This window comes from Gordonia aichiensis NBRC 108223 (assembly GCF_000332975.1).
Taxonomy (GTDB): domain Bacteria; phylum Actinomycetota; class Actinomycetes; order Mycobacteriales; family Mycobacteriaceae; genus Gordonia; species Gordonia aichiensis.
The window spans coordinates 1-114,204 of sequence record NZ_BANR01000007.1 but is presented as its reverse complement, the minus strand read 5'-3'; the positions used below and the strand labels follow the sequence as shown (position 1 = coordinate 114,204).

Sequence of the window (114,204 nt, the reverse complement as noted above, 5' to 3'; positions counted from 1 at the left end):
GTGACGGCGTGGGCGGCCGACGGGGCGGGAGCGGCTGCCCCTGCGAGGCGTCGGGCGCTACCGGCGGCCTCGCTGCCTGGGGGCGAGGAGGCTGGGGACGAGGGGGCTGCGGACGCGGAGGCTGGGGACGAGGGGGCTGGGGCGTCGCTGCCTGGGAACGAGGGGGTTGGGCGCCCGGATCGCGGCGCGCCTCGCCCCGGTCGCGACGCGAATCGTCGAAACCCTGCCCGTCGGAATCGGAGTCGGAAAAGTGCCGCCCCATTGTCGTGCGTCCCCCTGTGTCATCGACGCTGTCGCGCCGGAGTCTCCTGCGGTCGAGCGTGCGCTACGCGAAGACCTCGCGGAAGGTGGCCAACGACTTCGTCAGATCGCCGGAGACGGCCATTGCCGCTGCCTTGCATGCTGGTCCGATCAGCGGCAGGCCACCCAGATCAACAGTGAAGACTACTGACGAGCCGGTCTCCGTGGGCGAGATGACGAGATCCAGTTTCGCTTTGACCCCACCCTTGCCGTTGCCCTTGAGTCGGACCTGGCTCGTCGGTTCGTAGGTGTCGACGACCCAGTCGAACCGGATGCGGGTGCCCTTCACCTTCACAATGGACGAGACCTTGGTGCCCGTCGCGAGCTCACCAGGGCCGGGCAACGGCGAACGCCACGCGTCGTGCAGGATCAGCCACTCCGAGTACCGACTCAGATCCGATGCCGCCGACCAGGTATCTTCCGGGGAGAGATCGACCTCGATGGAGCCGCTCGTCTTAGCCATGGTTCGTCAGCCTAGCGTCACCACCGCCGCCCGCTGCCTGCTGGGCCGATTTCTGCGCGGGCACGACGTGACCGTCAGGATCACCGAGGTCGAGGCTTACGCCGGCCCACACGATCCGGCGTCGCACGCCTACGTCCGAACGCCCCGCTCCGAGATCATGTACGGACCGCCATCGCGCCTGTACGTGTACCGCATCCACGGCCATCACTGCGCCAACGTGGTGACCGGACCCGACGGCGAGGCGTCGGCCGTGTTGCTTCGTGCCGGTGAGGTCGTCGACGGCCTCGACATCGCGATTCGCCGACGCGGCGAACACATCGCGGCGTCGAAACTTGCTCGCGGTCCCGGGAATCTGACCCGGGCGCTCGGGATCACGATGGCCGATCTCGGCGTCGACCTCGACGCTGCCGGGTCACGAGGAGTTCGACTTCTCACCCCCGGTGAGATCGACGGCCAAGCGCCGACTCCGGTCGCGATCAGTTCAGGTCCGCGGGTGGGGGTACGACGCAACGCCGACGTCGCGTGGCGCTACTGGATCACCGACGATCCGACGGTGTCGGCCTACCGACGTCATCCCCGGGCCGAATAGAGCGGGCGCAGAGACAGAAGTTGCGGTTGCGGTCGGTCACCTGTAGTGACGACCGATCGCAACCGCAACCTGGTTCGAACCTGCTCAGCCGTTGGCCGGGGGCTGCTGCTCGTTCGCAGGCTTCTGTTCCGCCGGGTTCTGTGGGGCCGGGTTCTGGGGGGCCGGGTTTTGGGGGTTCTGGTTCTGCGGGGCCGGGTTCTGCTGCGCGGACTTGTCACCCTCAACGCCGACGGCCTTGCGCGCCGCATCCTGGGCCTTGTCGACCTTGTCGGCGTACTTGCCGCCGGTCGCCTTGTCGATGGCGTCGCCGCCCTTGTCGATCAGGCTCGGGTTGCCCCGCAGTGCTTCCTTGGCCTTGTCCACGAGTCCTTTGAGATCCATGTCTTCTCCTCGTCACCGCTCTGCGTCATCGCTGTGCGGGTCGGGTTCGCGCAGCCCGGTCGGCCACGTCACAGTGCCGTCGAGTCTAGGACCATCGAAGCGGTGAGGCTATGACCCCGCAAGGCCGGCCGCGGCGACCTCCTCGGCTTCCGTACGGGCAGCCTCCTGTTTCGCGACGATGCGCGGCCCGATGCGCGACATGATCTCGACGGCGACGATGCCGACCGCCGCCGAGATGAACGCCACGGAGTTCATCTGCCAATTCGACGAGTCGAGCTTGAACATGTGCTGGGTGAACGGCCACGAGAAGATCAGCACGTACGCGCCCGCCGACGCCGCGATGAGCAGCACCTTCCACCACGTGTAGGGGCGCGCGACCACAGCGAGGACGTACACGGCGATCGCGATCAACGTGATCAGCGTTGCGGTCGCGGCCTCTGTCTGATGCGGCGACAGTTCCACCGAGTCGCCGCCGAGCGAGTTGCCCTCACCACCGGGATTGACGATCAGATACGTGACGAAGGCACAGAGTCCGACGATGATGCCGTTCGGCACCGCCTGCGTGAGCACACGCCGCACGAAACCGGGACGCGCGCGCTCGTTGTTGGGTGCCAGCGAGAGGATGAACGCGGGGATACCGATGGTGAACCACGCGGTGATCGTCACGTGGATCGGCTGGAACGGGTAGCTGATCGACGGTGTGCCGAACAACTTCGCCCCGAGTCCCGCGATGCCGACGAACAGTGCGAGCAGCACGGCGTAGACGGTCTTGGTGAGGAACAGATTGGAGACGCGCTCGATGTTGCCGATGACCCGCCGACCCTCCCCCACCACGTACGGCAGAGTGGCGAACTTGTTGTCCAACAACACGATCTGCGCCACCGCCCGAGCAGCCGAACTGCCCGACCCCATCGCGACTCCGATGTCGGCGTCCTTGAGGGCAAGGACGTCGTTGACACCGTCGCCGGTCATCGCGACGTTGTTGCCGTCGGATTGCAGCGCGCGCACCATGGCACGTTTCTGGTCGGGCCTGACCCGACCGAACGTCACACCCTGTTCGACGGCGTGCGCGAGCTGGTTCGGTTCGGTCGGCAGTTCGCGGGCGTCGACCGAGGTGTCGGGCGAGCCGAGGCCGAGAGACTCCGCGACGGCCCCGACGGAGCGGGCGTTGTCACCGGAGATGATCTTGACCGAGACGTCCTGCTCTTCGAAGTAGTCGAGGGTCGGGCGCGCGTCGGTCCGTACGCGCTGCTCGAGCACGACGAGCGCGACCGGTGTCAGATGGCCCGGCGTCGCAGAGCCTGTTTCGGGTTGGGTGTCGACCGGAACGTCGATGCGCGCGAGGAGAAGGATGCGTAACCCTTGCTCACCGAGTTCGCTCGCGACGCGTGCGGGTTCGGACTCGTCGTCGAGCAGCACGTCGGGCGCACCGAGAACCCAGTTGCCCGCGTCGTGGCCGTCGGCATCCACGAACGACATGCCGCTCCACTTCTTGGCGGAGGTGAACGGTTCGACGGCCGACGTCGACCACTCGGGGGCGTCGCCGTAGGCCTCGCCGATGGCCTGCATGCTCGCGTTGGGGCTGCGGTCGTTCTTCGCCAGTGCCGCAAGCACCTGTTCGGCCTGGGTTCGACGTTCCGCGTGGGCCGTGCCGTCGTCGACGTGTCCGTTCTCGTCGATCGTCCGCAGCTCGGACAGGCGCATACCGTTCTCGGTGAGGGTGCCGGTCTTGTCGGCGCACACGATGTTGACGCGGGCCAGTCCTTCGATTGCGGGCAGTTCGTTGACCAGGCATTGGCGCTGGCCGAGCCTGATGACACCGACCGCGAACGCGATCGACATCATCAGCACGAGTCCTTCGGGAACCATCGGCACGAGCGCCGCCACCATGCCGAGCAGCGACGCACGTAGTCCGTTGTTGCTGATGAACAGCTGGTTGACGATGGTGAGCAACCCGGCGGGAATGAGAAGCCAGGTGATGACCCGCAGGATCTGGTTGATCCCCGAGCGCAGCTCGGACTTGACCAGCGTGAACTTCGACGCCTCCGACGCCAACTGCGCCGCGTAGGCGTCGGCGCCGACCTTGGTCGCGCGGTAGGCGCCGGCCCCCGATACCGCAAAGCTCCCCGAGAGCACCTTGTCGCCGACGGATTTGTCGATGGGATCGGCCTCGCCGGTCAGCAGTGATTCGTCGACGTCGAGCACGTAGGACTCGACGATCTCGCCGTCGACCACGATCTGGTCGCCTGCCCCGATCTCGATGATGTCGTCGAGGACCACCTCGTTGGGCGGGATCTCGGAGACCTCGCCATCGCGTCGTACGCGCGGTTTGGCCTGACCGACGATGGCGAGTTTGTCGAGGGTCTTCTTGGCCCGGATCTCCTGAATGATGCCGATGCCGCTGTTGGCGATGATCAGCAGACCGAAGAGCCCGTTGATGAGTGAACCGGTGAACAGCACGATCGCGAACAGCACGCCCAGGATGGCGTTGATCCGCGTGAAGACGTTGGACCGGATGATGTCGCCGACCGAACGCCCGGAGCGGTCGGGCATGTCGTTGACCTTGCCGTCGGCGACCCGCGCGGCGACCTCGTCGGCGGTGAGCCCGCGCTCGGGTGCCGTCGTGTTCTGCTCGCTCACGCAGACCTCTCCCACCAGTCAGGTGTACGCAGTCCGGTGCCGTCGCGTTTCACGACATCGATGGTGCCACCCGGTTGCGGCACCACGACCGACGTGTTGTGTCGTTCTGCGGCGGGTAGGAGACGGGTGATGGGATCGGCCCACGAGTGCCGAGCGAGGCTGAACGTCGCCCAGTGGATGGGCACGAACACCGAGTCGGCACCTGCGTGACCCGAGACCATCCGGTGCACTGCGACGGCTTCTGCCGGGTCGACGTGAACCTCCGGCCATGCGGTGTCGTATGCGCCGACGGCGATCAGTGTGAGGTCGAACGGCCCGTGCCGGGCGCCGAGTTCTTCGAAGCGTTCGCTGTAGCCCGTGTCGCCGGAGAAGAAGAACCGATGCTCGGGACCGACGACCGCCCAGCTGGCCCACTGCGTGAGGTTGCGGGTGAGTCCGCGTCCGGAGAAGTGTCGAGCCGGTCCGCAGAAGAAGTCGATTGCAGTTGCCGACGGCCCGCAGGAGACCGACACGCTCTGCCAGATGTCGGCCTGCCTGATGCGGTCGGCGGCGATGCCCCACCCGACGAGGTGCGCGGCAACCCCCACCGGCGCGACGAACACCGCTGCGGGCGACGCATCTGCCAGAGCGACGACGGTGTCCATGTCCAGATGGTCGTAATGGTCGTGGCTGAGCAGAACGACGTCGATCGGCGGAAGGTCGGCTACCGTCACCGGACAGGGGTGCAGACGGGCGGGACCCACCTGCTGCCATGGAGAACATCGTTGGCTGAACACCGGATCGGTGAGGATCCGGGTGCCGTCGAGTTCGACGAGTGCCGACGCGTGCCCGAGCCACGTGACGGTGAGCCTGCCGGGTGCGGCGTCGAAGCGCGGCACGGTGACGAGGACCGGCCGCTTCGGTCTCCCGGGGCCGCGTGCCATGTCGAGCGCCACCTGAAAGTCGGGTCCGACCCCGAACGCCGATGGTTCCGGATTGGCGAATGCGCCGTCGACGAGATACTCCGACGACTCGACGTAGGGTCGGATCGCGTCTCGGTCGGCACCGAGCGCGCGGGCCGCGGGTAGCCCGGCGGCCGAGAGTGCACCCGTGGCGGAGTCGGCGACCCGAACCCCTGCTTCGGCGAGACGACCGATCATGAGCGGGGCCCCGTACAACGCAGAGTGGTGACTCGAAGGGCATTCGGCGTCCGGCGGGAACTCCATGCGACCATTCCGCCACACTATCGCCTCGCCTCCACTTCGCACCGACATGAGCGCCATGACATGGGCAGGAGCAGTTTCGGCGGACAATTGTTCACTGAAAGGCATGGGCACTGATAGGATTCCGTCACCTATCCGTTTCAACTGGGGAGTGAACGGTCCGTTGGCTCGGATGTCCGTCGACGACAGACGCACAGCACTTGTCGAATCCGCCTATCGCGTGATCGCCGATCACGGCGTGGAGGGCGCTACCACCAGACGCATCTGTGCGCATGCCGGGATGCCGCTCGCGAGTTTCCACTACGCATTCGAAAGCCGTACCGCACTGCTCTGGGCGGTCATGGAAAAGGCTGTACCCGAGGATGTTTCGCTGATGCTGGAGTCACTGCTCCCGATCGGCGGATCGTCGTCGGCGGTGGGTGTCGAGGCGATGCGCACAAAGATGTTCGAGCAACTCGATGCGTTCTACATGCTGCTGAAGGCCGACCCGGGACGGCTACAGGCCACCATTTCTCTCGGCATCTATGCGCACAATCATCCCGAGTTGCAGCCCGCGGGTAAGCAGATGTACGAGCATCTGTATGGCCTTGCGGCGCAAGGATTAGCTGCTGCCGGAGAGCAAGCGCAGATCACGTGGCTCACACCCGTCGAGCAGATCGCGCCCGTGTTCATCGCGAACATCATCGCGATCACCCTGGTCTATCTCTCAACTGCCGACGACAGCGCACTCGGTGCGATCGCCGAGTCGCTGGTGCGTGATGTCATGACGCACGTCGCTTCGCGCTGAGCTCGTCGGGTCGAGTGGCGCAACCGAGCCACCGCGCCGACACTGGGACGATGCGTGATGTTCTGCCGGTGGTGATCGACCGCCTCGCCCGCGGGCCGGTGGCCATCGCCCGCATCATCGGCACGAGCGGTCCCACGCCACGCGCTGTGGGGGCGGCGATGGCCGTCACCGCCGACGGCGAGGTCATCGGATCGCTCTCGGGTGGCTGTGTCGAATCCGCCCTCGTCCACACCTGCACCACCGTGCTCGACAGTGGCGAAGCCGTCGTCGAACACTTCGGCATTGCCGATGCCGACGGTATCGAAATAGGCCTGACCTGCGGCGGAACCCTCGAGGTGTTCGTCGAGCGGGTCACCGCCGATCGTCGCCGTGCCCTGGATGAACTGGCGGGGCACCTCGCCGCGGATCGTCGAGTGGCGTGGGCGACCACGCTGGGATCCTCGCCCGAGTGGCATATCACGACGTCGCCGACGACTCGGTGGCGTCGGCTCGATCACGACGTCGCCGACCTCCTCGCGTCGGGTCGCAGCGGCATCATCGGTGTCGATGACTGCGACGACCCGACGATCTCCGGGGACGCCCGACCGCGGACCTTCGTGCACACCTTCGCCGCTCCCCCGAGGCTCATTCTGGTGGGCGCCAACGACTTCGTGCGGGCGACCAGCAGTATCGGCCGATCGCTGGGCTACCGCGTCACGGTCGTCGACGCTCGGCCGGTATTCGCAACGCGCGCACGCTTTCCCGATGCGGACGAGGTGGTCGTCGACTGGCCGCACCGCTACCTGGAGGCCGAGATCCGTTCGGGCACTGTCGACGCCACCACCGCGGTGTGCGTGATGACTCACGATCCCAAGTTCGACGTCCCCACACTGCGGGTGGCGCTCGCCGACTCCCGTGCGGGTTTCGTCGGAGCACTCGGCTCGCGGAGAACGGTCACCGATCGCAACGCGCGGCTCATCGAATCCGGTATGGCCCCAGCGGAACTGGATCGACTGCGCTCGCCGCTGGGGCTCGACCTCGGCGGGCACACCCCGGCAGAAGTGGCCGTGTCGATCGCGGCGCAGCTGATCGCCGAGCGTCACGACGCCTCGACCAGGGCCCTACACACGACGTCGGGTCCGCTCCATCACTGAAGCGGACCCGACGTCGAGTTGATCGGCGGCGCAGTGGTTTCTACGCGTCTTCCTTCGGAGCCTCTGCAGGCGTGCCCGACGTCGACGATGTGGCGTTCTCGGTACCCGCCGCCGGAATGTCGGTGGTCATCGACATCACATCCTGAGCCGGCAGCACGTGCTCACCGGTCTTGTCGCAGGAGAGCGCGAGCGAACTGATGTACTGCTTCTCGCCGTTCGGTCCCGGTACCGCCGAGGCGATCATGTCCGGACGCTCGAACTCGATGTTGGTGACGCAGCACAGCAGTTTCTCGTCGGTGGGGTTGCCGTGTTCGTCGTACATCGGGATGTCGATGCCGTCGTCGACGCGACGCAGGTAGTACTTACCCTTCGTCGCCACCGCGAAGATCGGGGGAAGGACAATCGCGAGCACCAGCGCCACCAGCGGCGAGTACGGCTGAATGGCGTCGCCGAATACGTGGAAGTACACCAGGATCGACGCACCCGCCGAGATCAGGAGCGAACCGAACCCGACAGGGTTGACGCTGTAGATCATGCCGCGTCGGAACTCCGGCTGCTTGGGCGAGATGCCCAGGATGTACTTGTTGACCACGATGTCGGAGGCGACGACCGCAATCCACGCAATACCGCAGTTGGCGTAGAAGTTCAGCAGGTTGTTGAGGAAGCTGAACATGTTGGCTTCCATCAGCACGATCGCGATGATCACGTTGAAGAACAGGAAGACGAGGCGGCCGGGGTAGGTCTTGGTGACGCGGGTGAACGCGTTGGTCCAGGCCAGTGACCCCGAGTAGGCGTTGGTCACGTTGATCTTCACCTGGCTGATCACCACGAGGATGACGGCGAGGGTCAGGGCAAGCCAGTGCGGCAGGAAGTCCTGGTAGATCTCGACGAACTGATGAACAGGCTGGTTCGCGATGCCCGCATTGTCGACGCTGATGCCGATCAGGTAGACGGCGAGGAACAGACCGACGATCTGCTTGAGAGCACCGAAGAACACCCAGCCAGGCCCGGCGATGAGCGTTGCGGCCCACCACTTTCGCTTGTTGTCGGGGGTACGGGGCGGCATGAAGCGCAGGTAGTCGACCTGCTCGGCGATCTGCGCGATCAGTGACAGACACACACCCGCGGCGAGCATGGTGCCTGCGAAGCTGACACCCTTGCCCGCCGGATTGCCGTCGCCATCGACGCCGCTGAATGCGAAGAAGTCGCCGATGGCCGACGGATGCTTGATGACCAGGTAGATGAACGGCAGCACCATCATGACCAGCCACAGCGGGGTGGTCCACACCTGCAGTTTGGCTAGTGTGTTCATGCCGTAAATGACCAGCGGGATGACCAACAACGACGAGACCAGATAGCCGATCCACAACGGTATGTGCAGCCCCAGCTCGAGACCCTGGGCCATGATGGAACCCTCGAGGGCGAAGAAGATGAACGTGAACGATGCGAAGATGACGTTCGTCAGCACCGAGCCGTAGTAGCCGAAACCGCTTCCGCGCGTGATGAGGTCGAGATCGATGTTGTATCGCGCCGCGTAGAAGGCCAACGGGTAGCCGGTGACGACGATGACCACGGCGAAGAACAGAATGCCCCACAGCGCGTTTCCGGTGCCGTTGGCGATGCCGATGTTGGCGCCGATCGCGAAGTCGGCGAGGTAGGCGATGCCACCGAGCGCGGAGATGGCGACGACGCCTGGACCCCACTTGCGGTAGCTGCGGGGCGCAAAGCGAAGGGTGTAGTCCTCGAGAGTTTCTCGCATGGCCGCGGCCTGTGCACCGGTTGCGATGATGCTGTGTTCGGCGTTCTCTATCTCGCCGACCTCGTCGGCGACCTCGCCGACGGGTTCGTGATGCTTATCGGTGGCCATCGGCCCTCCTGCGTGATCCGAGTTACAGACCGGCCCAACGTACGGAGGTCATGTTTCGGTGAGTTACTCAGAATGTTTCACGCAGGAAAACTAGACATCACACGGACGAGGCCTCCGCGGTGTGACACCGTGCACCCCGCGGAGGTTGCTGCGTTCGGCGAAAGCCGTTGTCCGATCTACTTTCCCGTGAATTTCGGCTTTCTCTTCTCGGAGCGCGCCGCGCGGCCTTCTGCGAGGTCGTCGCTCTCCCAGGCTCGACGCATCGCGGCCTGCCGTTCGGCAGGCGCTTCGTCACGTGCGCCGTCACCGTTGAGCACCAGTTTGTAGTGCTGCAGTGTCAGTGGCGCGAGTTCGGCGATGGTCGACGCCCAGTGCTGCGCATCGGTGAGGTCGCCGATCCGGTTGGCGAACCCTAGTGCATGTGCACGGTCGGCCGACAACGGATCGCATCCGATGAGCATGCCCCGGGCCTGGCCGGCACCGACGAGCGAAACAAGACGTCGGATGGTCCATTCATCTACGGCCACACCCAATTTCGCAGCCGGGATACCCGCAAGGGCGTCGGGTGCCATCACTCGTAGATCGGCTGCCATGGCCAGTTGCAGTCCCGCGCCGAGTGCCGAACCGTTGAGGGCGGCGATCACGGGTACGGGAACCGACTCGATCCGACGCAGTGTGGCGATGAGCTTTTCGAGGAAAGCGGGGTCATACACCGGACCCGAGAGATCGGCGCCCGCGCTGAACACGCTGCCACGACCGGTCACCACGATGGCCCTGGTGCCCGCGTCGACGGCGTCTGCGAACGCCGTGGCCAGGCCGTCCACCATGTCCTCGTCGAGTGCGTTGCGCTTGTCCGGACGATCGAGCTCGATCGTCGTCACCGAACCTTCTGCATGCGAGTGGATCATGGGCGAAGCGTACCCACGACCAGCGCGGCGCGGTGGAGTTGGGCCGGATGTTGACGTCACGGTTGTGGTGGCAGCCCGAGGCCCCGACCGGACCCAAGTACGGTCATTGAGGTGAGCGCTGCATCGCATGGCACGGTTGTCGACGCCGATCTGGTTCCGGATCGACACTCCGACGTACTGGTCATCGGCGGCGGACAAGCGGGGTTGTCGGCGGCGTACTTCCTGCAGCGGTTCGGCCTCGAGAACCGGTACCAACTTCTCGATCACTCGCCCGGTCCCGGCGGTGCGTGGCAGTTCCGGTGGCCGACACTGACGCTGTCGGGCACCAACCGCGTGCACGACCTCCCCGGCTACGGACTCAATGAGGCCGTCGGCGTCGATCGCGACGAGTTTCCCGCGTCGACGGTGGTTCCCGAGTACTTCGCACGGTATGAGCAGAAGTTCGGCCTGCGGGTGCGTCGCCCGGTCGACGTGCGATCCGTCGAGCGTGAGGGGGACGTGTTCCGGGCCACCCTGGGTGGTCGCCTGCGCGGACAGGTGATCACCGCACGCACACTCATCAACGCGACGGGAACATGGGAGCGACCGTTCATCCCGCACATCCCGGGTGCCGAGACGTTTCGCGGCAAGCAACTACACACCCACGACTACACGGGTCCCGAGGAGTTCGCCGGTCAACGCGTACTGGTAGTGGGCGCCGGGATCTCGGCGGTCGGGCTGCTGATCGAGATTGCTCGACAAGCTCCCGGCGTTCGACGTTCTGGTGTTCACGTACCAGGCCGCACTTCGACCCCCACCCGTTCTCTCCCGAGTTGGGTCGCGAAGCCGTTGCGCGCGTGGAACGTCGGGTGCGAGCGGGTCTTCCGCCGACGTCGGTGGTGTCGGTGACCGGACTCGCACTGACACCGGCGATCGAAGCCGCGCAGCGCGACGGCATTCTCGACGAGTGGCGACCGATGTTCACACGCATCACCGAGACCGGGGTCTGCTGGGACTGTGGGGGCGGGTCGACTGGCGCGGAGGTGTCCGCGGGTGAGCACCTCGACGTCGACGTCATTTTCTGGAACACGGGATTTCGCAGCGCACTCGACCATCTCTCACCGTTGCATCTGCGGGGACCGGGCGGCGGGATCGTGATGACCGGTCGTCTCGCGACCACCGTGGCCGACGATCCGCGTATCCAATTGATCGGCTATGGGCCATCGGCGTCGACCATCGGTGCCAATCGGGCCGGCCGCGAGGCCGCGCGCAACGTCGCCGACATCCTCGCCGCCGGCTGATGTGCGCGGCCGGGTAGAGGGGTGCGGCCGGGTAGAGAGGTGCGGCCGGTAGTCCGCAGGCGATTCTCTCGACTCACTTGAGTCCGTGCGATGCTCCCAGCCTTGACATAGTGTTGTGTTTTCACAACACTATGTCGTGTGAGTCCAGTGCGGCGGGGAGAAAAGCTCCCCATCTACAACCGGATCGGTGTGCTGCGCGCCGAGCGGAGGATGTCTCGCGCCGACCTGGCCGGGCTGGTCGGGATCAACGTCCAGTCGGTCGGTGCGCTCGAGCGCGGCGACAACTATCCCAGCCTCGACCTCGCGTTTCGCATCTGCGATGTGTTCAATCTGCCGGTTGAGGCGGTGTTCAGCCGGACCGAGTTCGGCGCCATGTCGGCGGAGTTGTACGGCCGACCCGCAGAACGACCGCGTGAGGATGCGGTCCCGACCAATCATGGTCCGGCCGGCGCCGAACCATCGAGTGCAGATCCGTCCACTCCCCACTCGTCCACGGAGGTCTGACCCATGCACGACCCCAACTCCGCGATCCCCGACGACGCCAAACCCGCGCTGTGGCTACGCTACGACGAATGGCGCGGTGAGCGGCACCGTCAGTTCATCGAACGGCACGCGCACAAGCTCGTGGGCTGGCGCAGACGTACCGTCTATCGGCGCCTCGTCGTCGTGCAGGCCATCTGCGCGTTCCTCGTGCTGGTCGGTGCGGTCATCGCGTTCTTCTCACGCCAGTGGTTCATCATCCCGCTGGGCGTGGGGATACTCGGCGCGCTGGCCTGTCAGCGACTACTGCGGATCGTCACCGGCTCGGTCGGCGACGCCCCGGTGTCGGCGCTCGATGAAATTCAGTTGGCGCAACGGAATTCGGCACGTTCCATCGCCTACTTCGCCTTGTTCACGCTGATGTTCATCCCGTACATCATCCTCGTCACGCTCGGCGGATTCGACGAGGTGCGCGGCCAGTACGTCTACGGAACCGGAATGCTGCTCATCGCATTGGTTCTCGGCGCGGTGTTCATTCCATCGATGCTGACCGCATGGTGGATGGCCGACGTCGACCCGGAGGACCTCGAAATCGGCAGCGGCGTCGGTCTCGATGGAGACCTTGGCTCACACATTGATCCGGGCGTTCGACACGATTCCGAACTTCACACCAACCAGGGAAGGAACCCGTCATGAACGCAGGAGCGCTCACGGTTGACGGACTGTCCAAACGCTATGGCGACGTCGTCGCACTCGACGACATGACCTTCGCCGTCGCCCCCGGCGAGATCTTCGGTTTCGTCGGCAGCAACGGGGCAGGTAAGTCGACGACGATGCGCATCATTCTCGGTGTGCTCGAACCGGATTCGGGACGGGTGACGCTCGGCGATGCTCCCATCGACCTCACCACGCGGCGTCGGATCGGATACATGCCCGAGGAGCGTGGTCTCTATCCGAAGATGAAGGTCGGTGAACAACTCGTCTTTCTCGCGCGCCTGCACGGAATGAGCGCCGACCAGGCAGGCGAGAGTGCACGACGCTGGACCCAGCGACTCGGCGTCGACGAACGTTACGACGACAATGTCGCCGACCTCTCGCTCGGCAATCAGCAACGTGTGCAACTCGCCGCGGCACTCGTCCACGATCCGGACGTACTCGTGCTCGACGAACCGTTCTCCGGACTCGACCCGGTGGCGGTCGATGTGATGAGTGATGTGTTGAAAGAAAAAGCAGCCGAGGGCATCCCGGTGATCTTCTCCTCACATCAGCTCGATCTGGTGCAGCGGCTGTGTGATCGCGTCGGGATCGTCGTGAAGGGAAAGATGCTTGCGCTGGGCGCTGTTGACGATCTGCGTACGCGGGCGGGGGTGATCCTCGAGGTCGACGGTCCGCAGTCGACGACCCGCTGGGCAGACGACTGTCCAGGGGTGCTGGAGGCCGACTATCAACCGAACGGTGCCCGGCTGCGCGTCGATCCTGCTGCGCTCGACGACCAGACGGTACTCGACCGCGCGTTGGCCAACGGCCCGGTACACCGATTCGCCCGAACCACCCCCAACCTGACCGAACTGTTCCGAGAGGTGGTGACGGCATGACCTCCCACGACCCCAACCACGCCACGGCCGTGCACGGTGCGAGCGCCATGCAGTCCATTCGCCTTGTGGCACAACGCGAAATAGTTACGCGCGCCAAGACAAGGTCATTCATTCTGAGCACTGTGGCCCTGATGCTGGTGATCGTCGTCGGATTGATCATCTGGAAAGCGATCTCCGGTGGCGGCACAGACCCGGAACGCGTGGGCCTCGCGGGCGACAGCTCACTGTCGACGACGATCACACAACTGGGCGACGCCAGTGGCACGCCGATCACCGTCGTATCGATCGATTCCGGCCCGGATGCGTTGTCGCAGGCGCGTAGCGGCGTCGAATCCGGTGATCTCGATGCGGCCGTGGTGCGCGGTTCCGGCGAGTCGTACGACATCGTCAGCAAGACCGGACTGTCCGACACGATGTCGGGTGTATTGCGCGGTTCGATCCAGCAGCACGAATTGTCGCAAGGCCTCGCGGCGCGTGGTGTCGACGCGGCATCGCTGCCGACCCCGACCATTACCAGTGTTCAGACAACCCCCGACAAGCCCGACAAGACTCAGCGCATCGTGATCGCGCTTGTCGGTGCCATTTTGCTTGTCACGGCCATCATGTTGGGCGGCAACATGATAGCCGTGGGCGTCGTCGAGGAGAAGACGTCGCGGATCGTCGAACTCCTACTCGCGACGGTCAAACCGCTGCACCTGATGTGGGGCAAGATCCTCGGGATCGGTGCGGTCGCGCTGGGCCAGGTGGTGATCCTCGGCCTGACCGCTCTGATCGCAGGCCTGGCCACCGGGATGCTGACAATCGCAGGCACCGCCGTCTGGATGTTCCTCGCGGTCCTGGTGTGGTTCCTGCTCGGCTACCTGTTCTTCGCAACTCTGTATGCCGCTGCAGGAGCGCTGGTCTCGCGTCAGGAAGAACTGGGTTCGACGATCATGCCGCTCACCGTGCTCTCGATGGCGGTGATGTACGCGGGCATCTTCGGGGTGCAATCATTGCAGTCGACGTTCATCGAGGTCCTGACGTGGATTCCCCCGTTTTCGGCGGTGCTGATGCCGATCCGTATCGCCACCGGCGACACCAACGCCATGCAGATCGTCATCACCCTGATCCTGATGCTGTTGGCCTGCGCCGCCGCGACCTGGTTTGCTGCGCGCATCTACCAGCAATCGATCCTGCGCACCGGCAGCCGCGTCAAGTGGTCCGAGGTGCTGTCGATGGCGCGGTAGGGGCGGGGCCGGCGGGGCCGGACCTGCTCCCGGCGGGGCCGCACCTGCTCCCGGCGCGGGGCGGGTCTCCGCGCGGGACAGGTCTGGGCGCGGCCCGGAGCTCTGAGCCTGGCGCCGAAACCCACGGAAGAGTGTCGCCAGGTCGCGGAACCGGCTGCGAAACCCGCGGAAGAGCGTCGCCAAGTCGTCGGGCGGCGCCGAAACCCGCGGAAGAACGTGGCCAGGTCGCGGAACCGGCTGCGAAAACCCGCGGAAAGAACCTTTCCCCGAGAATCTGGCCCTTCCCCGAGAAACAACACGGAGAAGAGCCAGAAACCCACGGAAACGATCCGCCCCTATATTTTTCGGGCAGAGCTGACTCCTCCCCTAGGAACAAACTCGCGGAAGAGTGCCGCGGGTCGCGGAGCCAGCGTAGGTGGGGCGAGGAATAGTACTGCGAGGCAGGAGCCGATGCGGGAAGTCGGGGAAAAGTACTGCGGGGCCTGAGGTCTGGTGCCAAAACCCGCGGAAGAGCGTCGCAGCTCGCGGCGTCGGGCCAAAGTCTGCGGAAGAGCGTCGCCAGGTCGCGGAGTCGGCCTCAAAATCTGCGGAAGAGCGTCGACACATCGCGGAACCGGCGCGAAACCCGCGGAAAGAATCCTTCCCCCAGAATCTGACTCTTTCCCGCAAAACAACACGGGGAAGAGTCAGGAACGCGCGGAAAGAATGTTTCCCCTACTTTTCGCAGCCGGGGTGCACCCTTCCCCGACTTTTGGCCGCGCGGACCCACCTTTCCCCGACTTGCACCCGCACGCGGCGGAGACGCCCAGCAGCCCGGACGACACACCGACCACACGAAACCTCACGCGACGGCCGGGGCACTCGCGCCCTCGCTCGACGAGTCACCTCGGGCGTCGGGGGTCGGTGCCGGGCCGTGCGGCACGAAGTCACGGCTGCGGATCAGCAGGAGTGCGGCCACACCTCCGAGCAGTGCGACCGCGCCGCTGATCCAGAACAGCGTGTTGAGGGCTTCGGCGTAGGCGGCGCGTGTGCCGCCGGCGGGGTTCTCGCGCATCGAGGAGCTCAGCTGCGAGCTGAACGCCGTGCCGTAGACCGCAATACCGACGGCGATGCCGATCTGCCGGAAGGTCGTGTTGATCCCCGACGCCATGCCGGAGCGATGGACGTCGACGACGCCGACCGCGGTTGCGGCCAGTGGCGGGTTGACCAGACCGCTTCCGATGCCCGCGACGATCAGACCTGGAATCAGATGCGTCCACGACGAATCCTTGTCGAGTCCGGCCATCACGAACAGGCCGACGCCGACGATGATCAGACCGGGGCCGATCAGCCAGCGCACAGGCATCTTCTCCGAGAGACGTCCGGCGAGCGTCGCACTGACCATGGTGCAACCCGACATCACGAGCAGACGCAGACCCGTCTGCAAGGCCGAGTACTGCAGACCGTCCTGCAGGTAGAGCACCACGTACAGCAGCATCGCGAACAATGAGCCGTTCATCGCGAACGCGGCGATCAGTCCACCGGTGAAGGTCGGAATGCGTAAGAGAGACAGGTCGAACATGGGCTCGTCGGCCCGCACCTCGATGACGACGAACACCACCAGCAATACCGCGGCGGCGATGAACGAACCGACCACGACACCGTCGCTCCACGACCGCTGTCCGGCTTCGGTGAAGCCGTACACCAGGGCGACCAGGCCCGCAGTGAACGAGATGACACCCGGCCAGTCGATCCGTCGCGCGTGGGGCGATCGCGACTCGTCGACCATCTTCCAGGTGATGAGCAGCGCGACGATACCGATGGGCAGGTTGACCAGAAAGATTGCGCGCCAACTGACCCCGGTGGTCAGTACACCGCCGAGGATGGGTCCGAGAGCGGTCGACACGCCCGTGACCGCTCCCCACGCACCGAACGCGACGCCGCGTTCCCGACCGTGGAAGGTCGACGCGAGCAGTGCGAGCGACGTCGAGAACAGCGCGGCGCCGCCGATGCCCTGCAGAGCGCGGGAGACGATCAGCATGACCGGGTCCTGAGCGACACCGCAGAGTAGCGAACCGAGTGTGAAGATCACCAGTCCGATCGAGAAGATCCGCCGTCTACCGAACTTGTCGGCGATCGACCCGGACGTCAGCAGCAACGACGCCAGCGCGAGTGCGTAGGCATCGGTGACCCACTGCAACTGGCTGAAGCTCGCACCGAGTGCTGTCTTGATGTCAGGAAGAGCGACGACGACGATCGTAACGTCGAGCAGCAGCATGAAGGTCGCCGCGCAGACGACGACAAGCGTCCACCATTTACGTTCCATGAGGTGAGTCCCTTTCGAGAAGTTAGCCCGAAATCCGTGCGTCAGCGCACGTCGAGCGGCGTGACCCAAGTGTGATCTCGACTCGGCAGTAAGTCGCCGGGACACCCTGATTCCGTAGGATCATGGATATGGGAGCCACAGCTTCGCCGGAATCCTCCATTCTGGACAGCCTGGACACGAGAATCGCTCGCGCGATACAACTGTCTCCGCGAGCGTCGTTTCGTGAGATCGCCGATGTCCTCGGAGTGGCGGAGCAGACAATCGCCCGTCGCTATCGGCGACTACGCCGCGACGGACTCCTGCGGGTCACCATGGCGACCGATCCGCGCGCGACAGGCAACTCGACGTGGCTCGTGCGGGTGCGGTGCCGACCAGAGGGAGCCGACGCGATCGCCACGGCGCTCGCAGCGCGCGACGACGTGTCGTGGGTCTCGATCTACGAGGCAGGCTGGGAGATTGTCTTCAATCTGCGCGCGGCAGAACCCTACGAAGGTATGGAACTGCTGACCCGCACCCTCCCCAAGGCAGCACCTGTCCTCGATGTGCGGCCCGCGGTCGTGTTGCACACGTATGTCGGTGGCGCACCCACGGATTGGGAGGGCTGGCACGATGCACTGACCCGTCCGGAAGCCACTGCGCTTGCCGCGACAAGGATTCGACGAGGACCCGAGGACGGGACGTCGTCGACGACCATCGATCGCACCGATCGCGCGATCATCGATGTCCTGAGCCGTGACGGCCGAACGTCGTACACCGACCTCGCACGAGCAGTCGGGTCGACGCCCGGAAAGGTGACCCGACGCGTCGAACAACTCGTCTTCTCGGGGATCGCCTACTTCGACGTCGACCTCGCCACCGCAGCGATGGGGCGAGATGCCATCGCGATCTGGCTGACGGTCCAACCCCGACATCTGGCTGCCGTGGGCGAAGCGTTGGCAGCACATCCCGATGTTCCGTTCGCGGTCGCTGTCACGGGGCAGGCCAACCTGTCTGCGAGCGTGATGGTGCGGGATACCGACGGACTGTACCAATTCGTCACCGACGTACTCGGATCACTCGACGGCATCACCGGATACGAGATGCTTCCACTACTGGCACGTGTGAAGAACGCCGGTTCGCTGGTCAGCGGGGATCGCCTTGCGCCGCCGAAGGTGTCAACGTCTCAGATCTCGCCGAAACGCCGGAGTGCCTCTTCGCGTTCGGCCTTGTGATCGACAATGGGGTCCGGGTAGTCGTCGGTGCCGAACTCGGGAATCCAGCGTCGGATGTAGTCACCGTCCGGATCGAACTTCTTGGCCTGAGTTTCCGGGTTGAACACTCGAAAGTACGGTGCCGCATCGGTTCCCGTGCCTGCCGCCCACTGCCACCCGTGCTGGTTCGATGCCATGTCGCCGTCGGTGAGCTGGTCGAGGAAATGCCGTGCACCCCACCACCACGGGAGGTGAAGATCTTTGACGAGAAACGACGCCGCGATCATGCGCACCCGGTTGTGCATGAATCCGGTTTCGCTCAGTTGACGCATCCCGGCGTCGACGAGCGGAAATCCGGTTCGACCCTCTCGCCAGGCATCGAAACGCTTCTCGGCGGCTTTGCCGGTGTCGAGCGAGATGTCGTCGAACTGATCATTCCAGTTGTGCCACAAGCTCTTCGGCCAGTGATAGAGCACGTCGGCGTAGAAATCACGGAATGCGAGCTCACGCAGATACGCCTGCGCCGACTTCGACTTGCCCAGATCGTCGGCCATCGTGCGCGGGTGGATGTTGCCGAACTTCAGGTACGCCGACATCCTGCTCGACGCGTCGAGGTCGGGGCGGTCGCGGTCGGAGTCGTATCCCGAGAGGTCGTCGTCGATGAACGCACGCCAGCGCTCGAGTGCCGCGTCTTCCCCCGCCGGAAGATCGAGGCGGACGGGAGCGGCCGGAATCCTGATGCGGCCCGACGGGCGAATGTCGCTGGGATTCAGCAGATTCGACGGCGCTCCCGTTGTCGCGGGCGACCGCCAACCGTGGTCGCCCCAGGCGCGGAAGAACGGTGTGAACACCTTGTACGGTGTGCCGTCGGTCTTGGTCACCCTGCCGGGCGAGACGAGATAGGGCGAGCCGACGGGTTGCCATTCGACGTCGTCGGACAAGGCCTCGGTGACTGCAGCGTCGCGGCGTCGACCGAACGGAGAGAAATCCTCGCTGACGTGCACAGAGCCTGCACCGACAGCGGCGGCCAGTCGCGGGATCTCCTCGTCTGGCCGTCCACGTACGACGAGGAGGTTGCCGTCGAGCTTGGCATCGAGCTCGCGCAGCGAATCGTAGAGGAAAGCGAGACGTCGTTCGCCCGATGACTTTTCGAGGCGAGGGTCGAGCACGAAACACACGAGCACCTGGCGCTTGTTGTCACCGATCGCCTCGCCGAGTGCTGGCAGGTCGTTGAGGCGGAGATCTCGCCTCAACCAGCACAACGCCGGTGCATCGGAATCCGATGCACCGGCATTGTCGCGTTGAGAGGCGATCTAACCCACACCCAGAAGGTCGATGACGAAGACCAGGGTCCGGCCGGACAGCCTGTGTCCGGCTCCCTCGGGGCCGTAGGCCAATCCGGGCGGGACGGTCAGCCGACGCCGGCCGCCGACCTTCATCCCGGGAATGCCCTGCTGCCAGCCCGGGATGAGCCGATCGAGCGGGAAGTTGGCCGACTGGCCGCGGTCCCAGGACGAATCGAACTCTTCACCCGACTCGAAGTCGACACCCACGTAATGCACGTCGACGACGTCGCTCGGCTTGGCCTCCTCGCCATCGCCGACGATGATGTCGGCGATCTCGAGCTCAGTGGGCGCAGGGCCCTCCTGGAACTCGACTTCAGGCTTCTCGGTGCTGGTCACGGGACTCTCCTTTGAGTCGTCGGGCGGTCAAGTCGATGCGACGAGCTCAGCGGTCGCCCATCGTGATGTAGTCGCGCTCGGGATACCCGGTGTAGAGCTGACGCGGGCGGCCGATCTTGGTTGCGGGATCGGTGTTCATCTCACGCCAGTGAGCGATCCAGCCCGGCAGACGTCCGAGTGCGAAGAGCACCGTGAACATGCGGGTCGGGAAGCCCATCGCCCGGTAGATGACGCCGGTGTAGAAGTCGACGTTCGGGTAGAGCTTGCGCGAGATGAAGTAGTCGTCGTTGAGGGCGACTTCTTCGAGTCCCTTGGCGATATCGAGCAGATCGTCCTGGACTCCGAGCGATTCGAGGATCGTGTCGGCAGTCTTCTTCACGATCGCGGCACGCGGGTCGTAGTTCTTGTAGACGCGGTGTCCGAAGCCCATGAGCTTCACACCGTCTTCCTTGTTCTTGACCTTGGTCATGAACGCCTTGGTGTCGCCGCCGGAAGCCTTGATGTCTTCGAGCATCTCGAGCACGGCCTGGTTGGCACCGCCGTGCAGCGGTCCCCACAGTGCGTTGATGCCACCCGAGATCGAGGTGAACAGGTTGGCCTGCGACGAACCGACCAGGCGCACCGTCGACGTCGAGCAGTTCTGCTCGTGATCGGCGTGCAGGATGAACAGCATGTCGAGGGCCTTGGCGACCTCCGGGTTGACCACGTAGGGCTCCGCGGGGAAGCCGAAGGTCATGCGCAGGAAGTTCTCCACCAATGACAGCGAATTGTCGGGGTACAGGAAGGGCTGCCCCGCCGACTTCTTGTATGCGTATGCGGCGATCGTCGGCAGCTTGGCCAGCAGACGAATCGTCGACAGCTCGACCTGCTCGGGATCCTTGGGATCGAGCGAGTCCTGGTAATACGCGCTCAGTGCATTGACCGCGCTCGACAGCACGGGCATGGGATGCGCGTTACGCGGGAAGCCGTCGAAGAAGCGCTTGAGATCCTCGTGCAGCAGGGTGTGCCGCTGGATCTTGTTGTTGAACTCCTCGAGCTGGCTCGGTGTCGGCAGTTCGCCGTAGATGAGCAGGTAGCTGACCTCGATGAAGGTCGACTTCTCCGCCAACTGGTCGATCGGGATACCCCGGTAGCGCAGGATTCCCGCTTCTCCGTCGATGTAGGTGATCGCGGACTTGCAGGCTGCGGTGTTGACAAAGCCGCCGTCGAACGTCGTGAGATCCGTTTCTGCGAGGAACTTGCCCAACGCAACCGAATCACTGCCCGCGGTGGCCTTGAGAATGGGAAGCTCGAGCTGCCCACCGGGGTAGATGAACGTCGACGAGGCGGTATCCGGTGCCGAGTCGGCGGGAGCTGTTTCAGCGGACACTCCAAAACCCCTTTACTCAGGTATGAGACCCACAGGTACATGTGACGCACTGTGAGTCGGACTCTCCGTTACTAAACGTAGTCGGTTATCGACAGGCGCGCCCACGGAGGGTCCGATGCCGAGGCGAAAGCGTGAGTTCAACGCCCGACTTCAGGCCGATCCGGCCGCTTTGAGATTCAGACGAAATGGTCCACCACCTGCGGGCGAGTTCCACCGTTTGCAGACGAGTGGCGAGGTGTCGGTGCGACTTTCCGGCTGCGCACAGGCGCATCAAGTCAGGGTCGGGTTAACTCGCTCGACCACGGCGGGTCGGCACCGGGACGCGACACCGTCACCGCAGCCACCCGTGCGGCGTACTCGGCGGCACGGGTCCAAAAGTCGGCGTCCTGTGAGCGAATAGCCGATGCGGTCAGGGCTCCCGAGTCGTCGAAGAAGTGGAGCAGACCGCCGAGGACACTGTCACCGGCTCCGATCGTGTCGACCACATCGGTCACAGGAGCTTGGGCCAGTATGCTGAATTCACTTGTGCGCACCGAGATTCCGTCACCACCGTGTGTGATCACGACGACCCCGGCACCCTCGTGCAGCCAGTCGTCGACCGATGACCCGTCTGCGCCTGCGCCGAGCCAGTCGACGTCCTCGTCGGACAGTTTGAGGACATCGATCATGGGTATCCAGTCGAGGAACCGCCTGCGGTAGAAGTCAGGATCGTCGATGACGGCCGAACGGATATTGGGATCCAGCGCGATGAGTCGTCCGGCGTCGTGAGCTCTGCGCATCACCCGCTCGTACACACTCGCCCCCGGTTCGAGGACCATCGACAGCGTTCCGAAGCAGACGGCGGAAACCGTCGACGCGAAGTCGCCGGGTTCGGACACCAGCCGGTCAGCGGTGCCCTCGACGTAGAACGAATAGTGTGCGGCCCCGTCGGAGCCGATCGTCGCCAGTGCGAGCGACGTCGGTTCGGCACGACGTTGGACCAGGGTCGTGCCGACTCCGCCTGCGGCAAGAGCGGCCATGATCGCGTCACCGTAGGTGTCGGTGGAGACCGCAGAGCAGAAGGAGACAGCGCTGCCGAGCCTGCCGAGGGTGATCGCAACGTTGAAGGGTCCGCCGCCCAGTGCTGGCTGCAGCGGCGGAAGACGTGAGGGATCCGCTCCGGGAGCGGTCGTCGAGACGACGTCGACAAGTGCCTCACCACAGACGACGATCTCTCTCATCGGGCCGATCCCATGCGTGTCACGCGCCCAGTCTGCCATCCGCAGCTCGTCGACGGCGGTAGATTCGATCGCTATGCAGGAGTTACCCGCGGGCCCCGATGCGGTGCTTCTCGATTTCACCGACGAGGCCGACCCCGCTCATACCGCGCTCGTGGCGACCGTCACGCTGCGCGGCGCCGTGAGCGACGGACTTCTGGCCGGCACCGAGGACCTGGTTCCGAGTGCGACGTCAATTCTGGTGCAGGGCAGTGCCGGTGGTGGCGTCGACGTACTCGGAATCCATCGCATCCTACGAGCAACAGCAGGTCGACCAATCCTCGACGACGGCGCCGCACGCCATGTCGAAATAGCGGTGCATTACGACGGCGAAGACCTCGACGACGTCGCCACAGCACTCGGCCTGAGCGTCGACGACGTGATCGCAGCACACCGCGGGATGCGCTGGCGCGTCGAATTCATGGGATTCGCGCCGGGTTTCGGTTATCTCGTGCCCGCCGACGACACCGCCAGTCCCCTGCTGTCCGTTGCGCGACGCCCCCATGCCAGGACACGGGTGCCGACAGGGTCGGTCGCGATCGCGGCCGGCTACAGTGCGATCTATCCCCGCGACAGTCCCGGAGGATGGAACCTGTTGGGACACACCGACGTCGAGCTCTGGAATGACTCCGCGGATCCTCCGGCACTTCTCGCACCCGGGACCGTTGTGCACTTCACCGACGCGGAGGTGGACGGGTCTTCGCACACCGACGACACCGACGACACCGAGGAGCGCCGATGACAGCCGTCACGATCGTGGCACCGGGCCCGTTGTCGACAATCCAGGATCTCGGCCGTCCGGGTTACCAGCATCTCGGTGTTCCGCGGTCGGGTGCCGCAGACCGTTCGGCGATGACACTCGCCAACAGACTCGTCGGTAACACCGAGGGCGCACCGACGATCGAGTCGACACTCGGCGGCCTCGTTTTCCGTTGCGACGCAGACACTCTGATCGCCATCACGGGCGCCCTCACCGACGTCACCGTCAACGGTGTCGCAGTAGGTGTGAATGTCGCCGTGGTGGCGGACGCGGGATCGAATGTCGCGCTGGGCACCCCACTACAGGGATGCCGCAACTACGTCGCGCTGCGAGGTGGAATCGCCGCTGATCCGACATTGGGTTCGTGCTCCACGGACACACTGTCGGGGATAGGACCCGACCCGCTGTCGCCAGGCGATGTGCTCGACCTGGACAACGAGTTCGGGTCGTGGCCCGCCACACTGGTGGCGCCCACCGACAATCGCCGACGCTCCGTCATCGAACTCGACACGTATCCGGGACCCCGCGCCACTCGCCTCAGCGCTCCCGACGACCTGTGTGCCGGGGTGTGGGAGGTGACCCCGGCGAGCAATCGGGTAGGCGTACGGCTTCGACGCCCCGCCGACGAGGTCGCGCCGACACTCCGACATCGCGAGGACCTTCCCGAACTCCTTTCCGAAGGTGTCGCCCACGGTTCAGTCCAGGTGCCACCGGCAGGAGAACCGGTGATCTTTCTCGCGGACCACCCCGTGACCGGCGGGTATCCCGTCGTTGCCGTGCTGTCGGCACCTGCACAGTCGTCGGCCACTCAGCTCGTCGCAGGCAGCCGGGTTCGCTTCCGAAGCGCCTGACGACCCAGAGGTGTCATTGACACGCCTGGTGAGACGAACCTAGGGTTTAGTCTCATGACGCACGTCACAGACAGTCCCTCCGCTCCTCGCGCCACCGCTGGCCAGGTCGACGTCGACACCGCACGCACTTCTGCCCAGCCTGCAGACGACGGCGATGCCACAGCACGAACACAGCCCCAGCAACAGGAGTATCCGCCCCTCGGGCCCGACTCCCTGACCTGGCAGGTGTGGGGAACGTGGACCGGAATGATCCAGGGATTGTGGGCGGGGTCGATGCAGAACATGCATCCCAAACTCGGCCAGGCCGTGTGGGACCACTCCGACTTCTTCGGCGAACGATGGCAGCGGTTGATGCGGTCGCTGTACCCCATCGGCGGCGTCGTCTATGACGAGTACTTCGGCTTCGAGACCGGCAAAGAGGTCCGCGATTACCATCGTCAGATCAAGGGCACGATGCCGGACGGATCCCGATACCACGCGCTCGACCCTGACGTCTTCTACTGGGCACATGCGACGTTCTGGTACGGAAACGTACGACTGTGCGAACGGTTCGGGCCCTGGCTCTCCGAAGACCAGAAGCGCCAGCTATTCGAGGAATCCAAGAACTGGTACGCCATGTACGGAGTGAGCATGCGCCCGGTGCCCGAGACGTACGAAGACTTCCTTGAATACTGGGACAACATGTGTCGCAACGTCTTACGTGATCACGAGTCGGTTCGGACCGTCCTCGACATCTCGACGCTACCTGCCCCGCCGGCCCTGTCCTTTGTGCCCGACCGCCTCTGGCGCACGGTGATTGCGCCTGTGGTGGCACGCAACTTCATCTGGCTCACCACCGGCTTCTACGACGAGGCGATCCGCGAGATGATGGGACTCCCCTGGAGCGATCGCGACGAGAAGCTGTTCCGCATCCTCGGCAAGGGCTACAACCTCGTCTTTCATCGGTTGATGCCCAAACGAATCTGGCGGCATCCGCGCGGACGGGACGCGTGGGACAGGGTCAATGGTCGCGTCCCGGTCGACGCCCCGCTGGTCGAAACGCCTGCACGCAACCTGCCCCCGGAATCCGAACGTGGGAAGTCCATGCACTACTGCCCCGTCCACGCCGCGAGGACCGCAACGTACCCAGGGCGGGTGACCCCCGCCGACTGAGCGCCGCGGGCGGGTACGCCTCGTCGGGCGGGGTCGAGGGGCCCTGGCCCGACGAGGCAGCTTCGGGCACTCACGCGGCCGCCGGCAGTTCACCGAGCGTCAGTGTCCGCCGGTGATACGACGGCACCGGCGTGCGCCTCGGATCGACAGCGACAGACGGGACAAGCCACGGGTGCTTGTCGCTACCGAGATAGATCTCCCACCCGCGGTGGTGCACGTCGTCGTGGCATCGTGGGCATAACAGCGCTCCGTTGCCGACGTCGGTGTCGCCACCGTCAGCCCAGTGCACGATGTGGTGCGCATGCGCCCACGACGCCGGCGCATTGCATTTCACACATCCCTTGTCGCGGTGGTTCAGTGCCCGACGCTGCGCCCGAGTGAAGAGCCGACGCTCTTTTCCGACCGCGAGCGGGACCTCCTCTCCGTCGACGATCATCACCGACACGCTCGCGTCACACGACAGTCGGCGTGCCGTCGACTCCGTGACTGCGCCGAGGAACCGCAGGGCGGAAAGCTCCGGTGTCGCAGCAGGAATGGCGAGCGTGATCTGCACGGGCGGCACCGTCAACGGCATGATCTCCGTGACCGTGCCGCCCCCGGAAGCCGCCGGGCCGCTGCCGAGCCCCTCGCCATGCCCGGCCAATATGATCAGTACCTCGAGCGCATCGGCCCGTATCCGTTCCGGCGAGCGAGGACCTGGACTTCCGTCGGGTTGAGGTCGCGGCTCCGACAACGCGTCGATCGCGGTGATCAACCGCTCGCCGGTCACTGCGTCCAGATCGCCACGGATGCGAACGCGGCCTTCATCGCGGTCGAGTGGCAGCGCATTGATGGAGCCGTCCTCGGCCGCCGGGAGGCCGTCGGTGTCGACTGCGATCTGGTTACCGAGGGTGCGTGCACGCTCGAAAATCTCAGCGGGTTTCAGACCGGAGAAACACTGTCCTGCCAGATCGGAGGCGAAAGCACGCCGGGCAGCATCATCCACCGGTTCGGCGCTGCGCTTCTCGATGTGGTCGAGACCGCGCACGATGGCGTCGACATGCTCGCCCGACATTGCGCCGTCGGCGGCATAGCCAGACACCGTGCCGACCGAATCGAGTGCCCCGGCGATGCGTCGAACCCGCTGCGCGGTGCCAGGCGCAAGTCCCATGTGCGTGAGCAGCTCGACCGTCGTGCGACCCTGCACTTTCGCGACACCCAGCCTTTCGGCTGCCGACACGTGCACCGCCATGAGGTGGTCGACGGCGTTGCGCATCGTGATGAGCACCCCCAACAGCGACTCGACGGTGGGGCCGTCGGCGTCGGCCGGGAGAGCGAACTCGGTGGGCTGTGCTAGGCGCCACTTTCGGCCATGTTCATCACCACGCGGCCCTCGATCTTCCCGTGCTCCATTTCGTCGAACACGTCGTTGATGTCGTCGAGCTTGCGGACCGAGTACGTCGGCGTGATCTTCCCCCGGGCGTAGAAGTCGAGGGCCTCGCTCATGTCCTTGCGGGTACCGACGATCGATCCGCGCACGGTGAGTCCCAGGAGCACCGTGCTGAAGATGTCGAGGGGGAACTGATCGGGTGGCAGGCCGACCAGAACCACGGTCCCGCCGCGCCGTAGCGATCCCACCGCCTGCGGAAACGCATGTCCGTTGACCGCGGTCACCAATGCGCCATGCACCCCTCCGCCCGTTGCCTCCTGCAATTCGGCTGCAGGGTCGGCGGCGGATGCGGCGTTCACGGTGATCTCGGCGCCGTGATGTCGGGCCAGTTCGAGTTTTTCGTCGTCGACGTCGACAGCTGCGACCCGACGACCCATTGCGATCGCGTACTGGACGGCGATGTGTCCGAGTCCGCCGATCCCGGAGATCAGCACCCACTCACCGGGTTTCGTGTCGGTGCATTTCAGGCCCTTGTAGACCGTGACGCCTGCGCAGAGAATGGGTCCGACGGCGGCCAGGTCGGCGCCCTCGGGAATGATCGGGCAGTAGCGGGAGTCGACCAGCATGTAGCGACCGAACGAACCGTCGACTGAATACCCGCCGTTCTTCTGGAACGGACACAGTGTCTCCCAGCCGGTCTCGCACCATTCGCACTCGCCGCACGCGCTCCACAGCCACGCGTTGCCGACCACGTCGCCGATCTTGATCCGCGTCACGTCGTCGCCGACGGCCACCACGGTACCGACGCCCTCGTGTCCCGGAACGAACGGAGGTTCAGGCTTCACCGGCCAATCACCATGGGCCGCATGCAAATCGGTATGGCAGACACCGGTGTAGTCGACGCGGACCAGCGCCTCATAACCGGTCGGACTCGGGACGTCGATCGAGTCGACGCACAGCGGTGTGCCGAACTCGTGGACGACAGCGGCCTGCATGGTGGTGGGTGTGGTCTCCGACGGTGCGTTCATGGGTTCTCCTGCGCAATCTCGCGTCAGCGTCCGGACGTGGTGGCGTCGCCGTATCGTCCTGATCTCCCGCCCCAGAGGCTGCGCGCCGACCGACGATCCGGATCGGCGACCACCGGCCGCCAACTCACCCCGACGCACGTGCACTCTTGGCTGTTATATCAGCCAGAGGCGCGAGGCGACGCCATTCGTTACGGTTCTGCTGCCGAGGCACGGGAATGGTTCGCTGTGCGTGTACTTCCTAACACGCGGGCCGCCCCTGCACGAGATCCGGACGAGCACACACCAGCAATCCACTACGGCGTGCTAACTTGTTCGCGCCATATGTCACAACTTTCAAAGCGTCGACGACGCCTCCAGCCAAGGATTGGTGAACACATGCCCGTTGCGGGGTTCAAGTTCCGGAAGAGTAGCCGTCTCGTGGCCGGATTGGCCGTCGCAGCCTCCGCCGCGTTGGGCATCGGACTCGGCGGAGGCGCCGCGGATGCGGCGCCGCAAGCCAAGCCGCTGCCGCACTATTCGGGCACCGGCGATGATTTCGGCTTTTTCGGAGACCATGATTTCTGCCGCGGAGCAGTACACGTCACTCTCACCTCACCCAGGCGGGGTGTTCTGAAAATGACAGTCACATCGCATGGGTTCACTGGTCAAGGTGCGGGCTGGGCGCGAAATCCGCACTGCGGAACGCTACTCGGTTTCACCAACGGCGCCTCTCTGGTCCCACAGGAGAAGTTCGTTCGCGCAAAGTTCGGACGCAAGCCAGGCGAGACGGTGTCAGCCGAGCTCCGTACGGGCTCGGGCCTTGTCCAGCCTCTCGTGACACCGTACGCCCTCAATAACCCGGTCCGTGTTGCCCAAGGGTACGGATTTAGCGGCTGGGTGATCGTTCCCTGAGCCTCCCCATAGCTCGTGTCCACCCACTGCATGTAGACCCGCAACCTCACCAATTGTTGTGAGTCGCGGCCACCAGCTCACTGCTGCCCGAGTCCCCGCTGCATTGCGCGCTGGACTCGGGCAGCTTCGCGTTTGGCGTACGGATTCGCCTGTCCTGCACGCGATCCCGCAAGCTTGGCCCCGATGTGCTCGCCGACGGTGATCGGTGAATATCGGCTACCGGCGCCGACACACGACGGCAGCGTGGAGATCGTCGCGTCGATGTTGCCGTCGTGGAAGTACGCGGCTGAGCGTCGTCGTTCGATTGTGCCGTCGACGATCGGCGGTTTCACACGGTGCAGCGTCGACATCCAGCGCTCATTTGTCCAGCGCGCCATGAGATCACCGAGATTGATCAGCAACGCCCCCTGTTCAGGTGCGACGTCGTGCCACTGTCCGGCGCTGTCGAGGACCTGCAATCCGCGAACCTGGTCAGCCCAGAGCACGGTCACGATGCCATAGTCGGTGTGCTCCCCCATGCCCGTCAACTCACCATCGATCTCCACCTCACCAGGCGGGAGCGCGTAGTTGTTCATCCGGAGTACGTCGAGTGAGTGATCGGTGTAGCCGTCGAAGAAGTCGGGCGGAAGGTCGAGCGCGTCGGCGAAGATCCTGGTCAGCGTGTGTGCAACCCTGCGCGCCTCGGCGAAGTAGGTCGATACGGCCGCCTGGAAGTGGTCAACCTGAGGCCACGTGTTGTCGGCGTATTGGTCGTCGGGAAGATCGAGTTCCGGATACTCCTTGGCTTCGACGCCGACGTTGTACGCCTCGAAGAAGTCGTTCATCCGATTCGCCGATTCGACGCCGAGTGACAACGACAGAGACTCCGATTTCGGCGGGGCGTAGCCACGGTTGATCTCGGGCGGCGTCCGATACGCCTTCTTCTCGTCGAGCGAAAGGGCGAAGAAGTCGTCGAGGACCTCTGTGAACTCATCGATCACCGCGGAGGGGATCTCGTGACCGACGATCTGCATGAACCCGACCGAACTGGCCGCATCATCGATCTGCGCGGCGACCGCAGCCCGTTCGGCTGCGGTCCCACCTGTGATGTAGGGCGTGATGTCGATGAGCGGAACCCGAAAGCCGCTCCGGGATTCCTCGACGGTGGCAGTCATGGCCTCCATCTTGACACCGAAACCCCGGGTGCGCTGATCAGCGCGCCGTCGCTGATATCGCGTCTACTCCTGCCCCGCAGCCTGCTCGGTGACGCTACGCGCGATGCGATACCTGACGAATGCCGGAACAGCGAGTGCGGCAAGGACTGTACCGATCACCACGAGGACGCCACCACCGGTCGTGGTGAGTGAGACGCCGATCGAGACAGCCACCGCGCCATGTACGACGTCGGCGATCCGTGGGCCTCCCGCGACGACGACGATGAACACGCCCTGCAGACGACCGCGCACGTCGTCGTTGGCCGCCGCCAAAAGGATCGACTGGCGAAACGCCGCCGACGCCATGTCGGCCGCACCACCGATCATCAGAAACACCAGGGCGACCGGAAGCCACGGCATCGCGCGACCATGAGCAAATCCCACCGCAATACCCGCACCGGCGATCGCGACACCCCAAATGATCACGCACACAATGACAGCCAAGCCCTGACGTTGGACACGGCTCACCCACCCCGAGAAAACGCCGCCGATCACGGCACCGGCCGGGATCGATGCGAACAACAGCGCAAAGGCCCATCCGCCGTCGATGGGCCCGCCGAAGTTCTCGTGCGCCATCTGCGGGAACAAGGCTCGGGGCATGCCGAAGATCATGGCGATGAGATCGACCACGAACGACACCATGAGGATCTTGTGCGCCCCCAGATACCGCAGACCGTCGACCACCGAACGCAGTCCGGGGACCTTGGGAGCGTCGCCACTGAGTGGTCGCAGCGCGGGCAACATGACAACAGCCGCGAGCGTCGGAACCAGAAAGATGGTGTCCAAGAGATATAGGAGCGGGTAGCCGAGTACCGGTATCAAGGCACCGCCGACGAGAGGGCCGGCAATCGCGCCCGCCTGCATAACCGTCATGTTCAACGACAGAGCCGCGGGAAGTTCAGCGTCGGACAGGAGCCTGGGCAGGACCGCCGTTCGGGTGGGTTGGTTCACCGCGAAGAAGGCCTGCTGAATGGCGAAGAGCGACAGGATTATCCAGACATTTCCGACACTGAGGGCCGACTGCGCCCAGAACGCAGCACTACAGGCGATCAGTCCGATCGTCGTGCAGATCAACAGGATTCGACGATCCAGGACGTCGGCAAGCGCACCGCCCCAGAGACCGAAGATGACGAGCGGTACCAGCCCGAAGACTCCGGTGAGTCCGACGTACGCGGAACTCCCTGTGATGGCGTAGATCTGGGCGGGGACCGCGACAATCGTCAGCTGTGCACCGATGACGGTGACGATGTTGGCCACCCACAGACGCCGAAAGTAGATGTTGCGCAGGGGCGCAGTATCGGCGAGCAGACGGGGCACCGAAGCAGTTTAGCGGTCCGTAAGACCAGAGCAGAATCGAGCGGGTGCCCTGACTACGGGCCAGGAGGTGCCTGGACCGCCTCCGCAAGCGAACGAATGGACACCCAGGTTGCCGGGAGGAACTTCTCCTGGGCCGGACGACCCAGCGCCAGCCCAGTGCCGAGCACCGGCTCGTAGTCGAATCCGATGACTGCGGCGACGCTCCCTCCCACGGTGTCGGTCACCAGTTTTCCCAGCGATCCCTGATCGGGGATAGGGAGAGGGTTGTTGAGGACTATCACGGCGCGCTCGAGTACGCCCGCCTTCCGCCACTCGCTGAGAAAAGGGCGCGCACGGTTGAGCAGATCGGGCCGGGGTCCGAGCACGATGACGGGAGTGACCATGTTCGTGGTGAAGACCTCGTCGGTGAGGTCGGCCAACGAGGTGAGCAGTCGCGCACCCGCGTCGACAATTGGTGACGCACCGTTACGCCACACGTCTTCGACGGTGTCGACCAGTGGCACACCCTCGGGCGCGAGATGGAGCCCGGTGCCGAGTTCGGTTCGCAGCAAAGCAGGATCGCCGCGACCCTGTAGGCGAAGTTCGATGTCGCAGTCGTTACCTGATGCGTCAACCCACCACGACGCTGCGCCGACCGTCGTCGCAGCACGGTACTCCGCGAGGAGCGCGGAGATCACCGATGTTCCGACGCCACCGGCAGAGCCCACCACGACGACCGCGTTGGGTGACGAAGCGGGTCGGGGTGTGACTGCCTGCGGGTTATCGGTCATGACATTCAGCGGTCGGCTGCGTGTCGTCCCACCTTGGTGACGGCGGGGTCGACGGCCGATGACGGTGCGTCTGCCTGGCGTGCGTCCGCCGGGACACCGACTGCGGCATCGGCCGGAGTCGACTGTGGCGCACTGGCTTCCGTGGCATCGTCGGGCAGCGCATGACGGCCCGCAGCCTCCTGCGGCCAGGCGACCTCAGCGCCGGGAACCTGCGCGTCGAGATCGCCGGTCATCTGCTTGGTCATCTCGCGGAAGTGCTGCTCCAACTGCGCCCCGAGCGGTCCGAGCGCCTTATACGGGGCTTGCGCCTGCTCCGCCGACCACTTCGCAGTCTGGCCACCGACATTGACGTTGACGTCGCCGCGGTAATTGACGACGTAGTCGACGGAGGGAAGCCCCTTCCTCGACGCTGCGTCTGCGGGCACGGAGAGCTCGAACTGATTGATGCTGGGATCGATGGGAGCCGGCTTGGCGTGCTTGGGCTGCCTGGGATTTCCGTTCTCGTCGAGCTTCCACGGTTCCTGCGGATGAGCACCGGGGTCGCCCGCTCCGAGGGTGTACGCGGCGATGCCACCGATCGTGCCACCGATCGTTGCGCCGAGTGCGGCTCCGCCAAGCGCGCCGGCCGCGGCTCCGCCGACTGCGCCGACACCGAGTCCGATAAGCGCGCCGCCAGCCGTGGAGGTCGCTGCGGTAGCTGGAGATATCAGACCACCACCGACGACAAAACCAATCCCTGCACCAGCACCCGCGCCCACGATCGCCCCGGGCAATACCCCGGCGATAGCACCCGGCACCGCGCCAACCGCGGCACCCGTGGCGCCACCGAGTGCAACACCGATGATCGTCGCAGCCGCCTGGCGGGAAGCCTTGTCCTTGGGCACGCCGAGCGCGATCAGGTTCTGTGCGATCTTCGCTTCGCCGTAGGCCGACCACGCATTGATGGAGTTGACGTCTTTGTTCGACATCCCCTTCGGAATGTCGGTGACGAAGTTGCCGACACGAATCTTGTTGGGCGGCGGCGCAATCGGACGCACCGGTGCAACAGGCTTCGGAGCCTGCAGCGGAGCGTCCGGAACGGGGCTGTAGTAAGTCGAATAGCCGGGGTCCGAGTAGCCGGACTCCTCGTACTGCGGCGCAGCGGTGTACGGCTGGTACGGGGCTTCCTGGGGAGGCGCGGGAATCGATCCCGGCCCGGGAACGTAGGCCGGTGCTGAAGGCTCCGGGGCGGGTGCGGGCGCGGTGCCGCCCTGCTGTGGCGCAGTGTCCGTCGGCGCGGTGCCACCCTGCTGTGGCGCAGAGTCGTTCGGGTTGGTGCCGCCTTGTTCGACAGCCGCCGCCGAGCCCGCACCCATCGCCGTTGCGATCGAGGCGACAAGAACCGCAGAGGTCACGGCCGCCTTCATCGACGGTCGCCGAGCGTCCACTGCCGTCTCACGAGCGCGGTTCTTTGCCGACCGTGTCATCGTCGCGTTGTCCCTTTCGTTCTGCTTACCGACCCCAAGACCGGAAGCCCCTGGTGGTGTTGACGATCAGTTCTCGGATTTGATCGAGGAGATCCAGTACTTTCCACCGGCCTGCACAGTACTGATGGTCTGTTGGTACACGATCGGTGCCCCGCCGTTGGGTGGCGATTCCGTGAGTGTCACACCGTAGGTGTTGTTTCCACGGTCGGCGATCGAGAGGCAGTGAGTGGTTCCCACCCCGCGCTGGTTGATGAACTTCTGCATCACGTCCTCGGTGGCGACCGCATTCGGTGTCGTGACCGCTTTCGCCTTCGCCGCAGACCTCTCGACGTAATACGCGTAGTTGAACGCCTTGATCACACCCGGGCCCGACGTCTGGCCGCCCGCATCCGCACCCGTCGTGACCGAGCCACTCACCGAAGAGGGACATTTCGCCGAGGCCGAACCGGTCTGTGTGGGCGCCACCGAGGACGGCTGCGCGCCGGCCGACTCGGACTGGTCCGACCCGGAAAGTGTGACAGCGAGGACCGTGGCAACGACGGCAACCGCGGCAATTGCTGCCGCCGCCGCAACGAGTGTTCCCCGCCTGGTGTGCCAAGCGGCCGAACCATCTGAGTCCTTCCGCTTCTGACGGGTCTTCTCGCGCCACACCTCGGCCTGGGAGTCGAGAAACGAGTCGAGATCATCAGAGGCCGACGGGGATGCTGCCGACGGCTGCGGAGTTGCCGCAGTAAGCCGGGTCGTCTGCGCGTCCGGCGCAACTTCGGCAGGCCACTCGGCTCGACCAGCGGCGTGTGATCCCACCAGCGCACGGGAGGACTCTCGGGCCAGATCATGCATGGGCGTGGTGCCCGGAGAAGGCCAGGGCGGGAGGTCGGCGAACCACTGCTCGACATCACTCTCGCTCAATCGGCCTCCTCTCCACCACGCGCGCCTGATTTGTCGGAGTGCCGTGATCCCCTCAGCCACGCCCATCAGAGTGCGTGGGATCGCCGAATTCTGACATCCCCGTCATGCTGACGGGAAGCTTAACGCACGCGAAGAACTTACTCATGCGGACACGGTTGGATTTGCCGACGCGGCTTCACTCTCGTCATACCATCGGCTAGGCTCCGCTTTCTGTGAAGAAGATCATCGCAGGCGTCCTCGTCGGTGGAGCCTCGCTCGTGGGCCTCGGACTCGGCGCCGGTCACGCCGAAGCCAAGATCGAGCCGGGTCACTACGTCATGCAGACAATTGTCTACGGCGCAGTTCCCTCCCCCGAATCCAATGTAAAAGTGGTGGGTAACAAGCTGTTTGCCGACTACTACGGCGTGGGGCCGGAAAACACGTACACCTACGGAATAGCCTCCACCAAGAATGGCGGCATAATTTCGTATGGCGACACCAATCCGGCGTCACAGTGGTTCACCCGCACAGAGTTTCGTAAGACTCGTAACGGTTACGTCGGACGCCAATTCGCGTATGGCGGCATCCCGACCGGCACCGTCTACCTCAAGAAGACAACGCGCCACGCAAATCAGCCGCGCTGATTAACCCACACTCCTTCGCCCGCACCGGAACCCGGTGCGGGCGAAGGAGTGTGCAGGCAGCAGTTCTCGCGATAACGCACCCGCCACAGCCTCAACAATCGCACCGCAGCCCAGACTTCAGGTTGCGATCCGCATCGATATATACAACAAATCGCAACCCAGACCAGCCCCCCGGCCCAACCGCTACGGCTGCAGCCGAACCACCCGCCAACAGCCGTCGATCATCGTCACGCGCACGCGATTGTGCAGACGATTCGCGCGGCCCTGCCAGAACTCCACGAAGACCGGCTCGATGCGGTATCCACCCCAATTCTCGGGCACCGGGACCGGATCGCCATCGTCGAGACCCCCGAACTGTTCGGCCACTTCCGCAGCCTTCGCTTCCAGGTCGGCGCGGCTGTCGATCTCACGTGACTGCGCCGACGCATAAGCGGACAGTTGCGATCCTCGCGGTCTGTTGTCCCAGTAAGCCTGCGTCTCGACGTCACTCACCTTGGTCACGGGCCCCCGGAAATGCACCTGCCGCTCCAGCGCGATCCACGGAAATGTCACGGCGGCGAAGGGGTTGGCGGCGAGATCATGGCCCTTATCTGACTCGTATCCGGTGAAGAACACGACGCCCTCGGCGTCGACTCCCTTGCACAGCACTGTCCGTGTGGCCGGGAGTCCGTTGACATCCACCGTGCCCACGACCATCGCGTTGGGTTCAGGGATGCGCGCCGCGACGGCCTCCCGCAGCCACACCATGAACAACTCCAGCCAGGGCGGGTCACCGTCGAGCCAGCTCGGATCAAGGTTGTCGCGCACACCGTCGGCGCCTGCCGCGCGGTCGCCGTCGCCGACGTTAGGTGGAATGCCGCCGCCGTAACCGACGCGCATTCCGGGCAGGTCGATGGGATCATTGTCCACCCTGCAGACGCTACTCCGGAGGCGATCGCATCTTCCGCCGCGTGCCACCGGACACGCGGGTACCCAGCGCACGTGGGTGTCCTAGAGTGCAGGTGGTGACGCCTGCGCTCGGCGTCGAACGATGTGGTGTGGAGAGAGAGGCTCAAGATGGCCAACAGAATCCCCGACGACTTCGTACCCGGCCTCGAAGGCGTCACAGCCTTCACGACCGACATCGCCGAACCCGACAAGAACGGCGGCAATCTGCGGTATCGCGGCGTCGACATCGAGGATCTCGTCGAGAACGGCGTCACCTTCGCCGACGTGTGGGCTCTCCTCGTCGACGGCCGGTTCGGTGATGGGCTACCGCCGGCCGAGCCCTTCCCGCTGCCGATTCACACCGGCGACGTTCGCGTCGATGTGCAGGCCGCACTCGCCATGCTCGCTCCGATCTGGGGCTACCAGCCGCTCCTCGACATCGACGACGTCACGGCTCGCGCCAACCTCGCGCGAGCATCGGTGATGGCGCTTTCGTACGTCGCGCAGTCGGCACGCGGTATTCACCAGCCAGCTGTCCCGCAACGGATCATCGACGAGTGCCCCACCGTCACAGCACGTTTCATGACCCGTTGGAAGGGCGAGCCCGACCCCAGACACATCGCTGCTATCGACGCCTACTGGGTGAGCGCTGCCGAGCACGGACTCAACGCGTCGACCTTCACCGCACGGGTGATCGCATCGACCGGAGCCGACGTCGCAGCCGCACTCTCGGGCGCGATCGGCGCGATGAGCGGACCGCTGCACGGCGGAGCGCCGGCACGGGTGCTGCCGATGATCGAAGAGGTCGAAAAGACCGGTGACGCAAGGGGTCTGGTCAAGGGCATCCTCGACCGCAGAGAGAAGCTCATGGGCTTCGGGCATCGCGTCTACCGCGCAGAAGATCCGCGCGCTCGCGTATTGCGGCGCACCGCAGCCGAACTCGATGTTCCCCGCTACGAGGTCGCTGCGGCACTCGAGCAGGCCGCGCTCACCGAACTGCGTGAGCGGCGTCCCGACCGCGCGATCGAGACCAACGTCGAATTTTGGGCTGCGGTCATCCTCGACTTCGCCGAGGTCCCGCCGCACATGATGCCCGCGATGTTCACCTGCGGCCGCACCGCCGGGTGGTGTGCGCACATCCTCGAGCAGAAACGCCTCGGCAAGCTGGTGCGACCCGCAGCGCTCTACACCGGAGCAGCCCCGCGTCGACCTGAGGACGTCGAGGGGTGGGGAGATGTGGTCAAGCCCGGGTTGTAGAGAGCCGAGGCTTCCACGACGCCGGGTCGACGCGCCGGGCGGCGGCACTACCAGGGGGCATACCAGGGGCGCGGCGTAGTGGCCGAGGCCACAACCCTAGAATTGCGCCCATGAGCGACGTCGCCATCGAATCCATCACCATCCCCGCAGATCTCCTGCCCTCCGACGGCCGGTTCGGCTGCGGGCCGTCGAAGGTGCGCCCCGAACAACTGCAGTCGCTGGTCGACATCGGAGCGTCGGTGATGGGTACCTCCCACCGCCAGGCACCGGTGAAGAACGTCGTGGGCTCGATCCGCGCGGGTCTCGCCGACCTGTTCTCCCTTCCCGAGGGCTACGAGGTGGTGCTCTCCAACGGCGGCACCACGGCCTTCTGGGATGCGGCAGCGTTCGGACTGATCAAGCAGCGTTCGCTGCACCTGACCTACGGCGAGTTCAGCTCGAAGTTCGCGACCGTCGCCAAGAAGGCCCCGTTCCTGGATTCCCCCGCAGTGATCTCCACCGATCCGGGCACCGCGCCTGATCCGGCGGCGCTGACCGTCGACGACTTCGGCGGCGTCGACCTCATCGGTTGGGCTCACAACGAGACGTCGACCGGTGTCGCTGTCCCCGTCGTCCGTCCCGCCGGCTCGGACGACGCCCTGATCGCCATCGACGCCACGTCGGGCGCGGGCGGCCTGCCGGTCACCATCACCGACACCGACGTCTACTACTTCGCGCCGCAGAAGTGCTTCGCGTCCGACGGCGGTCTGTGGATCGCGGTGATGAGTCCCGCTGCGCTCGAGCGCGTCGACCAGATCGCACACACCGATCGCTGGTGCCCGGAGTTCCTGTCGCTGCCCACGGCCGTCGACAACAGCGCGAAGAACCAGACCTACAACACCCCGGCACTCGCGACCCTGCTGCTCTTCGACAACCAGATCCAGTGGATGCTCGGCAACGGCGGCCTCGACTGGTGCGTCGCACGCACCGCCGACTCGAGCTCGCGCCTCTACTCGTGGGCCGAGGCCAGCGAGTTCGCTACACCGTTCGTCACCGATCCCGCGCTGCGCAGCCAGGTCGTCGGAACCATCGACTTCTCCGACGACGTCGACGCCGCAGCGGTCGCGAAGGTCCTGCGCGCCAACGGGATCGTCGACACCGAGCCGTACCGCAAGCTGGGCCGCAACCAGTTGCGCATCGGCATGTTCCCGGCGATCGAGCCCGACGATGTCAGCACACTGACCGCCGCGATCGACTACGTCGTCGGCAAGCTCTGACGTTCTCCGCGACAGACGCGGCTTGAGTCGGCAGACGCGGTTGGTACACCGGCCGCGTCTGCAGGTTCGGGCCGCGTCTGGCGCTTGCAGGGCCGTACGTTTGGGTACGACCTGCGGATTTGCCGCGTGTCCCGGCTGTCCCAGGTGTCTCGGTGGTCTAACCTGACGACGATGCCCGCACTCATGGCCACCAGAGGAGGAGCAGATGATGCGTGAACTTCGGGTCGTCGGCGTAGATGTCGACGGCGCGCATGTCATCTGCCAGGACACCGAATCCGGTGAGCGATTCAAGCTCGACGCCGACGAGCGGCTCCGCGCTGCCGCACGCGGTGACCTCTCCCGCCTCGGACAGATCGAGATCGAAATGGAATCGTCGCTGCGCCCCCGCGAAATCCAGTCCCGCATCCGTGCGGGAGCGAGCATCGAGGAGGTCGCGGCGGTCGCCGGAGTGCCGACCGACAAGATCGAACGCTTTGCCCACCCCGTCCTGCTGGAACGGCAGCGGGCGACCGAGCTCGGGGCGCTCGCACATCCGATACGCCACGACGGACCGTCGACCGAGACCCTCGGCGATACCGTCACCGAAGGACTCGCCGCCTACGGGCAGAACCCCAACGACGCCACCTGGGACGCCTGGAAGGGCGACGACGGGCAGTGGGTGGTGCAGGTGAACTGGCAGGTCGGCCACACCGAACACCATGCGCACTGGCGCTTCTCCCCCGGCTCACACGGCGGAACCGCCGACCCGCTCGACGATCTCGCCGAGGAGCTCATCCATCCGGAGACGATCGAACCGCGGCGTCGGCTCATCCCGGTCAGCACACCTGCGATGACGCGTGCCGACGACGATCACGAAGAAGTCACCTTCGATGCCGACGCGTTGATCGGCGCTCAGCGCTCGCGTCACGTCGAGGTGAAGGTGGAGCACGACACCTACACGCTCGACTTCGGGCTCGACGACGACAGGGCGACCGAGGCGACCGTCGTCGACGAGGCCCCGCCGGCATCGGGTGACCGCGGCGACCAGGAGGCCCCCGCGCGCGCGGACGACTCCTCGACAGTCGACAAGACGACCGAGCATCGTCGGCGCAAGTCGAAGAAGCCCACGGTGCCCGCCTGGGAAGACGTGCTGCTCGGCGTGCGCAGCAACGGGAACAGCTGAGCACCGGCCTCCATGTCCGCACGCGCAGTCACACTGTGGTTCATCGACACCGACACCCCGATGGACGTCCTCCGATCCGGTGTCACCAACGACGTCGACGCCGCCAAGAAGATCGCCTCGGCGATCTACGGCGACAGCGTCCTCGTCCCGTCCGTCGACACCAACCTCGCCACGGCGATGGACTCCGACGACTCACAGGTCTTCGCGGGCTCCTACGGCCCGCTGACGGTGGTGTCGTGCTCGCTGTTCGCGACGTCGAAGCCGTCGACGCTGACCCGGACCGTCGAGACGATCCGCACCGCGGCGTCGATACCCGAGCGCGCCGCAGCGGTGCTGCTGTACACCGAACCCGACTCGGCGACAGGCGTTTTCGCGCGCTGGGAGGGCGGAGCGCTGCGCCGGTCCTTCGCGGCGGATCCCGTCAGCATCATCGAGGACGAGGGGCTGCCGTACCCGTTCGAGAAGCCGTTCTGGGCGGGCGAGCACCCGTTGCGGTATGCGGCAGGCGTTGCCCCTGACCCGCTGGCCTTGCCGTTCCATCCGCAACAGCTCGCCGAGCAGAGCAACCGGGACTGGTTGGGATTCCGGTTCACCCGACCGCTGGCACCGAGCGATCTGGAACCGCTGACCATCCCGATCACCGGCTTCGCCATCAGGCCCGCCGACTACGAGCCGACCGAGGCCGACGCCGCACGCTATCGCGAGGCCAGCGCTGCCGCTGCTGCTGCCACGGCTGCCGCCACCGCAGCGGCGGCGAGTGCGCGCGAGCAGGCGCTCGCTGCCGATCGGGCACCTGCTCCCGTTACCCCGCCTGCTCCCGTTGCCCCGGACACTCCCGCCGTCGGCATCCCGATCGCCGAGCCGATCCCCGAACCATCCGCCGAGCCGACGATTCGCGAGCAGGCTGATTCCCTGATCACCGAGTCGCGAATGCCCGCCGGGGATGCGGAGACCGACGCGGCCGCGGTCGATGTCAGGGAAGCGGTGACGGCACCGGTTCCGCCGGTGTCGGCCGAGCGGGCCGAGGAGCCGGGGGACGTCGAGCCACAGGTAACCCCCGACGGCGAGTACGTCGAGGAGCCGAACGGGTGGGCACACCGCGTCGCACGCTATTTCGGCTTCGGCACCGGTAGATGACCCTCCGGTCCGAGGTCACGCGCTGAGTGTTCACCGCGCGAGAGTTCAGGCGCTAGCGGTTCAACGCGGCCAACGCGACCGACGACCCGACCCCGGCGAGGAACCCGATCAGTGAACCCCACACGATCCACCGCCAGACGGGCCGGTCACGCACCGCCCAGAGCGTCCAGCCGAGACCACAGGCGACGAGCATCGTGACCACGACCCCGATCCAGCGCGCGGCCGACCACGGCAGGATGTCGGCAACCAGCGTGGAGAGGCCGACCAGCAGCAGGGAGCAGTAGAGCGCGCACGTGGTTGCGACGAACAGCCCGGTCACCCACGGCGTGGGCTCACCGGTGCCGTAACCGACCGTGGGACCCGATACATGCGGACGGGCAGTTTCGACGACTCTCACCGGTCCATCGTGCCCGATCGGACACGCTCGTAGAAGGCGATCGCGGCAGCTGTGGCGACGTTGAGTGAATCGGTACCCCGGCTCATCGGGATACGCGCCGCCACATGCGAACCCCGGATGGCGGCCTCGCTGAGTCCCGGGCCCTCCGCGCCGACCAGGACCGCAACCTTCTCGGCCGAGACCGCATCGGCGAGTGGCACCGCGGATTCGCGCGGAGTGAGTGCGACCGTGGTGAAGCCGTGCTCGGCGAGGAGATCGAGCGCACCGCGCCAATCGTCGAACCGCGCGTGCGGGACGAGGAGTGCATGACCCATCGACACCCGGACGCAACGTCGATAGAGCGGGTCGGCGCACCCGGCCCCGAAAAGCACGGCGTCGACGCCGAGTCCTGCCGCGTTGCGGAAGATGCTGCCGATGTTCTCGTGGTCGTTGACACCCTCGAGTACGGCTATGGTCGTGGCGGTCGCGAGCACGTCGTCGACCTCACGTGCCGCGGGCCTGCGCGCGACGCCAAGCACTCCCCTGTTCAGGTGGAACCCCACCACCTCGGCCATCACCTCCGCCGAGGCGCGATAGAACGGCACGCCGGCCAACTGCGGGGCACGCAGGTCGTCGGAGAGTTCGGCAAGGCGTTTGTCGACGCCGAGGAAGGCGTGCGGAGCAAACCGGGAAGCGATCATGCGTTGCGCCACGAGCACACCCTCTGCGATCACGAGTCCCTTACCCGGGCGCCCGCCCGGCAGGACGGGAAGGTCGGGGCGGCGGTCGACAGAGTTCAGGTCGCGGAAGTCGTCGACGCGTGGGTCGTCGGGATCGTCGATGTCGATGACGTCGACGGACAGGGGCTCGGCTGACACGGTATCGGACACGCCGTTCAGTCTGCCGTAGCGACAAAACGTCCGTCCGAGTTGTTCCGTCTGCGTAGCGATGTGACACGGTTATGGGGTGACATCACCGGACACTCGCAGCAACTCGCTCGAACTGACACGGGCCACCGACGCCGACTGGGACGAGATCATCACCACCGATGCTCGCGCGTTTGCCATGCGGAACCCGATTTCCGACGACGAGCGCGCAGATCTCCGTGGCAAGGTCTCCGATTCGGATGTCGTACTGGTGCGCGATTCGTGGCATGACTCGCATCCCCTCGTCGGGGTGTCGATGTTCTATCGGATGCAGATGACCGTCCCGGGAGGCGAGCAGGTACCCGCTGCGGGTCTGTCGTGGGTGTCGGTCGCCTCGACGCATCGGCGCCGCGGCATCCTGCGTCGGATGATCACCGAACTGTTCACCCAGTGGGAGAGTGAGGGTTTCGCGTTCGCGATCCTCACCGCGTCGGAGGGCACCATCTACGAACGGTTCGGTTTCGGACCCGCGTGCTTCGCCGAGAGCGTCGAGGTCACACCCGGGCGGCCGACGCTGCGCGCCGAGGCACCCGACCACCCCGAGGTCTACTTCGCCACCCCAGAGCAGGTCGCGGCAACGATCCCCGACATTCACGCGCGGTGGACGCGCACCCGTCCCGGTGCCCTCACACGGACACGCCAGTGGTGGGCTCCGATCCTCGCCGACCGCCCGTCCGAGCGCCCTCCGGCCGCCAGCGGACTGCACTACCTGTTGCACCCCGACGGCTACGCGAGCTACCGCATCCACAAGAGTTCAGCGGGCCAGGTACGCGGCGAAGTGGAGGAGTTGTTCGCGATCACCGACACCGCACACACCGAACTGTGGCGGGTGCTGCTCGGACTCGACCTGATCCCCTCGTTGACCGCGTCGATTCCTGTCGACGATCCGCTGCGTGCCAAACTCACCGATCTGCGCGCTGCACCGGTCACCGGGCGCGCCGACAAGATGTGGGTGTCGATTCTCGACGTCCCCGCCGCGCTGGCCACCCGCCAGTACTCGGCCGACCTCGACATCGTTCTCGAGGTCACCGACGGCTACCGCCGGCGCGGGGGTGTCTACGATGTCTCGATCCGCAACGGCGGTGCCATCATTGCGCCCTCGACGTCGAAACCCACTGTGCGAATGGACATTTCGGTGCTCTCAAGCCTGTATCTCGGGGGTGTGACGCCGGCGCTCTTCGCTCGGGCCGATCGCCTGTGGACCGACTCGGAGGAGACGTTGCGCGCGCTGACGGCATCTTTCGCCGTCGAGCGAGCCCCCTTCTCCGGGACATTCTTCTGACCCAGACGTCGGCCCCGGAGCGGTCGATTACTTCGACTCGTCGGTTTCGCTGATCAGCTTGGCCAGCACGGGGATGGCCTGGCGCAACGTGGCACGCTCCTCCTCGGTCAGCGCGTCGATCTGGTCGGACAGCCAGGCCCGCCGGGCTGCATGCTCCACGACGATCACCTCTTCACCGGACGGTGCGAGCGTGACGATCGCCTGCCGCCCGTCCGTCGGATGCGGCGCCCGCTCGATCATGCCGAGATCCGAGAGCGAGGCCAGCACGCGGGTCATCGACGGCGGCTTCACACGTTCGGCCGCAGCGAGGGCGCCCGGCGTCATGGCGCCCTCGATGTGCAGGGTCGACAGCGCTGACAACTGGGTCAGTGAAACAAGCTGATTCTGACGACGCAGGCGTAGTCGACGGGCCAGGCGCACGATCGCCAGCGCCAGAGCTCCCGACAACCCGTCGTCATTCGGTGTACTCACGACGACAACAGTAGTTCGCCCGAGCCGGTTTGCTGCAGTTGACGGACGTTTTCGTGCCCGAACAGACGACATTCACAGCCCCACCGAGTGTTACTCGGCGGTAAGGCATTTCCTTACCATCCGGTCAGTTCAGACGGGAGGAACGTCGGCGAGCGCACCGTCAACCGATGAGGTTCGAAATCGGTTCCCGCGCGAAGTAGAGGGCGAAGACGATGGCGATAGCCCACATCAGCGGGTGCACCTTGCGCGCCTTGCCCGACGCCGCGGCCATGACCACCCAACTGATGAATCCGACGCCGATGCCGTTGGCGATCGAGTAGGTGAACGGCATGGTGACGATCGTGAGGAACACCGGAAGTGCGTACTCGAACTTGGTGAAGTCGATCCGCGTGACCTGACCCATCATCAGCGCACCGACGATGACCAGTGCGGGCGCGACGGCCTCGGACGGGATCACCTCGTAGAGCGGCGTCAGGAACATCGCGACGATGAACAGCCCGCCGGTCACGATGTTGGCCAGTCCCGTCCGTGCACCTTCGGCGATGCCAGACGCCGATTCGACGAAGACCGTGTTCGACGACGACGACGCCACACCACCGGCGATCGCGCCGGTTCCCTCGACGACGAGCGCCTTGCCGACGCCGGGCAGGTTGCCCTTGTCGTCGGCCAGACCGGCCTCACGGCCGAGTCCCGTCATCGTGCCCATGGCGTCGAAGAAGTTCGACAGGACGAGCGCGAACACCAGGACACACGCGGCGAGCACGCCGATACGGGTGAAGGCGCCGAACAGGTCGACATTGCCGACCAGACTCAGGTCGGGCAGCCCTCCGGCGGAGTCGGGGATCTTGGGCACCGACAGCGACCAGCCGCCCTGCTTCTGCGCGCCGGATCCCAGATGCAGCGTCGACTCGAGAATGATCGAGATGATCGTGGTGATGATGATGCCCAGGAGCAGACCGCCCGGCACCTTCATCACCATCAGGACGCCCATCAACAGGACGCCGATCACGAAGATCAGTGTGGGCACCGTGGTGATCGAGTTCCCGAAGCCCAGTTGTACGGGCGTGGTGGTGTTCGCGGCGTCGGGGATGCGGCGCACGAACCCGGCGTCGACGAAGCCGATGAATGCCACGAAGCAGCCGATGCCCGCCGCGATCGCCGCTTTCAGTTCTGCGGGGACGGCGTTGAACACCGCGGTCCGGAATCCGGTGATCGCCAGGATGACGATGATGATGCCGTCGACGACCACGAGCCCCATGGCCTCCGGCCAGGTGACCTCCGGGACGATGGTCACCGCCAGCAGGCTGTTGATCCCCAAACCCGTGGCGATCGCGAACGGATAGTTGGCGACGAGGCCGAAGATGATCGTCATGACACCCGCGACCAGCGCGGTGACCGCGGCGACCTGCGCAATGGGCAGCACGTTGCCGAGGACGTCGGCGTTCTTGGACTCGCCCGGGATGCCGCCGATGATGATGGGGTTCAGCACCACGATGTAGGCCATGGTGAAGAAGGTGACGAGACCGCCGCGGACCTCGCGGCTCAGCGTCGAGCCACGTTCACTGATCTTGAAGAAGCGGTCGACAGCACCCAACCGCCCCGTCGACCTGACGCTCGTGGGGGTCGAATGGGCGCTCGTCTGCGTCGACTGGGCGTCGGCAGGTGTCGACTGGGCGTCGGCATCCGATGTCTGTGGCGGCTCACTCGAGGGATCGCTTGGCACATGGGGGAAGTTACCCTGTCCTGCGTGGCCGATGAACCCGAGATCCCCCAATTGCCGCGCGCACTCCGCGCTCCCGAGCCGGTGATCGTCGTCGGCATGGTCGCGTGGCTCGTGGCGACGATTGTCGTGTGGGCGGCCGGCTGGGGCGGCGGCCGCACTCTGGCGGTCTGCCTTGTGGGCCTGGCGGTCGGGGTGCTGGGCACGGGCGTGTTCCTCATCCAGCGCGCCTCAGCTCGACGCGGCGATAGGACCGCGCAGCGCGGTTTGGATTGACACACCCGGTCGACGCCCCTTCCGCGTCGGCCGCACAGTTTTCTACGCATTCCACCCGCAATCACCAAGCACTTGCTAGGTTCGGTGTTCATGCGAAGTCGGGGATTCTCACTGCTGGCCACGGTTGTCACGGCACTCGCGTTGGCCGCAGGAACGATGACGGCGGGCTCCGCATCGGCACGTCCACTGCCCGTCACATTCAATTTCTTCTCGGGGATACCCGCTGAACTCGCACACCACGGTGGGTCGTTGCCCGGCTCCAACGACTTCTCCTGTCGCCCCACACCCGAGCACCCCTACCCGGTCGTGCTGGCGCACGGGACCGGCGGATCGCAGCAAACCAATTGGGGCACATATGTTCCGCTGTTGAAGAACGAGGGCTACTGCGTCTTCGCGCTCACCTACGGCGCACTCGACGACCTGCCATGGCCGGGTCCCGCAGTAGGCGGCATGGGCCTGATCGAAGACAGCGCAGCGCAGTTCGGGCGATTCGTCGACAAGGTGCTCGCCTCGACAGGGGCGTCGAAGGTCGACGTCGTCGGACACTCGCAGGGCACCGTGGTGCCCGCCTACTATGCGAAGGTCCTCGGCGGGCGCGGCAAGATCGACAAGCAGGTGTCCATCGCACCCGCCTGGCGCGGATCGAAAGTCGCCGGCGCAGACCAACTCCTGCCGACGGTGCGTCGCCTCGGAATCTCCGCAGCGCAGACCCCGATATGCCAGGGATGCGCCGAATTGGACCCCGAATCCGAGGTCATGCGCACCATCGCAACGGGCGGGTACTACTACCCCGAAATCAGCTACACCAACATCGCGACCCGCTACGACGAAGCCGTCGTCCCGTACACACTCGGCCTCCCGCCGGGCGGGTCCAACGTGCACAACATCGTCGTACAGGACGGTTGCCCGGCAGATCTCACCGAGCATGCCGGTATCGCGGGCTCGCGACGTGCGGCATCCTTCGTTCTCAACGCACTCGATCCCACACATCCACGGCCGGTTCCCTGCGACCGCGCTGCCCCGTTGAGCGGGAGCGCGTACTGATGCGCACCCCACGGGTTAGCTAGCAGCAGCCACTGCTGTTCCCTTCCGCCCACAGGTGAGGCATGGCCCATTTCGCCAGCAGCCTGACCAGCACGCTGCATATTGCGTACCGTTTTCAACGGGCTTGTTGTCCGCATCTATGTGAGGCGGATTTCAAACAGACCCATGACCTACAACCTCTACTCGCACGCAAACTCCTGCAAATGCGGGCGCCCTGCCCCCTTGGCACGCTTCTATTCGCGTGTGGAAAGGTCTAGAATGAGCCCTACGATCTACGATGGTCACGGCGACAATCGCAAATCTATTGCGGCACAATCGGTCGCGATCAAGAACCCGACGTATACGCTCACGTTCGCTAGTACAAGAGCACGGTCACCTGGCAAGTGCGATTAAGCCAGCTCTTCGCACTCAGCACCGCCAGCGCCCAGTAAACGGAGCAAGTGGCTACGCCGATAGTCTCGCGGTATAAATCGGGTGCTACTCATCTGTGCGCCAGCCGACGCGGACCGCCCAATTGTAGGTGATCACGCCGAAGACGAGAGCGCAGTGACGACGCCCGCCAACATGTTCGGGACATCACGCCGAGGTCGGACGATGCCGACCGTAACGGCGTCCTTGCCGGCCAGGAGCCGCGCAGATTAGCCGCATGAGTGCCGACTTTGTCCCCTCGGTGGGGCTGAAGATGAACTCCGCACCACCGGGTCGACGACGGCACCGCATGGCCGTCCTCGGTGACCGCGCCGGCAACTCCTTCCCGAGGCGGGTGACCTCGGTGCGATCGAGGCTACCAAAGCCCATGGCGCACAGATGCTGACGAACAACGAGGTGCTCGACTTCGCTGATCGATCTCGGCAAGGGCACCGGCATGCTGTTACTGACCGTGCTGTCCGGGCGCGGGTTCAAGTTCGCGCCGGTCTACGGTGGGTTCGCCGCCGACGTGATCGCCAGGAGGCCTAACCCGCACTACACCACCACGCTTCTCGTTCGCTAAACACCACCGCTGACGTTGCTTAGTCCTTGAGCAGCACCGACTCCGACGGATAGTCGGAGGCGAAGTTGGTGGGCAGGTCCGCAATGAAGACGTTCTCGGTGCGTGTGCGGGTGATGAGCCAGCGCCCGTTCTCTCTGCGGAAGGCGTTGTTCAGGCGACTTGACCGCAGCAGACTGCGGCCGTCGGAGAACAGCCACGGCTGCATGTGGATCCACTGCCCGGTGGCCTCGTCGCCGGTGACGTGGATCTGTTCTGAGGTGAGGTAATGGGCGTTCAACAGCAGTGCGGGGTCCTGCTTCTCACCCCAGAAGCCCTGGAAGTGCTGGCGGATGGCGTCTTTTCCCTCGGCGCGACCGAACTGTCCGGTGTAGTACTCCCCCACACCCTCCCAGACAGCGTCGTCGGTGTATAGATCGAGGATGAGGTCTATGCGGTGGGCGTCGTCGGTGACACCGTACTCGGGACACGGTGTGTCGCAAAGGAACATGTAGCGCGCCTGGATGCGGCGGATGTCGGCTTCGGCCTCGAGGACGTCGATGCGTGTCGACAGGGCAGCGATGGCGTCGACGGTCGTGGCCGCGGCGGTGATCGATGAACTCATCAGACGTTCTCCTTGGTAGGTGTGGTGTTTTCGAGTGCGGATACGACGAGTCGTGCCTGTCGAATCCATTCGTGGACTAAGGAACCGGTCGCGCGCTGGGGTAGTTGCGCCAGCCGCAAGGTCATGGTGTATCCGCCGTTCGGGTCGCGGATCGGTAGTACCAGAGAACCGATGTCATAGACCTCGTCGTCGTCGAGATCGCGGACGCGGTAGTCGACGGCACAGTTGGCGATGGATTCGCGGATGCTGCGTTCGTCGGCAGGGGTAAGTCGGCCGCTTTCGTACCGGCGGGTCGCGTCACGCATGTCACCGTAGGCGGCGTCGCCTTCGGGCGGCAGGAACGACATTGCGAACCCGTGACAGCGCATGAAGGTCAGCCGTTCCCGGTGGATCTGCTTGACGGTGTCGTCGGCGTTGCGTAACTTGCCGATCCAGCTCTCCTGGATGTCGGTGGATTGATCGAAGACGTAGCTGTCGCCGATCGGCGGAACCATCGGCACACGCCGGGCCAGACCGTGCTCGCGGTCGATGTCCTCGCCGGTTGCCGAAAGTGCCATGGCCATCTCGTCGCAACTGACCGCGGTCAGCACCGACACTTCACAGCCGATCCTCGTCGCCAACGCCTCGACCTGCGGGCGCGCGCCGTGCGCGGCGTGGATGGCCGGCAGGATCTCGTGATCCATCCGCGCCATCAACGACGTACACACGAAGCTGCCGTAGCCGCCCTGGAAGAAGATCAACGGCGACACCGGGTTGGTCACCGCCAGGTCGACGACTTCACACAGTACGATCCAGTGATCGCCGGCGTCGACGGTGCTCCACAGCCGGGTGTCGACCCAGGCCACCGAATCGGCGAGAATCGGGTCGCCGGAGGGTGATTCACGCCAGTCGAGTCCGTCGAGTTTGTTCTCCCACCGCCGGGCGATGGTCATCACGACGTCTTCCTGCTCGCCGCCGACGATGTTGATACACAACGACTCACACTGTTGCATCGCCTCAAAGGTGCGGGACGTCTTCATCGGCATGAACGACACCAGCGCCGGTTCCAGGGAGACCGAGTTGAAGGTGCCCACCACCATGGCGAGAACGTCGCCGGCAGGGTCACGGCCGGTGACCACGACGACACCGGTGGGATAGTGGCCCAGTACTTCCCGGAACAGTTGGGCGTCTATCGGGGTGGGGGTTGGGGTGGTCATGGGTAACTCCTAGGACGCCTTGATGAATCGTTGTTGGAGGGTGCGGCCGAGTCGTTCGGGGCGCAGGAATGCAATACACATCGCGCCGCCGATGAGGAGGACCAGACCGGTGATGGTGAATGCCTGGTGGACGCCGATCGCCATCCGGTCGGCCATTTCCGGACTCGGCTTAACATCCTTGGGCGGTGGAACATAGCCGGCGTGAGACATCAACCAGCCCACCAGGATCGGTGAGATCACCGCGCCAAAGGAGGCGAGGCCACCGAGGGTGGCCATCATGATCGGCCGTTGCCGTGCCCCGACCGCATAGCCGATGGCGGCAGCGGTCATCGGATAGGCCAGGCTGCATCCGGCGGCCAGGCACAGTAGCGCGACGGCGACGGTGCCCGAGGTCGCCTGGATGGCGACGAAGCAAATGCCGGCGACGACGGCCACGCAGCCGAACGGCACCGCGATCGCCCGGTGCGCGGTGTATCCGCGCTTGAGCAGACGATGGCCGAGTGCGCCGAGCGCGAGCAGGACGAGCGCGCCGATCACCCACGGGATGGTCGTGACCGAACCGACCGACGTGCGCGACAGACCGGCTACCGTGCCGAGGTACTGCGGCAACCAGGTGGTGAGAAATCCCTGTACGAAGAAGTTGGAGGCGCCGCCGATGAGTGCGGCGAGGAAGGTCAGACTCAGCAGTGCGCGCCAAATGGCCACGGGCTGCTGCGCGTCGACGGCCGAGGTCTCGATCTCGTCGCCGTCGGTATCCAGTTCCACCCGGGCCGCCGTGCGGTCCACGGCCTCGTCGCGTTTCGGGCGGAAGGGACCGTCGGCGCCGAGGAGGAACCACGCCGCCGTCCAGACGAGCCCGATGATGCCGAGCACGCCGAATGCCCAGCGCCACCCCCACGCGGCAATCACCCACACCAGCACCGGCGCGGCGATGACCGGGCCGAGCGCCGAGCCGGCCGCGATTAGATTCGACGGCAGGGCACGACGGACCGGGGAGAACCACGTATGCGCCGACGTCAACGACATCGCGGTGGCCGGACCCTCCGCGCCACCGAGCAGGATGCGCGTGACCAACAGGATCGCTGCGCCGCCGCCGAGCAGCATCGGGAACTGCAGGACGGCCCAGGTAATGCCCATCGCGAAGAGAATCCATTTGACCGAGAACTTCGACGCGAGCACTCCGGTGATAACAGAGACGATGGCATAGAGGAAGAAGAATGCGCTCCCGATGAAGCCGAACTCGACGGTGGTCAAGCCGAGTTCGGGGATGGCGTCGGCGGAGACGAGGCCGAGCACCGCCTTGTCGGCGAAGGCCACGATCTGGAAAAGCACCAACAGTCCGGTGACCAGCCAGGCGCGGCGCGACATGCGACCGAGATGCATGCCGGACCGGGTGGGTGGACCGTCGATGAGTGGTTCGGTTGTGCTAGCGGACATCGATTCTTCTTCCGTCGGGGGCTGCGGATCGTCGGATGCCAGTGAAGCTATGTCCGAATCTGGTTACAGCGGTAGGAGGGATTTCTTTACTGTTGCCGACGCGGGCGAGCAGGCAGACTGATGGCAACGAAATGAAGGAGGAACGGTGAGCTCGGCCTACTGGAACCAGCCCCTCAGTGACCAGGCAACCGCGGTACGGGAAGGTGCCGTGTCAGCGGAAACGCTTGTCGTACAAACACGTGCGGAGATCCTGCGCGCGGAAACGAACCTCGCGGCGTGGGTGCAGCTCTCCGACCGCATCATCGACGATGCTCGCCTCGAGGACGAGACCGGTGGTCGACGGCCATTGCGCGGCATCTCGATCGGTATCAAAGATCTGATCGATGTGGCGGGACTGCCGACCCGCGCCGGATCGGCGCTCACCTCGTCGGAGCCGGTCGCCAAGGACGCCGATTGCGTCGCACGGTTCCGGGAACTCGGCGCCGTGGTGCAGGGCAAGACCGTCACAACGGAATTCGGCTACTTCTCCCCCGGCCCGACCCGTAATCCGACCGCCACCGACCACACCCCGGGCGGTTCCTCGAGCGGATCCGCCGCCGCTGTGGGCGCCGGTGTCATCCCGATCGCTCTCGGCACGCAGACCGCCGGATCCCTCACCCGTCCTGCCTCCTACTGCGGCGCCGCCGGCATGGTGCTGGCGCACGGCACGACCAGCCTGGCCGGTGTCACCGGTCTGAGCCAATCGCTGGACTCTCTCGGCATTCTGACGCGCACGGTCGACGATCTCGCCTACGTCTACGCCGCATTCACCGGCCGCCCACGCCGCGAGACCTCCGCGCAGCGTGTGGCGTCGGCGCTGGTATGGCGTGGCAGTGGACTCGACACCGTGGAACCAGCGATGCAGCGGTTGCTGGATCTGCTTCCCGACGTCCTCGTCCAGGCGGGCCTCCGGGCCGACGACCTCGACTGGGACGACCACGTGCAGACCCTCGCCGACGACCACGTGACCGTCATGTCGTACGAGGCCGCAGGCTCACTCGACGAGATCGAGAAGTCGTCGCGCGACGCGCTGAGTCCGCAGTTGTGTGCGCTCATCGACAGCGGACGCGAGGTACCCGCGGCTGCGGTCGCCGGCGCTCTTACCCGCCGGGACCGCTCCCGAGACCTCCTGCGCGACATGATGGCCGACGCCACGGTCATCGTCGGTCCGGCTGCCCTTGGACCGGCCCCGAAAGGGTTGGACGCCACCGGGTCTCCTGTTCTCAGTCGACCGTGGCAGCTGCTCGGACTGCCCGTCGTGGTGGTGCCCGGTGCACGGACCACCGATGGACTTCCGTTGGGCCTGCAGGTCATCGGCATGCGCGGCGACGAAGCGAATCTGTTCGAGGCTGCGGGACGGCTCGAGCCGCTGTTACGCGACCTGCCGGCAGTCCCGGCATAAGGAAAGGCACGAGGTCATGGTCATCAAGCCACGCCCGACAACCCATCACCGGATGTTCCTCACCTGCTACGAGGACACCTTCAACTACGGATGGCATCACGTCGATCTGTTCGTGCACGACGAACTCGGACGCGAGGTGAACTGGGTGCACTGGACCGTAGAAGCCGACGGACCCGAGGCCGCCGACGCCTCGGTCCGTAGCGAGGAGCCGTGGCTCGAACGCACCTCGACATGGGAGCACAAGGTCAGCGCGGTCGGCATGAACTACTGGACCGCCGATGCCGCCTGGAACGACGAGGCGGACGATTAGAATCGAGTCGATGATGGCAGAACCGACCAGCGAGAGCACCGCGCCACCGGCGACGGTGTATGTCGTCGATGACGATCCCGAGTTGTGCGAATCGGTCGACTGGTTGTTGGGCAGCATCGGCATCAAACCGCAGATCTGTCTTAGCGCCGACGCTTTCCTGGCCGCGTACGACGGCAGTCATCCGGCGTGCATCGTGCTCGATGTTCGGATGCCGCAGATGAGCGGGACGCGACTGCAAGAGCGGATCAACGAGTTCGCGCCGCATGTTGCAATCATTTTCGTTTCCGCACACGGCGATATCCGCATGTCGGTGTCCACGTTGCAGGCCGGCGCGCTCGACTTTCTCGAGAAACCCTATGAGCCGCAACGGTTTCTCGATGCCGTGCAGGCCGCGATAGAGAAGGCGTCCGAACGCTTCCGGGCACATGAACTGCGTCAGTCCATCCAGGAGAAGGTGTCGTTACTGACGCCGCGGGAGCGGGAGATCCTGGCGCTGGTCGTCGAAGGACTGCCCAGTCAGAACATCGCCCGCAAGCTCGGGATGAGCGTGAAAACCGTTGATGTGCATCGTGCCCGGATCAAGAGCAAGACCGACGCCGACAGCATCAGCACCCTCGTCCGGGACGTACTGCGGTTCGACGTCGAGGTGCCGACGGAGGGATAGCGCCCGCCATGCCAGCGAGCGAGCGTCACCACTGATCCCTGAGGAGCCCGCGAGCGCCAGCGAGCGAGCGTCACGAAGGGCCGTCACCAGGCCCTTCGTGGCTCGGCTGGCGCCTCGCACCTCAGGGACCGGGTTGCGTTGGGCGGCTCGACTCAGTAGTAGTCCAGGACCAGCTTGGGACCTTTGGTTCGGGAGACGCACACGGCCATCACTTCACCGGCGTCGCGTTCCGCCTTGGTGAGCACGTTATCGCGGTGTTCGGGTTCGCCGTTCAGGACTTGCATGATGCAGGTGCCGCAGATGCCCTCCTGGCAGGAGGTGTCGACGTCGCAGCCGTTGGCTTCGAGGACCTCGACGATGCTCTTGTCGGCCGGCACCTCGTAGGTTTCGCCGTCGAGCTCGACCTCGAAGGCCGTGTTGGTGTCGGAGCTCGGCTGGTCGGAGGCGTGGAACGCCTCGAAGTGCACCGCCTCTGCGGATACGAGTTGTTCTGCCAGCGCAATCACTTTGGACATGAAACCGTCTGGGCCGCAAACGTAGACGTGGGTGCCCGCGGTTGCACCGGCAAGCGCGGACTGCAGCAGCGCGTCCTGCTCGTCGCGGGACACTCCCAAGTGCGCGTGCAGCTTCTCCGGGCAGCGGTCCTGCAGCATCGGCAGGAAAGCGGCCTCCTCGGCGGTGCGCGCGAAGTAGTGCAACTCGAAGCTGATGCCGTGCACGTCCATATAACGGGCCATGGACAGCATCGGCGTGATGCCGATACCAGCCGCCACCAGTACGTGATGCGTTGCATCCTCTGCAATCTGGAGCAGATTGCGAGGTTCACTGATTTGCAGCGAGTCCCCCACCTGCAGATCGTGTAGCGCCACCGACCCGCCGCGAGAGTTGGCCTCGCGCTTGACCGCAACCGCGAACGACTCTCGACCGTCGGGCCGACTGCACAACGAGTACTGGCGGGTCAGCGCCGTGGGACCGACGATATCGATGTGCGCCCCAGGGGAATACGACCCCATTGACGTGCCATCCGGCTTCGACAGGAAGATGGTCTTGATTGTCGGCGTCTCCTGGACTATATCCGACACGATCACATCGATGAGGGCCACGAAGTACTCCTGATTGGACTGGAAGAGGTTTCAGCGCACGTAGAGTCCGCCGTTGACGTCCCAGCAGGCGCCGGTGACGAAGAACGCGTTCTCTGCGGTGAGCAGGCCGACCATGTCGGCAATGAACGAAGGACTGCCGAGGCGACCCACCGGTATCCCGGCGATCACCGCGTCGAGGCGTTCCGGCGGAACGGTGGCCTTGACCACCGGAAGATCGTGCGGTCCGGGGGCGATCGCATTCACGGTCACACCGCTGCTAGCGAGTTCACGGGCGAAGATCTTGGTAGTCGTGAGAATTGCACCCTTGGAGGCCGCATAATGCGCGCCGGTTGCGGTGCCACCGTTCTGGCCAGCCAGCGACGCCATATTGACGATTCGACCGTAGCCTTGTGCGGCCATCGCGGCACCGAACACCTGGCACCCGAAGAAGATGCTGTTGACGTTGGTGTTCAGGACTGCGTCGAATTCGTCCTCGCCCAACGTCATCAGGTCGGCTGCCTGGGTGCGGGCTGCATTGTTGACGACGATGGCCGGTGTGCCCCAGAGCTGTTGGCACTGCTCCAGTGCCGCTTCGAAGTTGTTCTTGTGGGACACATCAAGTTCCAGCGCACGCGCGGTGGAGCCGTCCGCGGACAATTCCTTGGCGAGCGTGGTGGCGTCCTCGAGAGCGATGTCGGCAAGGATCACTCGATGCCCGCCGTCGTGCAGCCTGCGGGCGATGTGGCTGCCCATGCCGCCCGCGGCGCCGGTGACGACGGCGATACCCGGTGTGGTTACAGTGGTCATCGTCATCTCCTCAGAGGAGGAATCCCGAGGCGCTGACCGCGTCCTCGCTGTCGATGAGTCGAGCCACCTTCAGCGCGATCTTGTCGCCGGCCCCGTTATCGTCACTGCCGGTGAACTCGATACGATGGGTCATCTCCGCGCCGATGGTCGAAAAGCTGTTGCGTTTGAACGCATTCAGAATCTGCGCCGACTTGATCACCACGGCATCGTCGGAGATCTCCTCGACGGTGAACCGCGACACGATCCGCACGGTACGGGCGGCGGCCACCGCCGACGGCGCGTAGCCCTGCATCATCCTCTGCACACGTAGCTGTCGCATCCGCTTATCGTCATAAACCATGTTCAGCGACGCGGCGAAATCATCAGTGTCGGGGTCGATGGGGATCACGTACAGACCGTCGTCGGTGAACATCTCCTCCCACGCCGGATAGTCCTTGGCGTCGAGGACGGCAGCCTCTTTCCAGATCAACTGGATGGCGCGCATCACCCGGGTGTCGGTGAAGGTCAGCAGCTCAGTCATCGGTCATCATCTTCTTCCACATGTGGTAGGACTCGCGCATGCCGGACTCGTCGGTGACATGCGATGTGGGCCAGCCTTCGTCGGAGATGTACTCGCGGTTCTCGCCGCGGTTCACCAGGATCGGCATGTTCGGATTGCCGCCGGCGCCGATCTGCACTCGGTCCCAGCCCTCGGCATCGTCGGGGCTGCCGAAACCGAAGGGGCCCTGGAAGTGTTCGTGGATACGCAGGCGTTCGCGGTTGATGTTCTCCGGTCCGCCGTCCATGCCGATCGCCATGTGCCACACCTCGGTGACATCGACGCTGATCGGGATGAGGATCCGGAAGAACGACGACGACATCGCGACATTCGGGAACATGTTGAGGTTGAAACCGCAGCCGTGCATCGACCGCATGTAGCGGCGGATCCGTTCGGGGGTCTCACCTGCCTCGACGAGTTCGTCGACGAGATGCTGAAAGCGCGGTTGAACTTCCTCATGGCCGTCATCGATGTCGAGGTCGGCGTGGTCGGCTGCCATGATGGCGACGCTGTGCCCGTTGCCGAGCACATGGGTGACGGCGTTCGGGTCGTCCATGAACGACATCATCGTTGCGGTTTCGGCATCCACGGATGCCATCCACGACTTGTGCACCATCGGGAAGTGATAACCGTCGGTGGTGTTCTCCAACTGGATCTTCCAGTTGCCGTGGAACCGGAACTTGTGGACGCCCAGCACTTTGGTCGGAAACCCGTTGGACTGCTTGAGGAATCGATCCATCCAAATCTTCGCGTCGCCCAGGAAGTCCTCGAGTGGTTCGGCCTCGGAGTTGAAGGTGGCGAAGATCATCCCCAGATAACTCTCGGTGCGTAGGGTTTGCAGCGGGTAGTCGTTCTTGTCGACGACACCCTCATAACCGTCCGGGTACGGGATGCCCCGCAGGCGTCCGTCGAGCGTGTAGGACCAGTTGTGATACGGGCAGGTGAAGCCGTTGGCCTTGCCGTTGCGCTGATCGCAGACAGTGGCACCGCGGTGGCGGCACCGGTTGAGCAGCGTGTTGAAGTTGCCTTTGCGGTCGCGGGTGATGATGACCGGTTGGTCGCCGACCTGGGTGGTCTTGAAGGAGCCGGCTTCGGGGATCTCGCTCTCGTGTGCCACCCACACCCAGGTGCGGTAGAAGATCTTGCGCATTTCTTCGGCGTAGATCTCTGGGTCGGTGTAGAGCTGCCCGGCGACGCGGTCCTTTTCGGCTAGGGCGGCGAAACCGCGGGTGGGCTGTTCGGTCGGCCGTTCGATGGTGGTCATCGGTTGTCCTGCTTTCTCGACAGAATCAGACGTCGTCGCGGATGGTGAGTTCGCGGCCCATTCGGGCCTCGATGGTGAAGTAGCGCCAGAGGGCATATTCGCCGACCATAATGGTGCGCAACAGATTGCACGCGTCCTGCACGGTGGGCTGGTCGCGGACGTCGGCGAGGACGTAGAAGGTCCAGGGCCAGCCGGTCGAGGGGCCGACCATGTGGGCGTCGTCGTCGAAGGTGCCGATGATCTCGACGCCGTCCATGTGCTTGAGAGTCGTCAGGAACTCCATCGTGGCTTCCCAGACCGGTTTGATCTCGGATTTGGGCAGGTCGAAGAAGTTTTGGTTGTTGCCGACGCAGAACAGGGTGCGGAGGGGTCCTGTGGACATGCTTGTGCTCCTCGGATAGGGCGTGGGTCAGGGAAAGCTAGGGATGCCGGAGTCGAGGCCAAGTAGCAGCGAGCCCGCGGCCTCATAGGTGTTGGTTTGCAGCATCGCGTGCTGTGCGGGAACCAGGGCGTCCTGCAGAAACCGTTGCAGTGGGTGGGTCTCGTAGATTGCTCCGGTGCCAGCTAGGTCGAAGGCTGCCAGGACGACGTCACGGCCGACGTGGGCGGCGTGGGTGGCCGACAGCCTCAGGAGCGCCTGGTCCTCGATGGAGATCGACGTCCCGGCAACAGCTTTAGCCCACACCGCATCCGTGGCCTGGTAGAAGAAGGCGCGCGCAGATCGCAGCTCGGCTTCAGCGTGGGCGAGACCGGTTTTGTAGGCGGGTCGGTTGCCCTTGCTGGCGCCACCGGTGATGGAGGTGCGCGCCGCACCAACCTCCAGGACGTAGTCGAGCGCACCGCGTGCGGCGCCAAGGGTGACGACGGCGAGAACCTGTGCGGCATAGGCCAGAGACGGGTATCGGGTCAAGGGCTCGTCGATCTGAGGCGCGCCTCCGCGGACGAAGGTCATCTCCTCGGGAACGAACAGTTTGTCGGCCCTGACAGCGTGCGATCCGGTGCCCTTCATACCAGCGACGTCCCAGTTCTCGACGATCTCCACCTCTGCGGGGTCGACGAGGGCGGTGAGTGGTTTCCCATCGGTCTCGGGTCCACCGGCCAGTCCGATACCGATGATGTCGGCGCCGCGGCATCCGCTGGCAAACTGCCAGACTCCTGAGCACAGGTAGCCACCATCGACTTTCGCCGCTTCCTGCATGGGGAACAGTCCGCCCGCGTATGCAACGTCAGGGCCAGCCGCATAGATCTGGCGCTGCGTCTCTACCGGCAGCGCCGCGAAGTAGACGAGCGAGGAACCGAAGCTCGAAACCCAACCGGTGGCCGGATCGACTGCGGAGATACGTTCCACCATGGCCATGAAAGTCGACGGCGCCATGGGTTCACCGCCGAATTCAGCCGGGGTCGATGCCCGGTACATGCCGGTCTTCTTGAGCAGAGCAATGAAGTCGCGCGGCACGAAGCGCTGGGCGTTGAACTCGTCTCGACGATCGACGAGAACATCGAGGGCATGCTCGAGCGCCGCCTCGCGAGCCGGACCGGCAGGTTCGGCGACTACCCGATCGGTGATGGCATCGGTGCTCATCGGTGTCTCCGTTCAGATTCGGTTGTGGATCTGACGGCTACACTATGGACGGACGCGACCCGGCGGTATCGGGATTTCCTTGCGGCGCAACTAAGGCAATCCCCTACTTGTCTCGGGGCAATGTGGCGTCAAAGACGAGCGGCTGACGAAGGTAGGTGAGGCGAGTGTTTCCCACACGTCGCGACTTCGAGCAGATGTCGCTGCACGCCACCACCGGAATCCTGATCCACGAGGCGAGTTCGAAGAACATCTTGTGGGCCAATCCGTCTGCCTGCCGCACCTTCGGGTTCACCCTGGAGGAACTCATGCCTCTCAAGGCACATCACATGAGTGCGCAGGAGCGACAGTATCGCCGTGAGCTCGGGGTCGCGTGGTTGCAGGATGCGGTGGTCCATGGGGTGAGCGTCAAGCAGTGGAAGTATCGGGCCAAGGACGGTACCGAGTTCCTCGCCGATGCCCGTGCCACTCTGGTGCACTGCGATGACGGTCCCGTGGTGATGGTGGAGTTCCGGAATATCTCCGAAGAGGTCGAACTGAAGGAAGAACTCAGTTGGGTGTCGGACTCTCTGCAGCGCATCATGAATCACACGTCAGCCGGCATCGTTGTGCTCGACGATGACAACTGCATCGATGACATCTCACCGCTAGCCGCAAGGCTGTTCGGCCGCACCCCTGCCCAACTGATGGGTGTGCATCTGGAGGATCTCGGTCGGTGCGAACCCCGTCTGTCTAGTCCCCTTGTCGTCGAACGCCTCACCTCCGGTGTCGGTTCGGTGAAGATCCAGCTGGAGATCGCCAAGGACGAGGACACGACCGTGTGGTTGGCCGGTGAACTTGAGAGCGTGCACCACGACGGAATCCGGACGCGGGTGCTGATAGTGCGCGACGTCACCGAACGGGTCGTCTGGGAGCAGCGGAACGCTTATCAGGAAGCCAACCTTCAGTATCTGAGTCGCTATAACGCGATGGGTGACATGGCAATGATCCTCGCCCACGAACTCGGCCAACCACTGGCCGCGTCGACAAATTATCTCAGCGGCCTCAAGGCGCGTCTGGATGCGGAAACGGTAGATCCGCGGAGCCTGGCGTACGGGATCGATCAGATCGAGAAGCAGTTGCGCCGCGCCAACGACATCGTAGCGTCAGTCAAACGATATGTGAGACGCATCGAAAGCACTGCCACGCTAATGGATCTCGGCGAGTCCGTCGCGGAGAGTCTCTATTTCGTGCGGCTACGCGCGGCCGAGCGCGGTATTCGGGTGTTTGCTGACATTCCCGAACGCACGCTCTCGATTCAAGGGGAGAGCGTGCTCATCGGACAGGTCATCATCAATCTCTGCGTCAACGCGATCGACGAGATCGCGCGTTCTACAACCGAGGTGAAGGAGCTGGCCGTCGAAACGGGCTGCCGCGACGGGCGTGCGTATGTCGTGATCCGCGACCAGGGCCGCGGCATGCTCGAAGCGCCGGCGGATCGTCTCGCGTCCGGGGCATTTTCGGCGAAGCAGGACGGCTCGGGGATCGGACTCATCATCTCCGAGCACATCGTCGAACGGCACGGGGGCACCATCCAGTACCTGCCGAACGAGCCGAACGGGACTGCGGTGACGCTATCGTTTCCGCTCACGGAGCAGGCACCGGCCTCCTCCGGGTAAAGGTTTCCATACCTGTCCGTTGGCAAGCACCAGTAGCGCACGGCTTCTGCCACTCATACCGTTGCCAGCATCGGCTTCGCGGCCGTCGAACCGAGACCGACAGCGTGGTCCACGTCTCACCACAGGTATCAGAGACCAAGGGCCGTGGCGGTTTTCGTCGACTCGGCGACGCCGTCAGGCCCACGAAGGAGCTTTCATTGCGCACTCCCGATGTTCTCGTCTTGGGAGCCGGCACCGCCGGATCGATCATCACGCGTCGACTCCTCGACGCCGGGCTGGCTGTCACGCTCGTCGACGCCGGTGGGCTCGACACCAATCCCGCCATCCACGATCTGTCGCGTGTGGGCGAACTGTGGTTGGGCCCGGAGGACTGGGGCTACTTCAGCGCACCGCAGGCCCGTGCCGGCGGCCGACGACTGCACGTGCCGAGGGGCAAAGTGGTCGGGGGCTCGAACCAGCTCAACGGGACGATCTGGGTGCATGGCTCACCGTGGGACTATGACCAGTGGGCGGCCGCCGGCAACACGGGCTGGGACTGGGAATCGGTGTCACCGTTGTTCAAGCGGATCGAGGCCGCCGGCTCCGACGACGGTCTGCTCGACGTGATCGAAGCCGACCTCACGCCCATCCAGCAGGCGATTTTCGACGCCGCCGTCAGCTGGGGTCTCCCGGTCAACTCCGACTACAACTCCGGCGAGCTCGACGGCGTCTCCCGGATGAAGCTCAATCTCCGTGATGGACAACGACTCTCGACGTGGGCAGCCTACATGCGCCCCATCCTCGACCATCCGAACCTCACCCTCGAGCTCGGCGCGCTCGTCGACTCGCTGATCGTTCGAGACGACCAGGTGCGCGGGGTGCGGATCATCGACTCGACTGGCGCTGGACGCGAACTCAGCGCCGGTCTCGTCGTCCTCAGCGGCGGCGCAATCGGCTCCCCGACGGTCCTGATGCGCAGCGGCATCGGTCCCGAGGAACATCTACGATCCCTCGGGATCGAGACGATCGCCGACGTACCCGGCGTGGGGAGTAACCTCCAGGACCACTTCCTCGTCCCGGTCATCTTCGGCACCGACAAGCCCATCGACCCGCCCACGCCGTTCGGTCCGGTCACCCAGACCCACTGGTTCTGGCGCAGCGGACCCGGCCTACCGGTCCCCGACACCCAGCCGATCAACTTCAGCGTCCCGTTCTACTACGACGAGCAGATGACCGGCCCCGCATCAGGATTCACGCTGCACGCCGGACTCATCCGGCCGCACAGCACAGGAACGCTCCGGCTCGCCGACACCGATCCCTCCAGCACCCCAATCATCGACTTCAATCTCTTCGACGACGAGCGCGATCTGCAGGCGCTTGTCCGGTCAGTGCGCCAATGCCGCGAGGTCGGGATGCAATCCCCGTTGGCCGACGAGTGGGGAGCATACGAGGCGCTGCCCGGTCCAGACACCGACGACAGCGACGAGGCCATCGCCGGGTGGGTGCGTCGAGCCGTGAACACCTATCACCACCAGGCCGGCACCTGCCGCATGGGCGTCGACGACAATGCCGTGGTGACCCCTGACCTGCGGGCGACCGCAGTTGCCGATCTCGTGATCGCCGACGCATCTGTGATGCCGTCGGTGACCACCGGCAACACCAATGCGCCAACCGCGATGATCGCCGAACGCGCAGCCGAATTGATCATCGCGGGTTGATCGGCAACCCTCGGAACACCAAGGAGTACCTCTCATGATTGACATTTCCCACCTGCACACCGGCCTGTATATCGGTGGCGAGTGGCGCGACGCCCGCGACACCTTCACCACACTCAATCCGGCCACCGGAGCGCCTCTCGCCGAGCTCGGCGCCGCCGACGCCGACGACGTCGATGCCGCGGTAGATGCCGCCACCGCCGCCTTCCGCGGCGAGTGGGGTGCGCTGCAGCCGTCTCGCAAGGGCGCTCTGCTGAACAAGCTCGCCGACCTCGTCGAACGCGACATCGAGCGACTCGCCGCGCTGGAGTCGGTCGACATGGGCCGCCCGGTAGGTGCCAGCGCCGCGATGATGATTCCCAACCTCGTCGGCACCCTGCGCTACTACGCGGGCTGGGCCGACAAGATCAACGGCGACCTGATCACCACGGACGGCTACATGGGCAGCCCGCAGCCTGTGCATGCCTACACCCGCCGTGAGGCGCTCGGCGTGGTCGGCGCGATCATCCCGTGGAACGCGCCGCTGATGATCCTCGGCTGGAAAATCGGACCGGCTCTGGCATGTGGCAACACCGTGATCATCAAGCCCGCGGAGGATGCGTCACTGGCCATCCTGCGGTTTGCCGAGCTTGTCGAGGAGGCCGGTTTCCCGGCCGGCACGGTGAACGTGCTCACCGGCATCGGCAGGGTGGCAGGCGAGGCCATGTCTCTGCACGCTGGTATCAAGAAGATCTCGTTCACCGGCTCCACCGAAACGGGGCGCGCGATCCTGCGCAACTCGGCGACCAACTTCAAGCGCACGGCCCTCGAACTCGGCGGGAAAGCCCCGCAAATCATCTTCGATGACGCGAACATCGAAGCCGCCGTGCAGGGTTGCGCGATGGGCCTGTTCTTCAACCAAGGTGAGGTGTGTGCTGCCGGTACCCGGGTTCTCGCTCACCGCAGCGTCTACGACGCCGTTCTCGACGGACTCAAGGGTGCCGCGCAAGCTCAGGTGATCGGCGACCCGTTCGATCCCGCGACGACCATGGGCCCACTGGTCAACGCGCGGCAGCGGGATCGTGTCGTCGACTATATGAAGCAGGGCGCCAACGAAGGTGCCGAGGTGGTCGCCGGCGGATCCGCGCCGGACGGCCCCGGATTCTTCGTCGAGCCGACCGTGCTGGCCGGCCGCAACGACATGACCGTCGCCCGCGAAGAGATCTTCGGGCCGGTCGGCATCGTAATCCCGTTCGACTCCGATGATGAGGCGATCGCATTGGCCAACGACAACCAGTACGGGTTGTCGGCGACCTTGTGGACCTCGAATGTGTCGCGCGCGCATATGGTTTCCGCGCAGATCGAGGCCGGCGCGATCGCCGTCAACGGGTGGTCGCCACTGGCGCCGCAGCTGCCGTGGGGCGGAGTCAAGGCCAGCGGTGTCGGACGCGAGCTCGGCTCCGAGGGCATCCTCGCCTACACCGAACCCAAGACGGTTGCCGTCGTGTTGTGACTTCGGGCAGTCACGCGCCGATGATGGCGTCGATCAACGCGATCTGAGCCTGACGGGTCGTCGTCGTCGAGTCCAGCAACGCGGTGACCTGTAGGCCGATGATCGTGGTCATCAACAACTCCACACCAACATCCAGATCTCTGGGCGGAAGCTGTTGCATCGCAATGGCTTCCGCCCAAAGTTCGTGCATACGTCGTTTCCAGGCGGCAACCGCGACATTGTTGACCGACTCCATCACGGGGTCGGTCAGCGCCCGCTGCCACAGCGATACCGCGATCCGCGCCTCGAGTCGGGCCTCGTCGGTCAGCGGGATGAGTTCGAAACAGAGTTTGCGCAGCGCGGTGCTACCCCGTGCACGCCCGATCGACATGTCGACCCGTCGATTGGTTTCGACGATGACATGCTCGAACGCTGCGCGCAGGATCTCGTCCTTGCCTCGGAAATAATGACTGAGTGCGCCGTTGGTGTAACCCGCTTCGGCAGCCAGGTCACGCATGTTGATGCCATCAATGCCACGCGCGGCGATCAGCCGCCACGCGGCCTCGATGATCGCCCGTCGCCGTTCGTCGTGATCGACCAATCTGGGCATCGAGTGTCCCCTCTCCGCGGCGGTCCCAGCCAGCGTAAAGGTATCTCTCATAGCACCGACGACCAGTTCAACTGTAGCGTGCATCACACGCCATGGTTCTACATACGTTGAATCATAGTCGTTGGTCCACCAGCCCCAGATCGTGTGCGACGCCGGTTGCCGGTGCTCGAGAGAAGGCCCCTCATGATCGAATCGCCCACCACCTCCACCACCCCCGCCACGGGATCCGCACTGCGCGGGTCCATCGGCGTCGCGGGCATCGTCTTCCTGGTCATCGCCGCGGCCGCGCCGTTGACGGCGGCCGCCGGCTCCCTGCCGGTGATGATCGCCATCGGCAACGGTGCCGGCGCTCCGATGGCCTACATCATCGCCGCCGTCGTACTCTTGGTGTTCAGCGTCGGCTACGCCGCGATGAGCAGCTCAGTAACCGACACCGGAGCCTTCTACGCCTACGTCACCACCGGCCTGGGCCGACCGTCCGGGTTGGGTGCGGCCGGACTCGCACTACTCGCCTACACCGCTATCCAGGCCGCAATCTACGGACTGGCGGCGGCCACTCTCCAAGGTGTCGTCGTGAAATTCGGTGGGCCGGATCTGCCGTGGTGGTTCTGGGCCTTCGTTCTGATGGCCATCGTCGCGGTGCTCGGGTACCGCAGCATCGACCTCGGCGCGAAGGTGCTCGGAGTACTGCTGGTCGCCGAGATCGCGATCATCGTCGCGTTCTCGGCCGCCGTGTTCCTCAAGGGCGGCGCCCACGGCGTCGACGTCGTGTCCTTCACCCCATCGGCGTTCTTCTCGGGGTCTCCCGGCATCGCCCTGATGTTCGCCATCGCCTCCTTCGTCGGTTTCGAGGCCACCGCCATCTACGGTGAGGAGGCCAAGAACCCGAAGCGAACCGTGCCAATCGCCACCTATATCGCCGTCATTACCATCGGTGTGCTGTACGCGGTGGCCAGTTGGGCGGTCGTCCTGGCTTTTGGCAGCGACAACGTGCATGCCGCCTCGCAGGCCGACACCGCAAACCTCGTATTCAATGCCGCCGCAACGTTCCTCGGGTCAGCGGCGTCGGATGTGATGATGGTGATGCTGGTGACCAGTCTCTTCGCCGCGCTACTAGCATTCCACAACGCCATTGCCCGGTATACCTTCGCGCTGGCCCGAGCCGGTTTCGGCCCGCAACGCTTCATGTCCGTCCACGCGAAACACGGCTCTCCCCATGCCGGTTCCCTCCTGCAAACCATCACCGCTTTCCTTCTCGTGGGAGTGTTCGCGATCGCGGGGGCTGATCCCGTACTCCGACTCTTCACCTGGATGTCGGGTGTCGCGATCGTCGCGATCCTCGTTCTCATGGTGCTCACCAGCCTGGCCATCATCGCCTACTTCCGTCGCTACGACACCGACAACCGCGTCTGGCACAACAAGATCGCCCCCGTTCTGGGTGCGCTCGGACTCATCGCGATCACTGCGCTGGTAATTGCCAACTTCACGACACTCATCGGTGGGTCCAGCGTGCTGGCCAATGTCTTCCTAGTGGTGGTCGCGGCGGTGTTCCTCGGCGGGTTCGTGGCCGGGCGAGTGCTCAAGAACCGTGCTGTCTGACATACCGATCGCTTGACCTCAATTTGTACCGAAGAACAAGGAAATCAATCATGTCGACTCCCTCCGTCATCATCGTCGGCGCCGGCTTCTCCGGCCTCATCGCCGCCCGCGAACTCGAATCCGCCGGCTTCGACGTCCGCATCGTCGAAGCCCGCGACCGTATCGGCGGCCGCGCCTGGACCGACGAGCGACTCGGTGGCCATGCTTTGGAAATGGGTGCCACCTGGGTGCACTGGATGCAGCCGTTCGTCTGGACCGAGATCACCCGATACGGGCAGGAGATCTATCCCAGCCCCGACATCGACGACGCGTACTGGATCAGCGAGGGCGTCGTCCGGCACGGCAGCGAACATGACCTCGACACAGCACTGAGTCGCCTGCAGGACACCATCTTCGAGGGTTCCCGCGAGTTCTTCCCGTACCCACACGACCCGATGGCGATCCTCGACGACCCCACCAGCGACCCGGAACTCGTCAAGCGGTTCCTCCAGGCCGATGAGGGCAGCGTGCTGGATTGTCTCCGGACCGGCGAGTTCACGCAGGAACAGATCGATCTCGCCGACTCCTACTGGTCGGCCGGCTATCAGGGGCCGACGGCCACCGCCTCCCCGCTGATGGCCAAGCACTGGGCGGCGCTGAGCGATCACCGCAGTTCCCTGATGGACGAGCAGACCCTGCGCTTCAAGCTCACTCGCGGCATGCGTGGGCTGTACGAGTCGATTGCCGCCGACGTGCGCGGAGAGATCCGGCTGAACACCGCGGTGTCACGAATCGAGCACTCCCCCAAAGGGGTTGTGGTAACGCTCGTGGATGGAAGTGTTGAGCGAGCCGACGCGGTGGTGGTGACTGCACCGATCGGCGCGCTCGGCACCATCGATTTCTCGCCGGCGCTACCCACCGCGCAGCAGAATGTCATCGCCGACGGCACCAATTCGGTGGGCTTCAAGATCTGGATCAAGGTGCGTGGTCGCCATTCGATCATCGCCGGCGCACCGGGACAGTATCCAATCTCCTTGCTGCGCAGCGAGAAGTTCCTCGACGACGAGGACGCCACCATCCTGGTCGGCTTCGGTTCCGATCACACGGCCATCGATCTCGGGAGCGTCGAGTCCGCGCAGCAAGCCGTCGATGTGTGGGGCGGCGACCTCACCGTGACCGACTGCGGCGGTCACGACTGGGTGGCCGACAAGTGGTCTGGTCAAACATGGGCGACACTGAAGTCCGGCCAGTTCTTCAACGGTTGGAGCAACTTCCACATCACCGACACTCGTCTACGCTTCGCGGGCGCCGACTACGCCAAAGGCTGGAATGGGGTCGTCGTAGACGGCGCCATCGAGTCGGGGATCGTGACCGCGCGCAGGCTGATCGCGGAGCTGCGCCCCCGCCGGTGACGGACTCAGTGACATGGGACGATCGTCCGGTCGTACCGTAGATTCCCTCGACACTGTAACGCCCGTGTCGTGCATCAGTTCGAGTCGGACCGCGCGTCTGGGCTACACGCTCCTGATCGCCTGCAACGGAACTGCTGCACGGATAGGTGACTCTAATCTGGCTTGCTTTCGGGCAGTCGGAAAGGATGGAGCTGTGCCCGAGCCGTACCCCCAGGAGTTCCGAGTCGCGGTGTCAAATCTATTGAAGTGCAGGCGCACATGGCTCGACGAGTTTAATCTACTGATCGACCCGGGTGGGCTCGATGTAAACAAACAAGCGATCGCCAAACGCGTCAAACGGAGCGCCCTCATTGGCGGCCAATAGTCCCCAGTAAACTGGATGTCCCCACAATCAGCAGTTCACCGACACCGCATCAGTCAACCACCTCCCTCAACAGCGAGACCCCCGTCCGGTACATCATCGACTACGGCAACGACACCACGACGCGGGAACCGCCGCCGCGTGCTCCGACACAGCACGCTCAACGATTTGAACGGCCGCGATATAGCAACGCTGCATAAGCCTGGCTACCTGTTTGCGGTCCTTATCGGTGAGTCGAAGTCGGTACGCCGGGATGCGTTCTTCGACACGAAAATGCGGATCCAGGGTTGCCACTTTGATCTATTTGCCACTCTTACGCTGTTTACGACGATGCCGCACACGCAAAAGGCGCCAAATGAAGCGCCAATCGGCACTCCACCAAGGCCATCGCTCCGCCAGCGCCGCCACGCGGTAGGCAGCATCCCGCCCCGCCTAGGCGCGGAAAGTCTCATCTGCGTGCGGAAGGAGGAACAGCCAGCGCACACACCCCCAGTGTGACCCTTGACACGCGCTCTCGAGTGAATATACGTTCATTCACTATGAAGTTCCGGTCATCGGATCGGCAGAGTTCACCGCGAAGGAGCACCGACATGAGCCAGAGCACCGCAGCCTACGAGGACATCGAGTACGTCGTCGAAGGTCCGACCGCGATCATCACGATGAATCGGCCGCAGCGCTACAACGCATTTCGCGCCAAGACGGTTGAGGAGATGATCAATGCCTTCCGCCGCGCATGGGCCGACCGCAACGTGCAGGCCGTCATCCTCACCGGTGCGGGCGAGAAGGCGTTCTGCACCGGAGGCGACGTCAAGCAGCGCGCCGAGACCGGCGATTACGGACCGTCGGAGTCGGGCATGTTCGAGATCGGCAACCTGCACAAGGTCATCCGCGACATCCCCAAGCCGGTCATCGCAGCGGTCAACGGCCTGGCGATCGGCGGCGGTCACGTGCTGCACGTGCTCTGCGACCTGACCATCGCGGCAGACACCGCACGCTTCGGCCAGTCCGGGCCCAAGGTCGGCTCGTTCGACGCCGGATTCGGCTCCGCATATCTCGCGCGCGTCGTCGGCGAGAAGCGCGCCCGCGAGATCTGGTACCTCTGCCGTCAGTACGACGCCGCGACCGCCGAGCGCTGGGGCCTGGTGAACTGGGTGGTCCCCGCAGCCGACCTGCTCGACGAGGCCAAGAAGGTGGCAGCCGAGATCGCCGAGAAGTCGCCGACCACCCTGCGGTTCCTCAAGCAGAGCTTCAACGCCGACTCCGACCACCAGGCCGGGCTGTCCAACCTCGCGATGAGCGCACTCGACCTCTTCACCCACTCCCCCGAAGGGCTCGAAGGCGCACAGGCCTTCGCCGAGAAGCGCGCACCCGACTTCAACAAGTACGTCGGCGCCTGACCCCCGCACACCATCCAGCCAATCTCCAGGAGTCACACACCATGAGCACCAACATCGCTGTCGTCACCGGCGCCGGCTCGGGCATCGGCAAAGCCATCACCCTCGCATTCGCCGAACAGGGCACCACCGTCGTCGCCGCCGATCTCGACCTCGACGCCGCCAAGCGCACCGCGGAACAGAACTCCGCGATCGTGCCGATGGCCGTCGACGTGGCCGACCGCGCTGCGGTCGATGCGCTTCGCGATGCCGTCACCGCCGAAGTCGGCGTACCGGACATCCTCGTCAACGCGGCCGGTTGGGATCGCACCGACCAATTCCTGAATGCCAGCACCGAATTCGCTGAGAAGGTCGTCGCGATCAACTACCTCGGCCCGGTTCACATGGCGAGTGCGTTCCTGCCCGGGATGGTCGAAGCGTCGAAATCCGATGGCTGGCAGGGCGGTCGCGTGATCAACCTGGCGTCGGACGCGGGACGGGTCGGCAGCGCGGGCGAGTCGATCTACGCCGGCGCCAAGGGCGGGGTGATCGCACTCAGCAAGTCGTTGGCCCGCGAGATGGCGCGCTACCAGATCACCGTCAACGCCGTGTGCCCCGGTCCCACGGACACGCCGCTGTTCCAGGCGCAGCCCGACAAGCTCAAAGAGGCTCTCGTGAAAGCGATTCCGTTCCGACGCCTCGCCCGTCCCGACGAGGTCGCCGCGCCGGTCCTGTTCTTCGCCTCGCCCGCGGCGTCGTTCATCACCGGACAGGTGATCAGCGTCAGCGGCGGACTCACGATGGCCGGATAACGGAGATCACGATGAGCACCACCGACTTCACTGCCGAAGCGCCCTATGTCTACGACGCTCACCAGTACCGTGCCTTCTTCGAGAACGAGTTCACCTACCTCAACGGCTTCCGCCGCAACGTGTCCCGCTACGCCGGGGCCACGGCGCTGATCGATCCGACCACCGACACCGACTGGACCTACGCGGAGCTGGGCGCGGCAGTGGACTCGCTGGCCGCCGGTCTCGCCGCGCTCGGCGTCGCCGACGGCGACGTCGTCGGGTACCAGTTGTTCAACGGCGCCGAGTTCGCGCAGTTGTATCTGGCCACCCAGGCCGCCAACGCCGTCGGTTCACCGGTGAACTTCCGGTTGGCCGCAGGCGAGACGGCGGTCATCCTCGATGTCAGCCGGCCCAAGGTCTACGTTTACGACACCGAACTCACCGACATGGTCTCCGCAGCACTCGAGCGCGCCGAGCACACTCCTGAGGTCCTGATCGGCGTGGGCACAGGCGAACTCGTCGGGTCAGGCGACTCCGGACCCAGGTCGATCCGGTTCGCCGACCTAGCCGCCGACGGAACACCACCGCAGACGACGCGCCGAGTGTTCGACGAGACCACCCGCCTCTACACCTCGGGCACGACCGGCATGCCGAAAGCCGTACCGATGAACAGTGCCATCGAGATCTTCTCGGCGCACGACGTCATCATGGCGTTTCCGCTCTCTCCCGAAGACCGCACGCTCAACATGACGCCGTGGTTCCACCGCGGCGGACTCTATTGCGCGGGACCGAATCCCACGTTCTATCTCGGCTCGTCGTTGGTCCCGATGCGCACCTTCGACCCTGCGACCACCCTCGACTGGGTCGAACGCTATCGGTTGACCTTCCTCATCGGAGCACCGACGAATCTCGCCATGCTCGCAGCAGAACAGCAACGGCAGCCGCGAGATCTCTCCAGCCTCAACGGAATCGTCACCATGGGCGCACCGCTGGAACGCGACGCCGCCCTGCTCTATCAGAAGGTGCTCACCCCGCGGATCTTCAACGGCTACGGCAGCACCGAGGGATTCTGGAACACCTTCCTGCGTCCCACCGACCTTCCCGACCACGCGGGCACCGCGGGGCGTGCGTGTATCGACGACGACGTCCGGGTCGTGCAGGTTCGCGACGACGGCCGACTGGCCGACCCCGACGACGTCGTTGCGCGCGACGGCAACGAGGTCGGCGAGGTGATCATCCGCTCACCCAAATGCGCTGCCGCGTACTTCGATTCACCACAGCAGGAGAAGGCCAAGTACAACGGGAGCTGGCTGCACATCGGCGACCTCGCCACCTGGGATTCCGACGAGTTCGTCACCATCGTCGGCCGCAAGGACGACATGCTGATCTCCGGCGGAGAGAACGTGCATCCCGTGCAGGTGGAGGAGGCCCTCAATGGCCACCCCCTCGTCGCCGATTCGCTGGTCGTCGGGGTACCGGACGACCGATGGGGGCAACTCGTCGTCGCCTATGTGGTTCCCACCGAGGACGGAGCACCGACACCGGATGAACTCGACGAGTACTGCCGGAACCATCCGATGCTCTCGCAGTTCAAACGCCCACGTGCCTACCGCATCATCGATTCGCTGCCGGTGTCGGCAACGGGCAAGAAACTCCACTACCGGGCGACCGAATCCGCTGCCACCGATATGGCCGCGGGCGAATTCGACGCTCCTGCAACCCTTACCACCTCCACCCAGGGAGCCACGCGATGAGCACCACCGCCACGACGAAATTCACTGCCCTCGACCCACTGAACATCGACCTCGGATACTCCGACGACGAGTTGGCCGTGCGTGATTCGGTGCGCGGCTTCCTCGCCGAACATGTCACCCCGCACATCGCCGACTGGTTCGAAGAGGGTGGGATACCGATCGCCCGCGACCTGTTCAAGCAGTTCGGTCAGCTCGGAGTACTCGGGATGCACCTCGACGGCTACGGATGCGGCGGAGCGTCGTCGGTGCACTACGGATTGGCGAGCCTTGAATTGGAGGCCTGCGATTCGGGTATCCGGTCGATGGTGTCGGTGCAGGGTTCGCTCGCGATGTTCTCCATCTACAACAACGGCAGCGAGGAGCAGAAGAATCACTGGCTCCCGTCGATGGCCGAGGGCACGACCGTCGGATGTTTCGGTCTCACCGAGCCAGATGCCGGTTCCGACCCGGCGTCGATGAAGACCCGCGCCCGTCGCGACGGCGACGACTGGATTCTCGACGGCCGCAAGATGTGGATCACCAACGCGCCCATCGCCGACGTCGCCGTCGTGTGGGCGCAGACCGATCTCCCCGAGGGTGGCGTCGGGGTCCGCGGGTTCATCGTGCCGACCGACACCCCTGGTGTGTCGACCCCGGAGATCAAGCACAAGGCGTCGCTGCGGGCGTCGACGACGGGCGAGATCGTCCTCGACAACGTGCGCCTGCCGGCGGATGCCCTCATGCCCGGAAACGACGACCTACACAAAGGCCGAGGCATCAAGGCGCCGCTGTCGAGTCTGACCGAAGCCCGCTACGGCATCATCTGGGGATCGATCGGCGCGGCACGCACCGCCTGGCAGGCGGCGCTCGACTACGCCACGCAGCGAACGCAGTTCGGCAAACCGATCGCCGGATTCCAACTGACGCAGGCCAAACTGGCCGACATGGCCGTCGAACTACAGAAGGGCCAGTTGCTCGCGTATCACCTCGGCCGCCTCAAGGACTCGGTCGGGTTACGACCCGTCCAGGTCAGCTTCGGCAAACTCAACAACACCCGCGAGGCGATCGAGATCTGCCGCACCGCACGAACCATTCTGGGCGGCAACGGTATCTCGCTGGAGTACCCGGTGATCCGCCACATGGTGAACCTCGAATCGGTCCTCACCTACGAGGGCACCCCCGAAATGCACCAGCTCGTGCTGGGCCAGGCCTTCACCGGTCAGAACGCCTTCCGCTGACACCCCGACCAAGGAACCTCATGAGCGCACTCACGCATGACCTCGAACACAAGCAGTTCCGCGACACCGCAGCACGATTCGTCGCCGAGCAGATCACGCCGGCCCACGAGAACTGGGAGCAGGCAGGCCAGTGGGACCGGACCCTGTTCACCGAAGCAGGCAAGAACGGCCTGATCGGGTTCGAGGTCGGCGAAACCTACGGAGGTCCCGGCGTCGACGACTTCCGCTACAACGCGATCCTGATCGACGAGATCGCCCGGACCGGCGCGGCGGCCGAAGCGATCGCATTCTCGCTCCAGAACGACGTCGTACTCCCCTATCTCACCGAGTTGACCACCGACGAGCAGAAGGCCCGATGGCTCCCAGGGGTGGTCAGCGGTGAGACCGTACTCGGGATCGCGATGACCGAGCCCGGTGCGGGTAGCGACCTGACGGGCATCACGACGTCAGCCGTGCTCGACGGCGACCACTACGTGGTCAACGGGTCGAAGACGTTCATCTCCAACGGCCGCAACGGCGATCTGTTCGTCGTCGCCACCCGCACCAGTCCCGACAAGCACAAGGGATTGACGCTGCTCGTCGTCGACGCTGACACACCGGGTTTCGAGCGTGGCCGCAACCTCGACAAGATCGGGCTGCACGCGCAGGACACCAGCGAGCTCTCGTTCATCGACATGCGGGTACCCGTCGCCAACCGTCTCGGCGAGGAGGGGGAAGGCTTCTACCAGCTCGTCAGAAACCTTCCGCAGGAGCGCTTGTCGCTCTCGGTGGGCGCTGTGGCCGCAGCGGAGGGCACGTTCAACCGCACGCTCGACTACGTCAGGGAGCGCACCGCGTTCGGCTCGCCGATCTCGTCGTTCCAGAACACGCAGTTCGTACTGGCCGAGCTCGCCACCGAACTCGATATCGCACGGACATTCCTCGACGACTGCATCGCCGAACACACGTGCGGTGAACTGAGCGCCGCGCGCGCCGCCCGACTCAAGTGGTGGGCCACCGAGTTACAGGTTCGTACGGCAGACCGATGCCTGCAACTGCACGGTGGCTATGGCTACATGCGGGAGTATCCGGTCTCGCGCGCCTTCATCGACGCCCGCATCCAGACCATCTACGGCGGGACCAGCGAGATCATGAAAACGATCGTCGCCAAGGGCCTCGGCATCTGACCGGCTACAGTGATGAACGGTGATTCACCGTTCGATGAAGGAGGGCTCGTGGCGAAATCGGCAACGGTACGCTCGACGTCGGATCTGGCTGTCGAGGACGCCGTGCGTGCGGTCCGGGTCTCCTCGCGCAAGCGTCAGCTCCTCGACGCCGCGGTCGCGGTGATGGAACGCACAGGCTTCCACCAGATGTCGATGCAGGCGCTGGCCGACGAAGCCCAGGTCAGCGTCGGCCTGTTCTACAAGTACTTCGGCTCCAAGGAAGACATCCTGCTCGCCGCGATCGTCGACATCCTGGAGAAGTTCCGCGATCAGTTGCAGCCCGCGATGGACCTCGTGGGCGACGACCCCGTCGAGCAGCTCATCGCGGGCTTCCGGCAGTACACGCGGATCGTCGACGACAATCGCGATGCCGTCGTGCTGACGTACCGGGAGAGCCGAACCCTCGACGCGCAGGGGCGTGACCGCATCAAGCAGTTGGAGGTGGAGACGTCTGCGCCGATGCGCGAGGCGATCACCGCCGGGGTCGATGCGGGCGTGATGAACGCCGTCGACCCCGACCTCGCCGTCTTCGATCTGATGATGCTGGCACATGGATGGGCGCTCAAGCACTGGCATTTCGGCCCCGAGTTCGACCTCGAGAGCTACATCGACGCGCAGTTGCGGTTCGCCCTGCCGTCGCTGGTCGTCGCAAGCCGGCTACCGCGATACCTGGACGCGCTGTAGGCGCACAGTCGGCGGCATAGGGCGCACAGTCGGCGGCTACGCCCTGGACAACCACAGCTTCAGCACCCACGTGCAGATGCCCACCCAGGCCGCGCCGATCAGCCAACCGGCGAGGACGTCGGTGGTCCAGTGCACCCCGAGGTAGATGCGTGTGAGGCCGACCAGGATCGAGATCACCGGAGCGAGTGCCATCGACCAGGGGTGAGCGCGCACCCACGGGATCAGCCGGTACGCCGCTACCGCGAGCAGCCCGTAGACGACCATCGTCATCATCGAGTGCCCGGACGGGAATGAGTAGCTCTCGATGTGCAGCAGACGGTCGTCGCGCGGCGGACGAGCCCGCGCCACGATGTGCTTGAGGCTCACCATCAGCAGCGATCCGGTCAGCCCGCCCACCGCGACGTAGACGGCCTCGGTGACGTGCCTGCGCACAGCGAGTACGACCACCACGACGGTCGCGACCAACCACAGGGTGACGGTGTTGCCCAGCACCGTGACGACGTGCGCGATCGTCGTCAGCGGTTCGACGCGGTGGTCGACCACCCATTCGGTGATGTGCTGGTCGACGTCGGTGATCTGCACGATCATCCTGGCCACACTACCGACGCCGGGGGTGTTTCAGCCGTGAATGTGTGGCGTGTTGAACTCAGCGAGCGGGCGCCGCGAGTGCGCGGCTGATCACCAGGCGTTGAATCTGGTTGGTGCCCTCGAAGATCTGGGTGATCTTGGCCTCGCGCATGAACCGCTCGACGCGGAAATCACGCGTGTAGCCGTAACCACCGAAGACCTGGACGGCGTCGGTGGTCACCTTCATCGCCGCGTCCGTGGCGACGAGCTTGGCCGTTGCGGCGGCCCGGGAGTACTGCTGCCCCGCATCCCGGCGGCGCGCGGCGTCGAGGTAGGTGGCCCGGGCCGAATCGACGGCCGCGGCCATGTCGGCGAGCAGGAAGCCGAGCCCCTGATGGTCGATGATCCTGCGGCCGAACGTCGTTCGTTCCTGTGCATAGTCGACGGCCGCGTCGAGCGCCGCCTGCGCGAGTCCGGTCGCCACCGCAGCGATGCCCAGCCGTCCCGAATCGAGTGCGGAGAAGGCGATCTGAAGCCCCTGCCCCTCGGCGCCGAGTCGACGCCCCTCGTCGACGAACGCGTCGTCGTAGGTGGCCGATGTGGTCGGTACGGCCGCCAGTCCCATCTTCTCTTCGGGCTTGCCGAACTCGAGCCCCGCGGTGTCGCGGGGGACGAGGAAGCACGAGATGCCCTTGGACCCTTCGCCGGTGCGCGCGAAGAGGTTGTAGACGTCGGCGATGCCACCGTGGGTGATCCACGCCTTGGGCCCGGTGACGGTGTAGCCGCCGTCGGTCGACGACGCTTTGCAGTTCAGTGCCGCTGCATCGGAGCCGGCCTGCGGCTCGGAAAGGCTGTAGGCGCCGATGAGCTTGCCCTCCAGTAGATCCGGGAGCCACTGCTGCTTCTGCTCGTCGGTCCCGAAGGTGAACAGCGGGTGGCAGGCGAGCCCGTGAACACTCGTCGCGACCGCGACCGCCGCCCAGCGCGCACCGAGTTCTTCGAGAACCTGGAGGTAGACCTCGTACGGCTGGCCACCGCCGCCCCACTCCTCGGGATAGGGCAGTCCGAGCAAGCCCGCCTCACCCATCTCGGCGAACAGGCCGTCGGGATACCGCTCGGCCGTCTCGTACTCGTCGACGATGGGCAGAAACCGTTTGTCGGCGAAATCCCTGGTCAACGCGATGAGATCACGCGCCTCGTCAGTGGGCAGGAGTCGGTCGACGGGCATGGGTCCTCCGAGGTCGGCATGGGCTGATACCTGAACAGTACTCAGGTACTGTTCTTAGTACTACTCGTCCCCGAACGCAATCCCTTCTCCCCCGCGATACAGGAGGTGCCGGATGACACGGGCGCAGCTCGCCACGCAGCGTCGAACACAGCTGTTCGACGGACTGCTCGCGCTCATGCTCGCCGAGGGCTTCGCCCACCTGCAGATCGCCGATCTCGCAGCGCGCCTGCGGTGCTCACGCTCCACGCTCTACACGCTTGCGGACAGCAAGGAGCAACTGGTCACCAAAACGGTCACCCACTTCTTCCGGACCGCGACCGATCAGGTCGAGGCCCGGGTTGCCGACGCTCCGACCGGGCGTGCGGCCGTCGTCGAATACCTGATCGCCGTCGGAGACGCACTCTCTCCCGCGTCCGCGCAGTTCATGGCAGACCTCCACGCCTTCGCCCCGACACGTGACCTGTACGAGCAGAACACCGCCGCTGCCGCCGGACGCGTCCGTGAACTGATCGCTGTCGGTGTGGCGAGCGGCGAGTTCCGCGACGTGAATGCCGCGTTCGCCGGCGATCTGGCCGCAACCATGATGAGCCGCATCCAACGTCGCGAGGTCGCCGGTGCCACCGGCCTCGACGACGCACAGGCCTACCGACAGCTCGCGTCGATCCTCACCCGCGGGATCGACGCCGACCGGATCGCGCCCGACGTTGCAGGTGGGTGACGCCGCGCTCGTCGATCCACCAGTCGACCGAGAACTCCGCTGAGTGCTGATCGTCGCCGTCGCGGGTCACGGCGATGCGCAGGTCGTCGTGCACACGGACTTCCCCCGCTGCGATCGTGCGGCCGGTCGCCGCGGTGAAGAGCACCGCCTCGGTACCCGCCTCCGTCGACGCCACCCCCGCGTCTGCAACCTCCGTCGCGAGTACCTCTGACGAGGTCGGGAGATCGAGGATGTCGGCGAGCAGCGCGGCGTCGGCAGCGAGATCCTGGGTATCCGAGGGCAACACGACCATCGCGTCGACGTCGACGACCTGCACGTGCCACGGCCTGTCGATCACCACGGCGTCGTCGACAGCGCGTCCGGACACCGCGCGAACACGGTCGGGCACAGCGAGATCCATCGGTTCGACGATGCCGCGACGGCACGCGCGCACGACCGCGGCGTACGTGGTCGCCGCGACACCGGCGGAGATGTCGCGGGCAGGGTCGGCGAGGTTGTGCAGCAGGATGTCGGCATCGGCGGCCGATTCCGGCTCGCCGCCGCCAAGTGCAGCGCCGAGCGCGTCGGCATGCGGATGGTCGAGGACGTCACGCACGCCGGCCAGCACGGTGTCCGACGGCGCGCGGTACCACCCGAGCCGGTGCCCGCCGACCTGCGCGTGATGGCGCAGCCACCACGCCGTGTAGCCGTCGCGGTCGGCCAGCGCCGGTCTCAACGACTCGTCCTGCGCGAGCAAGGTGAGCGCATCCGGCCACCTGGCATCGTCGACGAGGTCGAGATCGCGCACAGCCGTGAGTATCTCGGGCACATCGTCGAGCCCGTCCCACCACGTCTCTTCGTCGGGGAGATCATGATCGGGTCCGGTCGGGAACTCATCGGAGATGATCGTGAACCCCCAGCCGACACCTATCCTGCGCAGCAGGTCGACGCCGACCCGCGCCACCAGATCGTCGTCGACGATGCCGAAGGGATGGTCGTCGACGAGCACCGACAGCAGCGGGGCGTCGGGCAGTAGCAGTTCGTCGGCCGCACGCCACTCGCCGCCGGAGGGCAGCGGCAGTCGGGATAGCCAGTCGGGAACCGCCGCATCGGGATCCGTCGCGAGAAGCTCGACGACCTCGTCGAGGAGCTCCGACGACGGTTCGTCGGCCGTGTCGTCGACGAGCGCAAGCAGCGCATCGTCTCTGAGCGCATCGGACACCGAGAGTCGCTGCGTACCAAGTCGTTCGAGAAGCGGGTGGTCGGCGTCCGGATCGACGGTGCGAATCCAGCTCAACGCGCGCGGCACCGCGACGACGAACAGGCCACGGGCACCGATGTTCATGCGTCCGTCGGCGCGCGGGACCGGCAGTGCCGAGAGCTCCTCGACCTCACGCGAGGTCGGTACCAGCGGCATGAGTGCCGCGTAGAGTCGACGCCACCAGGCAGCTGGCCGGTCGACACCGACGAGCCGATCGGCCAGCGCCGCAAGGCCGATCGACGTCACCCCGACCTGTTCGAGGGCGGCGAGCGATGTCGGCGTCGAGAGGTCGGGATGCACCAGATCGGCGAAAAGATCACCGAGTACCTCCGCGAGTTCGTCCGTCAGTCCCGGCAGCACAACGGCCCGCGATGGCACGAGGTCGGGCCCGTCCGCCGCCGGAAGCCATGACGCATCGCGGAGTTCGTCGAGGATCGCCTCGGTGAGTCGGGCGTCGTCGAGACTCGCCATCCGGTGCGAGGTGGGCAGCAACCCGAGACGGTCCGACGGTTCGACAACCCGCAGGAGATCGGCGTATCCCGCTGCCGCGGCAGCGATGTCGGCATCAGGGCTCAGGTGACGACGATCCGGGGTCGGCGGTAACGAGGTGATGATTCTCGCGGGAAGACCGAGCTTGATGTCGGTGGCCGTCGGCGCGTACAACACGCCGCGCCGCGGTTCGCGCACCACCGTCCCGGCGACCTCCGGTGCGAGCCAACGGTTCACAACGACACCATCGGTGTGGGTGACCTCGATCCACGACGCGTCGACCCGTTGCTCACCGACAGCGTCGACGACAACCCGCAGTCTCCGCACAGTACTGCCAGGACCTACGTCGCTGCTCTCGACTTCCTGGCGCTCGATGCGAAACTCTCTGTCCGCCACACGGATCGAGTCGAGCGATTCCAGTGACAGCAACAGATCGGCCGCCTGCTCCGCACTGTCGGCGAGCAACGCCGCGGCATCGACGTCCGGGGTCAACGCCATGACGACATCGGTGTCGAAGCCGTCGGGAGGCGGAGTGTCGATGGGCCACGCCAGCCGCAGCAGCGGCACCGACGAGTCGTCCCGGTGCGACACCCCCGCGTCACGCACCGCGGCCACTGTGGCAGCACGGTCGAAGCGGATGGCGCCGCTGGTCGAACGGATCTCGACGCTCTCGGCCACAGTGGCGGTTGCCGTGAAACCGACCCCGTACCGGCCGATCACGCCCGCGCCTGCGGCGTCGTCGGATTTCGCCGACGCCCGCAGCGCCACCAGCGAACGCACGCCGTCGACGCTCAGCGGAGCACCGGTGTTCGCGACGTGCAGTTGACGGTCGTCGAGCCATACGGCAACGCGTGCACGCGAACCGGCCGCCGCGGCTGCATCTGCGCCATTGACAGCGAGTTCGGTGAACAGCCGGTCGCGGTATCCGACGGTGACCAGATCGTCCTCGGCGTTGCTGTCCTCGATCAACCGTGTCGGCGACGAGCGCCAGGCATCGAGCGTCACTGCACGCAGGCCCGCGGTGTCGAACGGGTCGAGACCTCGCTGGTCAGTCGTCAGGGTCGGCCGTTCTCAGGAGCCGACGATTTCGAGGACACCGTCGTCGAATGCGTCGTAGGCGGGCGAGCCGTCTCCGCGGTGCGGTTCGACGTCGGAGTGCGCGCCGCAGCCATACTCTGCCGACACCACGCGGCCGTCGGCGGAGAGTTCGTTCGCGCACGCTCCGAACGCGGCCCGGAGCGCACCGGAGAGCGGGATGTAGAAGCCACAGGTCGCGCACGAGAACGGAGCGGCCTGCGCCATCTCCGAACCCGGCCCGAAGTCGCCGTCATACCAGCGCTGTGCGGCGTCGTCGCGGCCCTCGCGGCTGAGCACGCGACGCCGACCGAGTCCGAGTTCACCCGCAACCTGCGCGACGTCGTCGGAGTCGGTCGCGAACTCGTCGCCGGTGTCGATCTGGTTGGGCACCAGACGCGGGTCGTCGTCCTCGGCGGCGAGGACGTCGCCGGGGGTGAGGTCGCCGGACTCGACGCGCTGCGACCACGGCACCCAGTCAGGCGCGAGCAGAGCACCGTCGGCGGGAAGGAGCGCGGTCTCGCTGATCGTCACATCGTCGTTGGCCGGGGATCCTGCGACCACGACACACCACTGCCACCCCTGATAGCCAGGGATGTCGGAATCGAAATAGTGGGCGACGGCCCAGTCGCCCTCGGGAATGGCGGCGCGGTGGTCGCCCGGATGCTCCCCGTCGGCTTCGAGCGCTGCACGAGCAGACTCGACGGCGTCGAGCAAGAGCTGGTTTCCGGTCACTGCGATCACGTTTCCAGTGTGCAATATCGCTGCAGCGCCAGGCCAACCGCCCACCTCGAGACGCTGTAACGCTCCACACGACCGATGGTTCCACCACATAGTCAGACCGATGGGGGACAATGGGTCAGGTGATCCGATGGAGGCGGGCCGACGGGGGCCGATCGAACGACGACTCCCCGACGCAACAGGCGACCGGCGACGAGACCGCGCACCTCGACGAGTACAGCCGACGACGCCCGGCAGCGCACCCGGGCAGTGCGAACTATCCCGCAGGCGATGGTCGCTCGCGTTCACGTGCGCACGCAACCGTCGGTGACGCCTACCTCCCTCCCCGTACGCACAACCCGCATCTGCCGCCGCTCGACGAGTCGCCGACCGTCGAGGGAACACGGGCTATGCCCGATGCCACCGGGAGCGCAGGGTCGCCGCGCGGCCCGAAGAAGATCACGGTGATGCGGGTAGCCGCGATGCGTGGTCGGGAGTTGACCGGACGCGGCGTCGACAAGATCTATCAGGCCGCGACGGCCGACGGTGCCGACAAATCGGGGCTCACCGCGCTGACGCTTCCGGTGATCGCGAACTTCGCGGTTGATGCCGCGATGGCCGTCGCGCTGGCCAACACGCTGTTCTTCGCGGCGGCGACCGGTGAGTCGAAAACGAATGTCGCACTGTACCTCGCGCTCACCATCGCCCCGTTCGCCCTGATAGCGCCCATCATCGGCCCCATGCTCGACCGCCTCCAACACGGTCGACGGATCGCGATGGCCACGACGTTCGGCCTGCGGACCGTGCTCGCGCTGCTGATCATCAGCAACGTCGCATGGAATCCGGCGACCCAGCAACTGCAGTACGACCCGTGGGTGCTCTACCCGTGCGCGCTCGGGCTGTTGGTGCTGTCCAAGTCGTTCGGGGTGCTGAAGTCGGCGGTAACCCCGCGGGTCGTGCCACCGAGCATCGACCTCCCACGGGTCAACTCACGGCTGACGACGTTCGGTCTGATCGGCGGCACCATCATCGGTGGAGCGGTGGCGGCACTGTTCGAGATGGTGCTGGCCAAGGCGCTGCCGATCCACATCCCCGGCGCAATGGTGTGGCTGGCAATCATCTCGGCGCTCGGTGCGTACCTGTGCCTGCGCATCCCGTCGTGGGTCGAGGTCACCGAGGGCGAGGTCCCGACGACCCTCACCTACCACCAGCCGCAGCAGGCTGCCGAAACCAACGGGCAGCACGCTGCCGGGGCCGACGTCCCGCGCACCTCCCGGGCCCGACGCGGCGCACGTGAGATCGCCAAGACGATGCGCCAGCCGCTGGGTCGGACGGTGGTCGCCGGGCTGTGGGGCAACGGGACGATCCGCATCCTCACCGGATTCATGACGCTCTACATCGCGTTCTACGCCAAGGCCCAGGGCTCGCACAGCGGGTGGATGCAACTCGCCTTGCTCGGTGCGGTCGGCGCGGCCGCGGGAGTCGGCAACGCGATCGGCAACGGTGTCGGCACCCGCCTGGAACTGAAGAATCCGCCGAAGGTGATCGTGTGGGCGACAACGGCCTGCTTCGTCGTCGCGATTCTCGCCGCGATCTTCGGCAACGTACTGCTTGCTGTGGTCGCAGGCTTCGTGGCGTCGGGCACCAGTGCGATCGGCAAGGTGTGTCTGGACTCGTCGATCCAGGACGACCTGCCCGAACGCTCGCGGGCGTCGGCCTTCGGCCGCTCGGAGACGGTCCTACAGTTGTGCTGGGTGCTCGGTGCAGCCCTGGGCGTGCTGCTGCCACCCAAGCTCTGGATCGGCTTCACGGTCGTCGCCGTGCTGCTGGGTCTCGGGCTGGCACAGACCGTGATGACCACGCGTGGCTCAACCCTCGTGCCCGGACTCGGCGGCCATCGTCCCGATCAGGCCGCCCCGACCGTGTCCTTCGCCGCGGCGGACACGACCCCGTTCACCCACCCCACCAAACGCGCTGGTGAACGACCCGGAACCGCCTATCGCGGACCGTCGGAGGCACCCACCCGACCACAGTCGACCCGACCGCCACATGGACCTGTCCACCCGGGCGGTCACCGGACAAGCCATCATTGATCCGTGCGATTCAACAGTGGTGAGAAGAGGGCGGTCGCAATCATCGCGATCGTCGCGGTGGTGTTCGTGGCCGTGGTCAGCGGGACGGTCGGCGCTCTCGTCGCCGGCAATCATCACGACGACCGCGGCTATCTGCACGTCGCGATCGACGATGAGCTGATCACGGTGAAGCCGACCGAGTGGTGCGATGTGCTGATGCAGCGCTGCACGGCCGACCAGGACCAGGCGCTGCGCGGCCAGCATGTGCCACTGCCGGTCGGGCAGAGCGCCATGCTGTCGGTATCCGAGGACATCTCCGAACACCCGTGGTTGCTCTACCGGCTCTACGCCGACCGCAACGGTGTGATCGTCAACCCCAACCCGACGCCGGAGTACAAGACGAGCGGGTCGACCTACACCGTCGAACTCCCGTCACGACCCGATCGGGTGCTGGTGAACATCGAGGTGCAGCCGCTGTCCGCCGTCGTCGTCGATGGCCAGTATCAGGTGGCCCGCGGTGTGCTGTCGCTGAACACCACACCGGACGGCTTCCGGGTCAAGCAACCCTCGCCGCAGAATCCGACCCCGCCGAGCGGGCAGGTTCAAGAGCCGTCGGCGACGGGTTAGTCAGCGGTCGAGCTCGCGCGCCACGGCCCGTACGACCTCCGAAATACGTTGCGCGGTCTTGCGATCGGGGTAGCGACCCTTACGCAGATCGGGCTGCACCTTGCCCTCGAGCAGGGTGATGAGGTCGGCGACCATTCCGTGCAGTTCATCGGGACTGTGGCGCTTGGCCTGCTGTTCCTTGCGCGCGGCCTCACGGGTGTTCTTGGCAACACTCGGGGCGGGCTCGAGCACGGTCACGGTCAGCGCCTGCGGTCCGCGACGACCGGCGGCCATGCCGAACTCGACGCGCTGGCCGGGCTTGAGCGCCTCGACGCCATCGGGCAGCGCGGATGAGCGGACGTAGACGTCCTCCCCGCTCTCCTGAGCAAGGAAGCCGAAGCCCTTCTCCGCGTCGTACCACTTCACCTTGCCGGTCGGCACTGTGCTCACCCTCATCTTCGCTCGGTCTTGTCACCACGGTGTCGTCACGACGGTCTTGTCGCGACGACAGGTCTTGCCTCAGCATGCGACAACAGGTCTTGTCACAGCAAAAGACGCCCAACCCACGACAATCAGATGAGCAAGGCGCCTGGTTGTCCATAGTCTAGCCAATGGCCCACTGTGCAGTCACCTCAGATTCGGTCCGGAGCAACAGGGCTCGAATGTGATCTACCGTTGAGGTATGCAGAAGAAATCGTCCACGGCTCTCCTCGTGCTCGCGGGGTTCGTGTTCGGCGTCGGACTCCTCGCTCTGATCGCACTGTTCGTGATGCCGGTCCTCGACAACGGCGGTACCGCGCCGACGTGGGTCTATCTGCTGGCGATGTGCACTCCCATAGGGTTCCTCCTCGGCCTCGTCTACGCATTGCGCTCCGGGCGGCGCGTGCGATGACGGCATCGGGTGACGTGGGTCGTGGCTCGTCCCGCGAGTTGTCACCGGTGTCGGAACCCGGCGCGCTCAAGCGCGCATACAGCTGTTTTCCGACCGGAGTGGTGGCGGTGTGTTGTCTCGGCACCGACGACGCCCCGCTCGGCATGGCGGCGTCGGCGTTCACCACGGTCTCGCTCGAGCCGCCGCTGGTCTCGGTCTGCGTGCAGAACACCTCGACGACGTGGCCCCGATTGCGGGAGGCACCGGCGCTCGGCGTGAGCGTGTTCTCGCACACGCAGTCGGCGCTGTGCCGACAACTCGCCGGCCCCGCCGAGCACCGATTCGACGGCACCACGCCGCAGACCGGCGACGACGGCGCGGTGTTCCTCCCCGACTCGGCTGCCCAGCTCTCCTGCCACGTCCACAGCGAGGTGCCCGCGGGTGATCACACCGTGGTGCTACTGGAGATCGACGCTCTCGACTGCGACCCGGACGTCGAGCCACTCGTTTTCCACGCCAGCACCTTCCGTGCCCTCGAGGCTCGTCCGCGCCTGCACTCCGCTCCGGGGCCGACATGAGCGTCGACCTCGGACTTCCCGCCACGCCGCGGCCCGCGCACGGCGTCGACGCACCGACCTCGGGGCCGCTGGTCGACACCTTCGGTCGGGTCGCCACCGATCTGCGGGTGTCGGTGACCGACCGCTGCAATTTGCGGTGCACCTATTGCATGCCCGCCGACGGCCTCGACTGGTTGCCGTCCGACGATCTGCTCACCACTGACGAGTTCATCCGGGTACTGACCGTCGCCGTACGCGATCTCGGTATCCGCCGCATCCGGTTCACCGGTGGTGAGCCACTGCTGCGACGCGATCTGGAGGAACTCATCGCCGCGGCAGCGAGCCTGGCCGAAGCACCCGAACTCGCACTCACGACCAACGGCCTCGGACTTCGACATCGCGCCCGCGCCCTCGCCGACGCCGGGCTCGACCGCATCAACATCTCGCTCGACACCCTGGACCCCACACGCTTCGCGCAGATCACGCGCCGGGACCGGCTCGCCGACGTCCTCGACGGCCTCGCGGCGGCCCGCGACGCCGGATTGAGTCCGGTCAAGGTCAACGCGGTGGTCCCGCACCGCGACGATCTGGAGCGACTTCCCGATCTGCTGCAGTACTGCCTCGACGAGGGCTATCAGCTGCGCATCATCGAGCAGATGCCGCTCGACGCCGATCACCGATGGGACCGCGGCACGATGGTGACGGCAGACGAGATCCTCGCGACGCTGCGCCGCACCTTTGAGCTGCGACCCGACCCACGTCCCCGCGGCGGTGCGCCGGCAGCCACCTGGCTCGTCAACGGGCACACCGACCCGTCGGGGCAGGCGGCTCGCGTCGGCGTGATCGCGTCGGTGACGCGCCCGTTCTGCGGCGACTGCGACCGCACCCGGCTCACCGCCGACGGTGCGCTACGCAACTGCCTGTTCGCCGACGCCGAGACGTCGCTGATGCCCGCGCTGCGCGGCGGACTCACCCGAACCGAGGTCGACGCCGAGATCGCGCGGCGCTGGCGGGGTGACATGTGGCACAAAGCGGCCGGACATGCGGTGAACACCACCGACTTTCGCCAGCCTGATCGACCGATGTCGGCGATCGGCGGATGAGGCCGCGATGACACTGACCGTCCGGTTCTTCGCCGCCGCCCGCGCCGCCGCCGGAACCGACACGAGCGTGGTCGACGTGCCGAACGACGCCACTCTCGGTGACCTCGAACACACCCTCGCCGCCTCCCACCCAGAACTCGTTCAGGTACTCGCCCGCTGCTCGTATCTGCGTGATGCCGTCGCCCTGTGCGACCGCGCCGCGCCCCTCGGCGACTGCACGACGATCGACGTTCTCCCCCCGTTTGCGGGGGGCTGACGGCTCCACCGCCCTGTGACCTTAGTCACATAACGAGGCGATAACGGGATGGACACGAACCGACCATCGTCGGGTTGAGCAGCGATGACGGGAAAATCGGGCCCAAAGTCCTACGCGCAGCCCCGAAATCAGGTTGCGGACGAGGGTGATTCGACGGCGAAGACGTCGTACTGTACGAACAGTCTCCTCCAGGGAGATCACAGGACAGACAAAGGAACACAACATTCGACCGGGCGCGCCAAGCCTCGTTCCCCCGATTGAATGACGAACAACAAACTCAGGAACGAGGACGGGGGACCCAACATCTCTCGCGAGATAACGGACATCGGCACCGATGCCCTTGGGGTTAAGTCCACCGGCCGCCGCGGCGGCCACGGACCGAGCAACCTCTCGTTCGAACCCGACAGCTGACTTCGTAGGCGCGTGGAGAGAGGAAAGACAACTCATGGCCGGACGTCATCGCAAGTCGACGACCAACACGACCACCAAGACCTTCGCGAAGGTCGCCCTCACCGGCGCAGTGCTCGGCGGCGGAGCAGCACTGCTCGGCACCGGTTCGGCACACGCAGCCTCCGACTCCGAGTGGGACCAGGTCGCACAGTGCGAGTCGGGCGGTAACTGGGCCATCAACACCGGCAACGGGTACCAGGGCGGACTTCAGTTCAGCCCGAGCACCTGGGCCGCCAACGGTGGCACCGCGTATGCACCGAGCGCCGATCAGGCCTCCAAGGAGCAGCAGATCGCCGTCGCAGAGCGCGTTCTGGCGACACAGGGCAAGGGCGCATGGCCGGTGTGCGGCACCGGACTGTCGGGCTCGACCCCGCGGACCGCTCCCACCGACTCGCCCAAGCCGCTGCAGGCACCCAAGCCCGATCTGAAGCCCGAGGCGCAGCCGCAGACCCCGCTGGAGAAGACCCCCGAGGCCAAGAGCACCGACGACGTCAAGAGCCAGGTCGACGGCGCGCTCGACGGCGCCAAGGTCAGTCCCGAGGTCAAGAACCTGTGGAAGGCAGCCAAGGACAGCGGCTACCAGCTCACCCCGGATCAGCTGAAGATCTACAACGAGAACAAGGGCATGATCCCGCTCCCCTGAGCGATCTCGCCCGAGTCCCGGCGGCAGTGACCGCCGGACCCCGAGACGAAGGGCCCCGCACGACGCCACACGGCCGTGCGGGGCCCTTTTCCATCGCTGCCCACCCTCAGGCCGATCCGACCCACTCGTCCGAGCCGTCGGCGAACAGCTGGTGCTTCCACACGGGCAGACGCGCCTTCACCTCGTCGACGAGCCGGGCGCACAGTTCGAATGCGGGCGCCCGATGGTCGGCCGCGACGGCAACCGCGAACGCCACGTCGCCGATATCGAGATCACCGACCCTGTGCGAGACGGCCACCGCGCGTACCCCGTCCACCGTCCTCGTCACCTCATCGACCACTGCGGCGAGCACGGTGGGCGCGCTCGGGTGTGACGAGTAGGACAACTTCGTGACCGCCGACGGATGATCCCCGTCGTGATTGCGCACGGCACCCGCGAAACCGACGACGGCACCCGCGGCACCGCCCGCCGCGTCGGCCACGAGTTGTTCGTGAGACGAGAGTTCGATGGGTTCGGTGGCGAGGGAGGTCAGCACGACACGCGCACTCATTCGTCGCCCCGGGGATGATCGCCGCCGCGGATCTGGTCGAGGGCATGCGCCAGTACACCGTCGAGCACCTCGAGTCCGTCGCGGACGCCCCCGGTCGACCCGGGCAGGTTGATGACCAACGTGCGACCCGCGACCCCGGCGGTCCCCCGTGAGAGCACGGCGGTGGGCACCGCGGGCAACCCGGCGCTGCGGATCGCGTCGGCAAGCCCCGGGATCTCGACATCGAGCAACGCCCGCGTCTCCTCGGGGGTGCGGTCGGAGGGGCTCAGACCCGTTCCACCGGTGGTGATCACGAGATCGTCGGAGGCGTACACGCCGGCGCGGATCGCATCGCCGACCGGTGCGCCGTCAGCGACGACGTCGACCTCGTCGACGACGAATCCGCGCGTGCGCAGCCACTCCGCGATGATCGGGCCGCCCTTGTCGAGGTAGAGACCGCGGCTTGCGCGCGTCGACGCCACGACGACGCGGGCCGTGGGTGTCACATCAGCCATGCCCTCGACTCTGCCACGTCGAACGCTCAGAGATCGTCGTCGCGCTTCCAGGTCCCGGATCTGCCACCCGACTTCTCGAGGAGTCGGATATCGCCGGTGCTGGCACGTCGATCGACGGCCTTCGTCATGTCGTGCAGGGTGAGTCCTGCGATCGCGACTGCTGTCAGCGCCTCCATCTCGACGCCGGTCTTCCCCGCGGTCTCGACCGTGGCCAGGATGTCGATGTGATCGTCGGCGACGGTGAAGTCGACGTCGACGGAGGAGAGGGCCAGCTGGTGGCAGAGCGGGATCAGGGAGTCGGTGCGTTTCGCGGCCATGATCGCGGCGATCCGCGCGGTTGCCAGTACGTCACCTTTAGGCAGCGCGGAATCCCGCAAAAGGTCGATGACCTCGGTGGTCGTGTGGAAGGTAGCCGCAGCGACGGCGCGTCGTCGAGTCGTGTCCTTGTCGCCGACGTCGACCATCCGGGCTGTACCCGTCGCGTCAACGTGCGACAGGCGAGGCGGTGTCGCCGATGCTTCTCTCGACGACCCCTCGGAGCCGCTTGCGTGCCGCGGGGGCATCAGGCCGACTCCACGTCGTCAGCGGTTGACGACGGTCTTCGGTACGACGTAGTTGACCTTGTCGGCCGGCAGCGGGAACTCGACGTCACCGAACGGCGACAGCGCTCCGGGGATCTCCGCCGCGAACTCCGAGACAGCGTGGTCGGGGACGCTGCCGTCGTCATGACGGGGCCAGCCGTTGTCGACGTAGTGATTCTTCTTTTCCTTCTCAGCCACGCGGATATTGTGCCATGCCTGACTCTGTCGCACTGCGCGGTGTCGTGACCAGGCTACTGTTTTCCCACGACCACTAGACTTGATCGAATGAGCACGGACGACCAGCGGATCGGCCTGGCCGACGACCTGGCCGCGCGCACCGACGATGAGCTTCGCGAGTTGCTGTCACTCCGACCCGATCTGGCCTCTCCGCCACCACAGGGAACGTCTGTGCTCGCCCAGCGCGCACTGGCCGCGGCATCGATCGCACTCGTCGGTGAGGATCTCGATCTTCTCACCATGGCGGCGATCGAACAGTTCATCACGCTGTCGTCCGGACCCGACGTGGCGCGGGTGCCCGCGAGTGTCGACGCCGATGCACTGGTGAAGGCACTGTCGGACCGGGCCGAGCCCGCCGAGATCAGCCGACGCATCGAGGATCTGCGCCGCCGAGCGGTGCTGTGGGGCGAGCGCGACTCGCTCACCGCGGGTGCGCACCTCGCCTCAGCCCTGCCCTGGAAAGCACTGCACCTCACCGGCCCACTCGCGCGCCGCACACCAGACGACGTCGCGACACTCATCGACGGCGTCGACGATCGACAGCGTGACCTGCTCACCACGTTGTCGCGCGGGCCGGCCCTCGGACGCAGCCGAGATGCCGCCCCCGGCGCGGATCCCGACAGCCCGGTTGCCCGGCTGATCGCGCTCGGACTCCTCGCGCGCGTCGATGATCAGACCGTCGAGCTTCCTCCGATGGTCGGCGCGATCATCCGCGGCGAACCACCGCTGCGCACAGACGCACTCACTCCACCCGATCTCGCGGATCAGCAGGCCTCACTCCGGTTCGGCGCCAAAGCCGTCGACGCCGCTGCCGGCGGCGAGGCATTGGAGTTGATCCGCCACACCACGGCGCTACTCGACGTACTCGAGCGTGCGCCTGCGGCGGTGCTGCGCTCTGGCGCCCTCGGTGTGCGTGAGTTGCGCAGGCTCGCTAAGGCAACCGGCCTCGAGCAGAAGCGCGTCGCGTTCCTCGCCGAGATCCTCGGCCACGCGCGCCTCATCGACGTCGGGTTTCCCGATCCCCCGCCGGCGGGTGATCGCGGAGAACAAGCGTTCGCGCCGACGTCCTTGGCCGATACCTGGTTGCATTCCGCCCCCGAAAGGCAGTGGGCCACACTGCTCGACGCGTGGTTGTCGATGCCGCGCCGGGCGTGGCAGGTCGGTGAACCCGACCGAGACGGCAACGCGTACCCCGTGTTGTCCTCCGAACTCTACGACGCAGGCGCCCCGGTGCAGCGACACCTCATCCTCGACCTGCTGACCGAACTCGACAGCGCCACACCGTTTTCCACCGAGACCGTGACGGCATCGCTTGCGTGGCGCCATCCGCACCGGATCCGTCGACTCTCCCCGCGCGTGGTCGGCGAAACCCTTGCCGAGGCACAGAGTCTTGGTGTGACCGCCCACCAGTCGCTGACCTCTGTTGGCCGAGTCGCGTTGTCCGACACCGACCCGGAGGCCACCGACTCCCAGGTGCTGGCCGCCATGCGCAAGTCGCTACCGGAGCCCGTCGACCACTTCCTCACCCAGGCCGACCTGACGCTGACGGTTCCCGGCCCGATGACCGCGGAGCTCAGCGAACAGGTCGAGTTGGTCGCCGACCTCGAATCCGGCGGTGCCGCTTCGGTGTATCGCGTATCGGAATCCAGTGTTCGACGCGCCCTCGACGCCGGAAGGACCAGCAGCGAGCTGCTCACGATGTTCACTGCGCACTCGTCGACCCCGGTCCCCCAATCGCTGACGTACCTCATCGAGGACGTCGCCAGGAAGCACGGGTCACTCAGGGTCGGCATCGCGTCGTCGTTCATTCGCTGCGAGGATCCGACGATGCTCGCAGCGGTACTGCGCAGTGATGCCGCCGAGCAGCTGGCGCTGCGGGCACTGGCACCGACGGTTGCGGTCTCGCCATCGGAGGTCAGGACCGTGATCGACCGGCTTCGCGACGCGGGTTTCGCTCCCGCGGGCGAGGATTCGTCTGGGTCACTGGTCGATCTGCGTGAGCGCGGCAGCAGGGTGTCGTCGAGCCGAGGGCGTCGACGCCCGACGCCACGCCGCTCGACGCCGACCTCCGACCAGCTTCAGTCGGTGGTGAGTCGCATGCGTTCGCACGACAGGGCAACGCGCGCCACACCCTCTGCATCGGGAAAGGCCGACTCCGCCCCGGTGCGCGCCGTCGGCGGCGGCGAATCCACCACGGCACTCATCCAATTGGCGCTCCGTGCCAACCGTAGGCTGCTCGTCGGCTACGTCGACGCCCACGGCTCGGCGAGCAGACACGTCGTCACGCCGCGACTGCTCGGAGCCGGGCAACTCGTCGGCACCGAGGAGGGCTCCGACGACGAGCAGCACTTCACCCTGCACCGCGTGACCAGCGTCGAGCTGCTCGACAACTGAACCGGCTTGCGAGTCACCCCGCCAGCGCGGCCTCCGGCTCGGCGTCGTGTGCGTCGCCGATGGGTCGCTTGACGTTGATCAGCAGGCCCGTCAGAACCGCGACGCCCGCGAGGATGGCTGCGGCAACGTAGAACCCGATGCTCTGCCCGTGCACGAGCGCCTGCGCCTGCATCGCTTTCGCATCGGCAGGTCCGCGGACCGACGCCAGGTGAGCCGTCGCATACGACGCCGCCGCGGTGGCCGCGATCGTGTTGAGCAGCGCTGTACCGATGGCACCGCCCACCTGCTGTGACGTGTTGACCATGGCCGACGCCACGCCCGCGTCACGCGGTTCGACACCGTAGGTCGCCAGGTTCATCGACGTCATGAAGACGGTGCCCATTCCCATGCCGAGGAGGAACAGTGCAGGGAAGACAACACTCCAGTACCGCGTCGACTCGGCCGAGATCTGACTGAGCAGCAGCATCCCGCACGCCGCGAGCAGCGCGCCGGGCACGAGTAGGAACCGCGGCGGCACGCGCGTGATGAGCCGCACCGCGATCTGGGTGGACCCGACCAGCATGCCGCCGACCATCGGCAGGAACGCCACACCTGCCATCAGCGGCGAATAGTGATGCACCACTTGCATGTACAACGTCAGGAAGAGGAACGAGCCGAACATCGCGACCACCGACAATCCGACGGCGAGGTAGGCGCCGCCACGCGCACGGTTCGCAACGACACGCAGCGGGAGCAACGGATGACTGCTGCGCGCCTGCCATGCGACGAATGCCACCAGTAACAGCACCGCGGCGGTCAGACAGATGATGGTCCCCGTGTCGCCCCAGCCCTCTTCTGCTGCCCGGCTGAATCCGTAGACGACCAGTGCGAGTCCGCCTCCGCCGAGGATCACGCCGAGCACGTCCAAGCCCGGAGCGTGATTGTGTGCGCGCGGCGGCTCCTTGATCTCGACGATCGCGCCGAAGAGTGCGATCGCGGCGAACACAACGTTGATGTACATGGTCCAGCGCCAATCGAGGACCTGGGTGAGGAATCCGCCGAGCAGCAGACCGACCGCTGCACCGCCGCCTGCAATTGCGCCGAAGATGCCGAACGCCTTGGCGCGTTCCTTCGGTTCGGTGAACATGACGGTCAACAACGACAACGCTGCCGGAGCCAGCAGTGCGCCGAATGCGCCCTGCAGCGCGCGCGATCCGAACAGCATGCCCTGGTTGACCGCTGCTCCACCGAGCGCGGATGCCAGCGCGAAGCCGACGAGGCCGACCATCAGTGAGCGACGACGGCCCCACAGGTCGGCAATGCGGCCTCCGAACAGCAGCAGCCCGCCGAACGCCAGCGCATAGGCCGTGATGACCCACTGCTGGTTGGCGTCGCTGATACCAAGGTCGACCTTCGCATCGGGCAGCGCGATCTGGACGACGGTGCCGTCGAGCACCACCATCAGCTGCGCGATGCAGATGAAGACGAGCGCCTTCCAGCGCCGGGGATCGGGTTCGGCTGATCGGGCCGTCGCCGACATCTCTGTGGGCGATTCGGTGGTCGATGAAGACTCAGAAGTGGACATCTGCTGGTGACTCGCTTGTCTCGAGGTCCGTGGAACTATCCGGAGGTCCGTACTCCGGATAGCCTACGCCGGGGCCCTCACCTGCGACAGTCGCACATAGGGCGCATTACGGACATAGCGCCGGAGCGCGTGCGCCGACCACCGGACCCGCCACCGCCGACGGCCGCGCGCATACAATCGACCGGGTGACTGATGGACCCCTGATCGTGCAATCCGACAAGACGCTGCTCCTCGAGGTGGATCACCCCGATGCCGCGGCAGCGCGCGGTGCGATCGCCCCCTTTGCAGAACTCGAGCGTGCTCCCGAGCACGTGCACACCTACCGGGTGACGCCGCTGGCGCTGTGGAATGCACGCGCCGCGGGCCACGACGCCGAGCAGGTCGTCGACGCGCTCGTCTCCTACTCGCGCTACGCGGTGCCCCAGCCGTTGCTGATGGACATCGTCGACACGATGGGCCGCTTCGGAAGACTGCAACTCGTGAAGAGCCCGGTGCACGGCCTGACACTGGTGAGCTTCGACCGTGCGGTACTCGAGGAGATCCTGCGCAACAAGAAGGTCGCACCGATGCTGGGTGCGCGGATCGACGACGACACGGTCGTCGTGCATCCCTCCGAGCGCGGCCGTCTCAAGCAGGTGCTGCTCAAGGTCGGCTGGCCGGCTGAGGATCTCGCGGGGTATGTCGACGGCGAGGCACATCCGATCACCCTGGAACAGGACGAGTGGCATCTGCGTGACTATCAGGAGATGGCCGCCGACTCGTTCTGGGCGGGAGGTTCGGGCGTCGTCGTACTCCCGTGTGGCGCGGGTAAGACGATGGTCGGCGCCGCCGCGATGGCGAAGGCGCAGGCGACCACCTTGATTCTGGTGACGAACACCGTCGCGGGACGGCAGTGGAAACGTGAGCTGATCGCGCGCACGTCGCTCACCGAGGAGGAGATCGGGGAGTATTCGGGCGAGCGTAAGGAGATCCGTCCCGTCACCATCGCCACCTATCAGGTGATGACGCGAAAGTCGAAGGGCGAGTACAAGAATCTCGATCTCTTCGACTCGCGCGACTGGGGTCTCATCGTTTACGACGAGGTGCACCTGCTACCCGCACCGGTGTTCCGGATGACCGCCGACCTCCAGTCGCGGCGTCGGCTCGGCCTGACCGCGACGCTGGTCCGTGAGGACGGACGTGAGGGCGACGTGTTCAGCCTCATCGGACCCAAGCGATACGACGCCCCGTGGAAGGACATCGAGGCGCAGGGGTGGATCGCACCTGCCGACTGCATCGAGGTACGGGTGACCCTGACAGACGAGGAGCGCCTGCAGTACGCCGTCGCCGAGAACGAGGAGAAGTACAAGCTCTGCTCGACGGCACACACCAAGGTCAATGTCGTGAAATCGATCCTGGCCAAGCACGCGGGCTCCCAGACGCTGGTCATCGGCGCATATATCGATCAGCTCGAAGAACTAGGTCGGGAGCTCGACGCCCCGGTCATCCAGGGTTCGACCAAGAACAAGGAGCGCGAGGCGCTGTTCGACCGGTTCCGCTCCGGTGAGCTGCAGACGCTCGTCGTCTCGAAGGTCGCGAACTTCTCGATCGATCTGCCGGAGGCGTCGGTCGCTGTGCAGGTGTCGGGAACGTTCGGCTCCCGTCAGGAGGAGGCCCAGCGGCTCGGACGCCTGCTGCGCCCCAAGAAGGACGGCGGACAGGCACACTTCTACTCGGTGGTCTCGCGTGACACCCTCGACGCCGACTACGCAGCCCACCGGCAGCGTTTTCTCGCCGAGCAGGGCTACGCCTACCGCATCACCGACGCCGACGACCTGCTCGGCCCGGCCATCGGCGAGGAGTCCGCAGGCTGATCCTGCTCGTGCAGATCCGACTGCTCATGCCAGCGCCTCGAGGCAGTATCCGATCGAGCGCGGTTCGCTGAACTCCCACTTCGTGAGGCCGTCTGCGCATTCGACACCGCCGTCTGAGCGTTGCACCGTGCGCGCGACGACCGTAGCCGAGCGAGGTGTCGCGGCGCAGTCGACCTCACGGTAGTCGACGAGACGACCGCCCGGTGTCGGCACCTGGTAGCACTGTCCGGCAACGAAATTCGGTGTCATGCAAAGCTTCCGGTCACCCTTGTCGAATGTCAGGCCTGCGCTGTTCTTACTCGCGCACTCGGCGTCGGACGGGACCTTGGTCGCGACGTAGAACGTGAGATCGTTCCCGGAGCAGTCGCTGCGCGTCGCCTTCACGTTCCCCTGGTCGTCGGTCGACGCTCCGATCGCGACGCAGTGCCCGACGTCGACGTCCGCTGCATCGTCGACCATGTCGTCGCCGACCGTGACCCCGCACGCGGCGACGAGGGTGAGTCCCATGCAGGCGCCGACCGCGCCGAGGCGCCAGCCGATGCGCCAGAGCGGGCCGTGCAGGACGTGGGTCCTGGCGGGAGTGAACATCGCGAATCCTCTCGACGGTGACACCGACTGTCGGCGCCACGGCAACATTCACTCCGTGAGCTTGCGGGGTTCTTGTCATCGACTTGGTGTTCGCGGCGTGGACTCGGCGTTCGAGGCGCCGGCGGGTGCATCGAACATCCGACGTGTGACAGCCTGGGACCATGACCGTCGAGCGCCTGCGTCCGTTCTCCAGCACGATCTTCGCCGAGATGTCGGCTCTCGCCGTGCAACACGACGCCGTGAACCTCGGACAGGGATTCCCCGACACCGACGGCCCCGAGTCGATGCTGACCGCCGCGAAGGACGCGATCTCGGCGGGGAGAAACCAGTACCCGCCCGGCATCGGGGTGCCCGAACTGAGGGAAGCGGTCGCCCGGCACCAGCGCGAGCACTACGGGCTCGACTACGACGCCGACACCGAGGTGCTCATCACCGTCGGCGCGACCGAGGCCATCGCGGGTGCGATCGTCGGCCTGGTCGAGCCCGGCCGCGAGGTGGTGATGATCGAGCCGTACTACGACTGCTATGCGGCGACCGTGGCGATGGCGGGAGGCGTGCGTCGCGTCGTCCCGCTCGTCTCCGACGGAGACGGCTTCCGCCTCGACCGGGAACGACTCGCCGACGCCTTCGGTCCGAAAACCTCGGTGGCGCTGATCAATTCACCGCACAATCCCACCGGGACAGTACTCTCCGACGACGACCTCGCGGCGATCGCGAGCCTGTGCGTCGAACACGACGTCGTCGCGGTGACCGACGAGGTCTACGAACACCTCCTGTTCGACGGGCGCACCCACACGCCATTGGCCACACTGCCCGGTATGCGTGAGCGCACACTGCGGATCTCCAGCGCGGCAAAGACATTCAACTGCACCGGCTGGAAGGTCGGGTGGATCAGCGGGCCCTCCGAACTGGTCGCGGCGGCGCGTGCGGCGAAACAGTTCATGACCTACGTCGGCTCCGGCCCGTTCCAACCCGCCGTCGCCACCGCGCTCGACACGGAGATGGAATGGGTGCACAGGTCGGCAGCAGAACTCGAGGCCAAACGCGACCTGCTGACCCGGGCACTCGTCGACTCCGGATTCGACGTACACCGCAGCGAAGCAACGTATTTCGTCTGCGCCGACCCGCGGCCGCTCGGCTATTCCGACGGCTTCGAGTTCTGCTTCGCGTTGCCTGAGCGGATCGGCGTCGCCGCGGTCCCGGTCAGCGTGTTCGCCGACGACAAAGAGCCCTGGAACCACCTGGTGCGGTTCGCGTTCTCCAAGCGCGACGAGGTGATCGCGGAGGCCGCACGACGTCTGCGTCGACTGTGACGAGGCGTCAGATGCGCACGACCATTTTGCCGATATTCGCTCCGCGCATCATGTCGAGGAAGGCATCGACCGCGTGGTCGATCCCGTCGACGACCGTCTCGTCATAGACGACCTCCCCCGAGGCCAGCCAATCGGACATCTTCGCCGTGAACTCCGGCGCCTTGTCGAAATGGTGGCCCACGGTGAAACCGCGCAACGTCAACCCCCGCGTGATGATGTTGGACATGTTGTCGGGCCCGGGAATCCGCTCGGTGGAGTTGTAGGCGACGATCGCGCCACACAGCGCCGCACGGCCACCGTCGTTGAAGACGTCGAGGGCCGCCTCGAGGTGATCGCCGCCGACGTTGTCGAAGTAGACGTCGACGCCGTCGGTCGCCGCAGCGCGGAGTTGCTTGCGGATGGGTGCGTCCTTGTAGTTGAGCGCGGTGTCGAATCCGTAACGCCCGGTGAGTAACTCGACCTTCTCGGCGCTCCCCGCCGAGCCGATGACCGCCTTGGCGCCGAGTAGTCGGGCGATCTGGCCCGCCGCGGTTCCCACCGCGCCTGCCGCACCGGAGATGAACACAACGTCGCCCTGTTTCATCTTCGCGATCTCGGTCAAGCCCACGTAAGCAGTCAGCCCTGTCATGCCGAGCACGCCGAGGTAGACCGACGAGTCGAACGCCTTGTCGCCGTTGGCATCTGTGGGCGGATCCGGAAGGACGGTGAATGCCTTGGCAGGCCCCTGCGCCACGTCGCGCCAGCCCAGTTGATGTAAGACCAGTGCACCGACCGGCACGTCGTCGGAACGCGACTCGACGACCCGCCCGACCGCACCGCCGGTCATCGTCTCGTCGAGCGCGAACGGTGGAATGTAGCTGCGTGTGTCGATCATGCGTCCGCGCATGTACGGGTCGACGGAGACGAACTCGTTGGCCACGCGGACCTCACCCGGCGCGAGGTCGTCGAGCGTCACCTGCACCGTGCGGAAGTCGCTGTCCTTCGGCCAGCCGACCGGGCGATTCACCAATTGGATCTGCGTGCTCGTTGTGCTCATACGTCCACTCTCCTCGTATTTCGTATCGATGGGACTGCTCAATAGGTCTGGTACATGGGTCCAGGACCAGATGTTCGGATCATGCGATGAGTGCCACGGCCAGCAGAACGACCGCCACCAGCGGTGTCGCGAGTTGAGTCAGTGCCGCTCGGGCCTTCGTCGGCGACGACGCCAGCAGGACCAGGCCTGCTGCGACCATCGAGCCGCAGCCTGCGAAGATCAGCGCTGCACCGACGTCGCGATGAGTGAAGACGAGCACCGCCCCAACCGCGGCGATCACGGCGAGGAACAGGTTGTAGAAGCCCTGATTGAAAGCCATCTCGCGGGTGTTGGCCGCCTCGTCGGCCGAGAGCCCGAACGTACGTCGGGTGGCCGGCGCGGTCCACAGCAGCGACTCCATGACGAAGATGTAGCAGTGCAGCACGACGGCCACACCCACGAACACGACTGCGGCCACGATCATCCGACTCTCCCTGCCTCCGGTTCTGCACTGGTCGTTACACTATAAGCATAGTAGAATGGTCGTTGCAATAAATTCTCGAACGAGGAGATCACCATGGGCCGCACCGCCACCTTCGACAGAGCCGAGCTCGTCGGTGCCGCCCGTGACCTGTTCTGGCGCCGCGGCTTCGGCGAGGTGTCGGTGACCGACATCGAGAAGGCGACCGGCGTGGGACGGTCGAGTATCTACCACGCCTTCGGAAGCATGCGCGGACTATTCGACACCGCCGTCGAGGACTACCTGAACACAGTCGTCCGACCGCGCCTGGCCGGCCTCGTCGCCGACGAGGTCTCCCCCGATGCGCTCATCGACTACCTCGCGGGTCTCCGCGATGCCATTCTGACCATCGCCCAGACAGGCGCAGCTCCGGCGGGGTGCCTGATCCTGACCGCGTCTGCCACACCGATCGGCTCCGACGAGACCGTGCACGCCGTCATCGAGAGTTATCGCGCCGAACTCGCTTCGGCGGTTCTCCGCGGTGTGCAGGCCCTCCTACCGGATGCGACGCCGAGCGTCGTCGATCATCACACGCGGCTGACCGTGGCCGCGATCATCGCGGCACAGTGCTTGGCCCGTATCGACGCCGCCGAGGCGGCGCGCACGCTCGATGCTGCGGGCGAGGCACTCGGCGCCGCGGCAGCGCTAGAGGGGTAGTCCCGCTTCGAGGAGATCGACCGCCTCGAGAAGCGTGTCGAGCAGCTTGCCGTCGCGAGGGTTGTCGATTCCGTTGGCGATGTGGAACATCATTCCGCCCACCGCAGCGATGAACACACGCAACCGACTGCTGTCCCGATCGACGCCGAGGTAGTCGGCGATGAAGTCGGCTGCCTCGGAGATCGCTCGGTCGGATTCGACCTGGTTGACCACGAGTAGCGCGGGCTCGGACTGGATGAGCTTCATCCGCGCGGGATCCGACGCCCAGTCGTCGGCGAGGACGAGTCCGACGAGTCGGCGCACGATCTCACGCAGCAGGTCGAATCGTCCGAGCCCCGGCGGGATGGATGTCAGCGACTCCTGCCACACATCGTCGAGGTCGTCGTTGATGACGACCTGCTCCTTCGACTGGAAGTAACGGAAGAAGGTCGTGTGCGACACCTCGGCGGCCTCGGCGATCTGCGCGACGGTTGTCTGCGCGTACCCTTGCGCGTCGAACAGTTCCATCGCCGCTGTGCGGATCGCCGCACGCGTGCGTCGTTTGTGCTTCTCGCGCAGCCCGATGGGGCGCTCGACCTCGTCGCCGGCCGGACGCACGGCCGAAGCGGACCCGGAAGCCACCACCGCCGTGCTCACCGCCTCAGCCATCACGATCCCCTCGTCTCGTCCCAACCGTCAGCTCGACGCCGCGGCGACCTCGCGGGGTTCGTCGGCGCTTCCCTGCGGGATGCCGCGATCGCGCACCGTCTCCCCCTCGATGTCGAGGTTGGGCACCAACTTGTCCAGCCATCGTGGCAGACCCCAGGCCCGGTCGCCCAGCAAAGTGATCACAGCGGGCACCACGATCATCCGGATGATGAAGGCGTCGAACAATACCGCGATCGCCAGCGAGAAGCCGAGCATCTTAGCCGTCGTGTCAGGCGACAGCATGAACGCTGCGAACACACTGATCATGATGATCGCCGCCGAGGTCACCACACGGGCGCCATGGCGATATCCGGCGATAATCGCATCCTTGGCACTCATCCCGTGGATGTACTCCTCGCGGATACGGGTCACCAGGAACACCTGATAGTCCATGGCGAGGCCGAACACCACTCCGATCAGGAAGATCGGCAGGAACGACAGGATCGGCTTGGTGTTGTCGATCAGGCCGAACCATCCCTCCTGGAAGATCGCGACCGTCACGCCGAACGTCGCCAGCACCGAGAAGATGAATCCGATGGTGCCGATGAGCGGCACCCAGATCGAGCGGAACACCGCGATCATAATGAGGAATGCGAGCCCCACGACCACGATCAGGTACGGGATCAGCGCTTTGTCGAGCTTGGCCGACAGGTCGGACATGATGGCTGTCTGCCCACCGACGTGAAGTTCGGCTCCCGCTCGTTCGGCGTCGGGGCTGAAGTCGCGGATCTGTTCCATGAGATCGTGCGTCGCTTCGTCCGATGGAGCACTCTTCGGCGTCACCGAGATCAACGCGGAGTTCGCGCCGACGTTCGGCTGCGTCGTGCCGTTGCCGATCCAGGTGAGGGTCGATGCATTGGCGACGTCGGGCAGTGTCTTGATGTGCGCAACGGTCTCGGTGGCCGCGTTCTCCACCGTGCCGCTCTCGGAGTGCAACACGACGAGCAGCGGCCCGTTGATGCCCTCGCCGAATCCGCGCTGCAACAACGCCTGGGCCGGCGCTTCGTCGTCGCTCGAGAGTGACAATCCGAGTTGGAGCTTGCCGACCGGGATCGCGGCGAGGACCAGCACAGCGAGACCGGCGACGATGAACGGGATCGGTCGTCGAACCACCATGCGGCCGAACCGGACTCCGTTCGTGTCCGCGGTGTCGGACTCCTCGGCGTGCTTGATCCACGGAATGCGCGGGGTGAACGCGAACCGGCCGACGGCGCCTAGCAGCGCGGGGATCAGGGTCAGCGCCGCGAGGACCGCCATGAACACCGCGACCGCTGCACCGGCTCCCATCTGGGTGATCAGCGGGATACCGACGACCATCAGCGCGACGACGGCGATGATCACCGTCAGTCCGGCGAAGACCACCGCCGAGCCTGCCGTACCAACGGCGCGACCGGCGGCGTCGGCCCTGTCACCGCCGCGTTTCACCTCACCGCGGTAGCGGGACACGATGAACAGTGCGTAGTCGATCGACACGGCGATGCCGAGCATGGTGACGATGGCCGTCGCGGTCTCGTTGACCGTCATCACCTCGGCCGACAGCCGCAGGAGCATGATCGTGATCATCACACCCATCAGGCCGGTGATCAGCGGGATGAACGCGGCGACCAGCGCACCGAAGGCGACGATCATCACCACGAAGGCGATGGCGAAGCCGATCAGCTCGGCCTTGCCGCCTGCCTCCATCACGCTCATCAGCGAGCCGGTGGCCTCGATCTGCAGCCCATCACCGCGGTGCTTTTCGAGGATGTCGGTGAGCTGCTTCTTGTTGTCGACGGTGAGATCGGTGAGTTCGATGTTCTGCCGCACCTGTATCAACCCGACCCTGCCGCCGTCACCGACGACCGACGAGGCGAGCTCGGGTTTGGCCGCGGCGACCGTCACCGGGTTGACGACGGTGGCCTTGTCGGTCAGGTCGGGCAACGTGTGCAGGTCTGCCACGAGAGCGTCGATTTGCGCGGAATGCTTGGCCACACCGTCGTCGGCAGCAACCAGGACACTTGTCGACGCCTGCGATTGCTGCTTCATGACCTGCGGGAAGTACTCCTCGACCTGAGAGGTCGCGGTTCCCGAGTCGGTTCCGGGGAGGTCGAAGTCCTTGGCGAACTTGGGATTCAACGCACCTACGAGCCCGATGAGCAGGGCCGCGATGAGCACCCACGCACCGATCACCCACCATTTGTGGCGGAACGAGAATCGCCCCACCCGGAACAGCAACGACGCCATCAGCGAACTCCTAGGAACTGTTAGTGGCTAACACTTGTGCTCCGGTATACAGATCGATTCCAGCGTCGTGCCACCTTCGCGCCGCGATTGTGAGCGACGTCCCACCGCCATCCACACTCGTCAGTCTACGAACATGCGTTCGATAAGGGTGTAGGCTGTCGGCCATGAGCGCGGGAGTCCAGGGATCGATCTTCGATCTCGATGCCGAGTCACCCCGGTTAGGTGACCTCGGACGCCACGTCGAGCGGCGCACGCTGACCGACGGCGCATGGGTGGACCTGCGACCGGGATGGATCAGCGGCAGCGTCGACCTGTTCGACGCACTGCGCACCACGGTGCCGTGGCGAGCCGAGCGTCGTCGGATGTACGACAGGGTCGTCGACGTCCCGCGGCTGGTCTGCAACTACCGTGCGCACGACGAACTGCCCGACCCGCTCCTCGACGATGCCAGGTCGGCGTTGACCGCCCACTACCGCGACGAGCTACCCGAAGGCTTCGCGACGGCGGGGCTCTGTCTTTATCGCGACGGATCGGATTCGGTTGCGTGGCATGGTGATCGGTTCGGTCGCGGCGCCACACACGACACGATGGTCGCGATCGTGTCACTCGGCTCTCCACGTCCGTTGGCGCTACGCCCCCGCGGGGGCGGGACGTCGTTGAAGTTCACGCTGTCCGCCGGCGACCTGTTGGTGATGGGCGGAAGTTGCCAGCGCACATGGGAGCACGCGGTGCCCAAGGTCCGCGGCGTCGGTGCGCGGATGAGCGTGCAATTCCGGCCACCCGGCGTGTGGTGAATCCGGCGAGATCACCGGGAACCTTCGCGCCCACGCGCGCGTCAGAGTTTGTGCCGCCGGCGCCGGCCGGTGGAGTCATCTGACCCAGGGGGCCTCCATGAGTCCGAGCGATCTCGTGCCCGACTTCGTGACGAAGACGGCCGACAGCATCTACGGTGTACTGCGATTCGGTGTCGACCCCGACGAGATCACGTCGATGGCGACCTGCTGGCGCACTCAGGGCTCCGCCGTCGCCGACATCGAACTCGGCGCATTGTCGGCGGCCACCGGTTCGGAAAGCAGCGTCGTGGCCGCACTCCACAGCGCACACTCTGCGGCGTCCCCGACCCTCGCGTCCGTTGCGACGCGACTACGCACCCTCGGCAACCACCTACAGACGTTCAACGACTCGACCACCGCCGGCGACGCCTCCGCCGCAGCATCGTTGCGCAGCCTCGTGGAGCGGTGATGTCTCCGACCATCTCGCTACTGCGCTCGTGGAGCACCGATTCGATGACGGCCGCAGGCGACGCTGCGCAGTCCGCCGCCGCAACTCTCGACGCCGCACTCGATGCCACCATCCGCGCATTCGACGGCGCGGTGCTCTGGCGGGGCGCCGCGCACGATGCCGCCTGTGTCCGGGTGACGCAGGAGCGCGATCACGCCGACGAAGTGCGCAACGTGCTGAACCAGATCGCCGACGAGGCCAAGGACGCCGCAGCCGACATCGCGCATGCACGCGACTACGTCCTCCGCCAGGTTGCGAGCGCACTCGCCCAGGGCTTCACCGTCTCCGACACCGGAGAGGTGAGCCGCGTCGCGAACTCCGCGGACGATGACTCCGCGGACGACAACTCGGCCGACAACGACAAGGCCTCGAGCCTGCAGGCGCAGATTCAGCATGGACTGAACACGGTCGGCGTGTACGACACCGACTACGGGAACCGGATCGCCGACCTCGCCACCGATCTCGCCACGATGGTCAACGGACAACCCGATGTCCGGCTCCCCGACGGCACGTATGCCGACGCCGACGATCTGGTCAGGCGATTGTCGACGATGCGACCAACAGAGATACGCGCAACGCTCGAGGCCATGAGTCCTTCCGATGTGCGACGACTCATCGCGGCCGACCCGATCGCGATGGGCAGACTCGACGGCGTGCCATTCCCGTTGCGTGCCAACGCAAACGAGGTCAACATCCGCAACGCCCTTGCCGATGAACGGCAAGCCGGTCGCGGGAACGGCCCCCGCGCACGGAGACTGATCGAGTTCCTGCGTCAGGTTCCCGATCCGCATAAGGCCGAAGGCTTCGACGATCCGCGCGCAGGCGATGGCGCGGACGATCACCTGGTCGAGCGATCATTCATCGTCTTCGACAACACCGAGAACGGTCACTTCATCGAGATGATCGGCCAATTGGGGCCGGGCACGCCCAACGCTGCGGTGTATGTACCGGGCACGGGAACGAACATGAACGACAGCGCGTCGAACACGAAGTCGGCGTGGAACCTGTCGAAGCGCACCGGTGGCCCCGTCTTCGTCTACGCCGACGGCAACCTCCCGCAGAAGATGGGATACGAGGAGTGGCCCAAGGTGGCCTCCGATGCTCTTAAGGGCGGGGCGGCCGGTGCACGCGCACTGGGTCCGGCGGGAATCGTTCCCGGTGCGCTATTGGGCTCGGCGCCCGCGCTGGCCTCGTCGATCAACGACTCCGCTCTCGATCCGCAGCTGGCACGCGACATGGCACCAGGGTTGGTGAGTTTCGGTCACGCGCTCGACGCCGAGATCGAGGCAACATGCCCGGACGCGAAGACCACCTACATCGGTCACTCCTACGGCGGATCCGTCGTCGGGTCCGCCGAACAGCTTGGACTACGGGCAGACCGCGTGATCTATGCGTCGTCGGCGGGCACCGGGGTATTCGATACGCCGTGGAGCAACCGCGATGTCGAGCGCTATTCGCTGACGGCGCCGGGCGATCTCATCCAGGCGTCGCAGTCACTGCCCGGCAACCCGCATGGCGCCGATCCCGACACGGCCGAGGGCGTCATCCGCATGGACACCGGATACTACGGCGAGCACAACCCGGACAATCACGGCTTGGTGCAAGGGCTGAAGGGGCACGGCGAGTACTGGAACGATCCCGATTCCGACGCCTTCGAGAACATGGCCAAGGTGGTCCGCGGCGAGACGCCGACGCCCTACGTCGAGCGGGCCGCGGACATGCCCGGCAGCGACGCGGCACACGCCTATGCGCGGCGTGCCGCCGTTGGTGCCGCCGACGCCGCGGACACTGCCGAGGCGGTCATACCGCCACTGGTTGCGCTACTCGACGAACTTCGCAACGGCCAGCTCCACCTGCCACGTCTTCCCGACGTTCCGCTGCACCTACCGCGATGACGCGCGTCGGGTCACCTGTCGGAGTGTCTCGACGAGCCGGTCGCCATCCGGATCGCCGGGCCGAGCAAACCCGAGAGCAGGCCTCCGATCGACAACGGCGTGTGGCCGTCGAGTCCGATGGGTGCATACATCTCGGTGATCTCACTGCGTCCCCGCATGACCCGACGGTCCACCACGGCCCAGTGCTCGCTCTCCTGCTCCGACGCCTCGACGGCCGCTCCGCTGGCGAGGACGGGATAGCGCCCGCCGCGCGCGGCTTCCGAGAGTCGTGCACATTCGTTGACCGGGTCGCCGATGACGGTGTACTCGTAGCGCCGCTCTGCACCGATGTTCCCGGCGAAAACGGTTCCATACGAGACCCCGATCCCCCACCGGATCTCGAGTGCCTCGGTCAGCCCCCTGGCCAGATCGCGCGCGGCGGCCAACGCCGCGGCGGCCGGGTCGTCGAGTTCGACTGGAGCGCCGAACACGGCGAGCGCCGCGTCACCCTCGAACTTGTTGACGAAACCACCGTGCCGATCGACCACGTCGGCGACCACGGAGAAGAAGGAATTGAGCAGTGCCGCAGTGTCCTCCGGTGCCCGGTGCTCGGCCAGCGACGTCGAACCGACGATATCGACGAACAGCACGCCTACCTGGCAGTTGGAGCCGTGCATACCCGCGCCGCGTTCGATGGCCAGCTGCGCGACGGTGTCTCCGACATGACGAGCGAACAGTTCCCGCATCCGCTCGCGCTCGTCGAGCCCCTCGACCATCTCGTTGAACCCGTGTTGCAGTACCCCGAGTTCGGACGAGTCGTACACGTCGACGTGCGTGGCCAGGTCGCCGTTCTGAACACGCTGGACGGCGTGCCGCAGTTCGGTGAGCGGGTCGATGATGGCCTGTCCGACCAACATGATGACCCGGACCCCCGCCGCGAGACCGATGGCTGCGAGCACCACCGTCGTCCAATCGATGCGGCCGACGGCCGGCGGCAGGAGTCCCGAACCGCGCCCCGCATTGATGATCAGCAGTCCGATCATCGGGACAAAACAACTGATCGCCCATACCGCGGCCATGCGCGCTCGCACGCCCTGCACGGCATGGGTTGCCGGGTGATCCTGCAGGGCGATGATCAGCAGCGGACGTGCCGATCGTTCGGCAAAGAGATAGGTAAGGCAACCCAGCGACAGCCCGGCCAGCGCGAAGGCGACTGCGACACCGAGGAGGTCGTCGGCGCTGAGCTTGTCCAGCGAGAGCACGACGTAACTCAGCACGGCCAGCAACCAACCGACGATCGTCGCCATCGCCTGCGCGAAGGGGATTCGCTGAACCGAGCGCCTGCGAGCCCGGTCGGCCTGCTCTCCGCTGACGAACCACCGCAGCTGTGGTGCCATCACGGCGAGTACGAGCGCCACGTTGACCACGAGACCCACGACGATTGCCGCGACCACCGCCGGAAAGTTGGGCGCGCCCAACGTCGTGGCGAAGGTCATCTGGCCGCCGTTGTAGGCGAGTTGCACCAGCAGAAAGGTCTCGAGGCCGACGAGCACGTTACTGCCGACGATTGCCGAGCCGGCGATCAGACTCGCGCGGCGGGCGAGCCGGATGCGCTCCGCGCGGCCGATGTCACCCCATTCGCGCAATGTCGGCGGACGCTCGACTCCCCAGACGAACGTCGAATATCGACGCCTCGCGCGAGACCACCTGTCGTCGTGGTCGCCGGAGCGTTGCGGTTGCACCGAGACGCCTTTCTGCCTGTTCTGTCACAAAAGACTACTCATTGTGACAGCAGACAAAAGCCGACGCCGTTCCAAGGGGACGCAGGAACGGCGTCGGCTTCGAACTCGCACATCACGTCGCCGATCCGACGATGAGGGCGAGCGGTCTCGCGAGGGGTCAGGCCTGTGCCTTGACCGCCTCGATCTCGAGGTTGATGGTCACCTTGTCGCCGACGACGACACCGCCACCTTCGAGAGGCATCTCGATGTCGATGCCGAAATCCTTGCGGTTGAGCACGGTGCTGGCCTCGAAGCCCGCAACCTCACCCTGTCCCATACCGGCGTTCGAGCCGTTGAACTCGAGCGAGAGGTCGACCGACTTGGTCACGCCGTGCAGGGTGAAGTCACCGGTCAGCACGAAGTTGTCACCGTCGGGACGCACGCTCGTCGACACGAAGGTCGCCTTCGGGAACTTCTCCGCATCGAAGAAGTCAGCGGACTTGATGTGGCCGTCGCGCTGCGGGTTACCCGTGGTGATGGTGGTGACGTCGATTTCGGCCTGCACCGACGGGGTGCCGTCCTCAGCGACGGTGATGGTGCCGCTGAAGGTTTCGAACTTGCCGCGCACCTTGCTCACCATCAGGTGCTTGACGACGAAGCCCACGGTCGAGTGGGTGGGATCGATGTTCCAGACGCCTGCCTCGATGGGGGCCTTGACGGTGCTTGTGGTCATGGTGAAACTCCTCGACTTCTTGTCTGTTTCGGGTTGTGGTCCGTGGACCGTCTTCTCGGCCCATCGCTCATTCTAAACGGACCGTGGTCCGATTTCATTCCACTGGGTCAGATTTTTTACTTCCAAGCGAATACTGGCTGCTCATAGCCGTCGACTCGGGTGTCACGTCCGCGCAGGACGACCTCGACGAACTGATAGATCACCGCCGCTGTCGGCGCGTGAAGCAACGCCGACCGCCCGCTCGGCGAGTGGTCGTCGGGGTCTCGACGCAGGCCGGGGATGCGCAGTTGGATCACCGGGCGCGGCGATTCCGGGATGGTGATGAACCGCGGCTCGTCGAGCAGATCGTCGAGCGGCACGAAGAACAGTTCCGACACCTCCGCCGGGCTCGGCGTCGGAGGTGGCACCTCCTCGTCAGACCAACACACGACGGGCGTCATCAAGAAGCCCGACCGCGTGGGGTAGTCGTCGAGCAGTCCGAGTACGTCGTCGGGATGGAGCGTGACCCCGAGTTCTTCCTCGAGTTCACGTAGCGCGGCGTCGATGACCCCTTCTCCCGGATCGAGACGCCCGCCGGGCAGGGCGAACTGTGCGGCGTGTTTACGCATGGTCAGCGGGCGACGCAGAATCCAGATCCCCTGTCTGTCCGCCTGACTCGAGATCACGATGGCGACGGCAGCGGGTCGCGCAGCGGGATCGTCGACGACGCGGCGCTCGAGCGCCGCCAGGCGATCAGTGGCAATCGTGCGATCGATGGATGTCACACATCCAGTTGACCATGACCCGACACTCGCTCACGATGGGCGGCTCCGGGCGCTGACGATCACGCCGACGAGCGGTCGACGTCGTCGTTCGCACACGCGCGGCGTTCCTAGAATGAGGCGATGACCGATGTACGGACGGTTCGCGCGCGCAAGCTCGTCGATGCGGTCGCTGTGGCAGCAGGCGTCCTCCTCGCGCTCGTGGCCATGCCCCCGCTCGCGGGAACCAGCCGCGACTGGCTCGGCCTCCCGGAGCCGACCGCGGCCCCGCTGGATTACCCGCAGAGCAGACCGCTCATTGCCACGTACTGGCTGCCCTGGCTGGTCGCGTGGGTCGTGTTGATGATCCCTGCGATCGCGCTGATCGTCCCGGTACGCACCCGACGCTTCGGCGTGGGATACGCCATCGCATTCGCTGTTGCCGGCGGCACGGTTGGCCTCGTGGCGTGCTGGTTCACCTGGGGACTCGGATGAGACCGGACGCTCGGATCAGACCGACTCGAGTGCCTGCATACCGCAGACTCCGCTACCGAGGGCAGTGCGGGGTATGACCGACCTCGGCAACTGGATCGGCGCGTCAGTCACCTACGACGAGATCGGCGCTACTCGCGGAGTGCCCCCTTCAGATGCCCACGTACTTCAGGCAGAACGGGTCGTCGGCCGAGGCGAATCCGACTTCAGGACCATCGGGGACGCGATTCTTCGGTACGAAATGCACCGAGGTGCTGGACTAACCGTACGGGCGAGCACCCCGTCGGCCCAGGTGGGCACGGTAATGATGTGCTCCGCATGGTTTCTCGGACCCATCCGCGTCCCGTGCCGAGTGGTGTACGTCGTCGACGAACCCGATCGCTCCGGATTCGCCTACGGCACGCTACCCGGGCATCCCGAAAGCGGCGAAGAACTGTTCGCGGTGGAACGCCTCGGGGCGACGCGGTGACGCAGTGCCTGAATACAAGAAAACCACCTGTTGCCAGGTGGTTGTTCTCAGTGGCCAGGGCCGGGATCGAACCGGCGACCTTCCGCTTTTCAGATGGTTGATCATCTGAGCTAGAACGGTTTTCGCACGTCATAGGTGTTCTTACGCGTCGTACGAGACGGGTGAGAACTGTCTCGTTTCACTGGTTGGCCGACCTTTGGCCGACCCAGATTGATGGATAGCTCCCGAAATAGGAGCCCCCGCGCCAGCGGTAACTGGCCGGGGGTACGGGAGCCGAGATGCGGTCGATTCCGACTACCAGTGTATCTGCGCACGAGCCACGGAAGAACAATTCCAGTGGCAACCGATCCCCGGAGGGGTCGGGCGGCAGCGCAGGTTGTTTTGAGCCCGCCCTTCCTGGCATGGAGTTGGCCGGAGCGGGAGCCGGTGGAGGCCGGACGGCGGGAACGCAGGACCGGAGCCGGGAGGCCGGGAGCGGGAGCGCGGACGGTGGGGTGCCCGGAGGGTGGGGCCCCGACGGCCGCGCGGGAGCGGGAGGCCGGGAGGGGCAGGGCCGTAGTGGGAGCCGGGAGGCCGGAAGCGGCGGGAGCGCAGGCAATCGGAGCGTTCAGCGCAATGGCCGGGTGGACCTGGGTACTAAACGCGGACAACGTTTCCGCGGATCGGATCGCAACCACAACGGCAACGCGCGGAGTCGACGTCGGGCTCGTGCGGAGGCACGCGACGAGCGAGGTAAGGGGCGTGCGACAGCCCGCCGGATCACGACTCTGGACCGGGTGCGCAAATGCGGTACTCCGTTTCCGCATGGTGCGGCGTTCAAAGTGGGTTCGGCTGGGAATGTCTCTGTTGCGGGGTTATCGACGTGCGGCAGCGTGTGGGCGTGTCCGGTGTGCGCGCACAGGATTGCGGTGAAGCGCGCGATGGATCTCGGTCGCGGGATTGCGCGCTGGGTGTCTGCGGGGAACTCGGTCGTGATGGTGACTTTCACCGTTCGGCATGACCGGGACGACGCCCTGGAGGATGTCTGGAACGCGTTGATGACGGCGCAGCGACGAGTGGTGAGTGGTCGCGCATGGAAGAGGGATCAGGCGGACTTCGCTATCGCCGGATACCACAGGACCACGGAGTGCACACTGTCCTGGGAGAATGGTTGGCACGTGCACTTTCACGTCCTGTACTTCATTGAGCAGCGACTGCTCACGGCGATTGAGCGTGCCTCGCTGAAAGTTCGGCTGTTTGAGCGCTGGACGGCCGGTCTTCGTCGAGCTGGATTCGATGCGGGTTGGGAGCACGGCATTGATGTGCGCGCAATGAAGTTGGAGAACCTCGCCGCCCACGAAGGCGACATCGAGAAGGCCATGCTCGAAAATCCAAGTCTTGCAGACTATCTCGCCAAGAGTGGAGCGCGATCGGCAGCGCAGTTGGCCGATGGTCGGCGTCTCGCGTTGGAGGCGTTGGCTCATACGGGCAAGACGTCGCAAGGCGGCTACACGCCGTTCGCGCTCCTCGGGATGGTTCGTGAGCTGGAAGACATGATGAGTATGAACGCGAAGCTAGGTGTGGCGAGCAGCGCGAAGCTACGCAAGATGTGGGGCTGGGCCAAGGCTCATTGGGAGGAATGGGAGACGTTTAGCCTGAACCGGCGTCAGGTGACGATGAGTCGCGAGGACAAACGTACGGGCAAGAAGGGCCTAGTCAAGCTGTTGAAGCTGAAGGATGCGGATGTCGACGACGACGTTTTGGCTCAGGATGCCTCAGTCGACGATGCTGAGGTCGTTGCAGTCATGCCCGCGGAGTCGGTGCGAAAGCTGATCAGCGGCGGGAAGTGCGTAGAGAGTCTGGGTGCTGTGCTCGAAGCTCAGGGGATGTCGGCACTGCAGCTGACGTGCACAACGCTCGGCGTGGAGTTGTTGACCGACGACGCCGCTCTCGGACTTTGGGAGTTCGAGGAGCAGAGGATGCGGTACCTGGAGCGAAAGCCTTGAACAATCAATAGGCGGACTAACGGGCCACAGCTCAGATGGCTAGAGGAACCCGACTGCCGTCGGATCGTTTGACGGTCACCTCCAGTTCACCGCCGGTGGCTTCGACATATTTGCGGAGAGTCGCGATCCGCGCGGCGGCGATTTGCCCGTGCTCCATCTGCGAGACGTGCTTTTTTCCCACACCGATGAGCTTCGCCAGGGCGGTCTGTGTGTAACCTGCGTCCTTTCGCAGTTCACGGAGTCGGCACTCTGCGGCCTCTGGTTCCATGGCCTCGCGGTAGCCATCGACCTCGGCGCGGTCTGCGGTCAAGGACTTGGCCGGGCGATCGTTAGGTGCGGTAGCGTCTCTCTTCTTCGGCTTAGGAGTGCGCGGCTTCTCGTCACTCGCTGGAGCCGGTCTCCGAGCCTCACACGGCGGCATCAGACGCTCCAGATTGCCGCCCGTCAACCCGCTGGTGACACTGACGTACGTTACCCACGGCATATCTGCCTTGCGATCCGTCTTCGCCAACGCCGCCTCGACCTGCTCTTGAAGGAGGGCGGTCACCTGGTGAGAGACCGCCCTACTCGCGGCCACCCGGCGTGAAGCTTCAGCGAGCTTACTCACATCGTCATCGCCAGACGGTCGCTCGGTGTCCATATCCCCTTGCATCGGCACAGGTTACCAGTTGAAACTGGTACTACAAACGATCAGACCAATCCAACTCCGAGTTCAAGGAATGAACGCAACTTGGCTGAATTCGGCGTTAAGGCCCTCACGAATTAATCAACGTTACTTTGCACCGTCGTAGTTTTTAAATCTCGCCAGGAGCTCGTCGGCCGCGGAGGCAACGCTCTCTGACTTCTGCAGACCACCACGCCAGTCAGCATTCTTGATGTAATGTTTGATTTCGGGCAAGCGGTCGGAAATATATTCGAGAAGTTCTTCCTCAGAAAAGCTCTTCCAGCGATCTGGATCTGACATCGTGTTACGCCACTCCGTTCGACTTGCGATCGACCCATGACTCGCGGTGGGCCGATCCATGAACCTCGTCATCAACATGGGTTTCTCGCGGACGCACGCCCACTGTGGGTCCACGATATCGTCTTGTGTGACCCGGCCTGACCTTATCTGCACTCGATTTTCAACCTTGACGGACTAGGGGCGTGCGCATCGCTGGCGGTGACTGAGTCGCAAGAGGATTAGCTGGCGAATCAGCCACCCTCCCGCGACCAGCATGACGTGAACTCAAGGTTGTAGTGCCTGTCATCGCTGTGGTGCGAATATCTACCCGGTAGTGAATCCGAGTTCGGAGCTAATTGGTGCTGCCGCCAGGATCTGTGCGGCGATCTGATCGGTTTGCTCCACCGAGAGTTCGGGAACGTCATCGAAGTCAGTGCCACCGCCGGGCAGAGTGCCGGCGATGTGAAAGTGGAGGTGTGGAATCGCTTGGTGGGCTGCCGTGCCATTGTTCTGCCAAACCGCGATTCCCGGACGCTCGAACGCAGCATCGATTGCCGCGGCCGCCCAAGCAAGGGTGTCCATCATCGCGTGGCGTTCGTCAGGTTCAGACTCAAGCAGAGTCGGGTAGTGGCGCACCGGAAGTACGAGCAGGTGCCCGATGCCGCGCTGCTCTCTTGTGACAAGCACGGCAATCAGGTTGTTGCGGCATAGGATGGTGAATGGCCTTGCCCCACTGAGGTAGTCACAGAACGCGCAGGGTTTCTGATCTGGGATGTCGAGACTGCTGTCGGTGTCGTTCATCCGGCGACCAACGAGCGTAGGAACGCCTGAAACTCGGTACGGTCGATCTTGCCGATCTCATTGGGATGTACGACGATACGCAACTCTTTGGAGAATCGCGACCGACGAGTGCGAAGCAGGAAAGAGAAGGCAATGAGTCTGACAGCAACTTCTGCCGTGAGTTCGGGTATTCGGGACTGGCCTTGACCGAGCAGCGGCACGCAGATCGGTTCGCCGTTTCCGCAGCGGTCGGCAGCGTCCCACACGCTGTCGAGGCTGTCCAGAATTCCCCGGATCGTCCCCTTGGCTCGGTTGTGTTCGTCCATGGTTGTGTAGGCAACACAGTAGTAGTGCGATGTACCCTGGCCCCGAAGGACCGCGACGGTGCCGACCGGATAGACGTCCTTCTTGCCCGGCTTCGTAATCGTTCCAACGGTCGCTGTCCCTGCCAGCGCAGATGCTAGCTCGGCATCGAGTCGCGATTGCGAATCGCCGTAGATCACCCGAAGCATGTTGCCCTGGACACTCCCCCTATCGATGATGCCCGGTTCGGTGTCGAAAGTTGTGGTCATCCCGATCAGCGATGACTCCTTCTGGTCGAACAAGTCGCCCGTGATAAGCCTGATGACGATGTTCTCTGCAGGAAACCGCTGCTCGGGGTCCTTCTGCCGCAGGAAGATCAGCGCCCACGCGGCGGCGATCGCTCCGGCAACGATAAGAAGCCACCATTGGCCCTTGATCAGATCTGGAGCGAAAAGAGCGACCGCCCCGGCCAGAACAGCCAACGCGCCCAATGCTTCGAGGAATCGCCGGGCCAGTCCTTCGGCGTACCGTCTCACCGACCGTTTGTATCGCACTAGTTATTCAATCCCAGGCTCTCGTATACCGACTCTTTGTAGTGATAGGAGCCGGTCTTGTCCGAACTGGCGAAGTCGGGAACATAGTGGTCCAGTGCATATTTAATGATTGTGGGGCCGAACGAGACCGACATCGTGAAGTAGTCGTTCGCGGAGAACGGGGCAGGAATGTTGCCGCTGACACCTACTCGGGATCCGTTCAGGTTCGCAACGACCACGGGCAGGTTCAGAGCGAGGATCGCTCCCACTTCATAGGCAAGAAATGACGTCCCGTTCCCGCCTTTACGCCGGGCGTCTGAGCTTCCGAGTAGCACGACTTGTTTTGTGTTATTCAACCGCTCACGCAGGCGGCGCTTGATGGTGTCAGGCGTGCTGGTGTCACGCGCAGTGTAGATGTCGTGTGCATTGACGAAGTCGAAATCAATTGACTTGTTTTCCCTCCAAGCCGTCATCAATCGGTAATAGTGGATGTCTTCACTTGCGAAGGCCACATAAGTCTTGTTGCGGTAGCTCATCTTTAGGCTC

110 protein-coding genes, 1 pseudogene and 1 riboswitch are annotated in these 114,204 nt (G+C 65.3%); of the genes and pseudogenes, 54 read left to right on the top strand and 57 right to left on the bottom strand.

All coding sequences use genetic code 11. The features are described 5' to 3' along the window. Positions 1-325 precede the first annotated feature (325 nt). On the bottom strand, positions 326-763 hold the full coding sequence (locus GOACH_RS10735) for a type II toxin-antitoxin system Rv0910 family toxin (protein ID WP_005174414.1): 438 nt from the start codon (positions 761-763) through the stop codon (positions 326-328). On the opposite strand from GOACH_RS10735, the gene GOACH_RS10730 reads away from it, so the two are divergent. Further along, complete coding sequence (locus GOACH_RS10730; RefSeq protein ID WP_005174412.1) at positions 741-1,352, top strand: DNA-3-methyladenine glycosylase; 612 nt, start codon at positions 741-743, stop codon at positions 1,350-1,352. The two genes, GOACH_RS10735 and GOACH_RS10730, sit on opposite strands and share 23 nt — an antisense overlap. A gap of 84 nt (positions 1,353-1,436) precedes the next feature. On the opposite strand, the gene GOACH_RS10725 is transcribed toward GOACH_RS10730, so the two are convergent. The 3 genes from GOACH_RS10725 to GOACH_RS10715 all read right to left on the bottom strand — a co-directional run bounded on the left by GOACH_RS10725 (position 1,437) and on the right by GOACH_RS10715 (position 5,512). Next, complete coding sequence (locus tag GOACH_RS10725) at positions 1,437-1,733, bottom strand: antitoxin (RefSeq protein ID WP_005174409.1); 297 nt, start codon at positions 1,731-1,733, stop codon at positions 1,437-1,439. 108 nt (positions 1,734-1,841) lie between these two features. Beyond that, positions 1,842-4,373, bottom strand: coding sequence for an HAD-IC family P-type ATPase (locus tag GOACH_RS10720; protein WP_005174408.1), 2,532 nt, complete (start codon positions 4,371-4,373; stop codon positions 1,842-1,844). After that, the gene (locus GOACH_RS10715) at positions 4,370-5,512 is read right to left on the bottom strand and encodes an MBL fold metallo-hydrolase (protein WP_040518361.1); all 1,143 of its coding nucleotides are present in this window, start codon (positions 5,510-5,512) and stop codon (positions 4,370-4,372) included. Before GOACH_RS10715 ends, GOACH_RS10720 begins: the two co-directional genes overlap by 4 nt. A 169-nt stretch (positions 5,513-5,681) precedes the next feature. Between GOACH_RS10715 and GOACH_RS10710 the strand changes: the two genes are divergently transcribed. After that, positions 5,682-6,362 carry a TetR/AcrR family transcriptional regulator gene (locus GOACH_RS10710; protein ID WP_005174404.1) on the top strand — a complete coding sequence of 227 codons (681 nt, stop codon included), beginning with the start codon at positions 5,682-5,684 and terminating at the stop codon, positions 6,360-6,362. Positions 6,363-6,412: 50 nt separating this feature from the next. Next, positions 6,413-7,495 (top strand): XdhC family protein, encoded by a 1,083-nt coding sequence (locus GOACH_RS10705; RefSeq protein WP_005174403.1) that lies wholly within the window; start codon positions 6,413-6,415, stop codon positions 7,493-7,495. Between the two features lie 40 nt (positions 7,496-7,535). On the opposite strand, the gene GOACH_RS10700 is transcribed toward GOACH_RS10705, so the two are convergent. Together GOACH_RS10700 and GOACH_RS10695 are read right to left on the bottom strand one after the other, a co-directional pair. Continuing rightward, positions 7,536-9,362, bottom strand: a complete 1,827-nt coding sequence (locus tag GOACH_RS10700; protein WP_005174402.1) for a purine-cytosine permease family protein — start codon at positions 9,360-9,362, stop codon at positions 7,536-7,538. A 176-nt stretch (positions 9,363-9,538) separates the two neighbouring features. Next, positions 9,539-10,270: an enoyl-CoA hydratase gene (locus GOACH_RS10695; protein ID WP_040518359.1), complete on the bottom strand. Its 732-nt coding sequence runs from the start codon at positions 10,268-10,270 to the stop codon at positions 9,539-9,541. Positions 10,271-10,420: 150 nt separating this feature from the next. Between GOACH_RS10695 and GOACH_RS10690 the strand changes: the two are divergent. From GOACH_RS10690 to GOACH_RS10670, 5 genes and pseudogenes are all read left to right on the top strand, one after another. Beyond that, a pseudogene (locus GOACH_RS10690) lies at positions 10,421-11,550 on the top strand (NAD(P)-binding domain-containing protein). Between the two features lie 138 nt (positions 11,551-11,688). Continuing rightward, positions 11,689-12,054 (top strand): helix-turn-helix transcriptional regulator, encoded by a 366-nt coding sequence (locus GOACH_RS10685; RefSeq protein WP_040518357.1) that lies wholly within the window; start codon positions 11,689-11,691, stop codon positions 12,052-12,054. Between the two features lie 3 nt (positions 12,055-12,057). Beyond that, positions 12,058-12,726: a hypothetical protein gene (locus tag GOACH_RS10680; RefSeq protein WP_005174397.1), complete on the top strand. Its 669-nt coding sequence runs from the start codon at positions 12,058-12,060 to the stop codon at positions 12,724-12,726. Continuing rightward, on the top strand, positions 12,723-13,625 hold the full coding sequence (locus GOACH_RS10675; RefSeq protein WP_005174396.1) for an ABC transporter ATP-binding protein: 903 nt from the start codon (positions 12,723-12,725) through the stop codon (positions 13,623-13,625). Before GOACH_RS10680 ends, GOACH_RS10675 begins: the two co-directional genes overlap by 4 nt. Continuing rightward, positions 13,622-14,851 carry an ABC transporter permease gene (locus GOACH_RS10670; protein WP_005174395.1) on the top strand — a complete coding sequence of 410 codons (1,230 nt, stop codon included), beginning with the start codon at positions 13,622-13,624 and terminating at the stop codon, positions 14,849-14,851. The genes GOACH_RS10675 and GOACH_RS10670 overlap by 4 nt, the downstream gene beginning before the upstream one ends. Positions 14,852-15,692: 841 nt before the next feature. Here GOACH_RS10670 and GOACH_RS10665 read toward each other — a convergent pair. Then, positions 15,693-17,156, bottom strand: coding sequence for an MFS transporter (locus GOACH_RS10665; RefSeq protein WP_005174394.1), 1,464 nt, complete (start codon positions 17,154-17,156; stop codon positions 15,693-15,695). A 128-nt stretch (positions 17,157-17,284) separates the two neighbouring features. On the opposite strand from GOACH_RS10665, the gene GOACH_RS10660 reads away from it, so the two are divergent. Continuing rightward, complete coding sequence (locus tag GOACH_RS10660) at positions 17,285-18,367, top strand: Lrp/AsnC family transcriptional regulator (protein ID WP_005174393.1); 1,083 nt, start codon at positions 17,285-17,287, stop codon at positions 18,365-18,367. Here GOACH_RS10660 and GOACH_RS10655 read toward each other — a convergent pair. The 4 genes from GOACH_RS10655 to GOACH_RS10640 form a co-directional block, all read right to left on the bottom strand. Continuing rightward, entirely contained in the window at positions 18,319-19,599 is a 1,281-nt protein-coding gene (locus GOACH_RS10655; RefSeq protein ID WP_005174390.1) for a cryptochrome/photolyase family protein, read from the bottom strand. The two genes, GOACH_RS10660 and GOACH_RS10655, sit on opposite strands and share 49 nt — an antisense overlap. A 60-nt stretch (positions 19,600-19,659) precedes the next feature. After that, positions 19,660-20,028, bottom strand: a complete 369-nt coding sequence (locus GOACH_RS10650; protein ID WP_005174388.1) for an FKBP-type peptidyl-prolyl cis-trans isomerase — start codon at positions 20,026-20,028, stop codon at positions 19,660-19,662. A 46-nt stretch (positions 20,029-20,074) separates the two neighbouring features. Next, complete coding sequence (locus GOACH_RS10645; protein WP_005174386.1) at positions 20,075-21,397, bottom strand: citrate synthase; 1,323 nt, start codon at positions 21,395-21,397, stop codon at positions 20,075-20,077. A 275-nt stretch (positions 21,398-21,672) separates the two neighbouring features. Continuing rightward, entirely contained in the window at positions 21,673-22,617 is a 945-nt protein-coding gene (locus GOACH_RS10640) for a carbohydrate kinase family protein (RefSeq protein ID WP_040518400.1), read from the bottom strand. A 73-nt stretch (positions 22,618-22,690) separates the two neighbouring features. Here GOACH_RS10640 and GOACH_RS10635 point away from each other — a divergent pair, with 73 nt between their 5' ends. Genes GOACH_RS10635 through GOACH_RS10625 form a run of 3 tightly spaced genes read left to right on the top strand, consistent with a single transcriptional unit; the run spans position 22,691 to position 25,416 of the window. Further along, positions 22,691-23,395, top strand: a complete 705-nt coding sequence (locus tag GOACH_RS10635) for a 5-oxoprolinase subunit B family protein (protein WP_005174383.1) — start codon at positions 22,691-22,693, stop codon at positions 23,393-23,395. After that, positions 23,392-24,264, top strand: a complete 873-nt coding sequence (locus GOACH_RS10630) for a 5-oxoprolinase subunit C family protein (protein WP_005174381.1) — start codon at positions 23,392-23,394, stop codon at positions 24,262-24,264. Before GOACH_RS10635 ends, GOACH_RS10630 begins: the two co-directional genes overlap by 4 nt. 54 nt (positions 24,265-24,318) lie before the next feature. Next, positions 24,319-25,416 (top strand): oxygenase MpaB family protein, encoded by a 1,098-nt coding sequence (locus tag GOACH_RS10625; RefSeq protein WP_005174379.1) that lies wholly within the window; start codon positions 24,319-24,321, stop codon positions 25,414-25,416. A 70-nt stretch (positions 25,417-25,486) separates the two neighbouring features. Here the strand turns inward: GOACH_RS10625 and GOACH_RS10620 are convergent, their stop codons facing one another. Both GOACH_RS10620 and adhP read right to left on the bottom strand, forming a co-directional pair. Then, positions 25,487-26,671, bottom strand: a complete 1,185-nt coding sequence (locus tag GOACH_RS10620; RefSeq protein WP_005174377.1) for an HNH endonuclease signature motif containing protein — start codon at positions 26,669-26,671, stop codon at positions 25,487-25,489. Positions 26,672-26,748: 77 nt separating this feature from the next. Beyond that, the gene (adhP, locus tag GOACH_RS10615; RefSeq protein WP_005174375.1) at positions 26,749-27,813 is read right to left on the bottom strand and encodes an alcohol dehydrogenase AdhP; all 1,065 of its coding nucleotides are present in this window, start codon (positions 27,811-27,813) and stop codon (positions 26,749-26,751) included. A 375-nt stretch (positions 27,814-28,188) separates the two neighbouring features. On the opposite strand from adhP, the gene GOACH_RS23985 reads away from it, so the two are divergent. Continuing rightward, positions 28,189-28,704, top strand: a complete 516-nt coding sequence (locus GOACH_RS23985; protein ID WP_052003977.1) for a hypothetical protein — start codon at positions 28,189-28,191, stop codon at positions 28,702-28,704. A 77-nt stretch (positions 28,705-28,781) separates the two neighbouring features. On the opposite strand, the gene GOACH_RS10605 is transcribed toward GOACH_RS23985, so the two are convergent. The 5 genes from GOACH_RS10605 to GOACH_RS10585 form a co-directional block, all read right to left on the bottom strand. Beyond that, the gene (locus GOACH_RS10605) at positions 28,782-29,867 is read right to left on the bottom strand and encodes an isopenicillin N synthase family dioxygenase (RefSeq protein WP_005174371.1); all 1,086 of its coding nucleotides are present in this window, start codon (positions 29,865-29,867) and stop codon (positions 28,782-28,784) included. A gap of 54 nt (positions 29,868-29,921) precedes the next feature. After that, the gene (locus GOACH_RS10600) at positions 29,922-31,214 is read right to left on the bottom strand and encodes an MFS transporter (RefSeq protein WP_005174369.1); all 1,293 of its coding nucleotides are present in this window, start codon (positions 31,212-31,214) and stop codon (positions 29,922-29,924) included. Between the two features lie 53 nt (positions 31,215-31,267). Further along, the gene (locus GOACH_RS10595; protein ID WP_005174367.1) at positions 31,268-31,984 is read right to left on the bottom strand and encodes a hypothetical protein; all 717 of its coding nucleotides are present in this window, start codon (positions 31,982-31,984) and stop codon (positions 31,268-31,270) included. Between the two features lie 5 nt (positions 31,985-31,989). Further along, entirely contained in the window at positions 31,990-33,450 is a 1,461-nt protein-coding gene (locus GOACH_RS10590; RefSeq protein WP_005174365.1) for a hypothetical protein, read from the bottom strand. 66 nt (positions 33,451-33,516) lie between these two features. Further along, positions 33,517-34,359 carry a DUF8176 domain-containing protein gene (locus GOACH_RS10585; RefSeq protein ID WP_005174364.1) on the bottom strand — a complete coding sequence of 281 codons (843 nt, stop codon included), beginning with the start codon at positions 34,357-34,359 and terminating at the stop codon, positions 33,517-33,519. 212 nt (positions 34,360-34,571) lie between these two features. Between GOACH_RS10585 and GOACH_RS10580 the strand changes: the two genes are divergently transcribed. After that, a complete protein-coding gene (locus GOACH_RS10580) occupies positions 34,572-34,982 on the top strand; it encodes a hypothetical protein (protein ID WP_005174357.1) in 411 nt (136 codons plus the stop codon). Positions 34,983-35,165: 183 nt separating this feature from the next. Here GOACH_RS10580 and pdxH read toward each other — a convergent pair whose 3' ends face one another. After that, on the bottom strand, positions 35,166-35,861 hold the full coding sequence (gene pdxH, locus GOACH_RS10575; RefSeq protein ID WP_052003979.1) for a pyridoxamine 5'-phosphate oxidase: 696 nt from the start codon (positions 35,859-35,861) through the stop codon (positions 35,166-35,168). 177 nt (positions 35,862-36,038) lie between these two features. On the opposite strand from pdxH, the gene GOACH_RS10570 reads away from it, so the two are divergent. From GOACH_RS10570 to GOACH_RS10555, 4 genes are all read left to right on the top strand, one after another. Then, a complete protein-coding gene (locus GOACH_RS10570; RefSeq protein WP_005174355.1) occupies positions 36,039-37,166 on the top strand; it encodes a citrate synthase 2 in 1,128 nt (375 codons plus the stop codon). Between the two features lie 110 nt (positions 37,167-37,276). Further along, positions 37,277-38,422, top strand: coding sequence for a phosphoserine transaminase (gene serC, locus GOACH_RS10565; protein ID WP_005174353.1), 1,146 nt, complete (start codon positions 37,277-37,279; stop codon positions 38,420-38,422). A gap of 208 nt (positions 38,423-38,630) precedes the next feature. Continuing rightward, a complete protein-coding gene (gene sepH / locus GOACH_RS10560; RefSeq protein WP_040518398.1) occupies positions 38,631-39,584 on the top strand; it encodes a septation protein SepH in 954 nt (317 codons plus the stop codon). Between the two features lie 12 nt (positions 39,585-39,596). Continuing rightward, positions 39,597-40,721, top strand: coding sequence for a DUF6928 family protein (locus tag GOACH_RS10555; protein WP_005174344.1), 1,125 nt, complete (start codon positions 39,597-39,599; stop codon positions 40,719-40,721). A gap of 52 nt (positions 40,722-40,773) precedes the next feature. Here GOACH_RS10555 and GOACH_RS10550 read toward each other — a convergent pair whose 3' ends face one another. After that, positions 40,774-41,118 (bottom strand): DUF2537 domain-containing protein, encoded by a 345-nt coding sequence (locus GOACH_RS10550; RefSeq protein ID WP_157227661.1) that lies wholly within the window; start codon positions 41,116-41,118, stop codon positions 40,774-40,776. After that, the gene (locus GOACH_RS10545) at positions 41,115-41,987 is read right to left on the bottom strand and encodes a TrmH family RNA methyltransferase (protein ID WP_005174337.1); all 873 of its coding nucleotides are present in this window, start codon (positions 41,985-41,987) and stop codon (positions 41,115-41,117) included. Before GOACH_RS10545 ends, GOACH_RS10550 begins: the two co-directional genes overlap by 4 nt. Positions 41,988-42,063: 76 nt before the next feature. Between GOACH_RS10545 and GOACH_RS10540 the strand changes: the two genes are divergently transcribed. Next, a complete protein-coding gene (locus GOACH_RS10540; RefSeq protein WP_005174336.1) occupies positions 42,064-43,305 on the top strand; it encodes a GNAT family N-acetyltransferase in 1,242 nt (413 codons plus the stop codon). A gap of 27 nt (positions 43,306-43,332) precedes the next feature. Here GOACH_RS10540 and GOACH_RS10535 read toward each other — a convergent pair whose 3' ends face one another. Next, on the bottom strand, positions 43,333-43,776 hold the full coding sequence (locus GOACH_RS10535) for a MarR family winged helix-turn-helix transcriptional regulator (protein ID WP_040518346.1): 444 nt from the start codon (positions 43,774-43,776) through the stop codon (positions 43,333-43,335). Positions 43,777-43,936: 160 nt separating this feature from the next. Next, positions 43,937-45,499, bottom strand: coding sequence for an NCS2 family permease (locus GOACH_RS10530; protein WP_040518344.1), 1,563 nt, complete (start codon positions 45,497-45,499; stop codon positions 43,937-43,939). Positions 45,500-45,523: 24 nt separating this feature from the next. Here GOACH_RS10530 and GOACH_RS10525 point away from each other — a divergent pair, with 24 nt between their 5' ends. From GOACH_RS10525 to GOACH_RS24495, 3 genes are all read left to right on the top strand, one after another. After that, entirely contained in the window at positions 45,524-45,772 is a 249-nt protein-coding gene (locus GOACH_RS10525) for a DUF2530 domain-containing protein (protein WP_040518396.1), read from the top strand. Between the two features lie 90 nt (positions 45,773-45,862). After that, the gene (locus GOACH_RS10520) at positions 45,863-46,816 is read left to right on the top strand and encodes an esterase/lipase family protein (protein ID WP_040518342.1); all 954 of its coding nucleotides are present in this window, start codon (positions 45,863-45,865) and stop codon (positions 46,814-46,816) included. Positions 46,817-47,681: 865 nt separating this feature from the next. Further along, positions 47,682-47,807, top strand: coding sequence for a hypothetical protein (locus tag GOACH_RS24495; RefSeq protein ID WP_281168896.1), 126 nt, complete (start codon positions 47,682-47,684; stop codon positions 47,805-47,807). 19 nt (positions 47,808-47,826) lie between these two features. On the opposite strand, the gene GOACH_RS10515 is transcribed toward GOACH_RS24495, so the two are convergent. The 3 genes from GOACH_RS10515 to GOACH_RS10505 are packed head-to-tail and all read right to left on the bottom strand — an operon-like array spanning position 47,827 to position 51,041. Continuing rightward, complete coding sequence (locus GOACH_RS10515) at positions 47,827-48,408, bottom strand: nuclear transport factor 2 family protein (protein WP_005174325.1); 582 nt, start codon at positions 48,406-48,408, stop codon at positions 47,827-47,829. Beyond that, complete coding sequence (locus GOACH_RS10510; RefSeq protein ID WP_005174324.1) at positions 48,408-49,604, bottom strand: flavin reductase family protein; 1,197 nt, start codon at positions 49,602-49,604, stop codon at positions 48,408-48,410. The genes GOACH_RS10515 and GOACH_RS10510 overlap by 1 nt, the downstream gene beginning before the upstream one ends. Positions 49,605-49,613: 9 nt before the next feature. After that, positions 49,614-51,041, bottom strand: coding sequence for an MFS transporter (locus GOACH_RS10505; RefSeq protein ID WP_005174320.1), 1,428 nt, complete (start codon positions 51,039-51,041; stop codon positions 49,614-49,616). Between the two features lie 145 nt (positions 51,042-51,186). Here GOACH_RS10505 and GOACH_RS10500 point away from each other — a divergent pair, with 145 nt between their 5' ends. The 3 genes from GOACH_RS10500 to GOACH_RS10490 are packed head-to-tail and all read left to right on the top strand — an operon-like array spanning position 51,187 to position 53,456. Continuing rightward, a complete protein-coding gene (locus GOACH_RS10500) occupies positions 51,187-52,482 on the top strand; it encodes an amidase (RefSeq protein ID WP_005174319.1) in 1,296 nt (431 codons plus the stop codon). Between the two features lie 16 nt (positions 52,483-52,498). Then, complete coding sequence (locus GOACH_RS10495) at positions 52,499-52,792, top strand: hypothetical protein (protein WP_005174318.1); 294 nt, start codon at positions 52,499-52,501, stop codon at positions 52,790-52,792. A gap of 10 nt (positions 52,793-52,802) precedes the next feature. Beyond that, positions 52,803-53,456, top strand: a complete 654-nt coding sequence (locus GOACH_RS10490) for a response regulator transcription factor (protein ID WP_005174316.1) — start codon at positions 52,803-52,805, stop codon at positions 53,454-53,456. Positions 53,457-53,608: 152 nt separating this feature from the next. On the opposite strand, the gene GOACH_RS10485 is transcribed toward GOACH_RS10490, so the two are convergent. From GOACH_RS10485 to GOACH_RS24260, 7 genes are all read right to left on the bottom strand, one after another. Continuing rightward, positions 53,609-54,559 carry a PDR/VanB family oxidoreductase gene (locus GOACH_RS10485; RefSeq protein ID WP_005174315.1) on the bottom strand — a complete coding sequence of 317 codons (951 nt, stop codon included), beginning with the start codon at positions 54,557-54,559 and terminating at the stop codon, positions 53,609-53,611. A 30-nt stretch (positions 54,560-54,589) separates the two neighbouring features. Beyond that, entirely contained in the window at positions 54,590-55,345 is a 756-nt protein-coding gene (locus GOACH_RS10480) for an SDR family NAD(P)-dependent oxidoreductase (protein ID WP_005174313.1), read from the bottom strand. A gap of 10 nt (positions 55,346-55,355) precedes the next feature. After that, a complete protein-coding gene (locus GOACH_RS10475) occupies positions 55,356-55,865 on the bottom strand; it encodes an aromatic-ring-hydroxylating dioxygenase subunit beta (RefSeq protein ID WP_005174311.1) in 510 nt (169 codons plus the stop codon). Beyond that, positions 55,858-57,147 (bottom strand): aromatic ring-hydroxylating oxygenase subunit alpha, encoded by a 1,290-nt coding sequence (locus GOACH_RS10470; RefSeq protein WP_005174307.1) that lies wholly within the window; start codon positions 57,145-57,147, stop codon positions 55,858-55,860. The genes GOACH_RS10475 and GOACH_RS10470 overlap by 8 nt, the downstream gene beginning before the upstream one ends. Before the next feature lie 25 nt (positions 57,148-57,172). Further along, entirely contained in the window at positions 57,173-57,529 is a 357-nt protein-coding gene (locus tag GOACH_RS10465) for a hypothetical protein (protein ID WP_005174304.1), read from the bottom strand. A gap of 27 nt (positions 57,530-57,556) precedes the next feature. Next, positions 57,557-58,729 carry an acyl-CoA dehydrogenase family protein gene (locus tag GOACH_RS10460; RefSeq protein ID WP_005174303.1) on the bottom strand — a complete coding sequence of 391 codons (1,173 nt, stop codon included), beginning with the start codon at positions 58,727-58,729 and terminating at the stop codon, positions 57,557-57,559. Positions 58,730-58,832: 103 nt separating this feature from the next. Further along, positions 58,833-59,036: a hypothetical protein gene (locus GOACH_RS24260; protein WP_245551883.1), complete on the bottom strand. Its 204-nt coding sequence runs from the start codon at positions 59,034-59,036 to the stop codon at positions 58,833-58,835. On the opposite strand from GOACH_RS24260, the gene GOACH_RS10455 reads away from it, so the two are divergent. The 3 genes from GOACH_RS10455 (at position 58,981) to GOACH_RS10445 (ending at position 63,570) form a co-directional block, all read left to right on the top strand. Next, positions 58,981-60,384, top strand: a complete 1,404-nt coding sequence (locus tag GOACH_RS10455) for a PAS domain S-box protein (RefSeq protein ID WP_245551878.1) — start codon at positions 58,981-58,983, stop codon at positions 60,382-60,384. The two genes, GOACH_RS24260 and GOACH_RS10455, sit on opposite strands and share 56 nt — an antisense overlap. A 197-nt stretch (positions 60,385-60,581) precedes the next feature. Continuing rightward, entirely contained in the window at positions 60,582-62,081 is a 1,500-nt protein-coding gene (locus GOACH_RS10450) for a GMC family oxidoreductase (protein WP_040518393.1), read from the top strand. Positions 62,082-62,115: 34 nt separating this feature from the next. After that, positions 62,116-63,570 (top strand): aldehyde dehydrogenase family protein, encoded by a 1,455-nt coding sequence (locus tag GOACH_RS10445; RefSeq protein ID WP_005174299.1) that lies wholly within the window; start codon positions 62,116-62,118, stop codon positions 63,568-63,570. A 10-nt stretch (positions 63,571-63,580) separates the two neighbouring features. Here GOACH_RS10445 and GOACH_RS10440 read toward each other — a convergent pair whose 3' ends face one another. Further along, positions 63,581-64,159, bottom strand: coding sequence for a TetR/AcrR family transcriptional regulator (locus tag GOACH_RS10440; protein ID WP_005174298.1), 579 nt, complete (start codon positions 64,157-64,159; stop codon positions 63,581-63,583). 183 nt (positions 64,160-64,342) lie between these two features. On the opposite strand from GOACH_RS10440, the gene GOACH_RS10435 reads away from it, so the two are divergent. The 8 genes from GOACH_RS10435 to GOACH_RS10400 all read left to right on the top strand — a co-directional run bounded on the left by GOACH_RS10435 (position 64,343) and on the right by GOACH_RS10400 (position 74,534). Further along, positions 64,343-65,758 (top strand): APC family permease, encoded by a 1,416-nt coding sequence (locus GOACH_RS10435; protein ID WP_005174297.1) that lies wholly within the window; start codon positions 64,343-64,345, stop codon positions 65,756-65,758. A 50-nt stretch (positions 65,759-65,808) separates the two neighbouring features. After that, the gene (locus tag GOACH_RS10430; protein ID WP_005174292.1) at positions 65,809-67,149 is read left to right on the top strand and encodes an NAD(P)/FAD-dependent oxidoreductase; all 1,341 of its coding nucleotides are present in this window, start codon (positions 65,809-65,811) and stop codon (positions 67,147-67,149) included. Between the two features lie 951 nt (positions 67,150-68,100). Then, positions 68,101-68,907 carry an enoyl-CoA hydratase-related protein gene (locus GOACH_RS10425; RefSeq protein ID WP_005174289.1) on the top strand — a complete coding sequence of 269 codons (807 nt, stop codon included), beginning with the start codon at positions 68,101-68,103 and terminating at the stop codon, positions 68,905-68,907. Positions 68,908-68,948: 41 nt separating this feature from the next. Further along, complete coding sequence (locus GOACH_RS10420; protein ID WP_005174288.1) at positions 68,949-69,695, top strand: SDR family NAD(P)-dependent oxidoreductase; 747 nt, start codon at positions 68,949-68,951, stop codon at positions 69,693-69,695. Between the two features lie 11 nt (positions 69,696-69,706). After that, on the top strand, positions 69,707-71,428 hold the full coding sequence (locus GOACH_RS10415; protein ID WP_005174286.1) for a class I adenylate-forming enzyme family protein: 1,722 nt from the start codon (positions 69,707-69,709) through the stop codon (positions 71,426-71,428). Continuing rightward, on the top strand, positions 71,425-72,645 hold the full coding sequence (locus GOACH_RS10410) for an acyl-CoA dehydrogenase family protein (protein ID WP_005174284.1): 1,221 nt from the start codon (positions 71,425-71,427) through the stop codon (positions 72,643-72,645). The genes GOACH_RS10415 and GOACH_RS10410 overlap by 4 nt, the downstream gene beginning before the upstream one ends. Positions 72,646-72,665: 20 nt before the next feature. Beyond that, entirely contained in the window at positions 72,666-73,811 is a 1,146-nt protein-coding gene (locus tag GOACH_RS10405) for an acyl-CoA dehydrogenase family protein (RefSeq protein ID WP_005174282.1), read from the top strand. Positions 73,812-73,859: 48 nt separating this feature from the next. Continuing rightward, on the top strand, positions 73,860-74,534 hold the full coding sequence (locus GOACH_RS10400) for a TetR/AcrR family transcriptional regulator (RefSeq protein ID WP_005174280.1): 675 nt from the start codon (positions 73,860-73,862) through the stop codon (positions 74,532-74,534). 36 nt (positions 74,535-74,570) lie between these two features. Here GOACH_RS10400 and GOACH_RS10395 read toward each other — a convergent pair whose 3' ends face one another. Both GOACH_RS10395 and GOACH_RS10390 read right to left on the bottom strand, forming a co-directional pair. Then, positions 74,571-75,122: a phosphatase PAP2 family protein gene (locus tag GOACH_RS10395; RefSeq protein ID WP_040518337.1), complete on the bottom strand. Its 552-nt coding sequence runs from the start codon at positions 75,120-75,122 to the stop codon at positions 74,571-74,573. A gap of 58 nt (positions 75,123-75,180) precedes the next feature. Further along, a complete protein-coding gene (locus GOACH_RS10390; protein WP_005174277.1) occupies positions 75,181-76,329 on the bottom strand; it encodes an acyl-CoA dehydrogenase family protein in 1,149 nt (382 codons plus the stop codon). Positions 76,330-76,441: 112 nt separating this feature from the next. On the opposite strand from GOACH_RS10390, the gene GOACH_RS10385 reads away from it, so the two are divergent. Continuing rightward, the gene (locus GOACH_RS10385; protein WP_005174275.1) at positions 76,442-77,047 is read left to right on the top strand and encodes a TetR/AcrR family transcriptional regulator; all 606 of its coding nucleotides are present in this window, start codon (positions 76,442-76,444) and stop codon (positions 77,045-77,047) included. On the opposite strand, the gene GOACH_RS10380 is transcribed toward GOACH_RS10385, so the two are convergent. Continuing rightward, on the bottom strand, positions 76,995-79,781 hold the full coding sequence (locus GOACH_RS10380; RefSeq protein WP_005174273.1) for a sacsin N-terminal ATP-binding-like domain-containing protein: 2,787 nt from the start codon (positions 79,779-79,781) through the stop codon (positions 76,995-76,997). The two genes, GOACH_RS10385 and GOACH_RS10380, sit on opposite strands and share 53 nt — an antisense overlap. 66 nt (positions 79,782-79,847) lie before the next feature. Further along, entirely contained in the window at positions 79,848-80,639 is a 792-nt protein-coding gene (locus GOACH_RS10375) for a DUF3027 domain-containing protein (RefSeq protein WP_373279084.1), read from the bottom strand. Positions 80,640-80,704: 65 nt separating this feature from the next. Here GOACH_RS10375 and GOACH_RS10370 point away from each other — a divergent pair, with 65 nt between their 5' ends. Both GOACH_RS10370 and GOACH_RS10365 read left to right on the top strand, forming a co-directional pair. Further along, complete coding sequence (locus GOACH_RS10370; protein WP_005174270.1) at positions 80,705-82,663, top strand: MFS transporter; 1,959 nt, start codon at positions 80,705-80,707, stop codon at positions 82,661-82,663. 3 nt (positions 82,664-82,666) lie between these two features. Further along, positions 82,667-83,269: a DUF2771 family protein gene (locus tag GOACH_RS10365; protein ID WP_005174268.1), complete on the top strand. Its 603-nt coding sequence runs from the start codon at positions 82,667-82,669 to the stop codon at positions 83,267-83,269. Here the strand turns inward: GOACH_RS10365 and GOACH_RS24490 are convergent, their stop codons facing one another. Next, positions 83,270-83,689, bottom strand: coding sequence for a cold-shock protein (locus GOACH_RS24490; protein WP_005174266.1), 420 nt, complete (start codon positions 83,687-83,689; stop codon positions 83,270-83,272). Positions 83,690-83,930: 241 nt separating this feature from the next. Between GOACH_RS24490 and GOACH_RS10355 the strand changes: the two genes are divergently transcribed. The 5 genes from GOACH_RS10355 (at position 83,931) to GOACH_RS10335 (ending at position 87,128) form a co-directional block, all read left to right on the top strand. Then, complete coding sequence (locus GOACH_RS10355) at positions 83,931-84,140, top strand: hypothetical protein (protein WP_005174265.1); 210 nt, start codon at positions 83,931-83,933, stop codon at positions 84,138-84,140. Beyond that, on the top strand, positions 84,137-84,697 hold the full coding sequence (locus GOACH_RS10350; protein WP_005174263.1) for a flavin reductase family protein: 561 nt from the start codon (positions 84,137-84,139) through the stop codon (positions 84,695-84,697). Before GOACH_RS10355 ends, GOACH_RS10350 begins: the two co-directional genes overlap by 4 nt. Then, positions 84,694-85,779, top strand: a complete 1,086-nt coding sequence (gene moaA, locus GOACH_RS10345; RefSeq protein ID WP_005174262.1) for a GTP 3',8-cyclase MoaA — start codon at positions 84,694-84,696, stop codon at positions 85,777-85,779. Before GOACH_RS10350 ends, moaA begins: the two co-directional genes overlap by 4 nt. Positions 85,780-85,786: 7 nt before the next feature. Then, a complete protein-coding gene (locus tag GOACH_RS10340) occupies positions 85,787-86,035 on the top strand; it encodes a MoaD/ThiS family protein (protein WP_005174261.1) in 249 nt (82 codons plus the stop codon). A gap of 259 nt (positions 86,036-86,294) precedes the next feature. Next, positions 86,295-86,473, top strand: a riboswitch (cyclic di-AMP (ydaO/yuaA leader). Positions 86,474-86,480: 7 nt separating this feature from the next. Then, a complete protein-coding gene (locus GOACH_RS10335; protein WP_005174260.1) occupies positions 86,481-87,128 on the top strand; it encodes a transglycosylase family protein in 648 nt (215 codons plus the stop codon). 106 nt (positions 87,129-87,234) lie between these two features. Here GOACH_RS10335 and GOACH_RS10330 read toward each other — a convergent pair whose 3' ends face one another. The 4 genes from GOACH_RS10330 to GOACH_RS10315 are packed head-to-tail and all read right to left on the bottom strand — an operon-like array spanning position 87,235 to position 88,957. Then, complete coding sequence (locus tag GOACH_RS10330; RefSeq protein WP_005174259.1) at positions 87,235-87,678, bottom strand: molybdenum cofactor biosynthesis protein MoaE; 444 nt, start codon at positions 87,676-87,678, stop codon at positions 87,235-87,237. After that, positions 87,675-88,172, bottom strand: a complete 498-nt coding sequence (locus tag GOACH_RS10325; RefSeq protein ID WP_005174256.1) for a MogA/MoaB family molybdenum cofactor biosynthesis protein — start codon at positions 88,170-88,172, stop codon at positions 87,675-87,677. Before GOACH_RS10325 ends, GOACH_RS10330 begins: the two co-directional genes overlap by 4 nt. A gap of 26 nt (positions 88,173-88,198) precedes the next feature. After that, positions 88,199-88,735 (bottom strand): cyclic pyranopterin monophosphate synthase MoaC, encoded by a 537-nt coding sequence (gene moaC / locus GOACH_RS10320; RefSeq protein WP_005174255.1) that lies wholly within the window; start codon positions 88,733-88,735, stop codon positions 88,199-88,201. An 18-nt stretch (positions 88,736-88,753) separates the two neighbouring features. After that, entirely contained in the window at positions 88,754-88,957 is a 204-nt protein-coding gene (locus GOACH_RS10315; RefSeq protein ID WP_245551877.1) for a hypothetical protein, read from the bottom strand. Between the two features lie 81 nt (positions 88,958-89,038). On the opposite strand from GOACH_RS10315, the gene GOACH_RS10310 reads away from it, so the two are divergent. Further along, positions 89,039-91,384: a helicase-associated domain-containing protein gene (locus GOACH_RS10310; RefSeq protein ID WP_005174252.1), complete on the top strand. Its 2,346-nt coding sequence runs from the start codon at positions 89,039-89,041 to the stop codon at positions 91,382-91,384. A gap of 13 nt (positions 91,385-91,397) precedes the next feature. On the opposite strand, the gene GOACH_RS10305 is transcribed toward GOACH_RS10310, so the two are convergent. Then, the gene (locus tag GOACH_RS10305; RefSeq protein WP_005174249.1) at positions 91,398-92,903 is read right to left on the bottom strand and encodes an MFS transporter; all 1,506 of its coding nucleotides are present in this window, start codon (positions 92,901-92,903) and stop codon (positions 91,398-91,400) included. Between the two features lie 230 nt (positions 92,904-93,133). On the opposite strand from GOACH_RS10305, the gene GOACH_RS10300 reads away from it, so the two are divergent. Continuing rightward, positions 93,134-94,801: a DNA repair helicase XPB gene (locus GOACH_RS10300; protein ID WP_005174246.1), complete on the top strand. Its 1,668-nt coding sequence runs from the start codon at positions 93,134-93,136 to the stop codon at positions 94,799-94,801. A 24-nt stretch (positions 94,802-94,825) separates the two neighbouring features. Here GOACH_RS10300 and GOACH_RS10295 read toward each other — a convergent pair whose 3' ends face one another. Next, the gene (locus tag GOACH_RS10295; protein ID WP_005174242.1) at positions 94,826-95,389 is read right to left on the bottom strand and encodes a hypothetical protein; all 564 of its coding nucleotides are present in this window, start codon (positions 95,387-95,389) and stop codon (positions 94,826-94,828) included. A gap of 161 nt (positions 95,390-95,550) precedes the next feature. Between GOACH_RS10295 and GOACH_RS10290 the strand changes: the two genes are divergently transcribed. Continuing rightward, positions 95,551-96,702 carry a pyridoxal phosphate-dependent aminotransferase gene (locus GOACH_RS10290; RefSeq protein ID WP_005174241.1) on the top strand — a complete coding sequence of 384 codons (1,152 nt, stop codon included), beginning with the start codon at positions 95,551-95,553 and terminating at the stop codon, positions 96,700-96,702. A 7-nt stretch (positions 96,703-96,709) separates the two neighbouring features. Here the strand turns inward: GOACH_RS10290 and GOACH_RS10285 are convergent, their stop codons facing one another. Both GOACH_RS10285 and GOACH_RS10280 read right to left on the bottom strand, forming a co-directional pair. Continuing rightward, the gene (locus tag GOACH_RS10285) at positions 96,710-97,738 is read right to left on the bottom strand and encodes an NADP-dependent oxidoreductase (RefSeq protein ID WP_005174233.1); all 1,029 of its coding nucleotides are present in this window, start codon (positions 97,736-97,738) and stop codon (positions 96,710-96,712) included. Between the two features lie 79 nt (positions 97,739-97,817). Beyond that, entirely contained in the window at positions 97,818-98,201 is a 384-nt protein-coding gene (locus GOACH_RS10280) for a DUF1304 domain-containing protein (protein ID WP_005174231.1), read from the bottom strand. A 93-nt stretch (positions 98,202-98,294) separates the two neighbouring features. On the opposite strand from GOACH_RS10280, the gene GOACH_RS10275 reads away from it, so the two are divergent. Further along, positions 98,295-98,894: a TetR/AcrR family transcriptional regulator gene (locus GOACH_RS10275; protein WP_005174229.1), complete on the top strand. Its 600-nt coding sequence runs from the start codon at positions 98,295-98,297 to the stop codon at positions 98,892-98,894. Here the strand turns inward: GOACH_RS10275 and GOACH_RS10270 are convergent. Together GOACH_RS10270 and GOACH_RS10265 are read right to left on the bottom strand one after the other, a co-directional pair. Further along, the gene (locus tag GOACH_RS10270; protein ID WP_005174228.1) at positions 98,883-99,542 is read right to left on the bottom strand and encodes a TetR family transcriptional regulator; all 660 of its coding nucleotides are present in this window, start codon (positions 99,540-99,542) and stop codon (positions 98,883-98,885) included. The genes GOACH_RS10275 and GOACH_RS10270 overlap by 12 nt on opposite strands. Positions 99,543-99,569: 27 nt before the next feature. Continuing rightward, entirely contained in the window at positions 99,570-101,804 is a 2,235-nt protein-coding gene (locus tag GOACH_RS10265) for an MMPL family transporter (RefSeq protein ID WP_005174226.1), read from the bottom strand. A gap of 164 nt (positions 101,805-101,968) precedes the next feature. Between GOACH_RS10265 and GOACH_RS10260 the strand changes: the two genes are divergently transcribed. The 3 genes from GOACH_RS10260 to GOACH_RS10250 all read left to right on the top strand — a co-directional run bounded on the left by GOACH_RS10260 (position 101,969) and on the right by GOACH_RS10250 (position 104,980). Beyond that, positions 101,969-102,598: an alpha-ketoglutarate-dependent dioxygenase AlkB gene (locus GOACH_RS10260; protein ID WP_005174224.1), complete on the top strand. Its 630-nt coding sequence runs from the start codon at positions 101,969-101,971 to the stop codon at positions 102,596-102,598. 97 nt (positions 102,599-102,695) lie between these two features. Then, positions 102,696-103,046 (top strand): hypothetical protein, encoded by a 351-nt coding sequence (locus GOACH_RS10255; protein ID WP_005174222.1) that lies wholly within the window; start codon positions 102,696-102,698, stop codon positions 103,044-103,046. Next, a complete protein-coding gene (locus GOACH_RS10250; RefSeq protein WP_005174219.1) occupies positions 103,046-104,980 on the top strand; it encodes an alpha/beta hydrolase in 1,935 nt (644 codons plus the stop codon). Before GOACH_RS10255 ends, GOACH_RS10250 begins: the two co-directional genes overlap by 1 nt. A gap of 11 nt (positions 104,981-104,991) precedes the next feature. Here the strand turns inward: GOACH_RS10250 and GOACH_RS10245 are convergent, their stop codons facing one another. From GOACH_RS10245 to GOACH_RS10235, 3 genes are all read right to left on the bottom strand, one after another. Further along, on the bottom strand, positions 104,992-106,701 hold the full coding sequence (locus GOACH_RS10245; protein WP_174320827.1) for an adenylate/guanylate cyclase domain-containing protein: 1,710 nt from the start codon (positions 106,699-106,701) through the stop codon (positions 104,992-104,994). A gap of 157 nt (positions 106,702-106,858) precedes the next feature. Further along, complete coding sequence (locus GOACH_RS10240) at positions 106,859-107,413, bottom strand: YceI family protein (RefSeq protein WP_005174217.1); 555 nt, start codon at positions 107,411-107,413, stop codon at positions 106,859-106,861. 116 nt (positions 107,414-107,529) lie between these two features. Next, positions 107,530-108,177: an NUDIX hydrolase gene (locus tag GOACH_RS10235; RefSeq protein WP_005174216.1), complete on the bottom strand. Its 648-nt coding sequence runs from the start codon at positions 108,175-108,177 to the stop codon at positions 107,530-107,532. A gap of 120 nt (positions 108,178-108,297) precedes the next feature. Between GOACH_RS10235 and GOACH_RS10230 the strand changes: the two genes are divergently transcribed. The 3 genes from GOACH_RS10230 to GOACH_RS23980 all read left to right on the top strand — a co-directional run bounded on the left by GOACH_RS10230 (position 108,298) and on the right by GOACH_RS23980 (position 111,099). Beyond that, complete coding sequence (locus tag GOACH_RS10230; protein ID WP_005174215.1) at positions 108,298-108,648, top strand: hypothetical protein; 351 nt, start codon at positions 108,298-108,300, stop codon at positions 108,646-108,648. Positions 108,649-108,721: 73 nt separating this feature from the next. Continuing rightward, a complete protein-coding gene (locus GOACH_RS10225; protein ID WP_005174214.1) occupies positions 108,722-109,114 on the top strand; it encodes a DUF1990 domain-containing protein in 393 nt (130 codons plus the stop codon). 278 nt (positions 109,115-109,392) lie between these two features. Continuing rightward, complete coding sequence (locus GOACH_RS23980; RefSeq protein WP_005174213.1) at positions 109,393-111,099, top strand: protein rep; 1,707 nt, start codon at positions 109,393-109,395, stop codon at positions 111,097-111,099. Between the two features lie 31 nt (positions 111,100-111,130). Here GOACH_RS23980 and GOACH_RS24250 read toward each other — a convergent pair whose 3' ends face one another. From GOACH_RS24250 to GOACH_RS10195, 5 genes are all read right to left on the bottom strand, one after another. Further along, entirely contained in the window at positions 111,131-111,646 is a 516-nt protein-coding gene (locus GOACH_RS24250; protein WP_231895604.1) for a helix-turn-helix domain-containing protein, read from the bottom strand. 225 nt (positions 111,647-111,871) lie between these two features. Next, the gene (locus GOACH_RS23715; RefSeq protein WP_156525565.1) at positions 111,872-112,063 is read right to left on the bottom strand and encodes a hypothetical protein; all 192 of its coding nucleotides are present in this window, start codon (positions 112,061-112,063) and stop codon (positions 111,872-111,874) included. Between the two features lie 303 nt (positions 112,064-112,366). Continuing rightward, positions 112,367-112,843, bottom strand: a complete 477-nt coding sequence (locus GOACH_RS10205; RefSeq protein WP_005174206.1) for an HIT family protein — start codon at positions 112,841-112,843, stop codon at positions 112,367-112,369. Further along, a complete protein-coding gene (locus GOACH_RS10200; RefSeq protein ID WP_217999514.1) occupies positions 112,840-113,661 on the bottom strand; it encodes a macro domain-containing protein in 822 nt (273 codons plus the stop codon). The genes GOACH_RS10205 and GOACH_RS10200 overlap by 4 nt, the downstream gene beginning before the upstream one ends. A 17-nt stretch (positions 113,662-113,678) precedes the next feature. Next, positions 113,679-114,204, bottom strand: a 526-nt coding sequence (locus GOACH_RS10195; protein WP_245551872.1) for a TIR domain-containing protein, incomplete at its 5' end; no start/stop codon positions are given.

What these genes read in the sequence shown, in the direction of transcription:
- GOACH_RS10730 (WP_005174412.1), top strand. Translation starts at nt 741, where the DNA reads ATGGAGCCGCTCGTCTTAGCCATGGTTCGTCAGCCTAGCGTCACCACC.
- GOACH_RS10735 (WP_005174414.1), bottom strand. Translation starts at nt 763, where the DNA reads ATGGCTAAGACGAGCGGCTCCATCGAGGTCGATCTCTCCCCGGAAGAT.
- GOACH_RS10725 (WP_005174409.1), bottom strand. Translation starts at nt 1,733, where the DNA reads ATGGATCTCAAAGGACTCGTGGACAAGGCCAAGGAAGCACTGCGGGGC.
- GOACH_RS10715 (WP_040518361.1), bottom strand. Translation starts at nt 5,512, where the DNA reads ATGATCGGTCGTCTCGCCGAAGCAGGGGTTCGGGTCGCCGACTCCGCC.
- GOACH_RS10710 (WP_005174404.1), top strand. Translation starts at nt 5,682, where the DNA reads ATGGGCACTGATAGGATTCCGTCACCTATCCGTTTCAACTGGGGAGTG.
- GOACH_RS10705 (WP_005174403.1), top strand. Translation starts at nt 6,413, where the DNA reads ATGCGTGATGTTCTGCCGGTGGTGATCGACCGCCTCGCCCGCGGGCCG.
- GOACH_RS10700 (WP_005174402.1), bottom strand. Translation starts at nt 9,362, where the DNA reads ATGGCCACCGATAAGCATCACGAACCCGTCGGCGAGGTCGCCGACGAG.
- GOACH_RS10695 (WP_040518359.1), bottom strand. Translation starts at nt 10,270, where the DNA reads ATGATCCACTCGCATGCAGAAGGTTCGGTGACGACGATCGAGCTCGAT.
- GOACH_RS10680 (WP_005174397.1), top strand. Translation starts at nt 12,058, where the DNA reads ATGCACGACCCCAACTCCGCGATCCCCGACGACGCCAAACCCGCGCTG.
- GOACH_RS10675 (WP_005174396.1), top strand. Translation starts at nt 12,723, where the DNA reads ATGAACGCAGGAGCGCTCACGGTTGACGGACTGTCCAAACGCTATGGC.
- GOACH_RS10670 (WP_005174395.1), top strand. Translation starts at nt 13,622, where the DNA reads ATGACCTCCCACGACCCCAACCACGCCACGGCCGTGCACGGTGCGAGC.
- GOACH_RS10665 (WP_005174394.1), bottom strand. Translation starts at nt 17,156, where the DNA reads ATGGAACGTAAATGGTGGACGCTTGTCGTCGTCTGCGCGGCGACCTTC.
- GOACH_RS10660 (WP_005174393.1), top strand. Translation starts at nt 17,285, where the DNA reads ATGGGAGCCACAGCTTCGCCGGAATCCTCCATTCTGGACAGCCTGGAC.
- GOACH_RS10640 (WP_040518400.1), bottom strand. Translation starts at nt 22,617, where the DNA reads ATGAGAGAGATCGTCGTCTGTGGTGAGGCACTTGTCGACGTCGTCTCG.
- GOACH_RS10635 (WP_005174383.1), top strand. Translation starts at nt 22,691, where the DNA reads ATGCAGGAGTTACCCGCGGGCCCCGATGCGGTGCTTCTCGATTTCACC.
- GOACH_RS10630 (WP_005174381.1), top strand. Translation starts at nt 23,392, where the DNA reads ATGACAGCCGTCACGATCGTGGCACCGGGCCCGTTGTCGACAATCCAG.
- GOACH_RS10625 (WP_005174379.1), top strand. Translation starts at nt 24,319, where the DNA reads ATGACGCACGTCACAGACAGTCCCTCCGCTCCTCGCGCCACCGCTGGC.
- GOACH_RS10620 (WP_005174377.1), bottom strand. Translation starts at nt 26,671, where the DNA reads ATGCGCAACGCCGTCGACCACCTCATGGCGGTGCACGTGTCGGCAGCC.
- adhP (WP_005174375.1), bottom strand. Translation starts at nt 27,813, where the DNA reads ATGAACGCACCGTCGGAGACCACACCCACCACCATGCAGGCCGCTGTC.
- GOACH_RS23985 (WP_052003977.1), top strand. Translation starts at nt 28,189, where the DNA reads ATGCCCGTTGCGGGGTTCAAGTTCCGGAAGAGTAGCCGTCTCGTGGCC.
- GOACH_RS10605 (WP_005174371.1), bottom strand. Translation starts at nt 29,867, where the DNA reads ATGGAGGCCATGACTGCCACCGTCGAGGAATCCCGGAGCGGCTTTCGG.
- GOACH_RS10595 (WP_005174367.1), bottom strand. Translation starts at nt 31,984, where the DNA reads ATGACCGATAACCCGCAGGCAGTCACACCCCGACCCGCTTCGTCACCC.
- GOACH_RS10590 (WP_005174365.1), bottom strand. Translation starts at nt 33,450, where the DNA reads ATGACACGGTCGGCAAAGAACCGCGCTCGTGAGACGGCAGTGGACGCT.
- pdxH (WP_052003979.1), bottom strand. Translation starts at nt 35,861, where the DNA reads ATGCGCGTCGGTTACGGCGGCGGCATTCCACCTAACGTCGGCGACGGC.
- GOACH_RS10570 (WP_005174355.1), top strand. Translation starts at nt 36,039, where the DNA reads ATGGCCAACAGAATCCCCGACGACTTCGTACCCGGCCTCGAAGGCGTC.
- serC (WP_005174353.1), top strand. Translation starts at nt 37,277, where the DNA reads ATGAGCGACGTCGCCATCGAATCCATCACCATCCCCGCAGATCTCCTG.
- sepH (WP_040518398.1), top strand. Translation starts at nt 38,631, where the DNA reads ATGCGTGAACTTCGGGTCGTCGGCGTAGATGTCGACGGCGCGCATGTC.
- GOACH_RS10555 (WP_005174344.1), top strand. Translation starts at nt 39,597, where the DNA reads ATGTCCGCACGCGCAGTCACACTGTGGTTCATCGACACCGACACCCCG.
- GOACH_RS10520 (WP_040518342.1), top strand. Translation starts at nt 45,863, where the DNA reads ATGCGAAGTCGGGGATTCTCACTGCTGGCCACGGTTGTCACGGCACTC.
- GOACH_RS24495 (WP_281168896.1), top strand. Translation starts at nt 47,682, where the DNA reads ATGCTGTTACTGACCGTGCTGTCCGGGCGCGGGTTCAAGTTCGCGCCG.
- GOACH_RS10515 (WP_005174325.1), bottom strand. Translation starts at nt 48,408, where the DNA reads ATGAGTTCATCGATCACCGCCGCGGCCACGACCGTCGACGCCATCGCT.
- GOACH_RS10510 (WP_005174324.1), bottom strand. Translation starts at nt 49,604, where the DNA reads ATGACCACCCCAACCCCCACCCCGATAGACGCCCAACTGTTCCGGGAA.
- GOACH_RS10505 (WP_005174320.1), bottom strand. Translation starts at nt 51,041, where the DNA reads ATGTCCGCTAGCACAACCGAACCACTCATCGACGGTCCACCCACCCGG.
- GOACH_RS10495 (WP_005174318.1), top strand. Translation starts at nt 52,499, where the DNA reads ATGGTCATCAAGCCACGCCCGACAACCCATCACCGGATGTTCCTCACC.
- GOACH_RS10490 (WP_005174316.1), top strand. Translation starts at nt 52,803, where the DNA reads ATGATGGCAGAACCGACCAGCGAGAGCACCGCGCCACCGGCGACGGTG.
- GOACH_RS10480 (WP_005174313.1), bottom strand. Translation starts at nt 55,345, where the DNA reads ATGACCACTGTAACCACACCGGGTATCGCCGTCGTCACCGGCGCCGCG.
- GOACH_RS10475 (WP_005174311.1), bottom strand. Translation starts at nt 55,865, where the DNA reads ATGACTGAGCTGCTGACCTTCACCGACACCCGGGTGATGCGCGCCATC.
- GOACH_RS10470 (WP_005174307.1), bottom strand. Translation starts at nt 57,147, where the DNA reads ATGACCACCATCGAACGGCCGACCGAACAGCCCACCCGCGGTTTCGCC.
- GOACH_RS10465 (WP_005174304.1), bottom strand. Translation starts at nt 57,529, where the DNA reads ATGTCCACAGGACCCCTCCGCACCCTGTTCTGCGTCGGCAACAACCAA.
- GOACH_RS10460 (WP_005174303.1), bottom strand. Translation starts at nt 58,729, where the DNA reads ATGAGCACCGATGCCATCACCGATCGGGTAGTCGCCGAACCTGCCGGT.
- GOACH_RS24260 (WP_245551883.1), bottom strand. Translation starts at nt 59,036, where the DNA reads ATGAGTTCCTCCAGGGTGAACCCGAAGGTGCGGCAGGCAGACGGATTG.
- GOACH_RS10445 (WP_005174299.1), top strand. Translation starts at nt 62,116, where the DNA reads ATGATTGACATTTCCCACCTGCACACCGGCCTGTATATCGGTGGCGAG.
- GOACH_RS10440 (WP_005174298.1), bottom strand. Translation starts at nt 64,159, where the DNA reads ATGCCCAGATTGGTCGATCACGACGAACGGCGACGGGCGATCATCGAG.
- GOACH_RS10435 (WP_005174297.1), top strand. Translation starts at nt 64,343, where the DNA reads ATGATCGAATCGCCCACCACCTCCACCACCCCCGCCACGGGATCCGCA.
- GOACH_RS10430 (WP_005174292.1), top strand. Translation starts at nt 65,809, where the DNA reads ATGTCGACTCCCTCCGTCATCATCGTCGGCGCCGGCTTCTCCGGCCTC.
- GOACH_RS10425 (WP_005174289.1), top strand. Translation starts at nt 68,101, where the DNA reads ATGAGCCAGAGCACCGCAGCCTACGAGGACATCGAGTACGTCGTCGAA.
- GOACH_RS10420 (WP_005174288.1), top strand. Translation starts at nt 68,949, where the DNA reads ATGAGCACCAACATCGCTGTCGTCACCGGCGCCGGCTCGGGCATCGGC.
- GOACH_RS10415 (WP_005174286.1), top strand. Translation starts at nt 69,707, where the DNA reads ATGAGCACCACCGACTTCACTGCCGAAGCGCCCTATGTCTACGACGCT.
- GOACH_RS10410 (WP_005174284.1), top strand. Translation starts at nt 71,425, where the DNA reads ATGAGCACCACCGCCACGACGAAATTCACTGCCCTCGACCCACTGAAC.
- GOACH_RS10405 (WP_005174282.1), top strand. Translation starts at nt 72,666, where the DNA reads ATGAGCGCACTCACGCATGACCTCGAACACAAGCAGTTCCGCGACACC.
- GOACH_RS10395 (WP_040518337.1), bottom strand. Translation starts at nt 75,122, where the DNA reads ATGATCGTGCAGATCACCGACGTCGACCAGCACATCACCGAATGGGTG.
- GOACH_RS10390 (WP_005174277.1), bottom strand. Translation starts at nt 76,329, where the DNA reads ATGCCCGTCGACCGACTCCTGCCCACTGACGAGGCGCGTGATCTCATC.
- GOACH_RS10385 (WP_005174275.1), top strand. Translation starts at nt 76,442, where the DNA reads ATGACACGGGCGCAGCTCGCCACGCAGCGTCGAACACAGCTGTTCGAC.
- GOACH_RS10370 (WP_005174270.1), top strand. Translation starts at nt 80,705, where the DNA reads ATGGGTCAGGTGATCCGATGGAGGCGGGCCGACGGGGGCCGATCGAAC.
- GOACH_RS10355 (WP_005174265.1), top strand. Translation starts at nt 83,931, where the DNA reads ATGCAGAAGAAATCGTCCACGGCTCTCCTCGTGCTCGCGGGGTTCGTG.
- GOACH_RS10350 (WP_005174263.1), top strand. Translation starts at nt 84,137, where the DNA reads ATGACGGCATCGGGTGACGTGGGTCGTGGCTCGTCCCGCGAGTTGTCA.
- moaA (WP_005174262.1), top strand. Translation starts at nt 84,694, where the DNA reads ATGAGCGTCGACCTCGGACTTCCCGCCACGCCGCGGCCCGCGCACGGC.
- GOACH_RS10340 (WP_005174261.1), top strand. Translation starts at nt 85,787, where the DNA reads ATGACACTGACCGTCCGGTTCTTCGCCGCCGCCCGCGCCGCCGCCGGA.
- GOACH_RS10335 (WP_005174260.1), top strand. Translation starts at nt 86,481, where the DNA reads ATGGCCGGACGTCATCGCAAGTCGACGACCAACACGACCACCAAGACC.
- GOACH_RS10330 (WP_005174259.1), bottom strand. Translation starts at nt 87,678, where the DNA reads ATGAGTGCGCGTGTCGTGCTGACCTCCCTCGCCACCGAACCCATCGAA.
- GOACH_RS10325 (WP_005174256.1), bottom strand. Translation starts at nt 88,172, where the DNA reads ATGGCTGATGTGACACCCACGGCCCGCGTCGTCGTGGCGTCGACGCGC.
- moaC (WP_005174255.1), bottom strand. Translation starts at nt 88,735, where the DNA reads ATGCCCCCGCGGCACGCAAGCGGCTCCGAGGGGTCGTCGAGAGAAGCA.
- GOACH_RS10310 (WP_005174252.1), top strand. Translation starts at nt 89,039, where the DNA reads ATGAGCACGGACGACCAGCGGATCGGCCTGGCCGACGACCTGGCCGCG.
- GOACH_RS10305 (WP_005174249.1), bottom strand. Translation starts at nt 92,903, where the DNA reads ATGTCGGCGACGGCCCGATCAGCCGAACCCGATCCCCGGCGCTGGAAG.
- GOACH_RS10295 (WP_005174242.1), bottom strand. Translation starts at nt 95,389, where the DNA reads ATGTTCACTCCCGCCAGGACCCACGTCCTGCACGGCCCGCTCTGGCGC.
- GOACH_RS10290 (WP_005174241.1), top strand. Translation starts at nt 95,551, where the DNA reads ATGACCGTCGAGCGCCTGCGTCCGTTCTCCAGCACGATCTTCGCCGAG.
- GOACH_RS10285 (WP_005174233.1), bottom strand. Translation starts at nt 97,738, where the DNA reads ATGAGCACAACGAGCACGCAGATCCAATTGGTGAATCGCCCGGTCGGC.
- GOACH_RS10280 (WP_005174231.1), bottom strand. Translation starts at nt 98,201, where the DNA reads ATGATCGTGGCCGCAGTCGTGTTCGTGGGTGTGGCCGTCGTGCTGCAC.
- GOACH_RS10275 (WP_005174229.1), top strand. Translation starts at nt 98,295, where the DNA reads ATGGGCCGCACCGCCACCTTCGACAGAGCCGAGCTCGTCGGTGCCGCC.
- GOACH_RS10270 (WP_005174228.1), bottom strand. Translation starts at nt 99,542, where the DNA reads ATGGCTGAGGCGGTGAGCACGGCGGTGGTGGCTTCCGGGTCCGCTTCG.
- GOACH_RS10265 (WP_005174226.1), bottom strand. Translation starts at nt 101,804, where the DNA reads ATGGCGTCGTTGCTGTTCCGGGTGGGGCGATTCTCGTTCCGCCACAAA.
- GOACH_RS10260 (WP_005174224.1), top strand. Translation starts at nt 101,969, where the DNA reads ATGAGCGCGGGAGTCCAGGGATCGATCTTCGATCTCGATGCCGAGTCA.
- GOACH_RS10255 (WP_005174222.1), top strand. Translation starts at nt 102,696, where the DNA reads ATGAGTCCGAGCGATCTCGTGCCCGACTTCGTGACGAAGACGGCCGAC.
- GOACH_RS10250 (WP_005174219.1), top strand. Translation starts at nt 103,046, where the DNA reads ATGTCTCCGACCATCTCGCTACTGCGCTCGTGGAGCACCGATTCGATG.
- GOACH_RS10240 (WP_005174217.1), bottom strand. Translation starts at nt 107,413, where the DNA reads ATGACCACAAGCACCGTCAAGGCCCCCATCGAGGCAGGCGTCTGGAAC.
- GOACH_RS10230 (WP_005174215.1), top strand. Translation starts at nt 108,298, where the DNA reads ATGACCGATGTACGGACGGTTCGCGCGCGCAAGCTCGTCGATGCGGTC.
- GOACH_RS10225 (WP_005174214.1), top strand. Translation starts at nt 108,722, where the DNA reads ATGACCGACCTCGGCAACTGGATCGGCGCGTCAGTCACCTACGACGAG.
- GOACH_RS23980 (WP_005174213.1), top strand. Translation starts at nt 109,393, where the DNA reads ATGCGGTCGATTCCGACTACCAGTGTATCTGCGCACGAGCCACGGAAG.
- GOACH_RS23715 (WP_156525565.1), bottom strand. Translation starts at nt 112,063, where the DNA reads ATGTCAGATCCAGATCGCTGGAAGAGCTTTTCTGAGGAAGAACTTCTC.
- GOACH_RS10205 (WP_005174206.1), bottom strand. Translation starts at nt 112,843, where the DNA reads ATGAACGACACCGACAGCAGTCTCGACATCCCAGATCAGAAACCCTGC.